This window comes from Paenibacillus sp. FW101-FHT12H11, assembly GCF_058790355.1.
Genome location: NZ_JBYTCO010000010.1, coordinates 1 through 115343, shown reverse-complemented (window position 1 = coordinate 115343; position 115343 = coordinate 1). Strand labels below are relative to the sequence as shown.

119 protein-coding genes and 1 other annotated feature (1 of these 120 running past the window's edge) are annotated in these 115343 nt (G+C 46.9%); of the genes, 89 read left to right on the top strand and 30 right to left on the bottom strand.

Going from position 1 to position 115343, the window contains the following annotated elements; all coding sequences use genetic code 11:
- A protein-coding gene (locus AC3WTJ_RS28650; protein ID WP_492524661.1) for an MFS transporter crosses the window boundary here: on the top strand, positions 1-234 show its 3' portion. The gene continues 939 nt to the left of window position 1, outside the view; 234 of the gene's 1173 nt are visible here — the last part of the coding sequence; the start codon falls outside the window, past its left edge; the stop codon is at positions 232-234.
- A gap of 404 nt (positions 235-638) precedes the next feature.
- On the opposite strand, the gene AC3WTJ_RS28645 is transcribed toward AC3WTJ_RS28650, so the two are convergent.
- On the bottom strand, positions 639-1328 hold the full coding sequence (locus tag AC3WTJ_RS28645; RefSeq protein ID WP_492524660.1) for a hypothetical protein: 690 nt from the start codon (positions 1326-1328) through the stop codon (positions 639-641).
- Positions 1329-1441: 113 nt separating this feature from the next.
- On the bottom strand, positions 1442-2074 hold the full coding sequence (locus tag AC3WTJ_RS28640; RefSeq protein WP_492524659.1) for a YktB family protein: 633 nt from the start codon (positions 2072-2074) through the stop codon (positions 1442-1444).
- A 189-nt stretch (positions 2075-2263) separates the two neighbouring features.
- On the opposite strand from AC3WTJ_RS28640, the gene AC3WTJ_RS28635 reads away from it, so the two are divergent.
- Positions 2264-3121, top strand: a complete 858-nt coding sequence (locus AC3WTJ_RS28635) for a stalk domain-containing protein (protein WP_492524658.1) — start codon at positions 2264-2266, stop codon at positions 3119-3121.
- 5 nt (positions 3122-3126) lie between these two features.
- Here the strand turns inward: AC3WTJ_RS28635 and AC3WTJ_RS28630 are convergent, their stop codons facing one another.
- Positions 3127-3789, bottom strand: a complete 663-nt coding sequence (locus AC3WTJ_RS28630) for a response regulator transcription factor (protein ID WP_492524657.1) — start codon at positions 3787-3789, stop codon at positions 3127-3129.
- A gap of 41 nt (positions 3790-3830) precedes the next feature.
- Positions 3831-4952, bottom strand: a complete 1122-nt coding sequence (locus AC3WTJ_RS28625; protein ID WP_492524656.1) for a sensor histidine kinase — start codon at positions 4950-4952, stop codon at positions 3831-3833.
- 183 nt (positions 4953-5135) lie between these two features.
- On the opposite strand from AC3WTJ_RS28625, the gene AC3WTJ_RS28620 reads away from it, so the two are divergent.
- The 3 genes from AC3WTJ_RS28620 to AC3WTJ_RS28610 are packed head-to-tail and all read left to right on the top strand — an operon-like array spanning position 5136 to position 8412.
- Positions 5136-6071, top strand: a complete 936-nt coding sequence (locus AC3WTJ_RS28620) for an ABC transporter ATP-binding protein (RefSeq protein ID WP_492524655.1) — start codon at positions 5136-5138, stop codon at positions 6069-6071.
- Positions 6072-6083: 12 nt separating this feature from the next.
- Positions 6084-7265, top strand: a complete 1182-nt coding sequence (locus AC3WTJ_RS28615) for an ABC transporter permease (RefSeq protein WP_492524654.1) — start codon at positions 6084-6086, stop codon at positions 7263-7265.
- Positions 7258-8412: an ABC transporter permease gene (locus AC3WTJ_RS28610; RefSeq protein ID WP_492524653.1), complete on the top strand. Its 1155-nt coding sequence runs from the start codon at positions 7258-7260 to the stop codon at positions 8410-8412. The genes AC3WTJ_RS28615 and AC3WTJ_RS28610 overlap by 8 nt, the downstream gene beginning before the upstream one ends.
- Positions 8413-8486: 74 nt before the next feature.
- Here the strand turns inward: AC3WTJ_RS28610 and AC3WTJ_RS28605 are convergent, their stop codons facing one another.
- Positions 8487-8585 (bottom strand): YjcZ family sporulation protein, encoded by a 99-nt coding sequence (locus AC3WTJ_RS28605; protein ID WP_127452113.1) that lies wholly within the window; start codon positions 8583-8585, stop codon positions 8487-8489.
- Between the two features lie 227 nt (positions 8586-8812).
- On the opposite strand from AC3WTJ_RS28605, the gene AC3WTJ_RS28600 reads away from it, so the two are divergent.
- From AC3WTJ_RS28600 to gnd, 7 genes are all read left to right on the top strand, one after another.
- Positions 8813-9049, top strand: a complete 237-nt coding sequence (locus tag AC3WTJ_RS28600; protein WP_492524799.1) for a DUF6953 family protein — start codon at positions 8813-8815, stop codon at positions 9047-9049.
- Positions 9050-9265: 216 nt separating this feature from the next.
- Complete coding sequence (locus tag AC3WTJ_RS28595; protein ID WP_127452115.1) at positions 9266-9862, top strand: YkzI domain-containing protein; 597 nt, start codon at positions 9266-9268, stop codon at positions 9860-9862.
- A 214-nt stretch (positions 9863-10076) separates the two neighbouring features.
- Entirely contained in the window at positions 10077-11081 is a 1005-nt protein-coding gene (locus tag AC3WTJ_RS28590) for a LacI family DNA-binding transcriptional regulator (protein ID WP_492524652.1), read from the top strand.
- Between the two features lie 18 nt (positions 11082-11099).
- On the top strand, positions 11100-12371 hold the full coding sequence (locus AC3WTJ_RS28585) for a nickel pincer cofactor-dependent isomerase, group 22 (RefSeq protein WP_492524651.1): 1272 nt from the start codon (positions 11100-11102) through the stop codon (positions 12369-12371).
- On the top strand, positions 12368-13939 hold the full coding sequence (gntK, locus tag AC3WTJ_RS28580) for a gluconokinase (RefSeq protein ID WP_492524650.1): 1572 nt from the start codon (positions 12368-12370) through the stop codon (positions 13937-13939). The genes AC3WTJ_RS28585 and gntK overlap by 4 nt, the downstream gene beginning before the upstream one ends.
- A gap of 40 nt (positions 13940-13979) precedes the next feature.
- Entirely contained in the window at positions 13980-14747 is a 768-nt protein-coding gene (locus tag AC3WTJ_RS28575; protein WP_492524649.1) for an SDR family oxidoreductase, read from the top strand.
- A 32-nt stretch (positions 14748-14779) separates the two neighbouring features.
- Positions 14780-16192 carry an NADP-dependent phosphogluconate dehydrogenase gene (gnd, locus tag AC3WTJ_RS28570; protein WP_181646161.1) on the top strand — a complete coding sequence of 471 codons (1413 nt, stop codon included), beginning with the start codon at positions 14780-14782 and terminating at the stop codon, positions 16190-16192.
- A 12-nt stretch (positions 16193-16204) separates the two neighbouring features.
- Here the strand turns inward: gnd and AC3WTJ_RS28565 are convergent, their stop codons facing one another.
- Entirely contained in the window at positions 16205-16504 is a 300-nt protein-coding gene (locus AC3WTJ_RS28565) for a hypothetical protein (protein ID WP_157321432.1), read from the bottom strand.
- Positions 16505-16675: 171 nt separating this feature from the next.
- On the opposite strand from AC3WTJ_RS28565, the gene AC3WTJ_RS28560 reads away from it, so the two are divergent.
- Entirely contained in the window at positions 16676-17182 is a 507-nt protein-coding gene (locus AC3WTJ_RS28560; protein ID WP_492524648.1) for a shikimate kinase, read from the top strand.
- A gap of 21 nt (positions 17183-17203) precedes the next feature.
- Here the strand turns inward: AC3WTJ_RS28560 and AC3WTJ_RS28555 are convergent, their stop codons facing one another.
- The gene (locus AC3WTJ_RS28555) at positions 17204-17494 is read right to left on the bottom strand and encodes a rhodanese-like domain-containing protein (RefSeq protein ID WP_407867843.1); all 291 of its coding nucleotides are present in this window, start codon (positions 17492-17494) and stop codon (positions 17204-17206) included.
- On the opposite strand from AC3WTJ_RS28555, the gene AC3WTJ_RS28550 reads away from it, so the two are divergent.
- From AC3WTJ_RS28550 to AC3WTJ_RS28535, 4 genes are read left to right on the top strand one after another with little or no spacing between them, the layout of a single operon-like run.
- On the top strand, positions 17394-17774 hold the full coding sequence (locus AC3WTJ_RS28550) for a fluoride efflux transporter FluC (protein ID WP_492524647.1): 381 nt from the start codon (positions 17394-17396) through the stop codon (positions 17772-17774). The genes AC3WTJ_RS28555 and AC3WTJ_RS28550 overlap by 101 nt on opposite strands.
- 49 nt (positions 17775-17823) lie before the next feature.
- The gene (gene aroA, locus AC3WTJ_RS28545) at positions 17824-19119 is read left to right on the top strand and encodes a 3-phosphoshikimate 1-carboxyvinyltransferase (RefSeq protein ID WP_492524646.1); all 1296 of its coding nucleotides are present in this window, start codon (positions 17824-17826) and stop codon (positions 19117-19119) included.
- A gap of 34 nt (positions 19120-19153) precedes the next feature.
- A complete protein-coding gene (locus AC3WTJ_RS28540; protein WP_492524645.1) occupies positions 19154-19972 on the top strand; it encodes a C39 family peptidase in 819 nt (272 codons plus the stop codon).
- Positions 19973-19984: 12 nt separating this feature from the next.
- Entirely contained in the window at positions 19985-20410 is a 426-nt protein-coding gene (locus AC3WTJ_RS28535; protein ID WP_127452134.1) for a CoA-binding protein, read from the top strand.
- A gap of 71 nt (positions 20411-20481) precedes the next feature.
- Here AC3WTJ_RS28535 and AC3WTJ_RS28530 read toward each other — a convergent pair whose 3' ends face one another.
- Complete coding sequence (locus AC3WTJ_RS28530; RefSeq protein ID WP_492524644.1) at positions 20482-21048, bottom strand: FAD-dependent oxidoreductase; 567 nt, start codon at positions 21046-21048, stop codon at positions 20482-20484.
- Between the two features lie 218 nt (positions 21049-21266).
- Between AC3WTJ_RS28530 and AC3WTJ_RS28525 the strand changes: the two genes are divergently transcribed.
- From AC3WTJ_RS28525 to AC3WTJ_RS28495, 7 genes are all read left to right on the top strand, one after another.
- Positions 21267-22079: a hypothetical protein gene (locus AC3WTJ_RS28525; RefSeq protein WP_492524643.1), complete on the top strand. Its 813-nt coding sequence runs from the start codon at positions 21267-21269 to the stop codon at positions 22077-22079.
- A gap of 194 nt (positions 22080-22273) precedes the next feature.
- Entirely contained in the window at positions 22274-24163 is a 1890-nt protein-coding gene (locus AC3WTJ_RS28520; RefSeq protein ID WP_407867837.1) for a glucose PTS transporter subunit IIA, read from the top strand.
- Positions 24160-25899 carry a phosphoenolpyruvate--protein phosphotransferase gene (gene ptsP / locus AC3WTJ_RS28515; RefSeq protein WP_127452140.1) on the top strand — a complete coding sequence of 580 codons (1740 nt, stop codon included), beginning with the start codon at positions 24160-24162 and terminating at the stop codon, positions 25897-25899. The genes AC3WTJ_RS28520 and ptsP overlap by 4 nt, the downstream gene beginning before the upstream one ends.
- Before the next feature lies 1 nt (position 25900).
- Positions 25901-26443 (top strand): type 1 glutamine amidotransferase domain-containing protein, encoded by a 543-nt coding sequence (locus AC3WTJ_RS28510; protein ID WP_407867836.1) that lies wholly within the window; start codon positions 25901-25903, stop codon positions 26441-26443.
- Positions 26444-26568: 125 nt separating this feature from the next.
- Positions 26569-26976, top strand: a complete 408-nt coding sequence (locus tag AC3WTJ_RS28505; protein WP_127452144.1) for a hypothetical protein — start codon at positions 26569-26571, stop codon at positions 26974-26976.
- A gap of 179 nt (positions 26977-27155) precedes the next feature.
- Positions 27156-28160 carry a catabolite control protein A gene (gene ccpA / locus AC3WTJ_RS28500; RefSeq protein WP_127452146.1) on the top strand — a complete coding sequence of 335 codons (1005 nt, stop codon included), beginning with the start codon at positions 27156-27158 and terminating at the stop codon, positions 28158-28160.
- Positions 28161-28252: 92 nt separating this feature from the next.
- On the top strand, positions 28253-28954 hold the full coding sequence (locus AC3WTJ_RS28495) for a 5'-methylthioadenosine/adenosylhomocysteine nucleosidase (RefSeq protein ID WP_492524642.1): 702 nt from the start codon (positions 28253-28255) through the stop codon (positions 28952-28954).
- A gap of 62 nt (positions 28955-29016) precedes the next feature.
- On the opposite strand, the gene AC3WTJ_RS28490 is transcribed toward AC3WTJ_RS28495, so the two are convergent.
- Entirely contained in the window at positions 29017-30204 is a 1188-nt protein-coding gene (locus tag AC3WTJ_RS28490) for an acetoin utilization protein AcuC (protein ID WP_492524641.1), read from the bottom strand.
- Positions 30205-30291: 87 nt separating this feature from the next.
- Positions 30292-30930 carry a GNAT family N-acetyltransferase gene (locus AC3WTJ_RS28485; protein WP_157321418.1) on the bottom strand — a complete coding sequence of 213 codons (639 nt, stop codon included), beginning with the start codon at positions 30928-30930 and terminating at the stop codon, positions 30292-30294.
- Between the two features lie 224 nt (positions 30931-31154).
- Here AC3WTJ_RS28485 and acsA point away from each other — a divergent pair, with 224 nt between their 5' ends.
- Positions 31155-32879: an acetate--CoA ligase gene (gene acsA, locus AC3WTJ_RS28480; protein WP_492524640.1), complete on the top strand. Its 1725-nt coding sequence runs from the start codon at positions 31155-31157 to the stop codon at positions 32877-32879.
- 62 nt (positions 32880-32941) lie between these two features.
- Here acsA and AC3WTJ_RS28475 read toward each other — a convergent pair whose 3' ends face one another.
- Positions 32942-36052, bottom strand: coding sequence for a transglycosylase domain-containing protein (locus tag AC3WTJ_RS28475; RefSeq protein ID WP_492524639.1), 3111 nt, complete (start codon positions 36050-36052; stop codon positions 32942-32944).
- 128 nt (positions 36053-36180) lie between these two features.
- Positions 36181-36459: a binding site (T-box leader), on the top strand.
- A 50-nt stretch (positions 36460-36509) separates the two neighbouring features.
- Here AC3WTJ_RS28475 and tyrS point away from each other — a divergent pair.
- Positions 36510-37769: a tyrosine--tRNA ligase gene (gene tyrS / locus AC3WTJ_RS28470; protein WP_127452157.1), complete on the top strand. Its 1260-nt coding sequence runs from the start codon at positions 36510-36512 to the stop codon at positions 37767-37769.
- Between the two features lie 40 nt (positions 37770-37809).
- On the opposite strand, the gene rpsD is transcribed toward tyrS, so the two are convergent.
- On the bottom strand, positions 37810-38409 hold the full coding sequence (gene rpsD / locus AC3WTJ_RS28465) for a 30S ribosomal protein S4 (RefSeq protein WP_127452159.1): 600 nt from the start codon (positions 38407-38409) through the stop codon (positions 37810-37812).
- A 352-nt stretch (positions 38410-38761) separates the two neighbouring features.
- On the opposite strand from rpsD, the gene AC3WTJ_RS28460 reads away from it, so the two are divergent.
- The 4 genes from AC3WTJ_RS28460 to AC3WTJ_RS28445 all read left to right on the top strand — a co-directional run bounded on the left by AC3WTJ_RS28460 (position 38762) and on the right by AC3WTJ_RS28445 (position 42371).
- Complete coding sequence (locus tag AC3WTJ_RS28460) at positions 38762-40750, top strand: diguanylate cyclase (protein ID WP_492524638.1); 1989 nt, start codon at positions 38762-38764, stop codon at positions 40748-40750.
- Between the two features lie 173 nt (positions 40751-40923).
- Positions 40924-41601, top strand: coding sequence for a TVP38/TMEM64 family protein (locus tag AC3WTJ_RS28455; RefSeq protein ID WP_492524798.1), 678 nt, complete (start codon positions 40924-40926; stop codon positions 41599-41601).
- Positions 41602-41712: 111 nt separating this feature from the next.
- Positions 41713-41961 (top strand): HPr family phosphocarrier protein, encoded by a 249-nt coding sequence (locus AC3WTJ_RS28450; RefSeq protein WP_127452161.1) that lies wholly within the window; start codon positions 41713-41715, stop codon positions 41959-41961.
- A gap of 122 nt (positions 41962-42083) precedes the next feature.
- Complete coding sequence (locus AC3WTJ_RS28445; protein WP_056833125.1) at positions 42084-42371, top strand: Fpa/YlaN family protein; 288 nt, start codon at positions 42084-42086, stop codon at positions 42369-42371.
- A gap of 55 nt (positions 42372-42426) precedes the next feature.
- Here the strand turns inward: AC3WTJ_RS28445 and cax are convergent, their stop codons facing one another.
- On the bottom strand, positions 42427-43473 hold the full coding sequence (gene cax / locus AC3WTJ_RS28440; RefSeq protein WP_407867830.1) for a calcium/proton exchanger: 1047 nt from the start codon (positions 43471-43473) through the stop codon (positions 42427-42429).
- Positions 43474-43672: 199 nt separating this feature from the next.
- Here cax and AC3WTJ_RS28435 point away from each other — a divergent pair, with 199 nt between their 5' ends.
- Positions 43673-44053 carry an Asp23/Gls24 family envelope stress response protein gene (locus AC3WTJ_RS28435; protein WP_127452164.1) on the top strand — a complete coding sequence of 127 codons (381 nt, stop codon included), beginning with the start codon at positions 43673-43675 and terminating at the stop codon, positions 44051-44053.
- Between the two features lie 29 nt (positions 44054-44082).
- Here AC3WTJ_RS28435 and ftsW read toward each other — a convergent pair whose 3' ends face one another.
- Positions 44083-45231 carry a putative lipid II flippase FtsW gene (ftsW, locus tag AC3WTJ_RS28430; RefSeq protein ID WP_407867829.1) on the bottom strand — a complete coding sequence of 383 codons (1149 nt, stop codon included), beginning with the start codon at positions 45229-45231 and terminating at the stop codon, positions 44083-44085.
- A gap of 13 nt (positions 45232-45244) precedes the next feature.
- The gene (locus AC3WTJ_RS28425; protein ID WP_181646160.1) at positions 45245-45592 is read right to left on the bottom strand and encodes a YugN family protein; all 348 of its coding nucleotides are present in this window, start codon (positions 45590-45592) and stop codon (positions 45245-45247) included.
- A 205-nt stretch (positions 45593-45797) separates the two neighbouring features.
- Between AC3WTJ_RS28425 and AC3WTJ_RS28420 the strand changes: the two genes are divergently transcribed.
- From AC3WTJ_RS28420 to AC3WTJ_RS28390, 7 genes are all read left to right on the top strand, one after another.
- A complete protein-coding gene (locus AC3WTJ_RS28420; protein ID WP_492524637.1) occupies positions 45798-46967 on the top strand; it encodes a M20 family metallopeptidase in 1170 nt (389 codons plus the stop codon).
- 63 nt (positions 46968-47030) lie between these two features.
- Positions 47031-47471, top strand: coding sequence for a CBS domain-containing protein (locus AC3WTJ_RS28415; protein WP_492524636.1), 441 nt, complete (start codon positions 47031-47033; stop codon positions 47469-47471).
- A 194-nt stretch (positions 47472-47665) separates the two neighbouring features.
- A complete protein-coding gene (locus AC3WTJ_RS28410; RefSeq protein WP_492524635.1) occupies positions 47666-48826 on the top strand; it encodes a Gfo/Idh/MocA family protein in 1161 nt (386 codons plus the stop codon).
- A gap of 58 nt (positions 48827-48884) precedes the next feature.
- Complete coding sequence (locus AC3WTJ_RS28405) at positions 48885-49958, top strand: Gfo/Idh/MocA family protein (protein WP_157321395.1); 1074 nt, start codon at positions 48885-48887, stop codon at positions 49956-49958.
- A 134-nt stretch (positions 49959-50092) separates the two neighbouring features.
- Positions 50093-51799, top strand: a complete 1707-nt coding sequence (locus AC3WTJ_RS28400; protein ID WP_492524634.1) for a DNA repair helicase XPB — start codon at positions 50093-50095, stop codon at positions 51797-51799.
- Positions 51789-53822: a helicase-associated domain-containing protein gene (locus AC3WTJ_RS28395; RefSeq protein WP_492524633.1), complete on the top strand. Its 2034-nt coding sequence runs from the start codon at positions 51789-51791 to the stop codon at positions 53820-53822. Before AC3WTJ_RS28400 ends, AC3WTJ_RS28395 begins: the two co-directional genes overlap by 11 nt.
- Before the next feature lie 82 nt (positions 53823-53904).
- Complete coding sequence (locus AC3WTJ_RS28390) at positions 53905-54354, top strand: YlbF/YmcA family competence regulator (RefSeq protein WP_127452411.1); 450 nt, start codon at positions 53905-53907, stop codon at positions 54352-54354.
- 6 nt (positions 54355-54360) lie between these two features.
- Here the strand turns inward: AC3WTJ_RS28390 and AC3WTJ_RS28385 are convergent, their stop codons facing one another.
- The gene (locus AC3WTJ_RS28385; protein ID WP_492524632.1) at positions 54361-55365 is read right to left on the bottom strand and encodes an asparaginase; all 1005 of its coding nucleotides are present in this window, start codon (positions 55363-55365) and stop codon (positions 54361-54363) included.
- A gap of 47 nt (positions 55366-55412) precedes the next feature.
- Between AC3WTJ_RS28385 and AC3WTJ_RS28380 the strand changes: the two genes are divergently transcribed.
- The 5 genes from AC3WTJ_RS28380 (at position 55413) to galU (ending at position 59149) form a co-directional block, all read left to right on the top strand.
- Positions 55413-55676: a YlbG family protein gene (locus AC3WTJ_RS28380; RefSeq protein WP_127452182.1), complete on the top strand. Its 264-nt coding sequence runs from the start codon at positions 55413-55415 to the stop codon at positions 55674-55676.
- 211 nt (positions 55677-55887) lie between these two features.
- Complete coding sequence (locus tag AC3WTJ_RS28375) at positions 55888-56325, top strand: hypothetical protein (protein WP_127452184.1); 438 nt, start codon at positions 55888-55890, stop codon at positions 56323-56325.
- Positions 56326-56435: 110 nt separating this feature from the next.
- Positions 56436-57347 carry a selenium metabolism-associated LysR family transcriptional regulator gene (locus AC3WTJ_RS28370; protein WP_127452186.1) on the top strand — a complete coding sequence of 304 codons (912 nt, stop codon included), beginning with the start codon at positions 56436-56438 and terminating at the stop codon, positions 57345-57347.
- 48 nt (positions 57348-57395) lie between these two features.
- Complete coding sequence (locus AC3WTJ_RS28365; protein ID WP_492524631.1) at positions 57396-58262, top strand: PHP domain-containing protein; 867 nt, start codon at positions 57396-57398, stop codon at positions 58260-58262.
- Positions 58262-59149 carry a UTP--glucose-1-phosphate uridylyltransferase GalU gene (gene galU, locus AC3WTJ_RS28360; protein WP_492524630.1) on the top strand — a complete coding sequence of 296 codons (888 nt, stop codon included), beginning with the start codon at positions 58262-58264 and terminating at the stop codon, positions 59147-59149. The genes AC3WTJ_RS28365 and galU overlap by 1 nt, the downstream gene beginning before the upstream one ends.
- A 48-nt stretch (positions 59150-59197) precedes the next feature.
- Here the strand turns inward: galU and AC3WTJ_RS28355 are convergent, their stop codons facing one another.
- Positions 59198-60961 carry an Rqc2 family fibronectin-binding protein gene (locus tag AC3WTJ_RS28355; RefSeq protein ID WP_492524629.1) on the bottom strand — a complete coding sequence of 588 codons (1764 nt, stop codon included), beginning with the start codon at positions 60959-60961 and terminating at the stop codon, positions 59198-59200.
- Positions 60962-61143: 182 nt separating this feature from the next.
- On the opposite strand from AC3WTJ_RS28355, the gene AC3WTJ_RS28350 reads away from it, so the two are divergent.
- From AC3WTJ_RS28350 to spoVM, 19 genes are all read left to right on the top strand, one after another.
- A complete protein-coding gene (locus tag AC3WTJ_RS28350) occupies positions 61144-63936 on the top strand; it encodes a calcium-translocating P-type ATPase, SERCA-type (RefSeq protein WP_492524628.1) in 2793 nt (930 codons plus the stop codon).
- 151 nt (positions 63937-64087) lie between these two features.
- Positions 64088-64921 carry a diaminopimelate epimerase gene (dapF, locus tag AC3WTJ_RS28345; RefSeq protein WP_492524627.1) on the top strand — a complete coding sequence of 278 codons (834 nt, stop codon included), beginning with the start codon at positions 64088-64090 and terminating at the stop codon, positions 64919-64921.
- 96 nt (positions 64922-65017) lie between these two features.
- Positions 65018-66892: a bifunctional homocysteine S-methyltransferase/methylenetetrahydrofolate reductase gene (locus AC3WTJ_RS28340; protein WP_492524797.1), complete on the top strand. Its 1875-nt coding sequence runs from the start codon at positions 65018-65020 to the stop codon at positions 66890-66892.
- Between the two features lie 29 nt (positions 66893-66921).
- Complete coding sequence (locus AC3WTJ_RS28335) at positions 66922-67806, top strand: YicC/YloC family endoribonuclease (RefSeq protein WP_157321380.1); 885 nt, start codon at positions 66922-66924, stop codon at positions 67804-67806.
- Positions 67807-67840: 34 nt separating this feature from the next.
- The gene (gene remA / locus AC3WTJ_RS28330; RefSeq protein ID WP_009672664.1) at positions 67841-68101 is read left to right on the top strand and encodes an extracellular matrix/biofilm regulator RemA; all 261 of its coding nucleotides are present in this window, start codon (positions 67841-67843) and stop codon (positions 68099-68101) included.
- Positions 68091-68729, top strand: coding sequence for a guanylate kinase (gene gmk, locus AC3WTJ_RS28325; RefSeq protein ID WP_127452198.1), 639 nt, complete (start codon positions 68091-68093; stop codon positions 68727-68729). The genes remA and gmk overlap by 11 nt, the downstream gene beginning before the upstream one ends.
- A 1-nt stretch (position 68730) precedes the next feature.
- Entirely contained in the window at positions 68731-68964 is a 234-nt protein-coding gene (rpoZ, locus tag AC3WTJ_RS28320; protein WP_157321378.1) for a DNA-directed RNA polymerase subunit omega, read from the top strand.
- Positions 68965-69034: 70 nt separating this feature from the next.
- On the top strand, positions 69035-70255 hold the full coding sequence (gene coaBC / locus AC3WTJ_RS28315) for a bifunctional phosphopantothenoylcysteine decarboxylase/phosphopantothenate--cysteine ligase CoaBC (RefSeq protein WP_492524626.1): 1221 nt from the start codon (positions 69035-69037) through the stop codon (positions 70253-70255).
- On the top strand, positions 70255-72768 hold the full coding sequence (gene priA / locus AC3WTJ_RS28310; RefSeq protein WP_492524625.1) for a primosomal protein N': 2514 nt from the start codon (positions 70255-70257) through the stop codon (positions 72766-72768). Before coaBC ends, priA begins: the two co-directional genes overlap by 1 nt.
- A 40-nt stretch (positions 72769-72808) precedes the next feature.
- On the top strand, positions 72809-73291 hold the full coding sequence (gene def / locus AC3WTJ_RS28305; RefSeq protein WP_127452205.1) for a peptide deformylase: 483 nt from the start codon (positions 72809-72811) through the stop codon (positions 73289-73291).
- Complete coding sequence (gene fmt / locus AC3WTJ_RS28300; RefSeq protein WP_492524624.1) at positions 73288-74256, top strand: methionyl-tRNA formyltransferase; 969 nt, start codon at positions 73288-73290, stop codon at positions 74254-74256. The genes def and fmt overlap by 4 nt, the downstream gene beginning before the upstream one ends.
- A 90-nt stretch (positions 74257-74346) precedes the next feature.
- Positions 74347-75738: a 16S rRNA (cytosine(967)-C(5))-methyltransferase RsmB gene (rsmB, locus tag AC3WTJ_RS28295; RefSeq protein ID WP_492524623.1), complete on the top strand. Its 1392-nt coding sequence runs from the start codon at positions 74347-74349 to the stop codon at positions 75736-75738.
- Positions 75739-75845: 107 nt separating this feature from the next.
- Positions 75846-76916 carry a dual-specificity RNA methyltransferase RlmN gene (gene rlmN / locus AC3WTJ_RS28290; protein ID WP_181646158.1) on the top strand — a complete coding sequence of 357 codons (1071 nt, stop codon included), beginning with the start codon at positions 75846-75848 and terminating at the stop codon, positions 76914-76916.
- A gap of 12 nt (positions 76917-76928) precedes the next feature.
- Positions 76929-77693, top strand: a complete 765-nt coding sequence (locus AC3WTJ_RS28285; RefSeq protein ID WP_492524622.1) for a Stp1/IreP family PP2C-type Ser/Thr phosphatase — start codon at positions 76929-76931, stop codon at positions 77691-77693.
- A complete protein-coding gene (pknB, locus tag AC3WTJ_RS28280; RefSeq protein WP_492524621.1) occupies positions 77690-79804 on the top strand; it encodes a Stk1 family PASTA domain-containing Ser/Thr kinase in 2115 nt (704 codons plus the stop codon). The genes AC3WTJ_RS28285 and pknB overlap by 4 nt, the downstream gene beginning before the upstream one ends.
- Positions 79804-80733, top strand: coding sequence for a ribosome small subunit-dependent GTPase A (gene rsgA / locus AC3WTJ_RS28275; protein WP_492524620.1), 930 nt, complete (start codon positions 79804-79806; stop codon positions 80731-80733). The genes pknB and rsgA overlap by 1 nt, the downstream gene beginning before the upstream one ends.
- Before the next feature lie 6 nt (positions 80734-80739).
- On the top strand, positions 80740-81390 hold the full coding sequence (gene rpe, locus AC3WTJ_RS28270) for a ribulose-phosphate 3-epimerase (RefSeq protein WP_492524619.1): 651 nt from the start codon (positions 80740-80742) through the stop codon (positions 81388-81390).
- A gap of 14 nt (positions 81391-81404) precedes the next feature.
- Positions 81405-81650, top strand: coding sequence for a hypothetical protein (locus tag AC3WTJ_RS28265; protein WP_157321363.1), 246 nt, complete (start codon positions 81405-81407; stop codon positions 81648-81650).
- 203 nt (positions 81651-81853) lie between these two features.
- Positions 81854-81934 carry a stage V sporulation protein SpoVM gene (gene spoVM / locus AC3WTJ_RS28260; protein WP_014652194.1) on the top strand — a complete coding sequence of 27 codons (81 nt, stop codon included), beginning with the start codon at positions 81854-81856 and terminating at the stop codon, positions 81932-81934.
- A gap of 97 nt (positions 81935-82031) precedes the next feature.
- Here the strand turns inward: spoVM and rpmB are convergent, their stop codons facing one another.
- Positions 82032-82220, bottom strand: coding sequence for a 50S ribosomal protein L28 (gene rpmB, locus AC3WTJ_RS28255; RefSeq protein ID WP_127452218.1), 189 nt, complete (start codon positions 82218-82220; stop codon positions 82032-82034).
- Positions 82221-82559: 339 nt separating this feature from the next.
- Here rpmB and AC3WTJ_RS28250 point away from each other — a divergent pair, with 339 nt between their 5' ends.
- The 15 genes from AC3WTJ_RS28250 to AC3WTJ_RS28180 all read left to right on the top strand — a co-directional run bounded on the left by AC3WTJ_RS28250 (position 82560) and on the right by AC3WTJ_RS28180 (position 96490).
- On the top strand, positions 82560-82919 hold the full coding sequence (locus AC3WTJ_RS28250) for an Asp23/Gls24 family envelope stress response protein (RefSeq protein ID WP_127452220.1): 360 nt from the start codon (positions 82560-82562) through the stop codon (positions 82917-82919).
- Between the two features lie 29 nt (positions 82920-82948).
- Positions 82949-84682 (top strand): DAK2 domain-containing protein, encoded by a 1734-nt coding sequence (locus AC3WTJ_RS28245; RefSeq protein WP_492524618.1) that lies wholly within the window; start codon positions 82949-82951, stop codon positions 84680-84682.
- A 49-nt stretch (positions 84683-84731) separates the two neighbouring features.
- Positions 84732-85589 (top strand): DegV family protein, encoded by an 858-nt coding sequence (locus tag AC3WTJ_RS28240; RefSeq protein WP_492524617.1) that lies wholly within the window; start codon positions 84732-84734, stop codon positions 85587-85589.
- A 3-nt stretch (positions 85590-85592) separates the two neighbouring features.
- Entirely contained in the window at positions 85593-87638 is a 2046-nt protein-coding gene (recG, locus tag AC3WTJ_RS28235; protein WP_492524616.1) for an ATP-dependent DNA helicase RecG, read from the top strand.
- Between the two features lie 215 nt (positions 87639-87853).
- Positions 87854-89167 (top strand): alpha-L-fucosidase, encoded by a 1314-nt coding sequence (locus tag AC3WTJ_RS28230; RefSeq protein WP_492524615.1) that lies wholly within the window; start codon positions 87854-87856, stop codon positions 89165-89167.
- 88 nt (positions 89168-89255) lie between these two features.
- A complete protein-coding gene (locus tag AC3WTJ_RS28225) occupies positions 89256-89522 on the top strand; it encodes a DUF1294 domain-containing protein (RefSeq protein ID WP_127452230.1) in 267 nt (88 codons plus the stop codon).
- A gap of 60 nt (positions 89523-89582) precedes the next feature.
- Entirely contained in the window at positions 89583-89870 is a 288-nt protein-coding gene (locus AC3WTJ_RS28220; protein ID WP_157321354.1) for a stage VI sporulation protein F, read from the top strand.
- 147 nt (positions 89871-90017) lie between these two features.
- Positions 90018-90389, top strand: coding sequence for a YhjD family protein (locus tag AC3WTJ_RS28215; RefSeq protein WP_127452234.1), 372 nt, complete (start codon positions 90018-90020; stop codon positions 90387-90389).
- Complete coding sequence (locus AC3WTJ_RS28210) at positions 90386-91654, top strand: DNA polymerase IV (RefSeq protein WP_492524614.1); 1269 nt, start codon at positions 90386-90388, stop codon at positions 91652-91654. Before AC3WTJ_RS28215 ends, AC3WTJ_RS28210 begins: the two co-directional genes overlap by 4 nt.
- The gene (locus AC3WTJ_RS28205) at positions 91651-92148 is read left to right on the top strand and encodes a YhjD family protein (protein ID WP_492524613.1); all 498 of its coding nucleotides are present in this window, start codon (positions 91651-91653) and stop codon (positions 92146-92148) included. Before AC3WTJ_RS28210 ends, AC3WTJ_RS28205 begins: the two co-directional genes overlap by 4 nt.
- 196 nt (positions 92149-92344) lie before the next feature.
- On the top strand, positions 92345-93025 hold the full coding sequence (locus tag AC3WTJ_RS28200; RefSeq protein WP_407867804.1) for an SOS response-associated peptidase: 681 nt from the start codon (positions 92345-92347) through the stop codon (positions 93023-93025).
- Between the two features lie 27 nt (positions 93026-93052).
- Positions 93053-94216, top strand: a complete 1164-nt coding sequence (locus AC3WTJ_RS28195) for a metallophosphoesterase (protein WP_492524612.1) — start codon at positions 93053-93055, stop codon at positions 94214-94216.
- Positions 94217-94222: 6 nt separating this feature from the next.
- Positions 94223-94774, top strand: a complete 552-nt coding sequence (locus AC3WTJ_RS28190) for a hypothetical protein (protein ID WP_492524611.1) — start codon at positions 94223-94225, stop codon at positions 94772-94774.
- Between the two features lie 5 nt (positions 94775-94779).
- Positions 94780-95817, top strand: a complete 1038-nt coding sequence (locus AC3WTJ_RS28185; RefSeq protein ID WP_492524610.1) for a CobW family GTP-binding protein — start codon at positions 94780-94782, stop codon at positions 95815-95817.
- A 211-nt stretch (positions 95818-96028) separates the two neighbouring features.
- Positions 96029-96490, top strand: a complete 462-nt coding sequence (locus AC3WTJ_RS28180) for a Fur family transcriptional regulator (RefSeq protein ID WP_127452247.1) — start codon at positions 96029-96031, stop codon at positions 96488-96490.
- Positions 96491-96665: 175 nt separating this feature from the next.
- Here AC3WTJ_RS28180 and AC3WTJ_RS28175 read toward each other — a convergent pair whose 3' ends face one another.
- Complete coding sequence (locus AC3WTJ_RS28175) at positions 96666-97706, bottom strand: polysaccharide deacetylase family protein (RefSeq protein WP_492524609.1); 1041 nt, start codon at positions 97704-97706, stop codon at positions 96666-96668.
- A 174-nt stretch (positions 97707-97880) separates the two neighbouring features.
- Between AC3WTJ_RS28175 and AC3WTJ_RS28170 the strand changes: the two genes are divergently transcribed.
- Positions 97881-98933: a WD40/YVTN/BNR-like repeat-containing protein gene (locus tag AC3WTJ_RS28170; RefSeq protein ID WP_492524608.1), complete on the top strand. Its 1053-nt coding sequence runs from the start codon at positions 97881-97883 to the stop codon at positions 98931-98933.
- Positions 98934-98937: 4 nt separating this feature from the next.
- On the opposite strand, the gene AC3WTJ_RS28165 is transcribed toward AC3WTJ_RS28170, so the two are convergent.
- Positions 98938-99432, bottom strand: a complete 495-nt coding sequence (locus AC3WTJ_RS28165; RefSeq protein ID WP_492524607.1) for a GNAT family N-acetyltransferase — start codon at positions 99430-99432, stop codon at positions 98938-98940.
- 117 nt (positions 99433-99549) lie between these two features.
- Between AC3WTJ_RS28165 and AC3WTJ_RS28160 the strand changes: the two genes are divergently transcribed.
- Positions 99550-99834 carry a hypothetical protein gene (locus AC3WTJ_RS28160; protein ID WP_127452252.1) on the top strand — a complete coding sequence of 95 codons (285 nt, stop codon included), beginning with the start codon at positions 99550-99552 and terminating at the stop codon, positions 99832-99834.
- A gap of 66 nt (positions 99835-99900) precedes the next feature.
- On the opposite strand, the gene AC3WTJ_RS28155 is transcribed toward AC3WTJ_RS28160, so the two are convergent.
- Positions 99901-100071 carry a hypothetical protein gene (locus AC3WTJ_RS28155; protein ID WP_157321339.1) on the bottom strand — a complete coding sequence of 57 codons (171 nt, stop codon included), beginning with the start codon at positions 100069-100071 and terminating at the stop codon, positions 99901-99903.
- A 231-nt stretch (positions 100072-100302) separates the two neighbouring features.
- Here AC3WTJ_RS28155 and AC3WTJ_RS28150 point away from each other — a divergent pair, with 231 nt between their 5' ends.
- Positions 100303-100566: a hypothetical protein gene (locus AC3WTJ_RS28150; RefSeq protein WP_127452254.1), complete on the top strand. Its 264-nt coding sequence runs from the start codon at positions 100303-100305 to the stop codon at positions 100564-100566.
- 123 nt (positions 100567-100689) lie between these two features.
- Complete coding sequence (locus AC3WTJ_RS28145) at positions 100690-101409, top strand: metallophosphoesterase family protein (protein ID WP_492524606.1); 720 nt, start codon at positions 100690-100692, stop codon at positions 101407-101409.
- 524 nt (positions 101410-101933) lie between these two features.
- Here the strand turns inward: AC3WTJ_RS28145 and AC3WTJ_RS28140 are convergent.
- Positions 101934-102143 (bottom strand): alpha/beta-type small acid-soluble spore protein, encoded by a 210-nt coding sequence (locus AC3WTJ_RS28140; RefSeq protein ID WP_127452259.1) that lies wholly within the window; start codon positions 102141-102143, stop codon positions 101934-101936.
- Between the two features lie 209 nt (positions 102144-102352).
- Here AC3WTJ_RS28140 and AC3WTJ_RS28135 point away from each other — a divergent pair, with 209 nt between their 5' ends.
- Positions 102353-103801 carry a PAS domain S-box protein gene (locus tag AC3WTJ_RS28135; RefSeq protein ID WP_492524605.1) on the top strand — a complete coding sequence of 483 codons (1449 nt, stop codon included), beginning with the start codon at positions 102353-102355 and terminating at the stop codon, positions 103799-103801.
- A 96-nt stretch (positions 103802-103897) separates the two neighbouring features.
- Here the strand turns inward: AC3WTJ_RS28135 and AC3WTJ_RS28130 are convergent, their stop codons facing one another.
- Positions 103898-104386 (bottom strand): hypothetical protein, encoded by a 489-nt coding sequence (locus tag AC3WTJ_RS28130; RefSeq protein WP_492524604.1) that lies wholly within the window; start codon positions 104384-104386, stop codon positions 103898-103900.
- A gap of 218 nt (positions 104387-104604) precedes the next feature.
- On the opposite strand from AC3WTJ_RS28130, the gene AC3WTJ_RS28125 reads away from it, so the two are divergent.
- Positions 104605-105822, top strand: a complete 1218-nt coding sequence (locus tag AC3WTJ_RS28125) for a Ger(x)C family spore germination protein (RefSeq protein WP_492524603.1) — start codon at positions 104605-104607, stop codon at positions 105820-105822.
- Between the two features lie 129 nt (positions 105823-105951).
- On the opposite strand, the gene AC3WTJ_RS28120 is transcribed toward AC3WTJ_RS28125, so the two are convergent.
- Together AC3WTJ_RS28120 and AC3WTJ_RS28115 are read right to left on the bottom strand one after the other, a co-directional pair.
- Positions 105952-106140, bottom strand: coding sequence for a hypothetical protein (locus AC3WTJ_RS28120; protein ID WP_492524602.1), 189 nt, complete (start codon positions 106138-106140; stop codon positions 105952-105954).
- Between the two features lie 921 nt (positions 106141-107061).
- Positions 107062-107616, bottom strand: coding sequence for a hypothetical protein (locus tag AC3WTJ_RS28115; protein WP_492524601.1), 555 nt, complete (start codon positions 107614-107616; stop codon positions 107062-107064).
- 226 nt (positions 107617-107842) lie between these two features.
- On the opposite strand from AC3WTJ_RS28115, the gene AC3WTJ_RS28110 reads away from it, so the two are divergent.
- From AC3WTJ_RS28110 to AC3WTJ_RS28090, 5 genes are all read left to right on the top strand, one after another.
- The gene (locus tag AC3WTJ_RS28110; RefSeq protein WP_492524600.1) at positions 107843-108553 is read left to right on the top strand and encodes a stalk domain-containing protein; all 711 of its coding nucleotides are present in this window, start codon (positions 107843-107845) and stop codon (positions 108551-108553) included.
- A gap of 440 nt (positions 108554-108993) precedes the next feature.
- On the top strand, positions 108994-109299 hold the full coding sequence (locus AC3WTJ_RS28105) for a ParB N-terminal domain-containing protein (protein ID WP_492524599.1): 306 nt from the start codon (positions 108994-108996) through the stop codon (positions 109297-109299).
- Between the two features lie 130 nt (positions 109300-109429).
- A complete protein-coding gene (locus AC3WTJ_RS28100) occupies positions 109430-109798 on the top strand; it encodes a YhjD family protein (RefSeq protein WP_492524598.1) in 369 nt (122 codons plus the stop codon).
- Positions 109798-111075 carry a DNA polymerase IV gene (locus AC3WTJ_RS28095; protein WP_492524597.1) on the top strand — a complete coding sequence of 426 codons (1278 nt, stop codon included), beginning with the start codon at positions 109798-109800 and terminating at the stop codon, positions 111073-111075. The genes AC3WTJ_RS28100 and AC3WTJ_RS28095 overlap by 1 nt, the downstream gene beginning before the upstream one ends.
- Entirely contained in the window at positions 111072-111452 is a 381-nt protein-coding gene (locus AC3WTJ_RS28090; protein WP_492524596.1) for a YolD-like family protein, read from the top strand. The genes AC3WTJ_RS28095 and AC3WTJ_RS28090 overlap by 4 nt, the downstream gene beginning before the upstream one ends.
- A gap of 114 nt (positions 111453-111566) precedes the next feature.
- Here the strand turns inward: AC3WTJ_RS28090 and gerPC are convergent, their stop codons facing one another.
- Genes gerPC through AC3WTJ_RS28075 form a run of 3 tightly spaced genes read right to left on the bottom strand, consistent with a single transcriptional unit; the run spans position 111567 to position 112416 of the window.
- Positions 111567-111980: a spore germination protein GerPC gene (gene gerPC / locus AC3WTJ_RS28085; protein WP_492524595.1), complete on the bottom strand. Its 414-nt coding sequence runs from the start codon at positions 111978-111980 to the stop codon at positions 111567-111569.
- Positions 111981-111998: 18 nt separating this feature from the next.
- Complete coding sequence (locus AC3WTJ_RS28080; protein WP_492524594.1) at positions 111999-112184, bottom strand: hypothetical protein; 186 nt, start codon at positions 112182-112184, stop codon at positions 111999-112001.
- A gap of 13 nt (positions 112185-112197) precedes the next feature.
- Complete coding sequence (locus AC3WTJ_RS28075) at positions 112198-112416, bottom strand: spore germination protein (RefSeq protein ID WP_492524593.1); 219 nt, start codon at positions 112414-112416, stop codon at positions 112198-112200.
- Positions 112417-112847: 431 nt separating this feature from the next.
- Between AC3WTJ_RS28075 and AC3WTJ_RS28070 the strand changes: the two genes are divergently transcribed.
- Positions 112848-113090, top strand: coding sequence for a hypothetical protein (locus AC3WTJ_RS28070; protein ID WP_492524592.1), 243 nt, complete (start codon positions 112848-112850; stop codon positions 113088-113090).
- An 800-nt stretch (positions 113091-113890) separates the two neighbouring features.
- On the opposite strand, the gene AC3WTJ_RS28065 is transcribed toward AC3WTJ_RS28070, so the two are convergent.
- Positions 113891-114055, bottom strand: a complete 165-nt coding sequence (locus AC3WTJ_RS28065) for a hypothetical protein (protein WP_492524591.1) — start codon at positions 114053-114055, stop codon at positions 113891-113893.
- A 240-nt stretch (positions 114056-114295) separates the two neighbouring features.
- Positions 114296-114475 (bottom strand): DUF2524 domain-containing protein, encoded by a 180-nt coding sequence (locus AC3WTJ_RS28060; protein WP_492524590.1) that lies wholly within the window; start codon positions 114473-114475, stop codon positions 114296-114298.
- Between the last annotated feature and the right edge of the window lie 868 nt (positions 114476-115343).

Below are 115343 nucleotides of genomic sequence, written 5' to 3'. Positions count from 1 at the left end.
ACGTCGCTGATTACGCAGCGTACGAAAGTCGGTCAAGGCGTCGCGACAGGCCTCAGCTCTTCCATGGACAGCCTGGGCCGCATCGCCGGCCCATTGCTTGGCGGAGCGGTGTTCGCCATCGCGCATTCCTTGCCGTTTATTATCGGCGGCGTGCTTTGCTTGGCGGCGATTCTGCTGCTGCAGCGCTTCGTGCTGGTTGACCGCCAGACGCGCGTCCAACAGCAAACGGCTTAGAGCAAATGAAAAGCTGTACACTAGCCTTTCTCGGTAGAGAGGGCGGGTGTGCAGCTTTTTTTGATGCTTAGGGAACTCCACAATTTTGACAACTTAGTGCCCTGCAGTTCCCTTTACGGATGAAAGGCAGGTAATCCTGAGCCGATTCCTGCGCACAAGCACTGCAACGTCAATCCAGAAACGCTCCCATCGCCGCGAAGCTTCCTATTACGCAGCGCGTCAGCGCCGCATTCAGGGGCAAGACGACCCCGATCGAACGTAGGGACACGAACATCGTACCCAAGCTGAAAAAGCCTGAGAAGAACACTGGCGGGGCGATAAAGAGTCGTTGGTTGAATGATTTGGATAAAAAAAGACTGCCCCAACGCCATCAAAGATGACAGTGAGCAGTCTTTTAAATATGCTTATTCCTTAGCTTTCTTCTCTTTCTTGTGATCAACCCACTTCTCAATCGAAGGGGTTAGCTGATCTTTAATGGACGCGACGAGCTTGTCCTTGGAAATGCCTTTCGACTGAGCGATTTCGGCGAGCGACTTGCCGGAGCGGAGCTGAGCGTGCAGTTCATCTTTGCTCAGTCCGAGCGTTTTGGCGAGCTTTTCCGTGTCAGGCTTCAGTCCGAAGCGGTGCCACTTGCTTCTGCCATGGCTGTCCAGCAGGTTCTTCTCGTTGAGGATGAACTTCAGATGCTCGCCAAGTTTTTGCTTCATATGCTCGCCCTGGTCGGCTGTCAGCTTGCCATCCTTCACGGCCACTTCGATCTTCCCGGTGCGGAGTTGCTCGAGCTTGGCTGTTAGGTCGGCTTCGCTGATTCCTTTGTCGGCGGCTGCCTCCACGATGCTTTTGCCGCTCTTGAGCGATTTCACGAGCACTTCTTTGTCAACGCCTATGACATGGGCGGCTTCCTCGATAATCGGCCATTTGCGGCTGTGGCGCCCGTGCCCTTTCTCATCAGCTTGCTGCGAAGAGACGATCTCCTGCTGCTTCTCGGAAGGAGCTTGCGCCGAAGCGGAAAGTGGCGGGAGCATAGCGGCTCCCAAGACGAACGAGAGGGCCATCGTGCTCACCAGAAGCTTTTTTCTATAATGCTGATTCATGTGTGTACGCCTCCTTTCCCAAATAATAGGAATTACAGAACATAGTCTGTGCAGGAGGGATTAATTTTAGTTTAAAATAACCTTAGTTTTACATAAAAATTCCAAAATTCGAGTTATTTCGCGTCGACTGCCAGTTGATACAAGGGAACCAGCTTTTCGAACGTGCCTTTAATCAGAGATTCAAGTTCGTCAGGTTTGGTCAGCACTGGATCTTGGAAATGAAGGTTTTTGCCGATCAGCAGCTCAACTTTTTTGACATCCCGGAAACGGATCAGAGCATCGTTCCATGCGCTGCGGTCCAGTTCAGCAAGCGGAGTGACATCCTTTTTCATATGATCGAAGGACAGGACGAAATCGGCGGGAATTTCCTTTTGGATACGATCAATCTGATTCATATACGCGGTAGCGATATTGCTTTTATTAGGCAGCTCATAAATGAGTGCCAGCCAGATAAATACGCGGTCATCGAACAGGCCGACCTGGAAATGGGGAACTTGCTTATAGCCTCTTTTGTTTGGGCAGATTGCCATCCAGGTGTCCACCGGCGGATTAATTTTGCGTCTTAAATGCTTGGCAATATGTAAGAACATTTCGGTTCCGGCCAAAAGCGAGAGGTCCTGCGCCAAAGAATCGCCTAACGCTTTGAATTTAGGTTGAATGCGCTCGCGAATGGCTTCCATTCGTCCATCCAGACCTTCTATAGCAAACGTATCAAAATCATGTTGTGTAAATCCAGTAAAGCTCATCGTCAGTTGCCTCATTTCACTTGCGTTTTTCAATTATTTTAAAATAAATGAGTGCGCTCTGCAATGTTTTACGAGTTTCGTAGAATGCAAGTAGGAAAAAGGTCCCAATTTGTCTAAAAAAGCAGGAAAATATAGGAGTTTGCCGAAATATGTGGAATAATCTATGGCTAAAGACAGGAGAATTCGGAAATGAGAATGAAGAAATGGTCTGCGATCGCTCTTTTAGGTTCTTTGATGGGAACATGCTTTACGGCAGGTGTCTATGCGCAAGATGTGCTGCAACGTGTTGACGCGTATTTAAGAAATGATTTCAAGATTGTAGTGAATGGGCAGCAGGTGACGCTTACGAACCCGCCGTTAATTTATAACAATAGCAGCTACTTGCCAGTGAAAGAGTTGGGAAATTATTTGGGGGCAGTTGTCAATTGGCAGGAAAGCTCCAAAACGATCTATATTAATCCGCGTATCAATCAAGAACAACCCACTGAGGGGAATAATATCAATTACACAGAAATAGTGTTCCAATACCCTTATGTGCAGTACTTTGATTATCGAGGGGCCACTTATCCAATCCTCACGAACACAACAGAGATGACGTACTATCGATTAAAGGATGTGGAACGAATGGGTGTTCCTACCGCTGGATTGCGCAAAGCGAAGGAGAAATATTCGGAAGAGATCTATGTCGGAGAGGATGAATTGAAGAAGGTTTGGGGGAGCGAGCCCCCGCAATCATCCTATATGTATAATGAAGGTGTTACGGTCACAGGCGAGAATGACCCTATTAAAATTAAAGCACTCAAAGACTATGTAGAGAGCTTCCGATATTATGAAATCGAAAAGATACCGTACATGACGAGCCCGATTATTATTGATGCACTGCCTGAACTCAATACATACAGTTATTTACTTGCCGAGAACGGCCATTACTTCCGCACGACACTCAAGCTGACTCAGAGTAATAATACGAACAGCAACAGTCAGCCTGAATATCTGGTGGGAAGCTCCTCCAAAGAGAATATCGAGGTCGTCAAAGTAAACAAATAGCTGCACTAGCTGATGACTCCGGATTGTTTTTTTAAATAGAAGATAGCAATTTGCGTGCGATCTCGGAGATTCAGCTTGCTGAGAATTTCAGTGATATAATTTTTAACCGTCCCTTCGCTCAGGAACAGTTCCTGGGCGATTTCTTTGTTCGATAAGCCTTCCGATATTTTCTCAACTACTGCTTGTTCACTGGCCGTTAGTCCGTATTCCCGGAGCATGGCAGGCAGAGGTACGCTTGGTGCGGGAGCAGGGCTGATGAAGGTAGCTAATTTCTTGGCAATGTCAGGATGAATAAGCAAATTGCCTTGCTCAACCGTTTTAATTCCTTGAACGATACGGTCCGGGGAAATGTTCTTCAACAAATAGCCGCTAGCCCCATTGCGAAGCGCTTGAACGATAAACTCATCGTCGTCAAATGTTGTTAGAATCAGAATGGAAATCGCAGGATATGCTTGTTTAATTTTCAACGTTCCTTCCACGCCATCGCAAATGGGCATTCTAATGTCCATAAGGACAACATCGACCTGAACACCGCTCTGAATAAAAGCCAAAGCTTCATCGCCATGATTGCACGTACCGACAACCGCAATGTCTGGGTCAAGTCCAATTATCAATTGCAAGCTTTCTCGAATAAACGGATCATCGTCAGTAATAAGAACATGAATCATCGTTGTTTCAATCCTTTCTTTCTTCGTTTGCATTCGTTCTTTTAACGAAAAGTGGGCAAGACGGTTGTCACGGTAAAAGCGGAGTCCATGGCCACGTAAAGCTGACCGCCAATAAGCTTGCTGCGCTCTTCCATGCCAGTCATTCCAAGACCTTTCACGGTTTGAGCGGCAGGGAGTCGCCCGTTATTCGAAACGCTCATTGTAATTTGCTTGGTTTCATAAATTAATTGAATCTGAACGGAAGTTGCTCCGCCGTGGCGAATTGCATTCGTGATGGCTTCTTGGGCATTGCGGTATAAAATGAAGGCGAGACTTGGATACAGGACATAAGGCATTCCCTGAATATCAACTTCAATCGCGATACTTTTGTCCTTGGTCAGTCCTTCAATAAGCCGATTAAGCGTGAACGACTGCATGGAGTCGTCATCCGGTTTCAGCTTGCGCACCGTTGATCGAAGCAGCTCCATACTTTCAGTCAACTGGTCCCTGACGGAAGTTAACATCTCCATGCCTTTGTCCATTTGAATTGGCAAAATCCGCAGGCCGGCTTCCATCATCATTTTGAGACGAATTAATTGATGCCCCAAATCATCGTGAATATCTCGGGAAATCCGGTTCCGTTCATCCAGTTGGGCTATATTTTCAACCTGTTTGGCATAGTCCAATAACTGCATGCGTGCTTCATCCAGCTCATAATGCTGCCGCCGCAGCTGATCATAGAGCAGTTCGATATCCACTTTGTTTTGTTCCACCTGGTTCATATGCAGCAATAGGAGCGCCAGGATAAAAAAGAGAAGATTGGCCAGCACATAAGAATTGCTCGATTGGCCTTGTAAACTCAGATTTAAAGCGATCAATTGCACACCTAAGATAGAAAATCGGAGATGACGATGAAAGGAACGAAGATAAGTCAGCATTGTGGAGTAAAAGATCATGAACAATAAGCCGTCAAACGTATAGCTTAGCCATCCGCTGAATGCGATTTCGATCAGAAGCATCCATACAGCTCTCTTGAAAATCGTTCTTCGCAGCTCGGCGACCCAGAAGAATAGAAGAATACAGAACACATACGTGCCGTTAGACGCGTAGCTCTCTAGATACATGGAGGCAATCGCTGGAATGAGAATAAGCGTGTAGCGGGTAATAAGCAATAAAGGTAACAAGCGATTCCCTTCCTTTGTAAGCGTGTAGGAAAATTATAGCATAATTGACAAGTGAGTCTACATGTTTTATGGCGTACTTATGACTTTTGTCACCTTGCTAAATGACTTAATCTACCTGTAGATGTCATTTCCATGAGGTACAATAAGTGTAATTCAAGCCGTCGAGAAAAGGGAGAGGATCCTATGAGTTTTATTCAAATTAAAAATGTTGTAAAAAAATACAGCCAGCAAATATCCGTTGATCATTTGAATTTATCTATCCAGGAAGGCGAAATTTTCGGTCTGCTGGGGCCGAATGGAGCCGGAAAAAGCACGACCATCAAAATGCTAAGCGGCTTGCTCAAAATAGATGGGGGAGAAATGATTGTAGACGGTTTGTCCGTTGCCAAGGACCCGTTGGAGGTCAAACGCCTTATCGGTCTTGTTCCTCAGGAACTTGCCATTTTCGAAAGTTTAAGCGCCAGAGAAAATGTTACGTTTTTCGCCAGGCTCTATGGCTTAAGAGGCGCCCTCTTGCAGAGCCGTGTGAAAGAAGCGCTTGAATTCGTCGGATTATCGGATCGGGCCAACGATAAGCCGAACGCTTTTTCAGGCGGAATGAAGAGGAGATTGAATATTGCTTGCGCCATTATGCATCATCCCAAGCTGATTATTATGGATGAGCCGACCGTCGGCATCGATCCCCAATCCCGGAATCACATTCTGGAGTCGGTCAAAACCTTGAACCGCATGGGCTCTACGATTATTTACACATCGCATTACATGGAAGAGGTAGCTGCGATTTCGACGCGTGTCGGCATCATGGATCACGGACATCTGATCGCTTGCGGTACGCAAGAGGAGCTTCGTGGCAAAGTCGCGCAGGATAACAAGATTGTGCTGCAGGTGGCGCATCTATCTGAAGAGGCGGTTAAGGAGCTGCGGGATCATCCCAAAATCAAGCAAGTCAACGCTCAGGAGCAAGCGCTTGAACTGCTGGTCGGTTCGTCGCAAGCCTATTTGCAAGACATTTTGTTCATTTTATCCAAACATAACGTCAAAATTCAATCGCTCGTGCAGGTAGAACCGGATCTTGAAGCCTTATTCCTGTCGTTGACCGGCAGAACTTTACGAGATTAGGGGGAGAGCGCGATGCCGTTATGGATTATTGCAAAATATGAAGTATTACGAATGTTTCGTATGCGTTATGTCATGGCCATCCAGTTTGTTATGCCGCTCTTGCTCATATTCATCTTGGGTTCAGCGCTTTCAGGAGCGTTCAAAGTGGAGGACCGGACCATCAAGCCGGTGAAAGTGGATGTTGTGCTGGGAGATTCAGGTGCCTTGAAATCAAGTATGGAAGGCTTTCTGCATTCTCCCGACCTCGGGAATTTGATTCACACTTCAACAGTTCAGACACGCGACCAAGCTGTCAAAAGGCTTAAATCAGGCGTTTCTGAATTTGCGCTGATCATCCCTGATGATTTCAGTGCCCGTGTAATGGCGGGGAAGGAAGCCGAATGGGAAATGATTTTCGGTAACGATTACGAGCAAAATTTGACCGCCGAAATGGTGCTTCGTTCCTTCTTGGATAACGTAAACCAAAGACAGGCAATCGCGATAGCGAGCGGTTCTGAAACAGCACCTTCTACACAAAATCAGGGTTCGTCTGAGCATGTTGCTGCCCCGGCAGCTAGCCATGTCAAGCTAGGCAATCTTGCAACAAATAATTCCCAGTATTCTGCTATGCAATATTATGCGGCATCGATGCTGGTCATGTTTTTGTTATACTCCGGCCTTTCCACAGCGATGACACTGCAAGGCGAAAAGGATAAACATACACTATCTCGCCTTAATGCCATGCCGATTCATGAATCTACAATTTTACTTGGCAAGGTGCTCGGTAATGCTTTTATTGCGATTTGTCAGGCGGCGGTCATCGTCGGAACAACCGTTATGGTTTATCATGTCGATTGGGGAAAATCGTATGGGGTATTGGCGCTAATCTGTTTTTTCGTCGTCGTAGCGTCCATGAGCCTCGCTGTATTATCGGCTCTCATCGTGAAATCGTCCAAAGGAATCTCAACCATTTTCCAAATGGTGGTGCTGACGATGTCTTTTCTAAGCGGGGGCTTTACACCTTTGCCGGACGGATTTCTGCGGCAAATTGGTGATTTCACTCTGAATTACTGGGCGATGCAAAGCATGTATCGGATTATGCTAGGCAGTGAAACCTCTGTTTTAGCTCATCATTTACTTGTTTTGGGCTGCATTAGCGGAGGATTGCTTCTTGTTTCCTTCATTGTTTACCGAAAGGCGGGATACCATGAATAGTTTGTTTATCGCCTATAATATGCTTCGTCGCACGCTTTTACAAAAAAGAGGTTTTCTGATGTATCTGCTCATTCCGGCGGGCGTAGTTTCCTTGATCATCGGTGTGATGGGACAGCAGCAGGAGCATCGGGTTGATATCGCTTATATCAATATGGATCGCGGGCCGCTCGGCGCCCATTTGGTGCAAGAGTTGAGTGGATTGCCGGACTACAGGCTGAAGGAACAAGTTTCCGATGCGGACTTGAAGGAAGCGGTGACGAAGCAAAGTGTCGGTGGCGCGTTCGTCATTCCGGAAGGATTCAGTGAGACGTTGTTAAAGGGCTCCGCACCGCAAGTAGATATGTATCAATTAAGTGTAAGTGAAGCGACGGTTACGTTGAAAATAACGCTGGATAGCATCCTTTCCGGCTATCAAGGAACTGTTGATGCCCTGCTCAAGCAAGGATTTCAGGAGAAATCGCTTCAGGATGCCGTGGATAAGACATTGATCCAGCTGGAAAAACACCAAGTTAAAGCGCGTGTCACGGATCTGAACTTGTATGTAAATCCGAATATGCATCTTGTCATTGGCTTTATGCTGATGTTCATGATGGGGGTTATCAATAACACAATTTCCGTCATTATGGAGGACCGGAGAATGCGAACCATGGCAAGAACCTTCACGGCTCCGGTTCGCTCCATAGAAATTATGCTAGGCAATTTTATCGGCAGCTTTTTTGTAGGAACCTTGCAAGTGCTAGTGATCTTGATCATTACACGGTATGTGGCTCTGTATGATTATGGACTGCCGTTCTTCTCACAATTTGTTATGTTGGAGTTTTTCTTATTAGCAAGTATGGGCATTGCCAGCGCAGTTGCAGGTTTAGTGAAAAATGCCTCCAATATGGGCATGATTAACTCTTTGATCGTTACGCCCACTTGCATGCTCGGCGGCTGTTTTTGGCCGGTTTCACTGATGCCGGATTGGATGCAGAAAATTGCTGATTTCGTTCCCCAGAAATGGGTAATTGAAGCCATTCAGCTTATGGCTGCGGGGCAATCTTTGTCACAAATGTGGATGCACATGGGGGTGCTGACCTTATTTGCTCTGATTCTGCTTGGTGTCGGCACAGTGATTCTGAGACCCGAGGATGCGGAGGTAGGTTAATCCGGTCTCAAGCAGAAATATGAATAAAGGGCTGCTGGCGGAATGCCAGTCAGCCCTTTCGTATTTGAAGTGGATTAGATAACGAAAGCACTAGAAATAATAACTAACAAAATAAAGAGAACCAAAATTGCTGCGGCAGAATTGTAACCACCAAAACCAGCTTCATAACCCATTCAAAATCACCCTTTCGTTGATTAATTCTGTGCGTTTGTCTTACAGGGATAGCATATGGTGATCTCCCGAGGAGTGAATGGGCGAATGGTCCTGTAGGGGGATGATTGTGCTTTTGTACCTATCCATCGATAAATGTAAAGAAAATGTGTTACAATGGAGCGATAGATTCATCTTATTGGACAATGTTCAATTCGAGATAACGAGTGAAACGAAGGAGAGAGCGGGAATGGCCGTTACGGCGAACGAGGTTGCGGAATGGATGCTTGAACAGCTGAAATCCGCAGGGATTTTGCATCAGAAAGAAGCCGTTGACTATATTATTCGCCATTATGGAGAATCCTTTATTTATGTCAACGAGAATGGCAATCAAGCGATTTCGAAAGAAGTCAAAAAATTATTCAAGAAACTTCATGGCGGCAGAGCAGCTTGGGAGCGCGACGGATTTTTCTGGGGATGGCATTAAACCGGGCCGTTTTGCATAGCAAAACCAGCCTTCCATTTTTTGCTAGGCTGGCGCCGCGTTCATACAGGCATCGGCTTTTTTTGTACGTTTTTCCTTAAAAAAATGTCAATAATCCAAGTTGCTAAAACATAGAATTCATAATAAGATAAGGATAAGAAGATAAGTTGTCTGAATATTTAAATAAAATCAAACGCACCAATTATGGAGGGGATTGCCGTGAGTAAGAGTCATGAAGTGGAGTACTGCAACCTAGAGTTACGATTTGATCGCCGGCTAATCCGGAACTTCATTAAAGCACTCATTCAAGAAGGTTATTCTCTGTATTGGAACGAAAGTGAGCTGCAGTTCATCATTTCCATTCGGACAGGACGCAAGCTGATTAAGCTGAAGTTTGAACGAATTGGTGAAAAGTATAAAATCGTGGGTAATTATTCCTTCAAAGACGAGAAGCTCGCGGAAATGATGGAAAAATTGATTGGAGACACACGCGGTCATGCCGTAGTCAAAAGATTTAAGGATCGGCAAATTCTCATTGAGAATATTATGTTCGGGGAAATTATTCGCATGGTTGAAATTAGCGGCATCGAACATAAAGTGCTGTATCAGAAGGAGCCAGCCGTGACAGTAGAAGAAGTCATGCAAGCGCTGCGATCCAAGCGTACTGATGAGCGAATCCCTATTTTGCGCATGGAGCTCGATTATGAACTGGCCACCTTGCATGATGCGATCGCATCCGGGGATGCCAAAGCGATTATGGAGAGTAAAACCAAATTGCTTGAGATGCGTCAAGAAATGCTTTTATTGGAGATGTGAGAATGAATAGTGGATTTGAATAAGAAGAGAGCCTGTATTTATACATACGGACTCTCTTTTGTGTTTCTAGGGGTTCTGAAAAAGAAGCAGCGTATTTACTAGGATTTTTGCTTAAACTAGAGGTATGCTGCTCCCAGGAAAGGGAGCTTTTTTATTGAAAAGACTATTGTTAACGTGTGCATGAATGTGATATGCTTCTGATAGAGGTGAAGGAATGAGTGTAACGATTAAGGATATTGCCAAGCTTGCGGGTGTGTCCCATACGACGGTTTCCAGGGCGCTTAATAACAGTCCGCTTATTCAAGAGGAAACGAAAGAACGTATTCGACTCATAGCCGAGCAACTGGATTATACGCCCAATTACAGTGCAAAGAGCTTAGTACTCGATCGATCGTATAATTTGGGGCTGTTCTTTACCACACTGAGTAAAGGAACTTCAGCAGGTTTTTTCTATGAAGCTATCCGCGGCGTCAATTCGGTCATTCAGGACCGATACCAACTGATTGTCAAGGGGATTGATGACTATTCGAGCTTTCAATCCATTACCCGCAAGAGCTTTGACGGAATTATTATTGTTTCTCAAAGCGATGACGATCAGGCCATTATTGAACATATCGCAAGTAAAGGCATCCCGCTCGTCGTTCTCAATCGGCCAGTCTCTACAGCCGGCGTGTTGAATATTCTGTCTGACGAAGAGCAGGGCGCTTTCCTGGCATGTTCCTATTTGATCGAGCAAGGCCACACGCGCATTGCGTTGATTGAGGGGCGCAAAGGGTTTAAATCCGCCCAAAATCGGAAAGACGGCTTCGAACGAGCCATGAAGCATTATGGCATGAAGGTACCGCCGATTTACAGAATCCCCGGTTTGTATGATCTCGAAAGCGGTCATAAAGCTATGCAGCAATTTCTTGCCTTGGAAGAGCGGCCTACCGCCGTTTTTAGCTGTAATGATGAGATGGCCCTTGGTGCAATGAAAGCGATATCGGAAGCCGGCATGCAGGTGCCGACGGACATTTCCGTTGTTGGATTCGATGATACGGTGTTTGCAGCTTATGTAACGCCAGCCTTGACAACCGTCCGCAGACCGATTGAACAAATTAGTAAAGAAGGCGCTGTACGGCTCCTTGGCAATATTGAGAATAAACAGCACGAAACGGAGCAGGTCCTTTTGAAGACAGAGCTTGTCGTGCGGGAGTCCGTAAAGAAGCTGTCAACATAAAGAAAGAGGGAATAATCGATGAGCATTTTGAGAGAGCTGTTAAATGATATTCCGATCCCGCAAGTGGTTAAGATTCGTCAGAAGTTTGACCGTACGATTCTGGAAAATCCAGAGCAGGAGCTTGCAGATAAGCTTGCGAGCAGCGGCGTTATGGAGACCATTCTTCCAGGTCAGCAAGTTGCTGTCGCCGTAGGGAGCAGAGGGATTGCGAACATCACCGGATTTACCAAAACGACGATTGATGCCATTAAGGCCAAAGGTGCGTTCCCGTTCATCGTTCCTTGCATGGGCAGCCATGGGGGTGCAACAGCAGAAGGACAAACGGAAGTGCTTCTTCACTTTGGGATCACGGAAGCAACCATGGGCGCTCCGATTCGTTCGTCTATGGAAGTTGTGAAAATTGACGAGCTTCCAAACGGTTTGCCGGTTTATGTGGACCGCATCGCCTCAGAGGCGGATGCTATCGTTGTCATTAACCGCGTGAAGCCGCATACGGCGTTCCGTGGACGTATTGAGAGCGGCATCATGAAGATGATCGCGATCGGGCTAGGGAAGCAAAAAGGCGCAGAAGCTTGCCACCAGTTGGGCTTTAAGTATATGGCGGAGAATGTGCCGGCCATGGCGAACCTGATGATCCAGAAGCTGCCCATCGTGTTCGGTGTAGCCCTCGTCGAGAATGCCTATGACGAGACTTGCCGGGTAGAAGTGCTTCCTGCAGCCGAGATTGAAGAGCGCGAAGAGCAGCTGCTGATTGAAGCGAAGGCGCGGCTTCCGAAGATTTTATTCGATGAGATTGACGTGTTGGTCATTGATTATATCGGTAAAAATATTAGCGGCGACGGCATGGATCCGAACGTAACCGGCCGCTACCCGACGCCTTATGCTCACGGTGGCCCGGACGTTGCCAAAATGGTTGTTTTGGATTTGACACCAGAAACGAAAGGTAATGCAAACGGGGTAGGAACTGCTGATTTTACGACTCAGCGCTTAGTAGATAAAACAAACCTTGAGTTCACGTATGCTAACGGTCTGACATCCACTGTATGTGCGCCAACGAAGATCGCAACAACGCTGGAGAATGATTTCTATGCGATCAAAGCGGCTGTAAAAACTTGCAACATCCTGGACTACACGAAGTGTAAGCTGGTTCGGATTCAAGATACGCTGCACCTTGGCGAAATTGAAATTTCCGTGAATTTGCTCGACGCTGCGCGCGTGCATCCGGATATTGAGATTTTAACTGAGCCTTATGAGCTCTCATTCAACGCAGAGGGGAATATTAGCAAATGACTGACCAATTAAGTACCCTCAAGCCCTACATCATTGCGGCTGATATTGGTACGACAAGTACGAAAACGCTCGTTATTTCACGCGAGGGGAAAGTTCTGGGGTCACATTCCATTGAGTATCCCCTTTTCACCCCCACGGCTGATCGCGCCGAGCAAGACCCGGATCAAATTTTTGATGCTGTCGTGCAAGGGATAGGCGAAGTTGTGCGGAAGGTGGGCGTCAAGCCTGAGCAAGTGCTTTGCGTCTCCTTCAGTTCAGCTATGCATAGTCTCATTGCAGTTGATCACAACACGAAACCGCTGACTGCTTGCATCACATGGGCGGACAATCGCAGCGCGATGTATGCGGCTGAATTGAAGCGCAGCGGGCTGGGGCAGCAGATTTACTCGCGAACAGGCACGCCAATCCATCCGATGTCTCCGCTGCTCAAGCTGATGTGGTTCCGAGATAATGAACCAGGGCTCATGAAAGAGACCTACAAGTTCATTGGCATCAAAGAATATGTTTTCGCGAAGCTATTCAATCGTTATGTGATTGATCATTCACTTGCCAGTGCAACAGGCTTATTCAATCTGGAGAACTTGGATTGGGATGAAGAAGCCTTGGGACAAGCTGGTGTTACACCAGCTCAGCTCTCCGAGCTAGTTCCAACAACGCATCGCGTTGAGGGCCTTAGCGCTGAATATGCTTCTGCTATGGGATTGTCCCAGGACACGCCGTTTATTGTCGGAGCTTCCGACGGTGTGTTGGCCAATTTAGGCGTTGGCGCTTTTGAACCTGGCGTTGTCGCTGTCACCATCGGAACCAGCGGCGCGGTGCGCAGTGTAGTGACCAAGCCGCAAACAGACCCTGAAGGCAAACTGTTCTGTTATGCGCTAACAGAGAAATTCTGGGTCGTTGGCGGACCTATCAACAACGGCGGTATAGTTTTCCGCTGGGTACGAGATCAGATCGCTACCGCGGAGGCCGAAGAGGCTCGCCGTCAAGGGATCGATCCGTATGATTACTTGACCGAGCTAGCCTCCCAAGTGAAAGCGGGCTCTGACGGGTTGTTGTTCCTGCCGCTGCTTTCGGGAGAACGCGCTCCGTATTGGAATGCGAATGCTCGCGGCGTTTATTTCGGGCTTTCCCTTAGCCATGAGAAGAAACATATGATTCGCGCCGCTCTGGAAGGCGTCATGTTTTCCATTCAAGCTGTCGCAACGTCGCTTGAGCGGATTATGGGGCCAGCGGCAGTAATTCGAGCTTCAGGTGGTTTCGCCAGATCCGAATTTTGGCGTCAGATGATGACGGACATGCTGGGTACGTCCGTTACGGTGCCGGATTCCATCGAAAGCTCTGGTATCGGGGCAGCGCTGCTTGGTTTACTTGCAATGGGCGAGATTGATGATTTGGCTCATGCACACAATTGGATTCAGGTTGGAACGGCTCACGAGGTGAATGAAAGCAATTATCGCGTATATCAACAATTGACATCTATTTATACAAGCGTATATCATCAGTTAAAAGATCAATTCGACGCGATAACCGCCTTTCAAGGACAGCACCTTCGGAGCCCTCAATCATAAATAGCTTAAGCAAGCAAAATGCTAGAGGGGATGAAGACAAATGAATTTATTCGATCTTACAGGGAAAACAGCAGTAATTATCGGCGGTAACAGTACACTTGGAGGTTCCATGGCGATTGCTTTGGCCGGTCATGGCGCGAAAGTAGCGATTGTTGGACGCAACCAAGAGAAAAGCGATCAAGTTCGCCAGCAGATCGAAGCGATCGGCGGCGAAGCCCAAACTTTCCAAGCCGATGCAACAATACGCGAGGATTTGGAGCTTGTGCTCAAAGAAGTTATCGCTTGGTCTGGCCGTGCTGACATTTTAATGAACTGTCCAGGGAAAAATAGTGCTACGCCTTTCTTTGACATTTCCATGGAAGAATGGGATTCTATTATGGAGGTAAACTTGAAAAGCGTCGTGCTGGCTTGCCAGGTGTTCGGGAAATACATGGTTGATCGCGGCGAAGGCGGAAGCATTATCAATATCTCGTCTGTATCTTCTGATCCGCCTCTTTCACGTGTATTCACTTACTCCGCTTCTAAAGCAGCTGTCAATAACATCACACTAAACTTGGCCCGCGAATTCGCTCCAAGCCGTGTGCGTGTGAATGCGATCATTCCTGGTTTCTTCCCAGCTGAGCAGAATCGTAAGATTTTGTCGCCTGAACGTATCGAGTCCATTATGCGTCATACGCCAATGAACCGATTCGGTGAGGCATCTGAGCTACAGGGTGCTGCTGTGTTCCTTGCTTCGGAACAAGCTTCCAGCTTTGTTACGGGCTCTGTTTTAAGAGTAGACGGCGGTTTTGGCTCGATGACGATTTAAATATTTTTATATCGGAAGGGTGTATGAGAGACGTGTCTAAACAACAAATTGGTGTAGTTGGATTAGCGGTAATGGGGAAAAACTTAGCGTTAAACATCGAGAGCAGAGGTTTTACTGTATCCGTATTTAACCGTTCTGCCGAAAAAACAAAAGAGCTTCTTCAAGAAGCAGAAGGCAAACAACTCGTTGGTACATACTCTATCGAAGAATTCGTACAATCCTTGGAAGTTCCGCGCAAAATTTTGATCATGGTCAAAGCAGGCGGACCAACAGACGATACGATTAACCAATTGCTGCCTCACCTTGAAAAAGGAGATATCTTGATCGATGGAGGCAATGCGTTCTTCCCAGATACGCAGCGCCGTAACAAAGAACTTGAAGCACATGGTATTCGTTTTGTTGGTACTGGTGTTTCCGGCGGCGAAGAAGGCGCGCTTAAAGGCCCATCCATTATGCCAGGCGGTCAAGAATCCGCGTATAAATTGGTTGAGCCTATTCTTACAGCCATCTCTGCCAAAGTTGGCGATGACGCTTGCTGTACGTATATCGGACCAGACGGTGCCGGCCACTATGTAAAAATGGTGCACAACGGGATCGAGTATGGCGACATGCAGCTGATCTGCGAAGCTTACCAACTCTTGAAAGATGTTCTGAATGTAAGCACTGAAGAACTTCATGAGATCTTCACAGAGTGGAACAACGGCGAGCTTGACAGCTACCTGATCGAAATTACACGTGATATCTTCACGAAATACGACCCTGAAACCGGCAAACCGATGGTTGATGTTATCCTCGATTCCGCTGGTCAAAAAGGAACAGGAAAATGGACCAGTCAGAGTGCTCTGGACCTTGGCGTACCGCTTTCCATCATTACGGAATCCGTATTCTCCCGTTTCATCTCCGCGATGAAGGAAGAACGCGTAGCGGCTAGCAAAGTGCTCAAAGGACCTGATGCTCCAGCTTTCACAGGTGATCGTAAAGCATTTATTGAGGCTGTGCGTCAAGCGCTATATGCAAGTAAAATTTGCTCTTATGCACAAGGCTTTGCTCAAATGAGAGCGGCTTCCGATGAATACAAATGGGATCTGAAATATGGCAACATCGCGATGATTTTCCGCGGCGGATGCATTATTCGCGCTAGATTCCTTCAAAATATCAAGGATGCGTACGACCGCAATCCGGAACTGAAGAACCTGCTGCTTGATTCTTACTTCACAGATGTGGTTGAGAACTATCAACAATCGTGGAGACAAGTTGTTGCAGAAGCTGTAACCCGCGGTATCGCGGTTCCTTCTTTCGCATCGGCACTTGCTTACTACGACAGCTACCGTACAGAAAGACTGCCGGCTAACCTGCTGCAAGCGCAGCGTGACTACTTCGGCGCTCACACGTTCCAACGTGTGGACAAAGAAGGCTCCTTCCACTTCAACTGGATGGAAAACTAAAAGGCAGGGGCGCTACGCCTCTCCCTGTAAACCGTAAGCCGCTTCGCGCAGCCACATTTTCAAACGATCGGCTTCTTGATCGAAGCCGTTCCGTCTGTGAATGAGCATCAAGGAGACTTCGGCAAAATAACGGAAATTTTTTAACAATCGTGGTTGAGCAAGACCTTGCATGCGCGGGTCTTCTTCAGCCACTTTTTTCTTAATAAACTCCAAAATCCAAACAACATCCTCTTTGCACAAAACATAGCTCGGGTGTAAGATTTGCTCCAGTTTGCCTTGCGTGTGGTTGGAATAGGCAACAATTGGGTTCAAAACTTCATCTCTCCTTGTCGGCATTAGGTTTCTCTTAAAATCTTAACTGTTTGTGTTGGAATTTATTCACACTACTATATGTTTTTCAAACGGATTGTATTCATGGCTATGCGGCTATGGTATGATGTTGGGAAAGTTTGTATGAATAGCATATGAGAAAAGGGGATTAACGTGACAACAAGCAATCTTGTACTTGTAGGTTTCATGGGGACAGGCAAATCAACCGTCGGAAAGAAGCTCGCTGAGCGTCTGGGATGGCAATTTCAAGACTCGGATGCCGTACTTGAAGATGAGCAGCAGACGAGCATTGCGGATTTGTTTCGTCAATATGGGGAAGTGCATTTTCGCACATTAGAGAGTAAAACGCTAGAAAGCTTATTAGCTCAAAGAGGGCAAATTGTGGCAACAGGCGGGGGCGCAGTGTTAGCAGAGGAGAATAGAGCGTGTATGCTTCGTAATGGCTTTGTCGTGGCGCTGAAAGCTTCACCTGAGACAATCATTCATCGGGTGAGCGCGGATATAAATCGTCCACTGCTGCAGGGCAACTTGGAAGAACGTGTTCATACACTGCTTGAACAGAGAAAGTCTGCGTACGATTTCGCACATGCCATGATCGACACGACGGAACTGACAACAGACCAAATTGTTGATTTGATTATTCAGCAAGCGAATCTTTGAGAGGAGGGACAAGCTTTAAGCTTAGTCCTCCCACTCCAACATACCGCCGGTCATGTTTTTAAGGCCTTTATAGCCTTGCGCTTCCAAAAAGCCAAGCGCCCGCCCGCTGCGATTGCCGCTGCGGCAAACAAGAATCACTTCGTCCGCCTGCGGGATCTCGCTTAGTCGCTCCGGCAATTGGCCTAGTGGAATATGGATTGCACCGGCAATCATGCCTTCAGCCACTTCTTCGTCTTCTCGAACGTCGATGATTGCCAGCTTCTCGCCACGGCTTAATCTATCTTTGACGTCGGATGGTAAAATCGTATCCATCGTAGGACCTCCTTGTTTTAAAATGCGGGGGATAAACCCCATCAGAAGTAATGATAGAAACATTAAGACAAGATGTCAAACCTCGTGTCGCAGAAGCTCCGCCGACATGTCGAGAAGGTTCCCAAGTTCTATTCCGTATGGTACACTGACAATAAATCTTTTGGCCTGTTTTTTACTGGGAATTCTGATGAAATATCCTGCGTTTGATAATTGGAAACTATGGATTGGTACCGGTTTTATGAGAGCTTTCACTACAGTTATACCGGTGGAATTCTATTAACATTCATCGGATATTACATATAAACACATGCGAAGGAGATATTAACCACATGAAAGCCATTGTGAAACCTACTGCAAATCTACAAGGAGAAATTAACGCCCTTTCCTCCAAAAACTACACAACTCGTTATTTGCTAATTGGTGCACTTGCGAATGGGACAAGCACGATCTATTACCCGGCTCACAGTGAAGACAGTGATGCAATGAGACGTTGTGTACAAGATTTAGGCGCTGTCATTGAAGAAGATGATGAGAAGATTGTCATTACAGGTTTCGGCAAGAACCCTAAACACGTGTCTGAGTTAAACGTAGGAAATGCCGGTGCCGTTCTGCGGTTTTTAATGTCTACAGCAGCATTTTGCCCGGATGTAACGTTCGTTAACACGTATCCTGAATCCTTGGGTAAGCGTCCACATGACGATTTAATCGTAACTTTGCAGCAAATGGGCGTAGAAGTACAACATTCTAACGGACGTTTGCCGATAACAATTAAAGGGGGCAAACCCCGCGGCGGCAAACTTACGGTTTCCGGAAATGTCAGCTCGCAGTTCCTTAGCTCTCTCTTATTCATGACACCTCTGCTTGAAGAAGATAGCGAGATTGAAGTGCTTCATGATTTGAAATCCAAAATTATTGTGGGCCAAACGCTCGAAGTGCTTGAGCAAGCAGGCATTGTCGTTCATGCAAGCGAAGACTTGATGCACTACCGGATTCCAGGCAGACAATCGTACCAAGCCAAAGAGTATGTGATTCAAGGCGATTATCCGGGTTCTGCGGCCATTCTGGCAGCGGCGGCAGTGACGAACTCGGACGTACGAGTTCTTCGTTTGGAAGAAAACAGCAAGCAAGGCGAGAAGGCTTGTGTCGATGTTTTACGTGCAATGGGTGTTAATTTAACGCATGATAACGGAGTTGTACACGTTCGCGGCAATCAAAAACTGATCGCAGGGGAATTTGATGGCGATCACTTTACAGATGCTGTACTAGCTATGGTTGCGGCCGCTGTATTTGCAGAAGGTACATCGCGTTTCTACAATGTTGAAAATTTGCGTTACAAAGAGTGCGACCGAATCACCGATTACTTGAACGAACTGCGGAAAGCAGGCGCTGATGTGGAAGAGCGTCAAAGTGAGATTATCGTCCACGGCAAGCCGGAAGGAGTTACTGGCGGTGTCGAGATCAACGCTCACTTCGATCATCGCGTCATTATGGCTTTGACCGTCGTTGGACTTCGTTCCGAGAAGGGTTTGACTATTCGTGATGCTCATCACGTGGCCAAATCGTATCCGCAATATTTTGACCATTTGCGTTCTATCGGTGCTCAGGTTGAACTTGTGAAGGAGTAACTTCATTCCAAAAACAAGGATCGGGTGAGTCAGCATGAGGATTATTTGGCAGGGGTTAAAGGTGACGTTTGGATTTTTCCTCGTTGCAGGACTTGTGTTTGCCAGCAGTGTTTTTGCTGTACTGCTGTATGCCAAAGCTACCGGGAAAGAGCCGGCATTATTTGCAGCCAATCCTGTAGTGGCCACGGTTAAGCCAAATGAGCCAGTTCAAGCAGCGGAGGTTTCTTCGCCACAACCGACAATCCAGACAAAAAAATCAGCAATGATTGATGCGCCTGTTTTTTCTCAACTGCCTGAACTGCCTGCAGGTTGTGAAATAACGAGTTTAACAATGCTTCTGCATTACTATGGAATTACCAAAAGCAAGATGGAACTTGCATCCGAGATGCCCAAAGATAATACACCTATCAAGCTAAATGCAGATGGTTCACCTGCTTATTGGGGGAACCCGAACATTGGTTTTGTAGGTGATGTTACCCGAAAGCAAAGGGGCTTCGGCATTTACCATGCCGGTCTTTTCCCACAGCTAAAGTCCTACATTCCGGAAGCGATCGATATTACGGGTGAGTCCTTTGAGCTATTTGAACAGCAAGTGGCAAGCGGTATTCCGGTCATTACTTGGACGACAATTGATTATAATTTGCCATACAAATGGGTGACATGGGACACGCCGCTTGGCCCGATTCAAACGACTTATGCGGAGCACGCTGTATTATTGGTCGGATTCGATGAGAATAATGTATACTTGAATGACCCGCTAAGCGGCAAAAAACAGCTGCAAGTAAACAAAGCTCAGTTTATTGAGAGTTGGACCGCTATGGGGAAGCAAGGCCTCACTTACTTGAAAAAATAGGAGGTACTAAGCATGACTTTTGAAAATCCGTCCAGAGAGCACATTAAGGAAATTCTTGCGAATGCAGGCAATATTGCCGTCGTAGGTCTGTCCGACAAACCTGATCGCACATCTTATATGGTAGCTGCTGCCATGCAGAGCAGGGGATACCGAATCATTCCCGTCAATCCGAATGCAACGGAAATTTTGGGTGAGAAGTGCTATGCTTCGTTATCCGACATTCCGGAGCCTGTCGATATCGTCAATGTTTTCCGCCGGGCGGATCAAGTCGTTCCCGTTGCGGAGGAAGCTGTGAAAATTAAAGCCAAAGTGTTCTGGCTGCAGCTTGAAATCGTGAATGAAGAAGCAGCCCGCATCGCAAGTGAGGGTGGCTTAGAAGTCATTATGGACCGTTGCATTAAAGTTGAAGACGCCATTCTCAATCCACGGAACAACTAAGGTATAACACAAAAAACCGCTTTTCTCAGACCGTTATGGCGAGAGAGAAGCGGTTTTATTTACGATAAAGCCTAAGCTTTTAATACATCGTGATCGACATAACGTGTGCCATTCAACTCACTGATCACGTTAATGGCCACTTTGGCGCCATCCCCGGCAGTAACAATGGTGTGCATGGAAACACCGGCGATTGTGCCAGCTGCCCATACACCTTTGAGGCTGGTGTTACCTTGTGCATCCGCATCGACAACCGTTTTGATACGAGGCTCAGTACCTGGCTTTGTCTGAATGCCGGAGGCTTCGGCAAGGTCAACGGATAAACCTGTAGCAAGAATGACATACTTACCTTCATATGTACCATTTTCTGTTGTTACTTGAAAGCCGTCGCCAGCCTGATTCAATTGCGATGCTTTGCCTTGCACGAATTCAGCACCGAATTTAGCGGCTTGTTTCTTCCCGATTTCGACTAAATCAGGACCGGTAATGCCATCTACACCATAATGATTTTCAATCCACGCACGTTTTGTCACGCTTTGATCATTGTCGATAACGAGCGTTGATTTGCCAGCTTTGGCTGAGAATAAGGCTGCACTTGCTCCAGCAGGTCCTGCTCCAATAATAATAATGTCATAGGCCATGTCCGTATTCCTCCTTGTAAAGTGTATAGGGTACTAAGAAATTATGGCATATTTATTTCCTATTAGTCAACTTACATGTATAGAAAGTATGTTTTCTCATTTGAACCACTTTGCATGGATCTTAAAATAAAATAAATAAAAAACGGAGGAGCGGAGAGAATAAAAGAGGCTCCCAAAAGGTGCCCAAAATATAGAAATATGTAGGAGGATTTACACACATGTATAACAACTTCAACAACAACGGTACCTCATCGTTCGGAAACTCTTCGCAAGGTATGCAAGCATCCCACAGCAACCAAGCGTCACAAGGCTATCAGAGCAATACCTCTCAATATCAAGGTTACCAAAAGCAATATCAACCTGTAGGTTATGTCCAGTCCTTTTACACGCAACCGGTATCGAGCGGCACTACTCAAAGCTTTAGTCAAGGCTATAGCCAAGGCAGCAATCAAAATCAGGGCTATAATCAAGGCCATGCTGCCACGGAGTCTTTTCATATGGCGAATTACCGGGGGAACCAGACGGGCAATGACAACTATATGCGCAGCGAGTCTTCCGTGTCATCGCATTACCAACCATCAAGCTTCCAAAGCGCTTATTCTACCTACAACGGGATGAATAACCAAAACAATGCCATCACTTCTAATCAATCTCAACCGTCGACCTATTCCTACAGCCAACCATCGATTACGAGCCACTATACGAGCTCTTCACAAATGAATCAGCAGCCTAATGCTCAAACTTATGTTTCGCCTAATGCTTACCATACGGCTAATTACCGTGGAAACCAGCCAGGTCATGATGCTTATTTGCGTAGTGACTCAGCTAATTCTTCTGCGCAATCCTACTCCTACCAACCGAGTTATACCTTCCAACAAAGCACGCAGCAAGGATATCAACAGCAGGGGCAACAAGGGCAGCAAGGACAAGCGGGATATCAAAGCTACCAACAGCAAAACACACAACCGTATATCCAAAGTTTCAGCAGTACGGGCATGGGGCAGCAATACGGAAATAATTCTTCGTACTAATTGCCGTATGCATTCCAACATGTATAAGCGGGTCGATCCTCGACCTGCTTATTTTGTTTTGACAAACGGGCAAACAAGCTATACGATTTGATAAGAGAGGCTTATGCTTACCATGTAAGTTTTTTCGAGAACACTGGGCTTTGGCTTACGATGTTGGTTTTGTTAAAGCAAAACTTTTAGGAGGTAGCATACGTTTGAACTGGATGGGGAACTTACAACAGCTTGGCCGCTCATTAATGCTGCCCACCATTGCGCTTCCTATTGCTGCTGTGCTGCTTAGTCTGGGGAATCTACCTTGGGATGGGATTCATGCATCCGGCTTTGGGGATATGCTGCTGTTAGCAGGGAATACGGTCTTTGACTATATACCCATCATATTCGCTGTTGGCGTGGCGCTCGGTCTTACGGAAAGTGCCGGAATCGCCGGACTGTCTGCCATGCTGGGCTATTTTATGTTTACGAGGCTCATCGAACATTCACTTGGGTCCCATTTTCAATTGGGTGTACCGGGCGGGATCTTAATCGGCTTGCTTGCAGCCATTATTTATCATCGCTGCAAAGAGATCAAGCTGCCTGAATACATACAATTTTTCGGTGGCCCCCGCATGGTGCCGCTCATCATGGGGATGTGCACGCTCATTGTGTCCTATATCATGATTGTGATAGGACCGTTTTTGGAAGATGTGATGGGGAAGCTTTCGAATTGGCTGCTCGGCCTTGGCGGGTTTGGTGCATTTATTTACGGTATTGCACATCGATTGTTAGTGCCGTCAGGTCTGCACCATATTTTGAATAACTTTTTTTGGTTTCAAGTGGGAGCTTACAAAACACCGTCAGGGCAGATGGCTTACGGGGATTTACCACGTTTTTTTGCCGGTGATCCTACGGCTGGGATGTATATGGCCGGTCTATACCCCATCATGATGTTTGCGCTTCCTGCCATTGCATTTGCCATCATTGGGGAAGCGCGTGAGGATTTGAAGCCGAAGATTAAGGCTACATTTCTAACAGCGGCGCTAGCCTCTTTTTTGACAGGTGTCACGGAGCCAATTGAGTTTGCATTCCTGTTTGTTGCACCTTATTTGTTCATTATTCACGCTATTTTATCAGGTGTAGCCATGTGGTTGGCCTATGAGCTGCATATTCAACATGGTTTTTCCTATTCGGCAGGCGCCATAGACTATGTTATTAATTTGCATTTATCACATAACGGTCTACTGCTAATCCCGATTGGAATCGTGTATGGACTGGTGTATTACTTCATGTTTCGTTGGGCGATCAGACGGTTCCAAATCCCGACGCCAGGCAGGGAAGAAGGTTCTTCACTTGAAGAATGGGCTGGCGATATTCCGTATCGCTCACCTTTAATTTTGCAAGCCTTGGGTGGGAAAGACAATATTAAGAAGATTGAAGCCTGCATTACCAGATTGCGCCTTACGCTTGTTAATGATCGATTGATTGACATCACGGCATTACGACATTTAGGAGCTGCAGGCGTCATCCGTCTTGGAGGAGGCAATGTTCAGGTCGTGTTCGGGACATTCTCAGAGCTAATTCGTGAAGAGATTATGAAAGTACTGCGCAAAGATATTCATGTGGTATTGTTTACTTCGCCGATGCAAGGGCGCATGATTCCTATTGAGGAAGTGCCCGACCGCATTTTCGCCTCGCGATTGGTGGGCAACGGGGTTGCGTTTATTCCTGAAAAAGGGGAGCTGGTCTCGCCTGTTGCAGGTACCATTATGCATATTTATCCGACCATGCATGCCCTGGGCATTTTGACGGATGAAGGATTAGAGGTCTTGCTGCACATTGGTATCGATACGTCAAGTTTACCGGGCAAGTGCTTTAATGCTGTGGTAAAAGAAGGCGATCGTGTAGAAGCAGGGCAATTGTTAGTTAAATTTAATTATAATAAAGTTAAAAAGTTTGCTTCATCTTTGGCGACACCGATGATTATTACAAATCCGGATCTTGTTAAGTCTTGGAGCTTTGCTCCGTTCAAATCTGTTAAAAAAGGCCAAGGTTCTGTGATGTCCGTCGTCTTAAAGCCTACTAAATCTACGGGGGGGATGAACGGATGATCAGAGGGATAGGCGCGTCTTCAGGCATAGCAATGGGTCAGGCTTTTGTCATTCCTACGTGGGAGTGGGATTTTCCTGAGAAAATGATCGATGTGACAGATTTGGCTTATGAATTTGAGCGGTTGTATGACGGCATCCGCTCTTCTAAAGATGAATTAGAGTTAATCAAGCAGGAAATTAAGGAAGTCGTCGGGCAAGATCAGGCGTACATTTTTGATGCCCACTTGGCGATTTTGGAAGATCCCATTTTTATGAATGAAATTCAGGGGATTATTGAGCTTCAGTACAAAGCCGCCGAAGTTGCGGTGAAAGAAGTAATCGATAAATTCGTCGGTATGTTCAACATGATCGATGATGAGTACATGAAGGAACGCGCGCTGGATATTAAAGATGTGGGCAACAGGCTTCTGAAGCATTTGCTTGGGGATACCAGTTCAACGGTTCCGCCTATCGATCATCCGTATATTTTGGTCGCTAAAGAGCTTACACCTTCGCAATTGGCTCACCTGGATCCGACTAAAGTGCTAGGGCTTCTAACCATTCTGGGAGGTACGCATTCGCATGTATCGATCATGGCCAGAGCCATGTCGGTTCCTTATGTTTTAGGCTTGGAAGGGAAGCTCCTGCGTCCGATTCAAAATGGCGATTTCTTGATTATTGACGGTCAAGAGGGCACCTTGTATATCAATCCGGACAAGATCACGATTGAGCGTTACCAGGCTCGCAAAAAGAATTGGCTGGAATTCAAAGAGAGTCTGCAGGAAATCGCAGATGTTGCGCCCGTCACTGTGGACAATAGCTATGTGAATCTTCATGCCAACATTAACTCGGTTATGGAGATCGATCAGGTTCTACGCAACGGGGCATCTGGAGTCGGTTTGTTCCGTACGGAGTATCTATACATGGACCGCGATTCACTGCCTGGTGAGGATGAACAGTTTGAAGTCTATCGTCACGCTGCCAAACAATTAAAGGGCCGCCCTATTGTTATCCGAACCTTGGATATTGGCGGAGACAAAAAGCTGGATTACATGCCGCTTGCCAAAGAAGATAATCCGTTCCTTGGATACAGGGCCATTCGAATCTCACTGGATCGTAAAGATCTTTTTATGACACAGTTAAAAGCTATCCTTAGAGCAAGTCATTATGGGAACGTGAAAATCATGTATCCAATGGTCACTTCGCTCGGTGAGGTGCGTCAAGCCAAAGCCCTTCTGGAGAAGGCGAAAGCTGAACTCAGTGCCCAAGGGGTTCCTTACAATGCCCAAATTGAAGTAGGATTAACCATTGAAGTACCAGCAGCGGCTCTTATTGCAGACGTCCTTGCCAGTGAAGTGAATTTTATGAGTATCGGCACCAACGATCTCGTTCAATATGTACTTGCTGTAGACAGGATGAACGAAAATATTGCGCACTTATATAATCCTTATCATCCGGCTGTTATCAGACTTCTTAAACATGTGATTGATGCTGGCAAAAGTGTTGGCATTCCTGTCGGCGTCTGCGGAGAAATGGCGGGAGACGTCCGAGCGCTTCCTATTTGGTTAGGTCTAGGCATTGAAGAATTGAGCATATCAGTGCAAACGATTTTGCAAGTCAAACACCGCTTATTAAGCAGTGACGCTAAGAAATGCAAGCAGTTGGTAAATGAAATTTTAGTTTGCAAAACCAGCGATGAAATCATAGAGCTGTTAGCACAAACCGAACAGACAGAATCCATTGTGGGAGGTACTTAGTATGGAATTGAAGGGTACGAAAGTATTGGCATTTGTTGATGAAGAGTTCGAAGATTTGGAGATGTGGTATCCCGTTTTACGTTTGCGTGAAGCGGGTGTTGTCGTAGATATCGTCGGACCAAAAGCGAAAACGGTTTATCATGGCAAATATGGCGTCCCGATCACAACGGATTTTGCCTTTGATGAAGTGCAGTCCTCAGATTATATCGGTCTTTATGTGCCAGGAGGCTGGGCTCCTGATAAATTACGCCGTTATCCGGATGTGCTCCGCCTTACGCAGGAGTTTCATGCCGCGGTGAAGCCGATTGCTCAAATCTGTCATGCTGGCTGGGTGCTTATTTCAGCGAAAATCGTAAATGGCTATACCATGACCTCCACGCCAGGCATTCGCGATGATCTTGAAAATGCAGGTGCTACTTGGGTCGATGAAGAGGTCGTGGTCGACCGTAATATCATCTCAGGGCGTCGCCCGCCAGATCTACCGGCATTTTCCAAACGTTTTGTGGACGAGCTGGTGCAATTCCATAAACATCAGGAAAAGTAACTTGACACTTCCATTCGTGGCAAAAACTACTACTCTCTTTTCGGCAGGAAATCGTATAGAATCGTAGAATATCTTTATTACAAGAAATTCATGTTCATGCCGCCTGCCAGTGAAGGAGTGTTAGAATGCAAAAGTTTTGTAAGTGCGGACGCACGATGAACCTTCGTCTGCGTACGGTTATTTATCAAAGTAAAGTCGATATTGAAAATGTACCTATTTATTCATGTGAGGCTTGTGGACGCAGTGAAGTTGTTCCTCATGTTAAACCCGAGCTTACCGGTTTAATCGGCAAGCTGGGGAGTAAGCCTGAGAAGCAGCAGCTGTTTTTTCATGAGCTATCGGAAGTAGCTTTCTTGCTGCTCAAGGTAACTGAGAAAGAACATATGAATGATTCCATGGAAAAGATTGTTGAAGAACGTATAAATGAGCTTCTGGACATCTTACTGCTGGCACAATCGCTAGGTGACGAGCCGTGGACCGAAGAAATTCGCAAACGCTTATCTCAAATCACACAGAGCGCAATTTCGACATAAGCAGCATGCGGCCAATCCCTTATGGATTGGCTTTTGTACATATTTGTGTACCTTTTGAAAACAAAATGAAATTATTTTCAAAGTATTTTCATTTTTCATTGCAAGATGGATTAATTTGTCGTATCATAACGGTAATATACTAGGCTCGCAGAATACTTTTGAAAATGGAGAGAGTAACCGTGACCGTAACCATTTATGATGTAGCAAGAGAAGCAGGCGTATCCATGGCAACCGTTTCACGGGTTGTAAACAACAATCCGAACGTAAAGCCGCAAACACGTAAGAAAGTATTTGAAGCCATTGAACGTCTCGGTTATCGCCCTAATGCGGTAGCAAGAGGTTTGGCAAGTAAGAAAACGACAACCGTTGGTGTCGTCATTCCCGATATTTCAAACTCAATTTTCGCAGAAGTAGCGCGCGGAATTGAAGATATTGCGAATATGTATCACTACAATATTATTTTGTGTAATGCCGACAAGAAGAAGGAAAAAGAAATTCGCGTCATCAACACACTATTGGAAAAACAAGTCGATGGCTTGCTCTTCATGGGTGGCGTCGTGACAGAAGATCACATTCAAGCATTCCGTACATCTTCCGTTCCTGTTGTCTTATGTGGAACGAAGGATGAGGCACAAACGATGCCTTCCGTCGATATTGACCACGAGAAAGCTGCATTCGATGCCGTTAATGTATTAATCGCAGCGGGACACCGCGACATTGCGATGATTTCCGGAACCTTGCAAGATCCGGCGAATGGATTCGCCCGTTATCAAGGGTACAAGAAAGCGCTCGATGCAGCAGGAATTGAGCTGCGCGACGAGTATGTTCGTATCGGGAACTACCGATATGAATCCAGTGTCGACGCTGTCAAATATTTCTTGGAGCTTTCCCCACGTCCAACTGCCATTTTTTCGGCAACAGACGAGATGGCGATTGGCGCCATTCACACGATTCAAGATAGCGGGCTCAAAGTACCGCAAGATATCGCCGTAATCAGTGTGGATAACATTCGCATGGCTTCCATGGTAAGACCGACGCTTACGACAGTCGCTCAACCGATGTATGATATCGGAGCGGTATCGATGCGTCTTCTGACGAAGTTGATGAACAAGGAATCAACGGATAATATGCAGGTCATTTTGCCGCATGAAGTGATCTATCGTAACTCTGTTACACAATCCTAGTGAACTTAAGCCTCTAAGTGAGCTCTTCCTTTCGAGGATGACGCGCTTAGAGGTTTTCTCCTTTATACATAATTGAAATGAGGATCGATGAAATGACATGGAATAAACTTGCACTAATCGGTGCGATGAATGAAGAAATTGAACTGCTTGTAGCGCATATGTCGGATGTGCGTGAAACCGTGAAAGCGGGAATTACCTTCAGAGAAGGGACGTATTTTGGCAAGGAAGTCGTCGTATGCCGCACTGGCGTAGGCAAGGTTAACGCTGCTGTAACCACGCAAATTCTAATCGATAAATTTGGTGTTGAAGCCGTCATTTTCACAGGTGTTGCGGGTGCATTGGATCCGGAACTGAATATCGGTGATCTTGTTGTTTCCAGCGAATGCATGCAGCACGACATGGATGTTACACCGCTTGGTTTCGCCCGAGGCATCATTCCTTATGAAGCGAAATCTGTTTTTGAAGCGGATAGCAAGCTGGTGGATTTGGCCGTTGCTTCAGGCGAGAAACTTTTTGCAGGTAAAGTAAAAAAGGGGAGAGTGCTCTCCGGCGACCAGTTCATTGCTAGCCGTGAAGTAGTAGCTAGCCTTAATTCGGAGCTTGGCGGCGTTTGTGTGGAAATGGAAGGAGCATCCGTTGCACAGGTTTGTTCCATGAATGTTATCCCATACGTCGTGCTTCGCTCGATGTCTGATAAAGCGGATGGCTCCGCTCATGTGAACTTTGCGGAATTCACGGTCCAAGCATCTGAGAATTCTTATAAAATGGTTGAGGAAATTGTGAAGCAGCTGTAAGTGAGAACATGAAAAAAGAGTTAGGCATGCATAACATGCTTAACTCTTTTTTTGTAGGCCGCCTACTTCAAATACATCATCGAGAGATCCTTCGTTTGCCGATTCTTTTCTGTAATGACCTGGCGCCTCGGAATCGGCGCCCAAGCATCCACAGGGTCCAGCCACGTATCCACGAGCTGGACCGGGCTTTTGCTCTGCCAGGCGTCCAGCCACGCCTGGGGAAGCCTCAGCTGCGGCTGCGCCGCCAGCTGGGCGATAACCGCCTGCTCGCTCATCACGAGCCAGAGCAGGCTCCAAGCCCGTGGTACGACACGCCAGATGTCGTACCCGCCGCCCCCGAGCGCAACCCACCGCCCTTCGCACCATTGGTGCGCAAGGGAGTGAATCAGCTCGGGCATAGCCTTGTACACGCGCATGGAGCAGTGCACATGCGCGAGCGGGTCGAAAGCATGGGCATCGCACCCATGCTGCGAGATAATGACGTCCGGCTGGAAGCGGGCGATCGTCTCGGTCAGCACCTCGCCGAAGCATTCCAGCCACGATTCATCCTCGGTGTAAGGTTCCACCGGGACGTTAATGCTTGTTCCGAACGCGTCGCCTTCTCCGCGTTCGTTCACGGCTCCTGTGCCGGGGAACAGAAATTTCCCCGTCTCATGAATGGATAACGTGCATACCTGGGGATCGGCGTAGAAGCTCCACTGCACGCCATCCCCATGATGCACGTCCGTGTCAACGTACAGCACCTTCGCGCCGTACGTCTCTTTGGCGTGCGCAATCGCCACTGAAGCGTCGTTGTAGACACAGAAGCCCGCGCCCTTGCTTTGCAGCGCGTGATGCAGCCCGCCGCCCAGATGCAGCGCATGCGGGGCTTGGCCGGACATCACCAGCTCCGCTGCGGTAATGGAACCGCCAACAATTTTCGCCGTGACGTCGTGCATGCCCGGGAAAAATGGCGTGTCATCGGTATCGAGTCCGAAGCGTGCCGCTTCTTTGACCCATCGTTCCTCCGGCACGGGAGCGCTAAGCGCTTTCACAGCTTCGATGTAAGCCGGGGCGTGAACCCGAAGCAGTTCGCTGTCTGTAGCGAAGCGAGGCGCCCACAGCGCGTTGTCTGGGAGCGCACCGGCTTTGCGCAGTAAGTCGACCGTCATCACAAGACGGTCTTGATTAAAGGGATGATCTTCATTAAATTTATAGTGAATCTCTTCGTCATCATAGATAAAGACAGGATTTGATGCCTTCTTGTTCATATCCCACATTCCCCCGAATGAGCTAACATGCTTGCTTGAAGTCCTAGAAATCCAAAGACGGATTTACCTTTACCTTTGTTTGTACCTTTAGTACATGAAGCGCTGTTGAAAACGAATACGATCAAACTGTTCCACAGAAGATATAGGCACTTGCTTGCCTATACGAACCATTAGACAGTTGGCCGGGTGCGAACAGATCTCAGGATCATCCGTAGCGAACCAGATCATATCGACGCTTTTCATCAACTTCTCCATCATTTGCCTGTACTCCCAGACGGTGAGCTTGCTATTTTCCAAGTCCCAATGCCAATAATACTCCGTGGTGAAGCATATGACATTCTCCATCTGCTCGTCTTCGAAAGCAAGGCGAATCATACGTTTGCCGAGCCCCATGGTGCGATAGTCATCCGCAACTTCTATGGCACCGAGCTCTATTAAATCCTGCATATTTCCTTGTGACCACCGCTCGATTTCGTCTGGATAATGGAAGGTGACATAGCCGACAATGGTAGCGCCATCTCTGGCAATGATAATCCGGCCTTCTGGTAATCCGGCAATTTCAATTAGTGCTTCCAGTTGTTCCTTGGGTCTGCGGAAGGCATCTAATTTGCTATGCATTGTGAGATTTTGCAAGCTGTCAGCAGAAACAGGACCTTCTATCATAATTTCTGGTTGATCGGGAGCCGTTCGCAAGCGAAATGAGTGATATATTTTGGTATGCTGCATAACCTTAGCTCTCCTTTTGAAAAACAGCATGATATGAGTGATTCCTTCTCGGTTAGGTCATAGTCCCTTTATACCAAATTTTATTTGCAAATAAAAGCTGAACTTAGGCGTAGGCGAAAAATTCTCCGTGTGATATAATAGAATATGTCAAAAATCGATCACATTTTGCTCGAAAACATCAGTAAAATGAAAGCGGTTTATCTCGTGAGGAGGGTTTTACGTACATGGATCAAATGAAAGTTGAACTCGTTGAAGCGGTAGCTACTAATCCTAACATGAAAAATTATGAGGAAACACACGCCAATTTTGACTGGAAAGAGATCGAAAAGAGCTTTTCCTGGTACGAAACAGGCAAAGTGAATATGGCTTATGAAGCTATTGACCGCCATGCTGAATCGTCGAAGAAGGATAAAGTTGCGCTCTATTACAGCGACAACCAAAGAGAAGAGGCCGTAACATTTGGACAGATGAAAGACAGATCCAATCAGTTCGGTAATGTGCTTCGTGGTCTTGGCATCGGCAAAGGTGAACGCGTATTTATTTTCATGCCACGTACGCCTGAGCTGTACTATGCGTTGCTAGGAACGTTGAAAGTAGGGGCTGTTGTAGGGCCATTGTTTGAAGCTTTTATGGAAACAGCCGTGAAAGATCGTCTGGAAGACAGTGAAGCTGTTGCCATTGTGACGACGCCAAGCTTGCTTTCCCGGGTTCCTTCGAGCGAACTTCCTCATCTGAAGCACATCATTGTTGTTGGTGAAAATGTGGAGCCTGCTGAAGGTCATGTTGACTTCTACAAAGAGATGGAAACGGCTTCTTCTGAGCTTGAAATCGAGTGGCTGGATCGTGAGGATGGACTCATTATTCATTATACATCGGGTTCAACTGGCAAACCGAAAGGTGTTTTCCATGTACAGAATGCCATGATTCAACATTACTATACAGGTAATATCGTTCTGGATCTCCAAGAAGATGACATTTACTGGTGTACAGCCGATCCAGGTTGGGTTACAGGAACTTCTTACGGCATTTTTGCTCCGTGGCTGAATGGGGCTACGAATGTCATCCGTGGTGGACGCTTCAGTCCTCAGGATTGGTACAACACGCTGCAAAAATATAAAGTAACCGTTTGGTACAGCGCACCGACAGCTTTCCGTATGTTAATGGGAGCAGGCGATGATGTTGTTTCCGGATTCGATCTTTCGTCGCTTCGCCACGTGCTGAGCGTTGGTGAGCCGTTAAACCCTGAAGTTGTTCGATGGGGATTGAAAGTGTACAACCAACGTATTCATGACACATGGTGGATGACGGAAACAGGCGGACAGCTCATCTGTAACTATCCTTCCATGACGATCAAGCCTGGCTCCATGGGACGTCCGATTCCGGGCGTTGAAGCGGCTATTATCGACGATGCGGGGAACGTCTTGCCTCCGAACCGGATGGGCAACCTGGCGATCAAGACACCTTGGCCGTCCATGATGCGCAAAATTTGGAACAATCCAGCCAAATATGAAGAATACTTCCGTTTAACGGGCTGGTACGTTTCCGGTGATTCGGCTTATCAAGATGAAGAAGGGTACTTCTGGTTCCAAGGACGCGTTGATGATGTTATCAACACAGCTGGAGAGCGGGTAGGTCCATTCGAGGTTGAAAGCAAGCTTGTTGAGCATCCTGCGGTTGCAGAAGCAGGGGTCATTGGCAAACCTGATCCGATGCGCGGCGAAATCATCAAAGCGTTTATAGCGCTGCGTGAAGGTTTCACACCATCCGATGAGCTGAAAGCGGACATTTCCAAATTTGTCAAAGAAGGGCTTTCCGCCCATGCTGCACCTCGTGAAATTGAATTCAAAGACAAGCTGCCGAAGACGCGGAGCGGCAAAATTATGCGCCGTGTCCTCAAAGCTTGGGAGCTCAATCTCCCAACAGGCGACTTATCCACGATTGAAGACTAGAATGAATTGAACGACGAACTGAAAAAGAACCTAGTGATGATTATCATCACTAGGTTCTTTTTTTAGTCATTATAGGCAATGGAGGCAGATGCTTTGGACTCGCCTGAGTCACTGACAGCCGTTACTTTGTAGAAGCCATTGTAAGCTGCTGCATAATAATGAAACTCTGTTCCGCCTTCTACCGTTCCAAGTTTGGAGTAGGTGCCTTTTTCCTTGTTGCTATAGTAGACGTTATATTTTTTGACTTTTTCTTTCGCAGCATTTGCTTTCCAAGTGAGCACAATGCCTGCTCCGTCTGCTTTGGCTTTAAGTCCGGTCGGAGCGCCTGGTGAATCCTTCGCAGTCGTGTTTGGCGGTTCAGTTGCGCCAGTAGGCGGCGTGGATGCACCTGGGGCACCTGGGATCTGCGTGCCATCATCGGATGGGACAAATAGCGAATCAAGCGAGCTTCCGTCGGTATAGGCTGAACGGCTTGGTGGTGACTCTTTACCGACAACATCAACAGCCGTCACATAGTATCCCATTAAGCTTGATGCAGGGATCGTATCAACAAATTTCGAATCCGCACCGGCTAAAACAACTTTGCCGCCTAATAGTTGGAACTTGCCGCGGTTATCCGAACGATAAATGCGATAACCGACTATATCCGGGTTCGAACTTGGCTGGAAGGCGATGGAGACCGTTTCTCCGGACTTTGTTGCTGTTATATTCGTTGGAGCACTTGGCTCTTTGCCGTCATCAACCCTTGGATCGGTTTCGGAAGGCGCATCGTCATCATAATCGGTCGGTTTGTAATTATCGATCGGCTTTCTGCTTTTCTCAGGAAGCTTGTTCAGTGCGTCTTGAACTTCTTTGAGCAATTGGGAAATCGATTTCTGGCGTTTAATAACCGTTTTTTCTTGAACGAAATCGATCGGTGTTTGATCCTGTGCGATGTAGTTCAAGCCGTTATAGGAGCTGATTTTCATCCGCACCATGACATTGTCGACTTCCGTAGGCACGTATTTCTTGTTGAAAATATCAGTCACTTGAAGATTCGAACTTGTTGTTAATTCGCTTGGCAGTTTGCCAGATAAGCTGGATACAGTAGCCGATACGATACCATCAGGTTTGGCGAACGTTTTGGTAGGGAAGAGTTCTGGCTTCTGTTCGATCGTTTTATTCATGATTAAGGCCCAGACGTCTTTGGCGTGATTCGTTTGCAGCGTTTTGGAAGAGAGCTTATTGATGGGTTGGTCATAGCCAATCCAAACGCCGACCGTAATATCCGGTGTAAAGCCCATGAACCATGCATCAGCATCATCTTGTGTAGAGCCTGTTTTACCTGAAATCTCGATTTTGCCGTAAGATTTATACTTTTTCATTAGGTCAGTAGCGGTACCCTGGCTAATTACCGTTTTCATCATATCCGTAATCAGATACGCACTTTGTGGGGAGTAGACCTGTGTTGGCTTCTGATCATGAGAATAAATCGTTTGACCGTTCGAATCTTTGATTTCGCGAATCATGAATGTTTCATTGTATTGTCCCTTGTTTGGGATAGAAGCGTAGGCTCCAGTCAGCTCTCTGACGGAAGTACCGCGGCTTAATCCGCCGATTACACCGGTTTGGGCGTAATAATCTTCTTTTTGAATAGAGGTAATCCCCAGCTTTTTCGCAAAATCCCAGGCGTCGTTAATACCGACTTTATTCAAAAAGATATCGATGGCAGGGATATTGTAAGACTGGTTCAATGCTTTTCTGGCTGTCATTAATCCGTGGAACTTGTGATCCCAGTTCTCAGGCAGATGGAAACCTTTGACGCCGTCTTTGAGAATGATCGGAATATCATCCACAATACTTGCCGGTTGAATGGCTCCTTTTTCTAAAGCTGGAATGTATGCGGCGATGGGCTTCATCGTTGAACCCGGCTGTCTATACGCTTGTGTAGCGTGATTCAGCTGTTCGTCGAAGAAGTTCCGACCCTCGATCATTCCCTTAATGGCGCCTGACTTGGAATCGATCATGATCGCGCCGACTTGCTCAATGCCTTTTTTCTCATCGTTTGGTGCAAAGTTCTTATCGTTGCTTGAGATTTCGTGCATGGAATCATAAATCGTTTTGTCGATCGTGGTGTAAATTTGATAACCACCGCGCAGCAGCTGAGTATGTATGCCTTTTAAAGCTTCATTATAAGCGGCTTGATTTTTGGTAGGATCAAGGTCTGGCTTTTGAATTTTCAGCAAAATCTCGGCTGCTTCCTGTTCCGTCTCAATCATCAGATACGGATAAGTCGTATACGCTTTTTGAGCGGCAGACGGCATAGATCCTTTCAGATCAAACTTGAGAGCGGCTTGATATTGCTCGTTCGTTATTTTCTTTTCTTCGAGCATCCGTTTCAGTACAAGCTGTTGCCTGGTAACAGCCTTTTTGAAGCCATCTTCATCAAACTCCGGTTTGCTTGTGAATGCCGAGTACTGAGAAGGGGATTGCGGCAGTCCAGCCAGATAGGCGGCTTGGGCTACGTTTAGCTTGTTCAGATCATCAATATCGAACAGACCTTTGGCAGCCGCTTTAATCCCGTATAGGTTGTAACCGGTTGAGCCGTTTCCATAAGGGATTTTGTTCAGATAGGCGAGCAAAATCTCATCTTTGGACATCAGGCGTTCCATTCGCAGAGCAAGCAGCAATTCTCTTGCTTTACGGCCATCATCTCGATCCAATGTTAAGAATACCCGTCTGGCGAGCTGCTGCGTAATCGTACTTCCTCCGGTTTGGACTTCTTCATTCAGCAGCTTTTGGGTGACTGCCCGGTAAAGTCCGCGGAAATCAATTCCGTGATGCTCGTTAAAGTCTTTGTCTTCAATGGAAAGAACAGCATCTAACAATACTTGCGGAATATCATCCAATTGAGCGAGACGCCGGTCTTCCTCGGTTCGCAATTGTCCAATGACCGTGTCGTCATTGAAGTAAGCGAAGCCGGTTATTGCGTTTTCCTGCATCTGCTGGCGAATTTCTTCCTCGCTGCGGACAGGATCTTTTTTAACCAGTGCACTGACATATCCAAATGCCGCGGAGCCGCCCACGATTCCTGCTAAAAAGGCAGAAATGAGCGTCCATTTTAACGTAATCCCGATTACTTTGAATGTCGTTCTTACCCAAGGGCGATTGATTTTGGCGAAAAAATTGCGCATAAGTTCCAATATCCTCCTTACATGAACCCTAATAGTATACCATAATTGCCCTCCCAGCGGTAATGATGTGTCGAAGAAAGGTGGTTGCATGGTTTGACAATGGCCGGAAATCTATGATATAAATTGAATCAAATGCGTAGATAGATCAGCAGTAGGTAGCTTGTGGATGCTTTCAGAGAGCCGGTGGAGGGTGCGAACCGGTACCTGCAGGTTAGTGAATTACGGTCTGGAGCAGTAAATGGGAACTTGCAGCAACAGAAGCTGCATTAGTAGTGTTTGCCGATTAAACCCCGTTACAGGTTCTTGAGTGAAAATAGTTAGCCGTACACGGGCGTTGTTCCTATAGATGTACGTAACTGCTGTTTTAATTAGGGTGGTACCGCGAGTCAAGTCTTCTCGTCCCTTGTGGATAAGAAGGCTTTTTTGTATGCCCACATAACAAAGGAGATGGATGAACATGTCGATTTTGAAGGATTTGGAGTTTCGTGGATTGCTTCATCAAATTACAGACCGCGAGGGCTTGGACAAGAAGTTAAGCGAAGAGCGAGTCGTTTTGTATTGCGGGTTTGACCCGACAGCGGATAGCCTGCACATCGGCAGTTTGCTGCCTATTTTGACATTGCGCCGCTTTCAATTAGCGGGTCACATTCCTCTAGCGCTCGTAGGGGGAGGCACTGGCTTGATTGGAGACCCTAGCGGTAAAGCGAATGAGAGAACCCTGAACGGGCCAGAAACCGTAGAAGCATGGTCTCAAAGCATTAAAGGTCAGCTATCGAGATTTTTGGACTTTTCATCGGACATCGAAAATAGCGCGGAGTTAGTCAACAACTATGATTGGCTCGGGTCTTTGAATGTGATCGAATTCTTGCGCGATGTAGGTAAAAACTTCACAGTGAACTACATGCTGGCGAAGGATTCCGTTGATTCCAGGATCACAAAAGGTATTTCTTTTACGGAATTCAGTTACATGATTCTGCAATCCTACGACTTCTTGAAACTGAACGAAACGAAAAATTGTTCCTTGCAGATCGGTGGAAGTGACCAGTGGGGCAATATCACAGCCGGTCTTGAGCTTATTGGCAAAACAACGGAGAGCAGAGCTTACGGCGTAACCTTGCCGCTTGTGACCAAAAGTGACGGACAAAAGTTCGGTAAAACAGAAGGCGGAGCGATTTGGCTGGATGCAAGCAAAACATCCCCTTACCAGTTCTACCAGTTCTGGTTGGGTACGGCGGACAACGATGTTATTCGCTTCCTGAAGTATTTCACGTTCATCAGCCACGAAGAAATTGAGCAATTGGAAGTCGAGGTCCAAACTCAGCCGGAGAAAAGAGAAGCGCAGAAATTGCTTGCTCGTGAAGTTACGAAGCTTGTTCACGGGGGAGACGCGCTTGAGAGCGCGCTTAATATTACAGCGGCATTATTCAGTGGCAATATCCAGGAACTATCTCGTACAGAGATCGAGGAAGCCTTTAAGGATGTTCCGTCTTCGACACTAGAACAAGAGGATATGCCTTTGGTGGATCTGCTTATTGCTGTAGGGGCTGCACCGTCCAAACGCCAAGCTCGTCAAGATATTGAAAGCGGCGCTGTGACGGTTAACGGGGTCAAAATAACAGAGCTTGATGCGGTTGCCAAGGACTTGGGCAGACTCGGTGAGTCTTACATCGTTATTCGCCGCGGCAAAAAGAACTACTATCTGGCTCAGTTTAAATAAAATAAACCCCTTAGGGAATTCCCTAAGGGGTTTGCTTTTATTAACGGCTGTAGAACTCGACGATTTGTTTCTCGTCAATTTCTTGAGGAAGCTCAGCGCGCTCTGGCAAACGGATGTATTTGCCTTCTACTGCTGCATCGTTGAACTCAAGGTAAGTTGGCAGGTGGTTACGGTTAGCAAGAGCTTCTTTCACAGCGGAAAGGCCTTTGCTTCTTTCGCGAAGAGCGATAACGTCACCAGTGGATACGATGTAAGAAGCGATATCTACTTTTTTGCCATTTACAGTTACGTGACCGTGAGAAACGAGTTGACGCGCGCCTGCACGGGAGTTGGAAAGACCAAGACGGTAAACCAAGTTGTCCAAACGGCTCTCAAGCAAGATCATGAAGTTCTCACCGGCGATACCTTTAAGTTTGGAAGCTTTGTCGAACAAGTTGCGGAATTGCTTCTCGTTCAAGCCGTACATGTGACGAAGTTTTTGTTTTTCATTTAATTGAACGCCGTAACCGCTCATTTTTTTACGTTGTCCTGGGCCGTGTTGACCTGGAGGGAATGGGCGTTTCATGTCTTTGCCGTTACCACTTAAAGAGATACCAACGCGGCGGCTTAATTTGAACTTAGGTCCTGTATAACGTGACATTTAGGAAAAACTCCTTCTTTTTAACAAATAGTTTAGTAGATAGCATCTAGATGTCAGGGTGAAGACAAGTGCCTGGTTTTGCTTACGAATCATAATGTGATTCCCTGACAAGAGTAGTTCAGCCGCTGTCTTGGCAGGAGCAAAAGCAGTGAGGGTGATCACAAATGGCATTCACCGAAATCATGTTGTTACTCGACTTCTAATTTTATTAAAAAGCGGGGCAAGTGTCAAGTCTCAATCCGTCAGAGCAAATCTAAAATATCGTGCAATAACAGTCGAAAAATAGTATGATAAATGAGGTAACATGTTAGCCTGGATCAAAAGAACTATAGTTTGTTAGTGAGGAGAGCCTATGAGTGAACCGCTTCGTAGTATGAAACAACATAGTTCGGCAGAGCACTTCGAAGAGTTTCTTCGGCAAGGACTTGTTCTTCCTAGCAACTTTTCCTATGGAGAATTCAATACGGATCAAGCGCTGCAAGATGCATTTGAGTATTGGGTTTATCAATTTGGACAAGCGATGCTACCGCATCAAACCGCATTGTTGTGCGTAAATAGGGATCTTCTTGTCATTAACGCTTGTTTAAATAACGCCCCGTTTATGGAGGAATACTCGCAGACAGGAGTGTCTTGGAACTTTGCTGAACGAGAGGAGAATCCTCTAGCCAAGTGTTTAGCCATTCCTCGATTACATGTGATGTCTGGCGAAGAACTGGATGTTTCAAGGCAGAGTTCGATGTATGCTGCCGCCATTCCGGTCTTTGACTCACAAAAACAACCCATTGCCTATCTGGGACTATTCTCCCATTTCCTTACAGAGACTAATGGACTTATTCAATTGCTTTACACCTTGTCGATATCCTTTCATAGCTGTGTACAAAGCATTGAGGATCGTCGACAATATGACCAACTGTTGCTGCAAAATCAGCAAAGAGAGCTTGATTTTAAAAAGCATGACATCTTGTTTGAAGCCTCTAAAAAGCTGCATGCCAAAATTGATGTTGACTCGGTGCTGACGGAGGCAATTGAATGTATGTACCGCGTGTACCCGCATATTCAAGTCGATCTGCTGCTCTCGCAAGATAATGATTCAACGAATCTGTCCGTTAAGCCCTTGAATTTTCAAAGTATTGAGAATGACATTTGTACGCGCGCCTTTATGGAAAGCACCGTGGTCTTTGAGCCGACGAAGGGCAGCGAAGGGCCAAGTACAGGGAAAGTAGCGGCGCCATTATCCGGTAAGCAGGGTGTGTACGGCGTTTTATATATGCAATTTGAGCATGATTTGATTCATGCCGCCGATTTGCAATTTATTTCAATGCTCGCCGATACGGCGGGTTCGGCATTCGAGAATGCGAAGCTGTATGAGCAGTCGAACGTCATGATTAATGAGCTTCGCTTAATTAATGAAATTACCAAGCAACTTAACCAGAGCTTGCGGTTGAACGAAATTTTCAGCTCGGCTTCTAGTGAGATTTTAAGCATCTTTGGAGCCGATTTTTGCTGCATTCTGCAAACGGATCAAGATTCGGACAAACTAATTCTGCAAGCCACGAACTTGCCTGCGTTGTTCCATGAGACTTTTACGATGGACCAGGGCTTCTCCGGGCAAATTTGGAGGACGAAAGAAGCTGTTATCATATCAGATTATCTGGCAACCAATAAGGTGAAGTCGAAATTCATGCATTTAAGCAACGCTAGATCGCTCATCGGATCGCCTATTTTAGTGAACGGCCGTGTAGAGGGTGTCATTCTCGTGGCGCATAACAAGCCGAATTTCTTTTCCTACGATAACTACAAATTATTGCAAGTGCTTTCCGGACATATCGGTTTAGCCATGACGAATGCCTCTTTGCATGCGGAAGTGAAACGGATGGTTATCACGGACAATTTAACCGGCCTTTATGCGCGTCACTATTTGGATGAGCAAGCGAATTTGCTGCAAAAGAAGGACTTCTGCGGTTCGCTAATCGTTGTTGATATCGATAATTTCAAACGTATTAATGATACGCATGGCCATCAAATTGGCGACAAAATATTGATTCAAGTGAGTCAAATCATTAAGACCTGTATTCGCGAGAGCGACATCGCGGCCAGATGGGGCGGTGAAGAGCTCGCTGTATACTTGCCTCAAGTCGCTAAAGATCAGACGATTCGCATTGCAGAGCGCATACGCACAAGAGTTCTTAAGGAAACCAGTCCGCAAGTGACTGTTTCCTGCGGGGTATCCGATTGGAACTGGGAAGAGGATAAGATTAGCGTTGAATCCTTGTTCTATCGGGCGGATATGGCGTTGTATCAAGCTAAAAACAGTGGGCGTAACCAAATTAAAGTCGGCTAGCTTTCCACAAAAACCACTTATCTATAGATAGGTGGTTTTTGCTTTTCATAACGTTGCAAAAAAAGGGCAGACTAGCTTCAGACACGCATGCTTTTACCCTACTTTTCTCTTCCTGAACTAACGGTAACATGATACAATGGTTTGGTTAAGGGAAGGATGGTCGAAATTTGTCAGTGGCTAACAGAAAGCGGATACTTTCAATTCTACTTATTATCATTTTAGTCGGTTTTTTGGTTTATTTTTTCTTCTTTAACCACATAGGCATTAAACTTGCTCACAGCAATATGAGGCAACTGTCAGATCATTTGAATGATCTTGGTTGGCCCGGCAAAATCATCGGCATGGCTTTGATATTTGCTCAAACTTTTTTCCCGTTTATTCCTTTTGTGTTGGTAGCCGGGACGAATGTTGCGCTTTTTGGGATTAAAGTAGGGTTTTTGGTCAACTATATTATGTCTTGCCTAGGAGCAATTGCCTCTTTTTATTTTGCTCGTTATTATGGACATGCTTGGGTAGAGAAGAAATTAGAACGATTTCCGCTTGTTACTCAGTTCAGCCGCCGCATGGAGCAGCGTGGATTTGTCTATGTACTTTTAGGGAGATTGATTCCGATTTTACCGTCATCGGCAATTAACTTTGCTGCAGGACTCACTCGAGTACGATTCACTCAATTTCTATGGGGCACTGTCATTGGGAAACTTCCCATCGTTTTTTTAGAATCCATGATTGCTCACGATTTATTTCATTTTCACAAATATAAAGGAAGACTTCTCCTTCTGCTCGGTATCTTTGTAATCTTAATTCTTGTTGGTAATGGTGTGAAGAAGGTGCTGGCACCCAAATCGAAATAAAAATTGTTGGGGAATGCAGGAAATTTTCTAGTTGCGCTTTGTCACCTATCCAAGTTATCATATAGAAAGCAAGGCGACCAACTCATATGCAAATAAATGGAGGAATGAAATATGCCAAGTGCTAATAACGCCGCAATTGTTGAAATTTCACAAACAGCTAATAAATTTAGATCATCCATCGTTCTCCAATATGATAATAAGTATATCGATGTGAAAAGTATTTTGGGGTTGTTCACAACTCTGCTTAGCTCCAGCAAATATGATTTGCACGTTCACGGTCCAGATGAACAAGAAGCGAAAGTCGCTATGGCCGAAGTTTTCGCTAAGCATGATCTAGGGGTTAATGTTGTAGAAGACTAGATTAATGCCTGATGAAGGTACTCTCAGAATCTCTGAGGGTACCTTCTCTTGTATATTGGAGCAATTTCGCTTAATATAGATACATATAAGGACGGATGACTATGCGTATAGGGGGAAGTGGAATGTCTTCATCTGATCTGTTGTTGGACATGAATCAAAAAGCGCTTAATCTTCTTCAAGAAGATGCAGATAAAATCGAAAAGCTGATCGAAGTACAAATGGAAAATTTGACAACACGTCAATGCCCGTTGTATGAAGAGGTTCTAGATACGCAAATGTACGGTCTGTCTAGAGAAATTGATTTTGCCATTCGTGCGGGACTTATTTCCGAGATGCCTGGCAAGCAAATTCTCAGCAAGCTTGAACGTAACCTTGCTCAGCTATATGAAGCGCTGAATAACAAAAAGTAACCCATCATTCGGGTTACTTTTTTTGTTTGGCATATGTAGAGGTGATACACGAATGTTAGACGAGGAAGAATACGACGCCCAAGATGATGTAGACAAAGAGCAGGAGGAGACCTTCATACCAATTGGTTGAACCATCCTGTGTGATGGATTTGGTGATGAAGACGGCGACCCCGATGGCGGCGATCTCATAGGTTGTGAAGACGATATTCATTGGCGTGCCGCTCATGAAGAAGCTGACTAACACTAGCACTGGAGCTACGAATAGCGCAATTTGTAAGGAGCTGCCGATGGCAATTTCAACGGCTGCACCCATTTTATTTTTCATCGCCATCATGACGGCTGCGCTGTGTTCAGCTGCGTTCCCGATAATCGCTACGAGGAAAGCCCCGACAAAGAGCTCCGAGAATCCGAATTTATGTGTAACTTCCTCCAAGGTGCCAACCAGCCATTCACTCGTGAAAGCAACCATGACGGTGGATAGAACGAGGAAGAGAATAGATGTTGTTTTGGACCAAGCAGCCTCGCCGTGCTCAATGGATGCATCGGAAAGTATGCTTTTGTGGGTAACCATGGAGAACAACAGCCAGAGCAAGTAGGCGACTATGAGTAAAATCGCGACGATCATGCTCATCGTCGAAGTTTCTTTAGACGTTAATCCTCCCGTAAAAATCGCTGGAATGAAAAGCGCTACGACGCCAAGAATCATCAAAGACGAGTTGTGGGAAGCCAGCTTGACGTTAAACGACTGCTCTTTGAACTTAAGTCCTCCTGCAAAAATACTAAGCCCGAGCACCAGCAGGAGATTCCCGATGATAGCCCCGGTAAGGCTGGCCTTCACGATATCGTACAAGCCGTCCTTCACAAGGAAGATGGCGATGATTAGCTCTGCTGCGTTGCCAAACGTGGCGTTAAGAAATCCACCTACCCGTTCGCCAGCATAATGGGCCACACTTTCAGTCGCTTTGCCTAGGAACCCGGCAACAAAAATAATCGCGATACAGGCAATGACGAATTGCAGGGTTGTATCCATATGCATGTAGTGTGCAATCCCTGTCAATACAAAAGAAATGATTAAACCCGCATAAAACAATTTACCTTTCAATGTACACCCTCCGACTCTTCAAATATTGGAACTTTTTTACTTCTTTTTACTATACCCACTTTGCCTGATAAAGTAAATTCGATTTGGACATTTGCGGCAGTTCTTGCTTTCATCTATTGAACTTATTACAATAGATTTATACCAGAGTGGAGAAGTTTGGCATTCCATTCAAAGAACCCTATATTAGGAGTTGATCCATATGTCCGAAGACAATCAAACCGGTTTAATTCGTATTTCTGATGATGTAGTATCCACAATAGCAGGTCTAGCAGCTCTTGAAACGGCTGGCATAGCAGGAATGTCTGGCGGCATTTCTGAAGGCTTAGCTAAGCGCTTGAGCGGTAAAAACGTGCAACGGGGCGTATCAGTAGAGGTAGGTCAAGTGGAAGCTGCCATCGATTTACGCGTTATCGTCAATTACGGTTCCCGTATTCAGGATGTATGCAGGGATCTCCAAGAGAACGTTCGGGAAGCTGTCGAGAATATGACAGGTTTAAATGTGGTTGAAGTGAACGTTAAAGTAGAAGGCGTTGCTTTCAGAGAAGAAGAACTTGCAGACGATCCTCTTCGTGTAAAATAAAAAAAAGACCCAATCGAATTTCGTGTCGATTAGGGTCTTTTTTTGGTGGCTGGTTCTTCTTTGCGTATTTGTTCCCTAGATATACTAAGTATAATGCCCATACTGATCAGAGAGACCATCATGGAAGATCCTCCGGCCGATATAAAGGGGAGGGTTACCCCGGTTAGGGGAATGGTTCCTGTGACGCCTCCGATATTAACAAAGGCTTGAAAGCCGAACATCACCATAATTCCTACCCCTGCTAGCATGCCGAACATATCCGGACTGCGAACGGCAACAAGGATACCCCGCCAAATGAAGAAAATGAAAAGAAGAATAAATAGAGAGCTTCCTATAAATCCTAATTCCTCACCGATAATGGCAAAAATAAAATCGTTATGGGCCTCAGGCAAGTAGTGCAGTTTCTGGATGCCTTGTCCGAAGCCAGCCCCTCGAAAGCCGCCGTGTCCAAATGCGTATAAGGACTGGACCACTTGATGTCCGGCACCTTGGGGGTCCGAGAAAGGATCCATAAACGAAGTCAAACGGTCAATTCGATAGTTGTTGCCATCGGAGCCGCCTTTTAACATATAAAGGGCTACGCCGATTGCACCAAGGGTAAGGAAGCTTGTCCCCAGCATGAAAATGTGCTTCAAATTGGAGCCGCCAACCATAATCACGATGGCCGAACAAATAAAAAGAATCATGCATGAACCAAGATCCGGCTGGAGCATGATCAGGAAACAGACGAATCCGACAACAATCAAGGCGGGGAGAAGCCCCTTTTTGAAATTGCGGAAATTCTCCTCCTTATTGCTGATTAACGAAGCCAAATACAGAATGACAATTAACTTGGCGAACTCTGTGGGCTGAATCCCGAATTTCCCAAGCGTGTACCAACTGCTGGCTCCGTTTGCTTTGGTTGTGAAGATAACGAAGATTAGGGCAATCACGATAAAGAAGAACGCTGGGATGACAAGCTTTTTGAGCTTCGTGTAATGGAGATTCATGCAAAAGAGCATGCCGATGGTTCCAATCCCGACAGCGATTAACTGCTTTTTCGTAAATGCCCAGGGATCTCCATAATAAGCGCTTGTCATCGAGCTTGCACTGAAAACCATGGCCAGACCGAAGCAAACAAGCACAAAGGTTAATAGAAGCAGCAGAAAATCCGGCGTTCCTCTTCGAGGTGGATTCATGCTGTATCCTCGCCTAGTCCGCTAATGCTTGCTTCAGCTGATCCAATTTTTGCTTGGAAAGTTTGAGCACAGATTCAGGAATTGGTGAATCGTAGTCCAAACCATGCGGGAATGTTTCTCTGCCTATGTATGCATCCTCTAGAAACAAAATAGCGTAAGGGGATTCCAGTTTGCCGGATTCTACACGGGCATTTACACGCAAGAAGTACACGGATTTACTTGCTTTATCTTCCATTTTGAAATCATAAGTAGCACGAGTGTATTCCCACTGCCAGCGCACGAAACCTAGCTTCGTCGTTACTTCATCCAGGTGAGCCAGATCGCTTTTTAAGCCTTTTAAGCCAGTTGCTTCAATAATCACTTATAACGCCTCCATATTGTACGTATGCATTCTTTATTCATGATAGTATGTTTCCAATGGTTCTGCAAGTCGATAGCTTCGTCTAATTTCTAATATTTGATGGCACTTTGGAGATGAAACTGGCGCATTAATTTGGTAGAATAGGGTCAATCACTTAGGCACAATATGAAATACCTACATATAAGGATGAGCGGAGGAGTTATCTATGATTGATTTTCAAGCGGACTTACAAGCCATTTATGAAGAAATGGTTGGTTGGAGGCGCTATCTGCATCAAAACCCTGAACTCTCCTTCCATGAGTACCGGACGGCTGATTTCGTAGCAACCCACCTTCGCAGTTGGGACATTGAAGTCCGTCAAGGCGTTGGCGGCAATGGCGTTGTCGGGCTTCTTCGCGGCGGCGAAGACGGACCAACCGTTGCTCTGCGAGCCGATATGGATGCTCTTCCTATTCAAGATGAGAAAAACTGCACATATGCATCGCTGACCAAAGGGGTTATGCATGCATGCGGCCATGATGCCCACACCTCTACCTTGCTCGGGATTGCCAAGGTTGCAAGTAAGCGCCGGGCGGAGTTGAAGGGCAGTTTGGTTTTCCTATTCCAGCACGCTGAAGAAATCACCCCTGGCGGGGCAGATGCCATGATCCAAGATGGAGCGCTTGAAGGTGTTGATGCTGTGTTTGGCGTGCATTTGTGGACACCGTTCCCAGTCGGCCATGTTTATTCCAAAGCCGGTCCATTAATGGCAGCTCCCGATGAATTTACCATCCAGATTCAAGGGAAAGGCGGCCACGGCGGCTTGCCTCATCAAACCATTGACAGCATCTATGTCGCTTCTCAATTAGTTGTGAACCTGCAATCGATTGTAAGCCGTCAAGTGGATCCGATTGAACCATGCGTTGTGAGTATCGGCTCCTTTCATGGAGGGACGAGCTTCAACGTCATTGCAGAAACAAGCGCGTTAAGCGGGACTGTTAGAACTTTTAACGCAGAGCTTCGACAAGATGTCAAGCAACGCATCGAACGGATCGTGCAGTCGACTTGCGAAATGTATGGAGCTGCTTACGAAATTGATTATAAGCTGGGCTATCCAACGGTAGTGAATGACGCGAATGAAGCTAGTCGATTCTTTAAGGTAGGCGCTGCATTATTTGGGGCAGAAGCTACACAGGAATCTCCACTTATTATGGCCGGAGAAGACTTCTCTTATTATTTGCATCATCGGCCGGGCTGTTACATGTTTGTTGGAGCGGGCAATGTAGAAGCGGGGATTATCCATCCGCATCACCATCCCAAATTTGATATCGATGAGAAGTCCATGCTGAATTCGGCTAATTTGCTGCTTGGAATGGCTTTGGATTATATGGCATGAATGCCGTCCATCCTTTGGAGAATGCTATGTCTGTAAGACAACTCTAAGGGAGGGATCGTGGACATGGCTGGGAAAACAGTTCGGGATATTATGAGTAAAGATTGCGTAACAGTGACTTTGCAGGATAATGTGTATGAAATTGCTGTGAAAATGAAACAGCACGATATCGGATTTGTTGCCGTTGTTGACGGCAAAAAGCTCATAGGTGTTGTGACCGACCGTGATTTGGTCGTCCGCGGATATGCGGAAAAACATTCAGGTTCTACGGCTGTTGACAAGGTAATTACGAAGGATATTGCAACGATAGATCCGAATACTTCTATTGAAGAAGCAGCCAAGATTATGGCGAAAAATCAAATCCGGCGGCTGCCTGTCGTTGAGAACGGGGAGCTTGTCGGTATCGTAGCCATCGGAGATCTAGCTGTGCGCGGCAGCTTTGAAGATGAAGCGGGCCAAGCACTCGGCAAAATCTCTTCGGACAAAACGCCGGTTGGAGCAAGATAAAGGATTAACAAGATCAAGGATTAATCTGCGTATTTTGGACCGGGCATCCGGTCCTTTTTACTTGGCGAAAGCACGAATCTGTCAAAGTTCGCAATAAGGTGGTCAATCTGCGACAAGATGCGAACTGCTGAAATATGCTACATTGGTAACGTGTTCAATTAATTGTGAATCTGACGAGAAAAAGGTGAGTACATATGGAGAAAGTTAGGATTGGTATTATCGGTCTGGGCAACATGGGAACTGGACATGCCAAATATTTGGTGAAAAACGAAGTAAAAGGCGCGGAATTGACAGCTATATGTGAATTCAGAGCGGATCGTTTGGAATGGGCGAAAGAAAACCTAGGTCAGGATATCCAATTATTCGACAATCTTGACGCATTTCTGAATTCAGGCGCTATCGATAGCGTACTGATTGCGACTCCACACTATGATCATCCTGAAGTAGCGATAAAAGCTTTTCAAGCTGGACTTCATGTTCTGTGTGAGAAACCGGCAGGCGTATATACGAAACAAGTGCGCCAAATGAATGAAGCGGCTAAAGAGTCAGGCAAAATCTTCAGCATGATGTACAACCAACGTACAAATCCTTTATATAAAAAGCTCAAAGATCTGGTGGAATCCGGTGAACTCGGCGAAATCCGCAGAACCAACTGGATCATCACGAACTGGTACAGATCCCAAAGCTATTACGATTCAGGCGGCTGGCGCGCAACATGGGCTGGCGAAGGCGGCGGTGTTCTGATTAACCAGGATCCGCATCAGCTTGATTTGTGGCAATGGACGATTGACATGATGCCGAAGCGTGTTCGCGCGTTCTGTTACTTCGGAAAACACCGCAATATCGAGGTAGAAGATGATGTAACAGCATTCGTTGAGTACGAGAACGGCGCGACAGGGTTGTTCGTTACAACAACAGGGGAAGCTCCGGGAACAAATCGTTTTGAAATTTCCGGTGATCGCGGCAAAATTGTTATTGAAGACGGCAAGCTGACATTCTGGCGTTTGCGCGTTTCCGAAAGAGAATTTAACGAAACATTCAAAGGCGGATTCGGTCAACCGGAATGCTGGAAAATCGATATCCCAATCGAAGGTAAAGAAACAAGCCACATGGGAATTACTCAAAACTTCGTTGATGCAATCCTTCACGGCACACCGCTTGTTGCTCCAGGGGAAGAAGGCATCAAAGGCTTGATGCTTTCCAATGCGATGCTGTTGTCCACGTGGACAGACAACTGGGTTGATCTGCCGATTGACGAAGACCTGTTCGAGCAACATTTGCAGGACAAAATCAAAAATTCCACCGTTAACAAAGAAGCTGGCTATAAAACTTTCGATGTTTCCGCTTCAAGATAAATAAGACTAACCATTTGACCCTATCGATACATGGGTACGATCGTGGAGGAATTCGGATATGCAAAAAAGCGATGGAATGAATTATGCACCAAAAGGTAAACCGAACATCGTCGTGCAAAAAGGTGAGTTCGTCTTCGCAGCAATTGCCTTAGATCATGGTCATATCTATGGGATGTGTAATGGTTTATTGGAAGCTGGAGCAGAACTGAAATGGGTCTACGACCAAGATCCTGCGAAAGTAGCAGCTTTTATTGCGAAATACCCGCAAGCTAAAGCAGCCTCTTCGGAGCAAGAAATTTTCGATGATGCGGAAGTTAAGCTGATTGCTGCGGCTGCAGTTCCATCCGAGCGTGGACCGTTAGGTATTCGGGCGATGGAGAATGGCAAAGACTACTTTACAGACAAAACGCCATTCACTTCGTTGGATCAACTTGCTGCTGCCAAAGCTAAGGTAGAAGAGACTGGCCGTAAATATGCCGTTTACTTCAGCGAACGTCTGCATGTAGAAAGCGCTGTGTTTGCCGGCCAATTGATCGAAGAAGGCGCTATTGGGCGCGTTGTTCAGGTAATTGGTCTTGGGCCGCACCGACTGGGTGCTGCAGGCCGACCGGATTGGTTTTTCAAAAAAGATAAGTATGGCGGTATTCTGTGTGATATCGGCTCTCATCAAATTGAGCAATTTCTGCATTATGCGGGATGCAAAGATGCTACCGTGGTAAGCAGTAAAGTCGCGAACTACCATGCGAAGGATTATCCGGAGCTGGAGGATTTCGGTGACGCTACACTTGTTGGGGATAACGGCGCGACCAACTATTTCCGTGTGGACTGGCTGACACCGAGCGGTCTTGGAACATGGGGCGACGGACGCACGCTGATTCTGGGAACAGAAGGATATATTGAGCTTCGTAAATATATTGACATCGCACGCGATCCGCAAGGAGATCAGTTGTATCTGGTCAATCAGCAAGGCGAGAAACACTATAGTCTTCATGGACAAGTTGGCTTTCCGTTCTTTGGCCAATTGATCCTTGATTGCATCAATCGCACGGAGAATGCGATGACGCAGGCGCATACGTTCAAAGCAGCAGAGCTCTGCTTGCTTGCACAGGAGAAAGCAGTTCGCGTTGAATAGAAATTATCAAACGGGTAGTCCGGCGATCGCCGCCGGGCTGCCCGTTTTGCTTTTTTATGAATAAAACAGACAGGCCAGATAGGTTTAAATCCAGTCCTTTCCTTTCATACTAATGAGAAAGGAGATGGCAACCAGTGAAAGTAGATCCTACTCGTCCTCTGATCGTACAAAGCGATTTGTCAGTCTTATTGGAGACGCATCATCCCGAATTTGAGTCCGTTCGGGGGGTTCTATCCCGTTTTGCGGATCTCATCAAAAGCCCTGAGCATCTCCATATGTACCGGATTACACCGTTATCGCTGTGGAATGCAACGGCTGCCGGGATGCCGATCGAACAAATGTCAGCTTGTTTGCAGCAGAATGCGAAATTCGGCGTACCGTCCTCTGTGCTAAGCGGGATTCGTAAATATGCAAACCGCTATGGCTTGTTACGCATGGAAGACGTCGGCAACGAGCTCTATCTCGTCAGTGATGATACAGTCATACTAAGAGAAATTCGTGCCTACGATTCGTTGAAAAAATATTTAGAAGATACCCGCGGCGAGCGGGCTATTGCTATTTCGCCGGCATATCGCGGCGTGTTGAAGCAGGAATTAACCAAACTCGGCTTTCCGGTTGAAGATTTGGCCGCATACCGGAGCGGTGAATTTCTTCCGATCCGGCTGCGTGACGAAGAAACAGTGGAAGAGCCTTTTCAGCTGCGCGACTATCAAAAGAGTGCCGTGGATGCCTTCCATCGCATCGGAGAAGGGGGAAGCGGCGTTCTTGTGCTGCCTTGCGGGGCAGGTAAAACGGTGATTGGTATCGCCGCTATGGCAAGATGCAGCTGCGCCACGTTGATCCTTACTTCGAATGTCACATCCGTAAAGCAGTGGAAGCGGGAAATTTTGAGCAAAACAGGGCTCGGCGAAGATCAGGTCGGCGAGTATAACGGAACAACAAAGGACGTACGGCCGGTTACTATTGCAACGTATCAAATCCTGACACATCGTGGAAAAAAAGAAGACGACTTCGCTCATATGCGTTTGTTCAGCGAGAGAGAATGGGGGCTTATTATTTATGATGAGGTGCATCTTCTCCCAGCTCCTGTTTTCCGCGCTACAGCGGACATTCAGGCGACCCGCAGACTCGGGTTGACCGCTACGCTAATCAGAGAAGATGGCCGAGAGGAAGATGTATTCTCTTTAGTGGGGCCTAAGAAGTTTGATATGGCATGGAAAGAATTGGAGTCGCAAGGTTGGATCGCTAAGGTTACCTGTCAGGAAGTGCGCGTTCCGCTCTCCGAAAGCGATCGTGACCTGTACGGCGCTTCCAGCGCCAGACAGCAATTCCGGATTGCAGGGGAAAATAGCGCCAAGCAACAGGTAATTGACCATTTGCTGCGGCTCCATGCCGATGAACCGACTTTGATTATTGGCCAATATATTGATCAATTAGAGCAGATTTCAGCTCACACCGGCGCGCCGATGATCAGCGGTTCAATGGCCTATGAATACAGAGAGGAGCTGTATGATCAATTTAAAAAGGGGCAGCTTCCGCTGCTAATTGTTTCCAAGGTGGCTAATTTTGCCGTTGATTTGCCGGATGCCGCGGTGGCTATCCAGGTTTCTGGCAGCTATGGGTCACGCCAAGAGGAAGCGCAGCGCCTAGGACGCATTCTTCGCCCCAAAAGCAGCGGCGCAAATGCAGCCGTCTTTTATTCCATCCTCAGCGAGGATACGAAAGAGCAGGACTTTGCCATGAAGCGTCAATTGTTTCTGGTTGAACAAGGTTATGAATATTGCATTACGCGTTGGAGTCCTGAAACGAAAGATCGTAAAGGAGAACAGTATGAGATATGAGCATGTCGTGAGTCGAATGCCGGAAGCCCTGAAGCAGCTTATTTCCAGCCAGACCTGGTGCTCATCTTACATCAAAGAGGGAGTTTCACTGCCTGATCTGTTGACGGACCGGAAATATCTCTTAAGACTGCTGTCTCATTTGTCAGTAGATGAGAAAAATACCCTCCGTCTTATTCTTAGCGCATTCGGCTGTGAGTCGTTCACAAACGCTGCGCTAGAAAAGCAAGCGGGTCTCCGTACGGCCGGCGCGCAAGTCGCCATAGGCCTGGTAGGCCTTAGACGGGCAGGCGTTATTGCCGCTTTCCGCAAAGCCTGGGGGGAACAGCTTTTTGTGCTGCCAGAGGATGCTTTTGAGGCATGGCAGGGACTGCTTTTTCCTTCCGTAAAGCTTATGACTATGGTGGATGATAGCAAGCTTGAATTAATGCCGGCGGGGGCTACCCAAGCGACTGGCTCGCAGGAGGAAGAAGCAACCGTGCATCCGCGAGGTCTTGCCCAGCAGCTTTTTCACTTTATGGTAGCGTGTTCGCAGCAGTCTTCACTTCCCTTGACGAACAAAGGGACATTACATAAAAAGCAAATCTTAAAGCTTACCCAGTATCTCACGCTTCCGAATGACCTGCTGCGCGCCGCGGGAATTACCTACGCATTCAGGGATATTTACGATGATGGTGCAGCGCTGATGTTAGAAATGGCTATTCGGATGGGATTTATTTCAGGGCAGGGTGACCAGCTAGTTGTGTGCAAGGACGTTTTCCTGACATGGCTGGATGACAGCTATGAGAGCCAACAGAAGGCGCTATATGGCGTTTGGCGGCAGTTGCAGCTTCCTGCACCTGTCTGGCTTCAACATGGCTTAGCATGGATGGAGAGAGGGGAAACAGGCCAATGGGCTCAGCTGGATGCTATCGTTGGAGCGATTAAGGCCTGCTGTTCCGAATGCGATCAGCTGAAAGAAGCTGATTCTCTTTCGCGTGCGCTCCTCTCTTGTTGGATTGCGCCGCTGTCCATCTTCCGTTTTATAGAGCTTGCTGCCGATAAAGAAGGCGGTATATGGTTTCGCTGGCTGATTTCACTGAGGGAGGAACAGGGATCAGAAGCAGGAATCAGCGATGATTCATCCGATGTTGCGGAAAAACATTCGGAGTCTTCTTCACTTTATGTGCAGCCCGATTTTGAAATTCTGCTGCTTCCAGATGCTTCGCTTCGAACGGAATGGGAGATCGCGGCGTTCGCCGACCTTAAGCAAACGGATTACGTTCGTACTTATCGGATGACAAAAGAAGGCTTTTATCGCGCCTGGGAAATGGGGCAAAGTAGTGAAGAGATCATCTCCATGCTGCAAGGGAATGCGTATTATGAAATTCCTGAGCCAATAACCGTAACGCTGCGGCAATGGGGCGAGCAGACCGGCAAAGTGCATTTTGAAGAGGTAACGCTGCTTCGCTGCCGATCGAACGACATTGCAGACGCCCTGCTTAGAAATGAGAAGTGCCAGCCGTTTCTTCGGGAACGTGTCGGCGCGGCTGATTTTGTCGTACCCAAAGCGCAGCTCCCTCAGCTTACGAAATGTTTAGAGAATATGGGCTATAACCCTAAAAGCAGCCGTAAAGACGAGGGGGATCAGGGAAGCAACGCCGCCAAGGGTCCATATGGTAATCAAACGCCTGGTTTATGTTATTCCAGAGATTCCATCCAGCTATATGAGATGGATGCTGAGCTTCCTGAAAGAGATGACTTGTACCCGGACATGAGGGATATCCCATCCAGTTGGCTGCAGGACTTTCGTTCTTACCACGGCTCCACGCGTAAAGAAATGATTCGCAAGGCCATAGAATGGAAGAGCTGCTTACAGCTGCGCAAAGAAGGGCAGAATCGCTTCATCATTCCTAGAAGCTTGCGCGAAGAACGTACAGGTTGGATTCTGGAGGGCTTTGAAGAATTGCAAGAGATTGCATGGTCTGGCGAGGATTGGGAGGAAATGAAATTGATTTTGCCGGGGATTAATGATAAGGATATCTAGAGAAAAGGAAGAAACTCTTGAGGAACTGTGGTATAGTAGAGATGTTAGATACTCTTTAAGAGGAAGGAAGTTGAACATAGGTATGTTACAGACGATGGAAACAGAAACGATTGATATGTCGGCCGTCCTTATGCAGGCCTATGACATGGGTGACATGATTAATTCCTCTGCTGAAGTGGCAGATTATTTATATTGGAAGAACGCTGTTGAGAACAGTGCGGAAGTGAAAGAGCTGAAAGCCGTCTTTGCAAGGAAAAAAGATGCTTTCGAAGAATGCGAGCGTTTCGGGCATTATCACCCGAGTTATCACGAAGCATTGGCTGCTGTGAACGAGGTTCAGGACAAGTTACATCAGGTCGAGGCTGTTCGCAGATTCAAAGAAGCGGAGGATCGCTTGGACGATTTACTGTTCACCGTATCCACGACGATCGCTCACGCCGTATCTGATTCTATCAAAGTTCCAAGCAATAACCCGCTGCCAACCGGCAAAGGATGTTCCTCCGGCGGAAGCTGCAGCGGCAATTGCGGTTAACCCATGTTATAACTGGAAATCGGGGCGGATGATTCCGACCTCGGTTCCTTGCCAGTTATGAACGGTAGGCGTGTGAAATGCAGCAAGCTTGTTGACTTCGGATGCCGAAAGCAGATCTAATTGCTTCAGAGCTTCAACGACAGCAGGATATAACGCTCGCTGATTACCGTCTTCAATCTTCAGCACAAAACCCAACCCCTTATCGGGAACCGTTAGTGCGAAAATACCCTCAGCGCCCATTTTGCCGATGATTCGGCCTTGCGTGGCTTCGATTAATTGCGTATCGAAGCGATCGCTGCCTGCTAGGAATTGAGGATATTTTCGCACCGCGGCGACGATTCTCTGGCAAGCGTTTGCACGGACTTCAGGCAGCGCTTCCGGGCTTCCAAGCCGGGCGAATGCAAGGGCTAGATGATGGATGGGCATGCCGAATACGGGCACTCCGCAGCCGTCGATCCCTAGCTCCATCTGCGATTTGGGGATGTCTGACATCACGCAAACCGCCTCCAACATGAGCTGCTGCACAGGATGCTGCAGGCTCATGTATGTATCCGGCGATGCACCGAGGTGTGCACAAAGTGCCAGCATGCCTGAATGCTTGCCCGAGCAGTTGTTATGCAGCGTGGTCGGCGCTTCTCCCCGCTCGCGCATCGCCTGTGCGGTCGGCGCGTGGTAGGGCTCATGAGCACCGCACTGCAGGTGCTCGTGGTGGAAACCGAGCTTGCCCAAGATGCCTTGGGCAGCGCTCACGTGCTCGGCTTCCCCGTTGTGGGAAGCGCAGCACAAAGCGATTTCGGCCTCGCCAAGGCCGAAATGATCCGCCGCGCCGGACTCGATGACCGGCAGCGCTTGAATGAGCTTCGCCGTCGAACGGGCGAAGGTAAGGAGCTGTGGGTCGCCTGCGCCGTGCAGCAGCGAGCCCTTGGTATTAACGACCGCGAGATGAACGCGGTGAATACTTTCCGTTATGTTCCCGCGGTACACGCGGACAATGGTGTTAGAAGGCTTCATGTAAGGGTATCACTCCATACTAGGATTATTGAAAAGAGGTTGCAATCATGATGATTGAGCGTAGCGGGTTAATCATTTGGGTTAATGATGTTAAAGCCGCCAGAAACTTGGAAAGATTCGGCTCGCTTCATTACATATCCAAGAAAATGAATTATGCGGTTCTTTATATACATGCAAGCAAAGTTGAAGAAACGACTCGCAGCTTACTTAAGCTGCCCTACGTCAAAAAAGTAGAGAAGTCGTATCGCAACGAAATCAAAACCGAATACAGTAGTGAAGTACCGGACAAAACTAGATTTTACACCCTTTGAGGCTGTAGTGCAAAACGAAAGCTTCGGAAGAAGCTTTTTTTATTTTTTGAATTTTTAGATAATAAGCATTTTTTCATGAATTCACAAATATTTATTAATAATTTTATATATTCTTACATGGGAAAAAAAGTTATAATCAAGTAAACTATAACATACATACATTCATGGAATAGGTACGCGGACTCATTTTTGTAGGAAAGGGGGTGTGATCATGAAAGACAAAGTAATGGGGAGATGGAGTACTTACGAACCATTCTTCGTGCAGCTGGGTGACAAGAAAGTAGCGGATGTCGTGATCACGAATCATGCGAAGCTGAGATGGAGTGATCGTGTTTCTAGTGAAAACAACTCACTGGAGGAAATCTGTGCTTTTCTGTGGGAAAAGCTTAAAAATGGTGACATCGTCCCTTATTATCGAAATGAAGAAGATGTTTATCTGATTGATGATGACCTTGTCGTCGTTGCTGAGTTTTCTCACTTGGAGAATGAAACGGATCTGGTGGGCAATCCGCTGCATAAGATGATCATCGTCACCTTCCTCGGGAGAATGTCCGAAACCATGGAGCTTCGCGATTTGAAATCATATTATTCTTGGCTTAGGCATTCAAGGCGCATGACGTTGATTAAGAACAGCCGCAAGCGCCGGTAACTGGATAATAGCTGGATCAAGGGCGTGTCCATCGGGCATGCTCTTTTTACGTCTGAATGGACTGCGCGCGCGCAATTTCATATAATGGTAGCAAAGAGAGGCGGGGTTTCATGGCACTTAATTTTCATCAACTTCACATTTTTTATACCGTCGCGGAAAAAGGAAGTTTCTCACATGCCGCCGGGGCGCTCCATATGACCCAGCCTGCCGTTACGATGCAGGTTCAATCCCTCGAGGATTATTTCGGCGTGAAGCTATTTCACCGCAGCACCAAGAAGATTGAGCTTTCTGAAGCGGGAAGAGCGCTCATGCCGTTTGCGAAAAATAGCATTGAGCTGATTCGGGAGACGGACGTGGCGATGTCCAAGTTCACCAAAATGATTGAAGGGCGTCTCCAACTTGGCGCAAGCTTGACGATGGGCGAATACATATTACCTCGTCTCCTGGGTCCCTTCAGCAAAGATTACCCGAACATCTCCGTTTCCATGAAGGTAATGAATACGACACAAATTCTCGATGAGGTTCTGGGTCATCAGCTGAATTTCGGGCTTGTTGAGGCACCGATTCATCATCCGGATGTTCATACGGAAGCGATTCTAAGCGATGAGTTGAAGCTTATTGTACCGACGGACCACCCTTTAGCAGACCTGGAGGTTGTTACACTCGAAGAAGTGTTGAAATATCCATTTGTGCTTCGTGAGCAGGGGTCCGGAACTCGAAGGGTCATGGAAGAGGAATTCGCCCGCTGCAACATGGATTGCTCCACGATGAAGATTGTCATGGAATTAGGCAGCACTGGCGCTATTAAATCAGCCGTTGAAGCTGGACTTGGTATTTCGATCCTATCGCAGTCTTCGGTTAAGCATGAAGTGACCTTAGGATTGTTTAAAGTGAAGACGATTGAGAATATTAGGTTTGAACGCAGCTTCTATGCGATTTATTTAAATTCCACGCTGCTTCCTATATCTGCAGTCAGTTTTATGACCTTTTTACAGCAGGAGGAATTAAGCCGTTTTCTTTAAAATGTGCAGCACCACCTGTAAGGGATAAGAAAAAAGGGGGAAGCGGAAATGACAGCCCATGTGACAGTTAAAATGGAAGCGGATTTACATACGCATACAACGGCTTCGGACGGGACGCAGCGGCCTGCGGCTAATGTGCAAATGGCGCATGATGCCGGATTGGCGGCAATAGCGATTACGGATCATGATACGGTTTCAGGAGTGGCTGAGGCGCTTTCAGAGGGAGTGAAGCTCGGCATTGAAGTTGTACCTGGGGTTGAGATCTCAACTGTCGCGGGTGGCCAAGACATCCATGTGCTGGGATACTATATTCAAATCGATGATCGTCAGTTTCTGGAAAGATTGGCCTCTTTGCGTGACACCCGAAACGCACGGAACGATATGATTATTGAGCGTTTGCAGCAGTTAGGCATGGAAATTACGATGGATGATGTGCTCAAAGAAGTAGCGAATATTAAGCGTAAGGGCGATACTGTCGGAAGACCCCATATTGCTGCTGTGCTTCTGAACAAAGGTTATGTTTCCTCCATTGGCGAGGCCTTTGACAAGTATTTGGCTACAGGCGCTGCCGCTTATGCCAACCCGCCGCGCATCAAACCGGAAACGGCCATCCAATGGATTCATGAAGCGGGTGGAAAGGCCGTACTTGCTCATCCTGGCATTTATCATGACGATGCACTCGTTGAGGCTATTACGCAGCAAGGATTAGACGGCATTGAGGTCTACCATTCCGACCATACGCCGGAAGATGAAGCGAGATATCTTGAGCTTGCCCGGCGCACAGGCCTTCTCATTACAGCAGGTTCAGATTTCCACGGCGAACGGGGCGGAGTTGTTTTTCATGCGCCTATCGGTTCCAAACGAATTGGGACTGAAGTTTTGCAATATCTACAAACCGAGAAGGAGCCGCGTTAATGAAAAAGATTCGCAAAGCGATCATTCCTGCGGCTGGTTTAGGAACCCGCTTCCTGCCAGCCACGAAAGCGCAGCCCAAAGAAATGTTGCCCATTGTGGACAAGCCTGCCATCCAATACATTGTGGAAGAAGCAATTGAGTCCGGGATTGAGGATATCATCATTGTAACCGGCCGCAACAAGCGGGCGATTGAAGATCATTTTGATAAATCCGTTGAACTTGAAATGATGCTCGAGGAAAAAGGCAGCACGCAATTGTTGAATATTGTGCAGTCTGTCTCTAACCTGGCTGACGTTCATTATATTCGGCAAAAGCAGCCCTTAGGTCTCGGTCACGCCATCCTTTGCGCACGTAAGTTTATTGGCGATGAGCCGTTTGCCGTGCTTTTAGGCGATGACATTCTGCAATCATCTCCACCTGGACTCAAGCAGATGTTGGATATTTACGAACAGACGGAAACGTCCGTTATCGCTGTACAAGAAGTGCCTTGGGAAGATGTGAGCAAATATGGGATTGTTTCCCCAGCGACGAGCTACGGCAGTTATCGGTTGATTGAAGATTTGGTCGAGAAACCTGACCGGGACCAAGCACCTTCGAATTTGGCTGTGATCGGCCGCTACTTGATCATGCCTGAAATATTCGGCATCCTGGAACGGCAAGAGCCTGGCCGGGGCGGAGAAATTCAATTAACGGATGCGCTCCGTGTCCTGAATAGAGAGCAGCAAATGGCCGCTTATTTGATGCAGGCGAATCGTTACGACGTTGGCGACAAATTCGGCTATATTGAAGCGACCATCGAGCTTGCCCTTCAACGTCCGGATTTGCAGCAGCAGGTGAAAGCGTATCTTCTCAATTTGGCTAGAAAGTTAGAAGCGGAATCGGAATAAACACAAGCAAAAAGAACCTAGTGCAGTAAGATGCGCTAGGTTCTTTCTCTATTTTACAGTTACTTTCATTTGTTTGATTTCCTGTTCATCCGGCGTTACGAATAGCGTTTTCTGATTCACATAGATAACGAATCCAGGCTTGGAGCCATTCGGTTTATGGACATGTTTGATCGCTGTATAGTCAACAGGAACTTGGCTGGAGTGCTTGGCTTGGCTGAAATATGCGGCTAATTGCGCCGCCTCTCGCAGAGTTGCCTCGGAATAGTTGTCGCTTCGGATCACGACATGGGAGCCGGGGATATCCTTCGTATGCAGCCAAGTATCGGAGGAGGAAGCAAGCCGGTTGGTCAAAAATTCGTTTTGCGTATTATTTTTGCCGACGTAGATCGGAATTTGCTCACTAGACATATAACATGCCAAGGCAGGCTTATCCTTTTTCTTCTTTTTGCGCTGCTTTTTGTTGCGGTCGCGTATATAGCCCTGTTCCATAAGCTCATCGCGGATTTCTTCGATATCGGTCAAGGAGGCTACGCCTAGTTGCTGCAGCAAGGAATTTAGATACGTAATTTCTTGATGCGTTTGTTCGATTTGTTCCTCGACAATGGCGGTACTGTTTTTCATTTTTGTGTATTTTTTAAAATAGCGTTGCGCATTTTCTGACGGGGTCAACAGCGGATCCAACGGAATTTTGATCAAGGCCTGATCTTCATCGTAGTAGTTGATCGTCTCAAGCTCGCGATCCCCTTTGTTAACGGCGTGCAGGGAAGCTGTCAGCAGCTCGCCAAGTATTCGAAATTTGTCGGCATCTTTGGAATCTTCGACGGTCTCTTGCAGTTTTTCCAGTTTTTTAACATTTTTGTTTGATTCATTTTGTAAAAAACGGAGTAAATCCGCCACGCGTTGTTTGACTGTATCTCTTTCGGCTTTGTCTCCATAAAACATCTCCAAGCATGCGCTAGGCGTCGGATACGTCGTAGACGTGCCTTCAATGTGCGTGAGCGGTGTCATGGCGAAGAACAATTTGCCGGTACTTGTCTGCTCGGTAATGATAGGTTCGTAGTGGTGCTGACGCACAGCCGACATGACATGGTCAAAAGCATGCCATACAGCGTCGAGATCGACCGTTTGTTCGTTTCCATCGCTCTTGCGGCCGCGGTATACGATCTCTTTGGCAATTAATGGGCTTAACCCGCTGAAGGCGGCGACAAGCCGATGTTCGGGTTTATCCGAACCAGAGGTATCTTCCCCGGACATTTGAGCCATCGCATCAAGGAAGTTTGGTTTATCCACGTTAAGTGGATTTTGCTTATCCTGCACAGGCGGTGTGACATACTTGCTTCCTGGCATGACAACCCGGTAGGAAGAAATGGCAGGGGTTACGTGATGAATACCATCCAAAATGGTGTCCGTTGCCGGATCCAGCAGAATGATATTGCTATGCCTCCCCATAATTTCCACGAGGATTTCTTTGGTGCTCATATCGCCTAATTCATCTCGGTGGCGGATTTGCAGCCGGATGACACGTTCCATGCCAATTTGTTCCACGGCTTCAATAACTCCGTTCTCACAGTGCTTGCGCAGGAGCATGCAGAACATAGGGGCATCCATCGGATTCAAAGAGGTTTGCTCCGTGAGCTGGACCCGTGGGAACGTGGGATTCGCTGAAAGAAGTAGTTTGAGATTTTGCCCTTGCGCCCGGATTTGCAGGATGACGTCATTCTCGCTGGGCTGGTGAATTTTATTAATGCGGCCACCGACACACGTTTGTAATTCATGAACAATCGCGTGTAGGACTAATCCGTCTAAAGCCATGATACATACAACTCCATTCTAGGTGAAAACTTTGCTAATCTCTATGATGCCATACTTTTCACAAAAACTTAAGCCTTAGCCACCGGGAAAGATGATTTCAGGGATATTTTCCGGCTTGTCTGAATACATTTACGTATGAGTGGGAGGCAAGATCAAGTGGGAAGTGGGAGGGAGAAGGGCGAATGAGTCAGAATAAGTGGTACCAGTTGACATCGGAAGAAGTCCTGCAGTTACAGCAGGTGGACACGCAGCAAGGATTGCCCTGGGAAGAGGCCTGGAAGCGGCAGGGAGAAGCGGGTCGCAATGAGCTGACTGAAGGCAATCGCGTCTCTCCGATTACGCTGCTATTGAATCAATTCAAAGATTTCATGGTGCTGGTGTTATTGGGGGCAACTCTGATCTCTGGCTTGCTGGGCGAATATCTAGATGCTATCACGATCGTTGTCATTATTGTCATGAACGGCATCCTTGGCTTTACCCAAGAATTCCGCGCCGAACGTTCGCTACGCGCACTTAAGGAATTGTCAGCTCCGAATGCGAACGTGTGGAGGGAAGGCGCCATTCATCAAATACCGGCTCGCGATTTGGTGCCTGGCGATATTATTTTACTGGAAAGCGGGGACAGGATTCCGGCAGATGTGCGGTTCTTGGAGACGAATGGCGTCTATATCGAGGAATCAGCGCTAACAGGCGAGTCTGTAGCCGTCAGTAAGCAAACAGCAGCGATTGCGCATGATGAAGTACCGCTCGGGGATCAGCGGAATCTAGGGTTTATGGGGACGATGGTTTCCAGAGGCACTGCCAAAGCTGTTGTCGTTCGAATCGGAATGAATACGGAAATGGGTAAAATCGCAGATTTGATTCAAAATACGGAATCCATGGAAACGCCGCTTCAGCATCGTCTGGAACAGCTGGGGAAAATATTGATTATTGTCGCAATCGCGTTAACCGTTCTCGTCGTCGTTGCCGGTATTATGCACGGACAACAGCCGTATGCGATGTTCTTGGCAGGAGTGAGCTTAGCCGTCGCTGCCATTCCAGAAGGCTTGCCTGCTATTGTGACAATAGCTCTGGCGCTTGGCGTGCAGCGGATGATTAAACGCAAAGCGATCGTAAGAAAGCTGCCTTCTGTTGAAACATTAGGATGCGCTTCGGTGATCTGCTCCGATAAAACAGGAACACTCACACAGAACAAAATGACCGTTACCCATTTATGGGTTGGCGGCGATGTGCTGGAAGTGACGGGGGACGGCTATACGCCGGTAGGGGACATTCAAATTGGCGGACAAAACGCCGATCTGCTCAAAAACCCTTCATTAAGCAGGCTGCTCCATGTGTCCGTGCTTTGTAATAACGCAACGTTATATGAAGAAAAGCAGGAGCTGAAACGGAAGAAAGGGAAGGATTCCAAAGAGAACGTCGTCTCCGTCTGGAATATCAAAGGGGATCCGACGGAAGGAGCGCTGGTTGTCCTGAGCGCGAAGAGCGGTATTACGCAAGAGTCGCTTAGTGACAAGTATAAACGGATCGCCGAATTCCCTTTTGATTCCGAGCGCAAACGGATGTCCGTTCTGGTGACTTCGGAAAATGGACGCATGGCATGCACCAAGGGCGCGCCAGACGTACTGCTTCAGCACTGCAGCTACATTCTATGGGATGGCAAAGTCATTCCATTCACTTCTACGCTGAAGCAAAAAGTAATGGCGGCCAATGAAGGCATGGCCAGATCCGCCCTGCGGGTGCTTGGCATCGCCTATAAGGAGCTAAAAAGCACTGATCGCTACGACGACTATGAAACGGTGGAAAACGGCTTGGTCTTCATCGGCTTAACGGGCATGATTGATCCGCCTCGTAAAGAAGTGCGCGAAGCCATCTCCAAGTGCCGCAAAGCAGGCATTAAAACGATTATGATAACCGGCGACCATCAGACGACGGCAGAAGCCATTGCCAAACAGCTTGGCATGATTCAAGGCAGTGGCGTCAGCTTGAGCGGGCAGCAGCTCGCTTCCATGTCGGACGAGGATCTCGAAGCCAAGGTGAATGATACTTACGTGTATGCAAGGGTATCCCCTGAGCATAAGCTGCGTATTGTCAAAGCTTTGCAGCGTAAAGGACATGTTGTCGCTATGACGGGTGACGGAGTGAACGACGCGCCGGCGATTAAAGCGGCTGATATCGGAATCGCGATGGGGATTACGGGGACGGACGTTTCAAAGGAAGCTTCTTCCTTGATTCTCAGCGACGATAATTTCTCCACCATTGTCGCAGCGATTGAAGAAGGACGGGGGATTTACGAAAATATCCGCAAGTTCATCCGGTATTTGCTGGCGTCCAATGTCGGCGAGATTATGACCATGTTTATTGCAATGATGGCTGGCCTGCCGCTGCCGTTGGTACCGATCCAAATTCTGTGGGTGAATCTGGTGACGGACGGCCTTCCGGCGATGGCGCTGGGTGTCGACCAAGCCGAGAAGGACTTGATGCAGCATAAGCCACGCTCCTCGAAGGAGAACATTTTCGCCAGACGGCTTGGCTGGAAAATCATCTCCCGCGGAATTCTCATCGGTGTCTGCACCTTGGCGGCTTTCTGGCTCGTACTGCGGGCGGATCCTTCGGATGCCGCAACGTTATTGAAAGCGCAAAGCGTCGCCTTCGCTACGCTAGTCATGGCTCAGCTGATCCATGTGTTCGACTGCCGCAGCTCCCGTTCGATTTTTCACCGCAATCCATTACAAAATCGTTACCTTGTTCTTGCGGTATTATCCTCTCTTATTTTGATGCTCGCCGTTATGTATGTGGATACTCTTCAACCGATCTTCAAAACCGTTCCTCTTGGATGGAAGGATTGGATTCTCGTACTCATCGCCGCAGGGATCCCGACCTTTCTTATGGGGCTGGGCAGCGTGCTCTCACCTAAGCGTACGAAAGGCTCTCGTCCTGCTTCCTATTCATCATCCAAGGCAAGTTTCAGATAAGTTTAGATATGAGGCTGTCTCAGAGGTCTTGATGACCTTGGGGATGGCCTTTTCCCATTCAGCTGAACGAAAAACAGGAGAAAGGGCTATGCATTCAATCATTTTTGCGCTATGATATTGGCTAAAACACACATTTGGAGTGCTGAATACAATGAAATTCACAAAATTGCATGGTTTAGGCAACGATTTTATTGTCATAGCTGGTGAAAAAGAACTGCCTGCCGGTGTGGATCAGCTCGCGATCCGGCTGTGCAATCGCTTTTTTGGCATTGGCGCTGACGGCTTAGTATACATTCTTCCTTCTGAGAAGGCAGATTTCAAAATGCGCATTATTAACTCCGACGGATCCGAAGCTGAGCAATGCGGCAATGCGATTCGTTGCGTGTCTAAATATGTTTATGACCACAAACTTACGGATGCAACAGAGATTACGGTTGAAACTTTGGGCGCAGGTGTACAGAAAGTCCAACTGAATGTGCAAGAGGGGAAAGTTGCGACGGTCCGGGTGGATATGGGGCAGCCAATTTTACAAGGACTTGAAGTTCCTACGACCGTAGATGAGGCCAAAGTCATTGATCATCCGATTGAGGTGGACGGAAGAGAGTTTCGGTTTACGGCTGTTTCAATGGGGAATCCGCACTGTGTCATTTATGTGGATGACGCGGTTAATTTCGACCTTGCTGTTTGGGGGCCGAAGCTTGAAGTACATCCGATGTTCCCGCGTAAAATCAATGTGGAATTCGCTACGGTGAAGAATCGTGCGTTTACGGATATGCGTGTCTGGGAGCGGGGGGCAGGTCCTACCCTGGCTTGCGGGACAGGTGCTTGCGCGACGCTGGTATCTTCCGTTCTTAATGGGCTTACCGACCGTCAGGCTACGGTTTCGCTGAAAGGCGGAGATTTGTTCATCGAATGGAATGAAGAAGATAATCACGTGTATATGACAGGGCCTGCCGAAGAAGTGTATCAGGGGACGCTCGACTAACGCACTATCAGAATAATGGATAAAGGTTTATCTTAATATCTCCCATCATTTGTGATACATTATAACTACATTTTTTTAGTAAGCGGGGAGATTATGATGAAACTGGATCTTCGAGCGGCGCTTCAGCGGGATATTTTGACCGGTGACGGCGCGATGGGGACTTATTTATATCAGATGGGATTTCCGGTAGGCATTTCTTATGAAGAACTGAATCTGCTCAGACCGGAAACGGTCGCTGAAGTGCACCGTCGTTATTTTGAGGCTGGTGCTCGTCTTATTGAAACGAATACCTTTTCGGCTAACCGTGAAAAATTATCTAAGTACGGGCTGGAAGGCGATGTTGAAGCGATCAACCGTGCCGGTGTGGAGCTTGCGCGGAAGGTTGTCGGAAAAGACGCTTATGTTGTTGGAGCGATCGGTTCGATTCGTGCCGGCAAACGCAAAAATGTCCGTACCGCCGATGTCGAAGAATCGCTGCGCGAACAGATCTCCATTCTTCTGGACTCACCGGTTGACGGGCTTATGCTCGAAACCTTCTATGATTTGGAAGAGCTGCAGCTGGCGCTGCGCATCATTCGCAGCTTGAGCGATTTGCCGGTGATCTGCCAGTTCGCGAATGAAGGAACCGGCAGCACGCAGGATGGCGTTCCGCTACAGGAGGCATTCCTGCGTCTGCGTGATGAAGGCGCTGACGTCATCGGTTTCAACTGCCGCGTCGGCCCGAACGGGATTCTCCGCTCGATGGAGAAGCTGACCCCGCTGGCCGGCGTGCCGTTCTCCGCGTTCCCGAATGCGGGGCTGCCCGACTACGTTGACGGGCAGTACACGTATGCGGCGACGCCTCAGTACTTCGCCGAAAGCGCGCTGCGCTTCGCGGATCTCGGCGCGCGCATCATCGGCGGCTGCTGCGGCACGACGCCGGAGCATATCGCCGCAGTCGCGAAGGCGCTGCAGGACTACGTGCCGGCAGAGCCGGGCACGGCAGTGTCCGCGCGCGCGGTGCGCGTGCTGGAACCGGCGCCGGCGAAACCTGCGCCGCCGGCAGGCAAACCTTCGCTGCTGGAGATCGTGAAGCAGCGCAAAACCGTCATTGTCGAGTTGGATCCCCCGCGGGATCTCGACATCGACAAATTTATGCAGGGCTCCAGGGCCCTGCAGGACGCGCATGTCGACGCCATAACGATGGCCGACAATTCACTCGCGGTGACGCGCATGAGCAACCTGGCGCTCGGCCACCTCGTGCAGGATAAGCTTGGCGCGCGTCCGCTGATTCATATCGCGTGCCGCGACCGCAACATGATCGGGACGCAGTCCCATCTCATGGGGCTTCACGCGCTGGGCATCGACCATGTGCTGGCCGTGACCGGCGATCCCGCCAAATTCGGCGATCTCCCGGGGTCCAGCTCGGTTTATGACCTGACATCCTTTGAGATTATCCGGATGATTAAACAACTGAACGAAGGGATTGCGTTCTCCGGCAAACCGCTAAAGCAGAAAGCGAATTTCGTGGTTGGGGCTGCTTTTAACCCGAATGTCAAGCATTTGGATAAAGCGGTGCAGCGTTTGGAACGCAAAATCGAAGCCGGCGCCGATTACATTATGACGCAGCCGGTATACGATGCTGGACTAATTGAACAAATTTATGAAGCGACCAAGCATTTGCATATACCGGTTTTCATCGGGATTGCGCCGCTCGCGAGCGGAGGGAACGCGGAGTATTTGCATAATGAAGTGCCGGGCATCCGGTTGTCGGATGAAGTTAGAGCGCGCATGAGCGGACTCAAGGGTCCAGAAGGCCGCGCGATGGGCGTGGAGATTGCCAAGGAACTGCTGGATGCGGCAATGCCTTACTTCAATGGCATCTATCTGATGACCCCTTTTCTAGCGTATGAGATGTGTGTTGACTTGACAAAGTATGTGTGGGAAAAGTCGAAACGTCATGATTTCCACTTGTACCCACTTTCAAAATGAATTAAAATAGGGTAATGGATGTGATGAGGATGATTTGCAGTATGACCGGATTCGGACAAGCGAATCGTTCTTTTGCGGGATACAACGTGTTTATCGATGTGAAATCGGTCAATCATAGGTATAGTGAAGTGTCGATTCGAATGCCTAAGGAATGGGCGGTCTTTGAAGACGCTTTGAAGAAGACGGTGCTGCAAGCTGTGAGGAGAGGGCGCGTTGACGTCTTCGTTACAGCGGAACGTGAAGCGGCTTCCACCAAGAGCGTGACGGTCGACTTTGCTTTGGCAGATGCTTATTTGCAGGCTGCCGAGGAGTTGAAGGGGCGCTATGGGTACGCCGAGCAGGTCGGTCTCAAAGATTTATTAAGACTGCCGGATCTCATTCAGATGAAGGAGCTTCGCAAGGAGCCTGACGAGGAGATCGAACAGGAATTGTGCGCCTGCTTGCAGGAGGCCGTTGCCAAATTATCCGATATGCGGATGCGAGAAGGAGCATTTCTGGAACAGGACATTCGTGAGCGCCTGGCTGAGCTCAAACGGATCCATACGGAGCTGGAAGCTTTAGCGCCTGGGGTCGTGCAAGATTATGCGGCTAAGCTCACCAATCGCATTCAGACTCTCCTGCAGGATCAGACACCTGTGGATGAGATGAGGCTGGCGACAGAAATTGCGATTTTCGCAGATCGTTCTAACGTGGATGAGGAATTGACTCGTCTGAAGAGTCATTTTGGGCAATGTGATCAATTGCTTTCAGAGAAAGAGCCTGTCGGACGAAAGCTGGACTTCTTGATTCAAGAAATGAATCGGGAAGTGAACACGATCGGATCCAAATCCAATCACTCGGAGCCTACGGCTAGAGTCATTGCGATGAAGGCAGAGCTTGAAAAGATGCGCGAGCAAATACAGAATATCGAGTGAAGCGGCATGAAGCTTCGCGAGGAGGAAGCCCTAAATGGCTATCAAATTAATCAACATCGGGTTCGGCAACATCGTATCGGCGAACCGCATTATCTCGATTGTGAGTCCGGAATCGGCTCCGATCAAGAGAATCATTCAAGAGGCGCGTGATCGTCACATGCTGATTGACGCTACATATGGTAGAAGAACCCGTGCCGTTATTATCACGGACAGCGATCATGTGATTTTGTCGGCAGTACAACCAGAGACGGTAGCGCATAGACTTTCCAACAAGGACGATGATCATGACGAGTAATACGAACACTCTTGAGCGTGAGAGAGGTATTCTGATTGTTTTATCCGGACCTTCCGGTGTCGGTAAAGGTACCGTATGCGCCGCGCTGCGCAAATGCTCTCCGGATATCGTGTATTCCGTATCGGCTACGACCCGCTCACCGAGACAAGGGGAAGTCGACGGTGTCAACTATTTCTTCAAAACACGGGAACAATTCCAACAGATGATCGATTCGGATGAAGTGTTGGAATGGGCGGAATACGTAGGTAATTTCTACGGGACGCCGAGACGTTTTGTTGAAGAAACGCTCCGCTCCGGCAAAGATGTCATCCTGGAGATTGAAGTTCAGGGTGCTTTGCAGGTGAAACAAAAGTTTTCCGAAGGCGTGTTTATTTTCTTGCTGCCGCCTTCGCTGGATGAGCTTGAGAATCGCATTGTAACGCGTGGTACAGAAACGGACGAAGTCATCCGCAGCCGCATGTCGATAGCGATTGATGAAATCCGTTTAATGGAACACTACGACTATGCAATTGTGAATGATCATGTGGAAACAGCATGCTCCAAAATACAAGCGATTCTGACGGCTGAACATTGCAAAAAAGAACGCGTGTATCCCAAAATCGTACAATGGATAGATGAGGTGAAATAAAATGTTATATCCTTCAATTGATAAATTGCTAGATATCGTAGACAGCAAGTACTCCTTGGTTGTCGCTGCATCCAAAAGAGCGAGATCTCTTCGCGACGGCGCGAAATCAGACTTGAAAAACCACAAAGCTCATAAGCAAGTTGGTGTGGCGCTTGAAGAGCTTTACGGCCACTACATTGGCTACGAGAAAATCGAGCCGACAGAGAACGAGAAAGTAAAAGAAACCGAGAAATAAATCGCTTACCCAACAACCCTTTGTGGTTGTTATTTTTTTCCCAGAATAGCAGATAGAAGGGGGAATACTCATGAGTGTTTTGCAGGGTAAAACGATTGTACTTGGCGTGTGCGGAGGGATTGCTGCTTATAAAGCGGCTGCGCTCACGAGCAAGCTGACTCAGGCGGGAGCGGTGGTGCGCGTCATCATGACAGAATCCGCTGTTCAATTCGTGGCGCCGTTAACGTTTCAAGTGCTGTCTCGTCATCATGTATTCGTGGATACCTTTGATGAGAAGGATCCTTCTGTTGTTTCCCATATCAACTTGGCGGATAGCGCGGATCTCGTGCTTGTTGCGCCAGCCACAGCGAATACGATTGGTAAAATAGCGCTAGGTCTTGGCGATGACATGCTAAGCACAACGCTGCTCGCAACAACCGCACCGGTCTGGATTGCGCCAGCGATGAACGTGCACATGTATGCCAATCCAGCCGTGCAGATGAATATGCAGACTTTGCTTAGCCGTGGAGTGCGTTTCATTGAGCCGGGCGAAGGGCAGCTTGCCTGCGGGTATGTAGGCAAAGGCCGGCTTGCGGAACCGGAAGAGATTTTTGCAGCGGTTGAGCGCCATTTTAAAGGAGAACCTCGGCGGCTTGAAGGGCAGCGGGTGCTCGTGACGGCTGGAGGTACGGTGGAACGCATTGACCCGGTTCGTTATATTACGAATGATTCTTCCGGTAAAATGGGCTATGCCATCGCGGAGGAAGCTGTACGTATGGGAGCGAAAGTGACTTTGGTCTCCGGTCCAAGCGCATTGCCTGTGCCTGCCGGTGTTGAATGGGTTCCTGTGCAGTCCGCGCTGGATATGAGAGAAGCGGTCTTGTCCCGTTTTGAGGAAAGCCATGTGGTGATTAAAGCTGCTGCGGTCGCTGACTATCGCTCTGCAGTTATCGCTGATCAAAAAATCAAGAAAAAATCGGATTCGATGACGCTGGAATTGATTAAAAATCCGGATATTTTACAGGAATTGGGCACGCTGAAAAAGCATCAGTTCGTCATTGGTTTTGCTGCGGAAACGGAGCGGCTCGATGAGCATGCGCTGGACAAGCTGAAGCGTAAAAATTGTGATCTGATCGTCGGGAATGATGTATCGCAGGAAGGGGCGGGCTTTAGCGGAGATACGAATGTGGTGCGCATTTTTGACCGCAACGGACTCGTAGAAGCGCTGCCTATTCAGAGTAAGAAAGATGTAGCGCGCAGGCTGCTCGAACTGACAGCGGACCGTTTATCCACCAAGGCGAGGGAGTCCTGATGTACGCCAAGGTCATTGTGGATGTTCCTGCGAAACAAACGAACCGTGCGTTCGATTATGAAGTCCCCTCGGCCCTAAAGAAGTGGGTCGAGGTGGGGAGCCGTGTGGGCGTACCTTTCGGGCCTCGGGTGCTGCAAGGTTTCGTTGTGGAATTGCACGAGGACACACAGCTTGATGTGAAACGGATTAAACCCATACAGAACGTCATGGATCTGGTGCCTCCTCTGACTGATGAGCTTGTGAGGCTTGGCAGATGGATCAGCCACATGTATTTGTGCCACGAAGTCACAGCGCTGCAAGCCATGCTGCCCGCCGCACTCAAAGCGAAGTATGAGCGGGCGATTGAAGTTGGCGATGAATCCGGTGAACAAGCGCTGCTGGACATGCCGGATTTGCAAGCGATTGTGGCTTTCGTCAAGTCCAAAGGATCCGTTCCGATGGATGCGTTAATGGAACGTTTTGCAGCCGACGGCGCCCTCATCAAGCAATTGCTTGGCGCGGGCATTTTGACGGAAGTACAGGTCGTCAAAGACCGAATGAGCACGAAGAAGGCGCTGACGGTATTCCCTCCTGCGGGAGGCAGCGGACTGGAGCAGGCGCTTTCCGAGCTTCCGGCGAGAGCCAACAAGCAGCAGGAAGTGCTGCGTTATTTGATGGAGCATCCTCATGCCATTCGGCTGACCGAGCTGATGGAAACGGTGGAAGTAGGCGCTTCAACGGTTAAAAGCTTGGCCGATCGCGGATGGATCGAGCTGCGTGAAGTCGAAGTGATGCGCGACCCTTATGCGGGTCGTGCTTTTGTGCGGACGAAGCCGCTTCCGTTAACAGAGGAACAGAGCCGTGTATTCGCAGAAATTCGGGATGCTGTTGCCGAAGAGCGACATGAGGTCTTCCTTTTGCATGGTGTGACAGGCAGCGGTAAAACGGAGGTTTACTTACAATCCATCCAGCAATGCTTGGATATGGGGAAAGAAGCGATCGTACTGGTACCCGAGATATCGCTGACCCCGCAAATGGTCGAACGCTTCAAGGGGAGATTCGGGGATCAGGTTGCTGTTCTACACAGCCGGTTGTCAAACGGGGAACGATACGATGAATGGCGTAAAATTACGCGCAAGCAAGTGAAAGTGGTGATCGGCGCACGTTCCGCGATCTTTGCTCCTTTTACGAAAATAGGACTTATTATTATTGATGAGGAACATGAGTCTTCTTATAAGCAGGAAGAGAGTCCCAAATATCATACTCGCGATGTGGCGGTTAAGCGTGCAAGCATGCAGGGATCCGTCGTTGTGCTCGGTTCAGCGACACCTTCGCTGGAGAGCTTGGAGAAAACGAGGCGGCGCCGGGATCGACCAGAACCTCCATACCGATTGCTGACGATGAAAGAGCGGGTGGCTAGCAGACCAATGCCGCCAGTTGCGATTATCGATATGCGGGAGGAATTGAAAAACGGAAATCGCTCGATGTTCAGCACGGCGCTGTATAAAGCGATTGAAGATCGGTTACACAAGAAAGAACAGATTGTTTTGCTGCTGAACCGGCGAGGGTATGCGACTTTCGTCATGTGCCGTACCTGCGGGTATGTCTCGACATGTCCGCATTGCGATATTTCGCTTACGTACCATCAGAGCTCACGCATGCTGCGCTGTCACTACTGCGGCTATGCGGAACGCGAGGTAACCGAGTGCCCTAGCTGTCAGTCCAAGCATATCCGCCATTTTGGCACGGGTACGCAGCGTGTCGAAGAGGAACTGGGCAAAATATTTCCAGGCATTCGCGTCATTCGAATGGATGTCGATACGACGACAGAGAAGGGTTCGCACGAAAAGTGGCTCACGATGTTTCGCGAGAAGCAGGCGGACGTGCTGTTGGGGACGCAGATGGTCGCCAAAGGGCTTGATTTTCCCGATGTAACCCTGGTGGGCGTTATTGCTGCGGATACGGTGCTGAATATTCCGGATTTCCGTTCGGCGGAGCGCACCTTTCAGCTTCTGACCCAGGTGGCCGGGCGTGCGGGCCGTCATGAAAAGCAAGGAGAAGTGTTCGTCCAGACCTACACGCCTGAGCATTATAGCGTGCAATACGCAAGCCACCATGACTTTATCGCTTTTGCCAACCATGAGTTGGATGTTCGCGCGAATTTAGGCTATCCGCCTTATCAGCGCTTGATTTTGGTTACTTTTTCACATGAGCAGGTGCCGCTGTTGGTGCGCTTTGCCGAAGCTTTTGTTACGAGGCTTAAAGAGATCGCGCGTGAGTATCAGGCGAAACAAATGGACCTGTTTTCAGACGCGGTGTCCCATGACCAATCCTTCCAAATGGACGTGCTGGGCCCAGTCGCATCGCCTATTTCCCGAATCAAAGATAGATATCGATTCCAATGCGTGGTAAAATATCGTGGGGAAGATCAGGCGGCGGAGATTGTCGGCCGGACGGTGGCCTGGTTTGAAGAGCGCTCATCAAAGGAAAAGCTGCTGATCAGTGTGGATGTTGACCCGCAATATTTGATGTAAGAAATCCCAAATAGAGAAGACTCAAAGGTAGGTGCACGTTATGGCTATTCGTATTATTGTTAAAGATCCAGATCCTGTGCTGCGGGAAAAGGCGATCACAGTTACCAAATTTAATTCCAATCTGCATAAATTGCTCGACGATATGGCAGACACGATGTATGAGGCAGAGGGCGTAGGCCTTGCTGCTCCGCAAATCGGTATTCTCAAACGCGTGATTGTGATGGACTGCGGCGAAGAGCATGGCGGACTGATCGAAATGGTCAATCCGGAAATCGTGTCTTCCAGCGGCGAACAGCACGGACCGGAAGGCTGCTTAAGTATTCCTGGCCTTCGTGGTGATGTCACACGCGCTATGAACGTCACGGCCAAAGGCCAAGACCGTAACGGAAATCCAATCGAAGTGACAGGCACTGAGCTGCTGGCTCGCTGCATTTTCCATGAAATTGACCACTTGAACGGGATTCTGTTTACGGACCTGGCAACCAAAACATACACTAGCGATGAAGAGGAAGATTCTGAGTGAATATCATTTTCATGGGGACACCGGATTTTGCAGTACCTTCCCTGCAGGCTCTTCTGGAGGAAGGCTTTAACGTGACGGCGGTTGTCACGCAGCCGGATCGGCCGAAAGGACGCAAGCGCGTCCTGACGCCGCCGCCGGTGAAGGTGGAAGCGGAGAAACACGGCATTCCGGTGCTGCAGCCCGAGAAGCTGCGTCAAGCGGATTCCGTGGAGGTTTTGCGCCAGCTGAAGCCTGACCTGATTGTAACTGCGGCCTATGGCCAGATTCTGCCCAAGGCTGTTCTTGATCTGCCGAAGCACGGCTGCATTAACATTCATGCGTCCTTGCTGCCCAAGTATCGCGGCGGAGCGCCGATCCATCATGCCGTGCTGCGCGGCGAAGCAACGACAGGCGTCACGATCATGTATATGGCCGTTGGATTGGATACGGGCGACATGATTTCGCGTGTAGAGCTTCCAATTGAGGATACCGATACGACGGGGACTTTGTTTGAAAAGCTAAGCACTGCCGGCAGTGAGTTGTTGAAGCGCACCTTGCCGGATTTATTGGCAGGACGTATTCAGGCTGTCCCGCAGGATGAGGCTGATGCGATTTACTCCCCGAATATCCGCAGGGAGGACGAGCTGATTGACTGGTCTCGTTCGGCTGTGGAGATTTGGAATCAAGTGCGCGGCCTGAATCCTTTTCCTGGGGCTTACACCCTGTGGAACGGGGAAGTCATGAAGGTTTGGGAAAGCGCGAATCCGAAGGAAACAACTAGCCGCAGCTTCGCAGAAGCTCCTGCTCCCGGAACGGTTCTAGGCAGCAGCGAGCACGGTATTGAAGTGATGACTGGCGAAGGCACGCTATGGCTGACCCATATTCAACCTGCTGGCAAAAAAGCGATGCCCGTCTCCGAATTTATTCGCGGCGTACAAATCGCAGCAGGGACGACATTCGGCAGTGTGGGCGAAGATCAGCCATAACTTAACAAAAATGAGGTATTCGATTTGTCAACGCAAAAACCTAACCGTCCGCAACATGGATCTAACCAAACACAAGGGACTCGGAAGCCCTTGTCATCTAAATCATCCGGAGGCGCTGCGAAGAGCAGCGCTGTTAAGCATTCTGCCCGCGAAGCGGCGCTGGATGTATTGATTCGCGTTGAAGAGAATCAATCGTACAGCAATCTTCTGCTTAATCAGGTTCTGCAGAAGCACGCGCTGGAACGGGCTGATGCGGGGCTGGCGACAGAACTTGTGTATGGGACCATCGGACGTAAAAATACGATTGATTTCTTTTTGGAGCGTTTTGTGAGCAAAGGGCTCGCGAAGCTGGAACCTTGGGTCAGATGTTTGCTGCGGCTGAGCTTCTACCAGCTGCATTATTTGGACCGCATCCCCGACCATGCGGTCGTTAGCGAAGCGGTCAATATCGCGAAGCGCCGAGGCCACCAAGGCATCTCGGGCATGGTCAACGGCGTGCTGCGCGCAATCATCCGCAGCAAAGCGGAGCTGGTGCTTCCGGCCGCGCTCGGCGACGTGAAGCGCATCGCGCTGGGCCACTCCCATCCGGAGTGGCTCGTGCGCCGCTGGATCCGTCAGCTGGGCCCTGAGCTGACGGAACAGATCTGTGCGGCGAACAATGAGCCGCCGCACGTGAGCATTCGCGCGAACGCGAGGCGCCGCAGCCGTCTGGAGCTGCTGGAGCAGCTCCAGGGCAGCGGCCTCAGCGCGGAAGCGTCAGAGCTGGCCCCGGCCGGCATCCTTGTGCAGGGGGCCGGGAACATGGCTTTGTCCCCCGGCTTCCTGCAGGGGGACTTCTCGATTCAAGACGAGAGCTCGATGCTCGTCGCTGAAGCTCTTGAGCCGCGTCCAGGCATGACGGTGCTGGACTGCTGCGCCGCCCCTGGCGGCAAGACCGCTCACATCGCCGAGAAAATGGATGATAGCGGCAAGATTTGGGCTTGTGATCTGCATGAGCACAAGCAGAAGCTGATCGCGGATCAGGCGGAGCGTCTGGGACTTTCGTCGATTCAGACGCTGGTGATGGATGCTGCGAAGCTGGACGAGCATTTTGCGGCGGAGTCGTTTGACCGCATCCTGCTCGATGCGCCGTGCTCCGGTTTAGGCGTTATTCGCCGCAAGCCGGATTTGAAGTGGGCGAAGCAGGAAGCCGAGATCGATGCGATCAGCGAGCTGCAGTACGCGATCTTAAGCCGGGTACACCGGCTGCTCAAGCCTGGCGGCGTGCTGGTATACAGCACGTGTACAATTGAGCACGCGGAGAACGCCGGCATGGTGGAGCGTTTCCTCGCGGAGCATCGCGATTTCGAGCTCGCTCCGTTGCCGGCGGAAGCTTTTGCGAGCGTGGACCCTGCGGCCGCTGCCGCCGGGATGGTGCAAATTTTGCCGCAGCAGTTCCATTCGGACGGCTTTTTCATTGCGCGGCTGCGTAAACGTGCTTAGTGCACAGAGGGGGATGTGTGTTCGGCCCCGCTTTGTGATAAAATAGACAGGATTAGCAATAAGGCTGGAACAAAGCTGGAATAAATAACAACAGGTTGTGATAAATAGTGTCTAATAAACCGTATTTGAAAGAAAAACCATTTGTATATGATTTAAACTGGGATGAGTGGCAGAGCTGGGTGAAAGAAAACGGCGAGTCCTCATTTCGAGCTGGGCAAATTTTCGACTGGCTGTATATCAAGCGTGTGTTCAGCTTTGACGAAATGTCCAACTTGCCGAAGACGCTGCGCGACAAACTGAAGGATCAGTTTGAATTCGTTACGCTGTCCGAGATCGCTAAATATCAGTCCCAGGACGGTACCGTCAAATTCTTATTCGAACTTGAAGATAAGAATGCGATTGAGACAGTCGTCATGAAGCACAACTACGGCAACAGTATTTGCGTCACTACGCAAGTAGGCTGCCGCGTTGGCTGTACATTTTGCGCATCTACGCTAGGTGGTCTTAAGCGGGATTTGAGACCAGGGGAAATTGTGGCTCAGGTCGTGAAAGCTCAAAAGCTGCTGGATGAGACGGGAGAGCGCATTTCTTCCATCGTGATCATGGGAATCGGCGAGCCGTTTGAGAATTATGAATCGACGATGAATTTCTTGCGCGTTATGATTCATCCAAAAGGTTTGAACATTGGACAGCGTCACATCACGGTTTCCACAAGCGGGATTGTGCCGAACATTTACAAGTTCGCAGATGAGAATCTACAAGTCAACTTGGCAATTTCTATCCATGCTCCGAATGATACACTTCGCTCGAAACTGATGCCGGTCAATCGCAGGTTTCCTTTCGTTGATTTGATCGAAGCTTGTAAGTACTATATTGCCAAAACCGGCAGACGCATTACGTTCGAATATGCCCTCATGGGGGAAGTGAACGATCAGGCGGAACATGCAGAAGAACTGGCGAAGGTATTGAAAGACATGCCGCTTAGCCACGTGAACCTGATTCCTGTAAATTTCGTGGCCGAACGGGATTTCAAACGTACGCCTAGGGACGATATTTTCACCTTCCAACGTATTCTTGAAAAGGCCAAAATTAATGCCACCATACGCCGTGAACAAGGCAGCGACATCGCTGCTGCATGCGGACAACTGCGCGCGAAGCATATGGAGAGCAAGTCATGAGGTGAGATCAGGATGAAGATGGTAAGCCGTACCGATATCGGTAAAGTCCGTTTAGTGAATGAGGACCGCGCCGCCATACAGCATGAGCTGAATGGCCTTTCTTTGGCTATAGTCGCTGATGGTATGGGGGGACACCAGGCTGGCGATATTGCCAGCCAAATGGCAATTGATATGATCAGTAATGAACTGCAATCCATTCATTGGGGAATGCCCGTTGAAGCTTGCAAGCAAGTGCTGAAGGAAGCGATCGAGAAGGCGAATGAGAAAATTTATGAGTTTGCCTCCGGACAAGAAAGTTATCATGGCATGGGGACGACCGTTGTCGCCGTGATCGCTTCGCAAGAGCTGTTGATCATCGGTCACATTGGTGACAGCCGTGCTTACAAAATTGCCGGGGAGTCGATCACACAGCTAACGGAAGATCATTCCCTGGTGTATGAGCTTGTGAAGAACGGGCAGATCACCCTTGAAGAAGCCGATCACCATCCTCGCCGTAATTGGATTACGCGAGCGTTAGGCACTGAGCCTGGCGTAGAGGTGGATTTATACGAGTATTCGTGGCGGCCTGGGGATACCATTCTGATCTGCACCGACGGTTTAAGCGGATTAGTGGATTCCGGCGATATTCTACGAATCGTCAAGTCGCATGCTGAGCTGGATGCTGCTGCGAAACAATTGATTCAAAGCGCGCTGGATGAAGGTGGAGACGATAACGTAACGGTTGTTTTACTTGCGCACGATCCTGATTCGGACGAAAAAAGGGGTGATGGGAATTGATCGGTAGAAAGCTTGGGGGCCGCTATGAAATTCTAGACCGTATTGGCGGAGGCGGCATGGCTTTAGTTTATAAAGGGCATGATCTTTTATTAAATCGTAAAGTGGCTGTAAAAGTACTGCGACAGCAGTATGTGCATGACGAAGAGTTCATTCGTCGTTTCCGCAGAGAAGCTCAAGCAGCCGCTTCCCTTTCTCATCCTAATGTCGTCAGTATTTATGACGTGGGACAAGAAGAAGATGTGCATTACATTGTTATGGAATACATAGAAGGCACTACTTTGAATGATTTAATTAAAGAGAGAGCGCCGCTGCAGGTGGAAGACGCTGTTCATTACGCCAGCCAAATCGCAGATGCGCTCGACCACGCTCATCATAATGAAATTATTCACCGCGATATTAAGCCGCACAATATTTTGATCGGTAAAAACGGCCGTGTCAAAGTGACGGATTTCGGTATTGCACGGGCCGCTACGTCTTCCACGATTACGCAAACGGGAGCTGTTGTCGGTTCTGTGCATTATTTCTCGCCGGAGCACGCGAAAGGTACGAATACCGGCGAAAAATCCGATTTATACTCCCTCGGTATCGTGATGTATCAAATGCTGACGGGCCGCCTTCCTTTTCTTGGCGAAAGTCCGATTTCCGTAGCTTTGAAGCATTTGCAGGAAGATGTGGAAGATCCTCGTAAAGTTAATCCTCTCATTCCTCAGAGTGTGGAAAACATCATTCTGAAAGCCATGCGCAAAAAGCCCGATGAACGCTACCAGTCTGCGAAGCTGATGATGGCGGATCTTGATACGTGTCTAAATCCAGATCGCCGGAATGAAGCGAAAGTGGCTTTTTGGGATGCCGACGGCATGGACGAGGAGCGTACCTTGGTTATGCCAGCGATTCGTGCGGATCAGCTTGCGAGCTTCGATGACGACGACGAACCGGAGAAGACTGCTTGGCGTGAGGAAGCTGCTCCCAAGAAGGGGAAGGGTTGGATTAAGCCGCTTGTATGGATCGTCATTTTACTGATGATTCTTGGTGCAATGTGGTATGCAATCGGATATGTGAAAGGGATGTTCACCGTTGAAACGGTCGAGGTGCCGGACGTGGTGAACAAGACGTTAACGCAGGCGGAAGCGGAACTGACCAGCGCCAAACTCGGTTTTACGGTAGAGTATGATCAGGAGAGCAAAGCGCCTAAAGATACGGTCATCCGTCAAAATCCTAGCGGCATGCGAATGAACGTAGGCACCAAGGTGACGCTGTACGTTAGTAAAGGCGCTCCTAAGATCAAGATGGAAAGCTACATCGGACAGCAGCTCAAAGACGCCAAGTTGAAGCTGGAAGCGCTCGGGATTGACGATAGTCAGATTACGTTCACGCAAACGACGACGGATGATCCGCCGGACACGATCCTGAAGCAAACGCCGCTGGTCGGGGAAGAATTTGAACTGGATAAAGCGGCGATTACCTTCGTCGTAAGCAAAGCGAAGGAAACCTTCAAAATGCCGGATCTCGTCGGCATGACGGAGGCTGAAGCGAAGGCTCAGATCACTAAGCTGAATCTTAAGCTTCCTGCGAACGGCATTACGCGCGAGAAAAGCTACAAGGTGGCCAAAGGGAAAGTCATTAAGCAGTTCCCGTATGATAAAGATACGGATGTTTCTGTCGGTTTCGAAATCTCGCTGATCATCAGCGACGGGTTGCCGGAGGATGCCGGACAAGTGACGGTCAGTGTCCCTGTGAAACCGACGACGGAGGGCAAGGATTCCGAGTTTAAAATCATCGTTAGCGATGCGCAGTACGAGAACTTCGAATACAAGACGGAAAAAGTGTCGAAGCCTCAGAACTTGGATGTCAAAGTCATTGTTTCTCCGGATAAGAAAGCTGTCATCTTGATTAAAGAAGGAGACAACTTGGTTAACTCCATTACGCGCACCTATCAAGATTATTTAGATCAAAAGAACGGCAAGACCGTCTCGCCGAGCCCTAGCGTCTCGCCTTCGTCATCGCCTAAACAGCAAAACAACGGGCCCGCTATTCCGGTAGGCGGCAATGGCAATGGGCAAGGCCAATCAGGCGGAGCTGCCTCTAAACCACCAACTGGAGGCACAAATTAATGCCGCAAGGAATGATTGTTAAAGCTTTGAGCGGTTATTACTACGTTCTGCCCGAAGGGGCGGAGCTCCAGGATGCCAATATGGTTACATGCCGCGGCAGAGGCGTATTTAAGAACAGGAAAATAACGCCGCTTGTCGGGGATCGGGTCGTTTTTGAGGAGACGGAGAATGGGGAAGGAACAGTTACTGAAATCTTGCCCCGCTCTTCGGAACTGATCCGTCCTCCGATTGCCAATGTAAACGTGGTCGTGCTTGTTTTCTCTGTTACAGAGCCTGTTCTGAATTTACAGCTGCTGGATAAATTTCTTGTTCATATTGAACATACGGGCATCGAAGTTGTCCTTTGCTTCACCAAAAGTGACTTATTGTCAGCGGATCCTGACGCTGCCGCACCGAAAGAAATGACGGTTGCGGAGCTGGAGCGGATTACAAAGCTGTATGAGGGCATCGGTTATCCTGTGCTGAAGACGAGTTCTCGCTTGAAAGTGGGAGTGGAATCGATTCTGCAGCATCTGGAAGGCGCGGTCAGCGTGTTCGCAGGGCAGTCCGGTGTAGGCAAGTCGTCATTGCTCAATGCAATGATTAGCGGCCGCAACTTGGAGACCAATGAGATCTCTCAACGTTTGGGCAGAGGGAAGCATACCACCCGTCATGTTGAGCTGCTTCCATTGAACAATGGCGGGCTTGTGGCAGATACGCCGGGATTCAGCCAGCTGGATTTTATGGAAGTCGAAGCGGAAGGGCTTAGCAGCTGCTTCAAAGAATTCGCAGAGGTAGCGGAGGGCTGCCGGTTTAGAGGCTGTTTGCATCTGCATGAGCCGGATTGCAAGGTTCGTGATGCGGTGGCCGAAGGCACGATTGCCGCTTCGCGTTATGATCATTACTTGTTATTTTTAGGGGAAATCAAGGATCGGAAGAGGAGGTATTAGGAACGAATGGTACACGTAGCACCTTCAATTTTATCAGCAAACTTCGCTAAACTTGGTGAAGAGATTAAAGACGCCGAGCTTGGCGGAGCAGATTGGATCCATGTAGATGTCATGGATGGCCATTTCGTGCCCAATATTACGATTGGACCACTTGTTGTTGACGCTATACGTCCGGTGACGAAGCTGCCGCTGGATGTGCATTTGATGATCGAGCAGCCTGACCGCTATATTCCTGACTTTGTTAAAGCGGGCGCAGACCTCATATCCGTGCACGTAGAGGCTTGTACGCACTTGCACCGCACGCTTCATCTGATTAAGCAATGCGGTGTCAAAGCAGGGGTTGTCCTTAACCCTGCAACCCCGATTTCGCTTATTGAACACGTGCTTGATGAGAATCTGGATCTTGTGCTTATTATGACGGTCAATCCTGGCTTTGGCGGACAAGCGTTCATTCCGGGTATGCTTGGCAAAATCCGCGCATTGCGCGATCAAGCGAATGCCAAGGGCTTGAGCGGTCTTCACATTGAGGTGGACGGCGGTATTAACGAAGTTACGGCTCGCCAGGTGGTCGAAGCGGGAGCCGATGTACTCGTCGCCGGCAATGCTGTATTTGGCCAGTCCGACCGCGCCGATGCAATTAGACGAATTCGGGGGTAGAGGGGAGCGGGACGATGAGATTTCTCTGGCTGTTTCTGTACAGTCTGGTATGCGCCGTGCTTCTTGCGTGTTTTTCTAACATACACGATTTCACGAAGTATATTTTTTCACTCGGTGCCTTGTATCTGGGGATGCGTTTCTTCCGTCGGTTTGAGGGACTTGGATTTCGGATTTGGTTTATCGTGATTGCCGTGATCTTCTATTTCATCTTCAGCTTAATTTATGCACTATACACGCAGATGGGTATAACTGCACCCTAGCTGCATACATATAGTTACAAGAGCGATGCGCTCTTGTAGCTTTTTTTGCTTTCTGGAAGCGAATAGATCGGAGAAAGTAAAATAGAAGGTACTTTTTCACGACCGGGGCATATACTGTTGTAATGATGTTAGTGCTCACGAAGTCGAAGTCAGTCTTCGGGCATGCGTCCGTTTGCTGGCTAAACTCTAAGGAGGGGTAGAGAATGAAGTTCTACACAATCAAGCTACCAAAATTTTTGGGTGGATTCGTGAAAGCTGTACTTAATACGTTTAGCAAAAACTAAGTTGGCTAACACATAGGAAGTCCATATCCCCAGAAATGCAAAAAAAGCACCGGAAGGTGCTTTTTGTCTTTTTACATAAAGTATAAGTATCCGAAAATTAAACGCGAGCCACTTTACCGGACTTCAACGCACGAGCACTTACGTAAACCCGTTTTGGTTTGCCATCAACGAGGATGCGAACCTTTTGAACGTTAACTCCCCAAGTACGCTTATTTTTATTGTTAGCGTGGGACACGTGGTTTCCTGATTTAGGACTTTTACCTGTAACGAAACATTTGCGGGACATGTTTGACACCTCCTTCGGCAGTATACAAAGCAGCCTGGGTGGCAAGCCTAAGCTTGACATGACAGCTTTCCTCAAATTTAGACTTTGCTTCTTGCGATTCTTGTTATAACCAGCAAAAACACACTTAAATATAATAGCATAGCAAAAGGAGCAGAGTCAACGAATTACCTTCTTTTTTGCCGTTTATTTATGAAGTATGTTATAGTACAATGAAGATTAGCCCACCTTTCCGAATACATAGTCATGACGTTTTTGGCGTCAACTTTGCTAAAGCAAAGCTGGAATGGGAATACTTACATAATTAGTCGCTAATGTGAAACATGAAGGAGTTGTTAGATAATGCCAATTGAACTCACAACCGAGTTTGGAAAAGTGTATATTACCAATGAAGTGATTTCAACTCTGGCGGGATCCGCTGCGTTAGATTGTTATGGACTTGTTGGCATGGCCACCAGAAAGCAATTAAAAGACGGAATAGCAGAACTGCTGGGACGGGACAATTTAAGCCGCGGTGTCGAAGTTCGTCGGGAGAACGGGCGACTCGAGATTGATCTTTATATTATTGTCAGCTATGGAACCAAAATATCCGTCGTTGCCGGCAATGTCCAAACGAAAGTTAAATATATTTTGAACGATGTTGTAGGGCTTCATGTGGACGATGTGAACATTTTTGTTCAAGGCGTTCGTGTAGCCAAATAAAAGCCCGATAACCAGGAAGGGGAATCACTTTGAGTAAGCGCTTTATTTCAATAAATGGAAATGACTTCACTGCCATGGTCTTGGCGGGTGCGGATAACCTTCGCCGAAATGTAGACAAGGTTAATGGTTTGAACGTTTTCCCTGTACCCGATGGAGATACCGGCACCAACATGAATTTAACACTCACCGCTGGTTGTGAGGAACTTAAAAAGAAGCCATCCTCTCATATTGGGAAAGCAGCTGATGCATTGTCCAAAGGGTTACTGATGGGCGCCCGGGGTAACTCCGGGGTTATTTTGTCACAGCTGTTTCGCGGATTCGCGAAGCATGTGCACGATCTAGAGAATGTGAATGCACAGCAATTCGCGGCTGCGTTGCAGCAAGGCGTTGAGACAGCGTATAAGGCTGTCGTGAAGCCAGTAGAAGGCACGATTCTGACAGTGTCCAAAGAAGCGGCCAAACATGCCACGCAGGTTAAACGCGGCGGCGATGTGCTCGAACTGATGCAGGAAGTTTTGAGCAAGGCGAACGAAGCCCTGGCCAGAACACCTGAGCAGCTTGCTGTGCTCAAGCAGGTGGGCGTGGTAGATGCAGGCGGCCAAGGGCTTGTCTGCGTGTATGAAGGCTTTGTAACCGCATTAAACGGCGGTTTGCTTCAGGTAGAAGAAGACTACGCGATGATGGATACAAGACTCGATACGGTTTCCGTCGTTCCGGGGTTGAATCTCGCCAAAGAAGTCCATGCACATCTTCCGGCGCAAGCGCATCTGGCTACGGAAGATATTGAATTCGGTTACTGTACGGAATTCATGCTAACGATTGAACCTGGCAAGGTAGCTGGGCATGTTTTCGATGAAGGCAGGTTCCGCGACCAGCTTAGCAAACTGGGAGATTCTTTACTCGTCGTTGCCGATGACGAACTGGTCAAGGTGCATATTCATGCCGAATACCCAGGTGAAGTCATGAACCAGGCGATGAATTACGGCGCTCTGAGCCGTATCAAAATTGAAAATATGCGCGATCAGCATTCACATATATTGGAAGAGATGACCACGGAAGGTTACGAGACTCCTGTGTCGACTGCTGTAGAAGCGGCAGCACCGGGCAAAGCGTATGGATTCGTTGCAGTCGCTTTGGGTGAGGGCATTACGGAGATTTTGTCCAGTGTAGGCGTTGATGTCGTATTGTCCGGCGGACAGACCATGAATCCAAGCACAGAGGATATCGTGAATGCGGTTAACAGCATTGATGCGGAAACGATCTACGTGCTGCCGAACAACTCCAACATTATCCTCGCAGCGCAGCAAGCAGCTGATCTGGTCGACAAAACGTTGATCGTGATTCCATCCAAATCCATTCCCCAAGGTCTTGCAGCCATTCTGGCGTTCCAAGAGAAAGCCGATGCCCAAACGAATACGGAAGCGATGAACGAATCCCTTCGCCGTGTGAAGTCCGGTCAAGTGACGTACGCGGTGCGTGACACGAATATGGACGGCATCGACATCAAGCAGGGGCATTTTATCGGTATTCAAGATGGCCGGATTGTGTCTTCACAGCCAAGTCTGATGGATGCTTGCAAAAAGCTGCTCGAAGAGATGATCGATGAAGGCAGCGAGATCGTGACCATCCTCACCGGAGAAGATGCCGTGAGCGCAGAGACAGAAGAGCTGGAAGCCTTCATTCAGGCGGTTTATCCCGAAATTGAAGTCGAGCTTCACCCTGGAGGGCAGCCATTGTACGCGTACCTGTTCTCTGTAGAGTAAACGATCATCCTCACAGTGGATTAAATTCGGGAAATGGAGTGAAGCCCTGTTGACACATATACGGATTGTAACGGACAGCACGGCCGACATACCTTTGGCACTTAGACAAGAGCTTAACATTGAAATGGTGCCGCTTAAGATTCATTTTGGAGATGAACAATTTTTGGATGCGGTGACGCTGCGTTCCGAGGAGTTTTATCCTAAGCTAACCTCGTCACCTTATTTTCCTAGAACTTCACAACCGTCTCCTGCGGAGTTTCTAGACTTATATCAGAGCTTGCTGGAAGAGCCGAATACGGAAATCATTTCTATTCATTTATCTTCTGCACTGAGCGGAACGTACCAGTCGGCTTTGCTCGCTTCCACGATGCTGGAGGAGTCTGCCGGCAAGGTTCATGTGCTTGATTCCCGTTCCGCGTCCTATGGAATTGGCGCTCTTGTTGTCGCTGCAGCAAAAGCCGCGCAAGCTGGGCAAAGTGCAGCTGAGATTATAGAGCTGGTACAAACGATCAGAGAGAACTTTTACATATATTTTCTCGTGGATACGCTTGAATTTCTGCAAAAAGGCGGAAGAATCGGCAAAGCGTCGGCATTATTCGGTTCGTTGCTGAATATTAAGCCTATTCTCTCGATCGATGGTGAGGGAGAAGTGGCGGCTACGGATAAGGTTCGGGGCCAAAAGAAAGCGATCGCGCGCATTCTGGAGCTGCTGGCAGCGGATGTGCCGAATCGGCGCATTCCGTCTTTACACATTGCTCATGCGAACAATTTGGAAGGCGCTGAGCTGTTGCGAGAAGTCATAACGCAGCAATTCGAGGTGCAGCATGTGGACTATATTACACTGGGGCCTGTTATTGGCGCACATGCTGGACCCGGTACGATCGCTGCGTTCGTCCGTGCGGTGTAAGGGATGGATTTAAATCAAGTTGTCGTACGCGAAGTCCATGGAGTCGGCGCTCAAAAAGCACTTGAGCTGAACGCCATGGGCATTTTTACGGTTATGGATTTACTGGAGTATGTGCCATTCCGGTATGAGGATTACACCGTGCGCGATATCGCCAGTGTGAAAGACGGCGACCGTGTCACCGTGAAGGGGTATATCATCGGGGAGCCGGTGCTGCAGCGTTACAGCGGCAAGTCGCGACTCTCCTGCAAGGTGATGGTCGATGACTTTCTCCTGACGGCGGTGTGGTTTAACCGCCACTTCTTGAAAGACCGCTTGCGCCCGCAGCAGGAGATTATCCTGACCGGCAAATGGGATGGCAAGCGGAGGCAAATGAGCGTGTCCGATTCCGAGTTCCCGGGACAAGGCGATTCGAATACCGGCACGATACAGCCGGTCTATTCGGTTGCAGGCTCGATTACGCAAAAGTGGATGCGTAAAGCGATTCAGCAGGCGCTGACGCAGTACAGCGCCATGGTCAGTGAAGTGCTGCCGGGGGGAATTACCGGCAGGTACGGGTTTATGCCGCGCAGCAAGGCGCTGGCGGTGATCCACACGCCGAGCGGTGTGGAGGAAGGCAAGCAGGCGCGCAAGCGCATGGTGTATGAGGAGCTGTTCCTGTTCCAGCTCAAGCTGCAGGCTTACCGCGCCGTGACGCGAAGCCGCGCGGACGGGGTGAAGCAGCAGGTGGACCTGCCTGCTGTACGCGCCTTTGTGCGCGCGCTGCCCTTTCAGCTGACGGAGTCGCAGAAGAAGGTCGTGGGCGAGATCCTGCACGATATGCAGGAGCCGTACAGCATGAACCGGCTGCTGCAAGGCGATGTCGGTGCAGGGAAGACGATCGTCGCGGCCATAGGCCTCTACGCGACGGTCAAGGCCGGCTATCAAGGCGCGCTGATGGTGCCGACGGAAATCCTGGCGGAGCAGCATAAGCGCTCGCTGGACCGCTTGTTCGAGCCCTACGGGCTGCAGGTTGCGCTGCTGACAGGCAGTTCGACGGACCGCCAACGGCGGGATCTGCTCGCCTCCTTGCAGATGGGCATGATTGACGTGTTGGTCGGGACGCACGCGCTCATTCAAGAGGATGTCTACTTCCGTCAGCTGGGGCTGGTCGTGACGGACGAGCAGCACCGTTTCGGGGTGAATCAGCGCAGCATTTTGCGGCGCAAAGGGATGAACCCCGACGTGCTGACGATGACGGCGACGCCGATTCCGCGTACGCTGGCGATTACCGCTTTCGGCGACATGGATGTGTCGACGCTGCGGGAGCTGCCCAAAGGGCGTAAGCCGATCAAGACGTATGCCGTCCAGCACGCTATGTTGGAGCGTGTGCTGGGCTTTATTCAGCGCGAGGTGGCGGCAGGCCGGCAGGCGTATGTGATTTGTCCGCTCATCGAAGAGTCGGACAAGCTGGACGTGCAGAATGCCATCGACGTCCATATTCAGCTGCAGCAGCATTTCCCACAAATGCGGATCGGCCTGCTGCACGGGCGGATGAGCGCGCAGGAGAAGGAAGCGATCATGCGCGCATTCAAGGAAGGGACCGTGGAGACGCTGGTGTCGACCACGGTCATCGAGGTTGGCGTGGACGTGCCTAACGCCACGCTGATGGTCATCTACGACGCCGACCGCTTCGGCCTGTCGCAGCTGCATCAGCTGCGCGGGCGGGTTGGACGCGGCGAGCACCAGTCCTTCTGCGTGCTCATCGCCGACCCGAAGACAGAGGTCGGCAAGGAGCGCATGAAGGCGATGACCGAAACGTCCGACGGCTTCGAAATTGCCAGGCGCGATCTGGAGCTGCGCGGACCGGGGGATTTCTTCGGCACGAAGCAAAGCGGGCTGCCGGAGTTCCGCATCGCCGACATGATGGCGGACTTCGAAGTGATGGAGCAGGCGCGTGATGACGCTGCTGAGCTTGTCGGGGATTCCTCCTTCTGGACAGGCGCTTCCTTCATTCCTCTGAGAGCGTACTTGGAGCGTGCCCATATTTTTGATAGTGAAGTGCTGGATTAAACGAAACGCTAGGATAGACTGAGGATAAATGTCAGTCATGATCCTAGCGTTTTTTTTGCAGATAGAATGTTAATTATATCCTAACAGAGGTTAGTTTCGTACCTGTCCATTGTCCATCCGTCTTAGTAGAATAAACCTATAGGGCTTAGTGGGCTCACCGCTCGAAAGAGGACCTTGGGAGCGCCTAGCATTTTAATAGCGAAAGGTGTGTAGAAATGACAAATCCGATTATTCAAGAACGAACAGAGCGCACGCAGTGGTTTTTGCAGGATCGATTCGGTATGTTCATTCACTGGGGATTGTATGCGATTCCAGCCAGAGGGGAATGGGTTCGCAATGCGGAGCGCATTTCGGTAGAGGACTATCAGCCGTATTTTGATGAATTCGACCCTGTTCGCTATGATCCTAAAGCATGGGCGCGCGCAGCCAAACAAGCAGGGATGAAATATGCGGTATTGACGGCAAAACATCATGATGGTTTTTGCTTATTTGATAGCGCTCTCACGGAATATAAATCAACGAACACCAAAGCCGGGCGAGATTTAGTGCGGGAATTTATTGAAGCTTTTCGGGCGGAAGGCTTGAAGGTGGGGCTCTATTATTCGCTAATCGATTGGCATCATGAGGATTACCCGGCTTATGGAGACCGCCACCATCCGATGCGGGGGAACGAGAGCTATGCCAGAAATCCGGAGACGTTCGACAGATATTTGCAATATATGCATGGGCAAGTCAAAGAGCTGCTCACGAATTATGGCAAGCTGGACATCATGTGGTTCGATTTCTCCTATGATCAGATGAAGGGGGAGACCTGGAAAGCAACCGAGCTGATGGCGATGATTCGCTCTCTGCAGCCGCACGTCATTGTAGATAACCGTCTGGACGCAAGCGGCGAGGAAGGCGGAAGCATTTATACGAACAATCCGCTCAGCTATTCGGGCGACTTTGCTTCACCGGAACAAATCATTCCACCGCAAGGTGTGACGGATCATGAGGGCAATCCTATTCCATGGGAAGCTTGCATTACGCTAAATAATAACTGGGGCTACGCAGCTCAGGATTTCCAATATAAATCCCCGACTACCGTTATTCGGAAGCTGGTAGAGTGCGTCAGCAAAAACGGTAATTTGCTCTTGAATGTCGGTCCTAATGCGCTCGGCGAGATTCCGCAGGAGTCATTGGACATTTTGTCGGAGATTGGGGATTGGGTGCAGAAAAATGGGAACAGCATTTACGGCTGCGGGCAAGCCGATTGGCCGAAACCGGAATGGGGCAGGTACACGCAAAAGGGCAATCTGCTCTACGCCCACTTGTTCGAAGAAAGCGTAGGTCCCATCAATTTGAACGGTTTGGCTGGTAAAGTGAAGAAAGCCAGACTGCTGTCGGACGGTTCCGAAGTCTTCTTAAGCCGCCCTTGGAATGCTGCACAGTATCCGGATGACGCGTTCATTAGTTTCGGTAGACCGGAGCACTCGAGCTACCCGCTGCCGGATAAGAGGGCGACCGTTGTGGAGCTTACGCTGCTGTAACTTTTTAAATTAACATTTGACCACGCCCCCATTCGATTTTAAGATAATAGTAGTTCTATTATTATTTTGGAAACGAAGGTGCCATCATTTGACTTATTTTCTTGTCTATTTACTGCTGATGAATATCGTGACTTTCATAGAGATGGGGCACGACAAGGGGCAAGCCAAAAAAGGCGGCCGAAGAGTCCCGGAGAAGCGGCTGTTTATGTTTGCTGCGCTTGGCGGCGGCATTGGCGGTTGGCTCGGCATGCGGGTTTGGCGGCATAAGACGAAGCATACCTCATTCGTTATCGGGATGCCTCTGCTTGTTGCGCTAAATTGTATATGTGTTATTTTGATCGCCATTTATATGTAGTCAAGATTATGTTCGTTTCCTCATATGTATAAAGCATGACGGGACATCGGAGGTACGAACATGAGTTATCAGCTATATGGCATCGATCCTGCGTTGATTGAGCGAGTCAAGTTCAAATTAAGAAACCCGGCGATCAAGGAACGCCTCATCATGCTGCTGCAAAGCGTTACGAAGGCTGATTTGCAAAATCGTATGAAGGTCACGCAGCTTATCGGGATTGCCTCCGGCATTCTCGGCGAGAATCTGACCAACTTCCAAGCGAATCAGATTTTGGAGTTCATTCTTTCCCAAAAAATCGATCCCTCGAACACGTTTCACTTAATCAAACTGTGGACGATGTTTCGATAAGCTGTTCCCAAAATGCCGCCTGCAAGGTCTAAGTGACCTGGTCAGGTGGTATTTTTTTACTTTTTAAAAAAAGCACTTGCATAACGAATACGTGTTCGGTATATAATAAGTAACACGAATATATGTTCGCATATGGTGGTGAAAAATATGAGTGTTCATGCAAGAATTGAGACAGAAGAGGATGTTCAAATTATTAAGGAATATACGCTGCTGCCCATTTTGCTCGATATGTTGGCAAGGGATATGGAGGAGCTCAAGGTTTATAAGGATAAAATTGTGTATAATCATATTCTTTTTTACCTCAGAGAGGTGGAGACCGCCATTTATCCTCAATTACAAAGCATTAAGAGTGTTATGAAGAAAAGAGATATTAAAGTCATTCATACCGAAATGAATGCGTTAGGCATTAATGTCGAGTACAAAGTCCGAGGCTACATCCATCACTTCACGATGCTTCGCAGCTTGGTCAAAGCAGAACTGATGACTACGCTGATGAATATGCGGGGGGGATTACGGTGAGCAAAGGAAAGGAACGGACGATATTCCTGGCGGATTGCCAGAGCTTCTACGCAAGTGTAGAGAAGGCGGATCATCCGGGAGTCAGGGATAAACCGGTTGCGGTCGCAGGAGACCCTGCTTTGCGTTCTGGCATCATTCTGGCTGCCTGTCCCATCGCCAAATCATTTGGCGTATCCACGGCCGAGCGGTTGGGGGAAGCGCTCAAGAAATGCCCGGAACTGGTCGTTATGCGTCCGCGTATGCAGCATTATATTGATGTTTCGCTTATGATTACTAAAATATACGAAGAATTTACCGATCTTGTTGAGGTTTTCAGTATTGATGAGCAGTTTCTGGACATTACGGCAAGTTTGCCTGTTTTCGGAGACCCGGATACGATTGCGATGGCCATTCAACGGAAGGTGCTGCAGCAAACGGGCGTGAAGGTCCGCATAGGGATTAGCTCGAATAAAATTCTGGCGAAGATCGCGACTGATATTTGGGCCAAAAAGAATCAGACCGGCATTTTCACGCTGCGCCCGCCCGCCGTTGAGGAGTACTTATGGGCGCAGCCTGTAAGCAAAATGTTTGGTGTCGGTTCACGGATGACCGCGCATTTTGCCAGACTCGGCATGTATACGATCGGCGATGTGGCAAGAACGCCGCTCCCGCTGCTCAAGGACAAATTCCGTGCACGATTCGGCAAGCAATCCGACATTCATGCAGAAGTCATGTGGCGAACAGCGAATGGTCTGGATGATAGTCCGGTTACGCCCGGTACATTCGATACGCCTCCGAAGTCTATAGGCCATATGATGACTCTCCCTAGGGATTATGCGGAATCCGCTGGGGTGGATACGATCCTGCTTGAGCTTACTGAAGAGGTATGCCGTGATTGCCGACGCAAGGGATATATGGCGTCCATTGTGACTGTTAGCTGTATGTGCAGCCCGTTTGATGCTCCGACAGGCTTCTCACGCCAAATGAAGATGCCTGACCCTACGAATCACACTAGAACAGTTTTTCAAGCTGTTAAGAAGTTGTTCTACAAGTTCTGGGACACGATGCCCGTCCGCCGTGCCGGTGTGATGTTAAGCCAATTCGTTGACGATGATACGTATCAGCTTACGCTTTTTGAAGATCAGATCAAGGCGAGGGCACTTGAGAAAGTAACAGACAGCCTCAAGGACCGATTCGGCAACGCAGCGATTGTGCGGGCTTCCTCGCTCACGACAGCCGGTCAAGCACAGAACAGAGCGCTCAAAATCGGGGGGCACTATAAATGAGTAAGAAACTGGAAAAGAACGGTTTGTGGGAGTCCAGCAGGATGATGCTGCCTCAGCACCGCGAAGCGCTGCAAAATTTGCGCAGCGACAAGGCTGCTCCGGCGAATCGTCCTACAGCGGAGGACATTGGCATTATGCGGGACTACGTGCTGCTCCCCTTGATGCATGGGATGATCAAAAGAAAGGCTGCCCAGATTGAAAGATCCGCCGAAACGCTTAGGCAGCTTTATTCACGCGCTGCCCACGCGCTTGCAGCGCAAATTCTAGCCGATATCAGTGAAACCAAAACGAAAATGATGCACAGAAGCATTCAAATGTTCGAGGAAGAGAAAAATGATCGAGCCATTCACTACCGCTATGTTTGCCGCGGGCACGAAGACGCGCTGATTATTGCGAAAGACTATATGCGGGCTGAAATGAGCGTGCGAACAGCGAGATACATTGATCACTTCGTCGCAAGCATGTACAAAAAAGGTGACGAACTCAAAACTTAGTTCATGACGTACACAAAGAAGATATGACGCAACCGCCAGCCCGATGGAGAACCCTCCTCGGGCTGCGCGAATTGACGTGAGTATCTCTTTTTCACATAATGGAGAGGAGAGATTGTAACGTTAGACAGCGGGAAGTGGTAGTGGTAGTGGTAGTGGAGACCTCGCTAGGAAATATGAAGGCAAAGGATGTGCGGCCATGTGCGGACGCTATACAATAACCGTAACGTTAGAGGAGCTGATGCTGCGGTATGATATTTATTACAAGTATCCGGCGAAATACAGCCCCAAATACAATGTGGCACCCGGACAGCAAGTCATGGCGATCGTTCACGACGGTGAGAAAAATAAGCTTGGCGAGCTGCGCTGGGGACTCGTTCCGGAATGGGCGAAGGACGAAAAGTTAGGTTATTCGATGCTGAATGCAAGGTCGGAGACACTTGCGGACAAGCCTGCGTTTCGCAAGCCCTTTGAGCGCAAACGCTGCTTGATTCCGGCAGATTCCTTCTACGACTGGAAGGGGACGGGAAAGCAGAAGCAGCCTATGCGAATTATGCTGCGCAGCAAAGAGATCTTTAGTATGGCAGGGCTGTATGACACATGGACGTCTCCAGACGGCACTCGCATATCCACCTGCACGGTTATTACTACGGAAGCGAACGAATTGATGATGGATATTCATGAGCGTATGCCGGTCATTTTACCGCGGGAGGCAGAAGCGATTTGGCTGGACCGCAGCATAACGAATGCGGATGCGCTGCGCCCGCTGCTGAAGCCATACCCGTCTGACGACATGTATGCGTATCCGGTGTCCAGCCGGGTGGGCAATGTGCGCAATGATGATGAGTTATGTATAGAACCGATAAGCCTGCTGCTGTAGGCGGATGGACAGAATGGGAGAGGTAAAATGAAAATGCGCATGGTTCTAAGTATCACCCTTGTATTTGCCATTATATTCGGGTTGAACGGTTACATCGGTTGGCACGGTCAGGTCTTTCTATCCAACCAGTTGGGTTCTTGGTTTCATCCAGGCCTATATTGGGTTGTCTTCTGGATCATTGCCTTGTCGTATCTATTAGCATGGGCTGGTTCCAAAGTTCTGCCTGCTGGGATGAAAATGGTATTAAAAATCGTCGGTTCTTACTGGTTTGCTATGATGCAGTTCGGTTTCCTGCTGCTGCCGTTGACGGACGTGGTTGCAGGAGTGCTTCATCTGGCATCCGTGCCTGCTGCTACCTATACGCCTATCCTTGGGTGGATAGATTTAGGGATTCTTATTCTTCTTATGGCGCGTGGCTCCTATAATGCACGTAGTCCTGTTCTAAGGAAATACGAGATTACGGTTCCGAAAAAAGCAGGCGACTGGGAGCAGTTACGCATCGCTGTGGCTTCGGATATCCATTTGGGCTCCATTGTAGGAAATCGTCATTTGCGAAAGCTGGTGAAGCACGTCAATGGCTTAAAGCCGGATTTGATCCTTTTGCCAGGTGACGTTATTGATGATGATATTAGACCGTTTATCCGCTATGATATGGGTACGACGATGCGAGAACTGCAAGCTCCTCTTGGGATTTATGCCGTACTAGGCAATCATGAATACATTGGGGGGCATATTCCTGCCTTCATCGAACAAATGGACAAAATCGGTATTCGTGTACTCATGGATGAAACTGTCCATATCCAAGATCGGTTGTATCTTGCGGGCCGAAAAGACAAGGCGGCCGAACGAACGGCCGAGGGGCGAAAAGCACTTGCGTCCTTGCTAGACGGGACTGACCTGGACCAGCCTATTATTGTTATGGACCATCAGCCCTATCACCTGGATAAAGCGGAAGCTGCGGGCATTGATGTCATGCTTTCAGGACACACGCACAGGGGGCAGATTAGTCCGAATCACCTCATCACAAGAAGGCTTTTTGAGCTGGATTGGGGGTACTTGAAAAAGGGGAATCTGCATGCTATCGTTTCCTCAGGTTTTGGTACGTGGGGGCCGCCGGTTCGTCTAGGAAGCCGTTCCGAAATTATTGAATTAATTATCCATTTTAAAAGCAACGAGAGAAAAGAGGAATAGTCTACCATGCAAGATGCAGAAAAAAAACAAATCACACCCGATGAACTAGCCGCAGCTATGCTGCAGTTCACGATGAAAAGCATCGAAAATAGTTGGGATACGATCAAGCCGGCAGTCGCCGCTTATTTACAAGATCCGGTTTTATCGCAAGAGAAAGAAGACGAACTCATAAAAGAGATTTACATAGCTTCTTTAGCGCTAGAAATTTATTGTATTCCTCATGCCTTCGATGCAGAAATTGCTCGCATGGTCAGTTCGGGAATGAAAGAAATGATGGCTTCAAGCAACTTGTCCGAGCATCGTTTATATGAATCGATTAGTCAATACTATCTGCCTCGATTGTCAACTGTCGAACTATCCGCAACAGCAGATTTGGCTTTGGCGCTCGCTCAAGAGGCCGCAAGTATTTTATATGACCGCTTAGAGCTTCCACTAAAGCCGGTTGACCCGACGAACAGCTTGTTGTGGGTGAAGCTGTTTCCGTTTCTTGTCCAGCATGTAGGGAAATGGCCGATCTTATCTACAAACTTTGAAGTCATTCAAGAACGGAGGCAGTAAAGGTGATGGCACAGAAAAGAGTTACGGTATTTATTTTATCCGGCTTCCTTGGGAGCGGGAAAACGACGTTATTGACGAAAACAATTGATCATTTTACCGAAGCGGGTCGAAAGCCGGCAGTTATCATGAATGAGATCGGTGAAGTGAATTTGGACGGGCAGCTGGTGGCAAATGAAGTGCCGATGTCCGAGCTGCTGGGCGGCTGCATCTGCTGCTCAAGCCGAGGCGATCTGGCAACAGCTCTTCATGAGCTAGTAACCGGGGAACAGCCTGACCTGATTTTCATAGAATCCACAGGGATCGCGAATCCCATGGAAATCATTGATGAAGTAACAGACGCTTCGCTTATCATTCCAGTGGAGCTCAAAGCCGTCATCACCGTTGTTGATGCTCCACAATTGCTGGAGCTTAACCGAACAAGCAGGGGCAAAACATATCGCCTGATGAAGGAACAAATCCGGTGCGCGAACTTGCTTCTTTTGAATAAGACAGATCTGCTCACGGGTACGGCGCTCGAGGAAGTGGATGCCCTTGTGCGCGAATGGAATCCATATGCCTCCACACATTTTACAGTCTTTAGTCACATTGATATGAGACTCGTTGAAATGCTCGAAGAAGAGGGATACGCTCCGACTCATTTGACGGACGGGCCTGCTTCACATGATCATGAGTCAGACAATCGCGCATCACACGAAGAGCATGAACATGCTCACGAGCACGGCAGCCACCATCATCATTCTCATAGCCATGTGATGGCATATACGCACTTTTTTGAGCGCGCAGTAGATAGTAATGCTTTTGAAGAGTTTGTCAGTAAGCTTCCTCAAGAGGTGTATCGCGCTAAAGGAATTCTTAGCTTCTCTGATACATCAAGCCGGTTCTTATTTCAGTATGCGTACAGGGAAATGGATTTCGTTAAAATTACGCCAAAAGGTGAAGTGCCCGATGTTGCAGTATTTATTGGGGAAAATTTCTCAAGAGATGCTGTTCGGGATGCCTTGCTGAAGTTGGAATCCATGTCTGATAATGACTCCAAATCTTAAGTGGAATTTATTAAAGGAATCCCGGCAACCTAGCGCTGTGGGTTCTTTTTAATGCCGTAAATACGTCATTAATAATAAATATTACTATTATGTGTTATAATGAGTGAGAGGCAAATTGGACAAGATTGTCGAAACATGGATGGTCAGCTACTTGACGTAGGATGCCAATTTGCTGCACTATGTTAGTAGAACAATTCTTGACAGAGGGGTAATGCAAGTGGGCACTCATACACATACGATTGACGAGATGCTGAAGGCCATGGCTCAGCAGGGCTGGAGAATTACAGAGCAGCGCAGGAGTTTGGCAACATTATTTGCGGAATCTGGAAGTTATTTATCGCCGAAAGACGTTTATGAATACATGAAAGTCAAATATCCTGGTGTGAGTTTCGATACGGTGTATCGTAATCTTCGACTGTTGAGTGAGATGGGCGTGCTGGAGCAGTTTCATTTGGCGGATGGCTTGAAATTTAAAGCGAGCTGCTTATCCCACCATCATCACCATATGATCTGTGTAGGCTGTGAGAAGACGGTGACGTTCGAATTTTGCCCGATGAAGCTGGTTAAAGATTTGCCGGAGAGCTTTGAAATTCAAAGTCATCGATTTGAGATATTTGGATATTGCTCAGAATGCAAGTCATCGGCAGCCGCTGCTGCACCAATAGAACATTAAAAAAGTCATGGAACTCTTCGTTCCGTGACTTTTTTTTGGCGGAAAGAACAGTCGTGAGCGCACCTTGGGGTGCGTTTGTTCGTAGATAAGAAAGTATAAGTTTTAACTTTTGCTTCGCTCTACCTTGACAAACGCGCTCGTCCTGAATGGACGAGGAAGTCGTTTATCCTTGGGTTTATTTGTTTTTGGTCACGTGCAGCAGCTCAGGTACAGTGACAAAGGTATAGCCGGCTGCTTTGAGTTTCGTGATTAACGGTCCTATGGCCTGAACGGTCCCTGACAAATCCTGGGTGTCAGCTCCACCGGAGTGTTGCAAAATGATAGAGCCAGGCTTCGTTTGCTGCATAATATTGTTCAGCACCTGCTCCGAGTTCAGTGATTTCCAGTCAAGGGAATCAACATTCCAATTTACGATCAAATAATGGTGGTCAGCGACCCATCTGACCTGCTCCTCATTAATGGCTCCATAGGGTGGGCGGATAAGCCTAGGCGCATAGCCAATTAAGCCTTGCAGGACATTTTCGGTGTTCATAATCTGGTTTTGGAATTTGTCCACCGATAATTTCGGTAGATTCGCGTGACTGTAAGAGTGATTGCCAATGACATGGCCTTCACGAACAATTCGTCTAATGATATCAGGGTGGCTACTAGCCTGTGAACCGAGCACGAAAAAGGTTGCCTTTACCTGGTTAGCCTTAAGAGCATCAAGCACCTTGGGTGTAAACCGCGTATCAGGCCCATCATCGAAGGTTAGTGCGACCTTCTTCTCCTGACTGGATCCGCGCAGCTTGAAGGTGTCCGGATATTTGACTACGAGCTGCGAGAGCGTAAGTTTTTTCTGTGAAATTCGAACTTGGCCTGAATTTTTTTGAACGGGAACGGATGGCTTCTTGGAGTTGGATCCTTCCGTATGCGCGGCTTTCTTCGGGTTTGTTCTAGGCGACGGGCTAGGTGTAACAGCCGTTGGTGCAGATTTAGGTGATACGGTAGCTTGAGGTGTTGTCGTCGGTATTAATGCTTCTATGTTCCTTGGGCTCGGCAAAGGTTCAAAATCAAAAACGCTGTCATCGAGATTGGACTCTAGTGTTGCTTCTTGCTCATTGACATGTGCATTTTGTGTTGAGCGCTGATCCTGATATGGCTTGCTTTTAGGCACACCGCACCCAGTAGCTAGCAGGCAAACGATGGCAGCGGAGCACACCCACTTGGTGGTCATGGCAATCCCTCCGAGCATTATGATATGCTCTAGCTTTTGTAATGAAGGGACAGCCTATCCTGTGAAATAAAGGAATAACATCTATTGGAAGCCATGGACATGAACTATTTCCAGTCATAGAGCGTCATTACATATACTTGAACTGGAAAACGTGAAAGGAGCGAGGAGAAGGACATGATAGCTCTGATGAACAACAAAAAATTAATGATATTGATCGTTTTTGTGCTGTGCGCAGGCTGTTTTCATGAACAAACCTCGACCCTGCCGACAGCTACCCAATCGACCAAACCAGATAAGCAAATTAGTGGACTAACTGTCATTCCAGGAGAAAATATACAAGTACATGATGAAAATGTTCATAAGCCGAATGTCCCTACCAAAGCCATTACATTCGTGAATGAGCTGCAAGGTTATGGGATTACGTCTGGAAAAGGAAAAGCTTCTCTCATGCAAACTGGCGATGGTGGGACCACTTGGAAGCCTCTGAGAGGAATAGACGCTTTGGCGGCGCCAAGTATGCTTTCTTTTCTTGATTCTCAAACGGGCTGGTTGCTGACAAATGAATCGAGAGACCAAGAATCCGAGCTTAGCTTAACCGCGGACGGAGGTCAAACATGGGAAGTAATTGCACAGGACTTGCCTGTGCTTGAGGCAGAGAAGGAAATCATGTTCTTTCGGTTCTTTGATCGACAAAATGGATTGATTGCCGTTCGCAACGGCAAGGACTTGGTATTGCTTCGGACACAAGATGGGGGAATTACTTGGTTAGCCTCAAATCGTATTCCTCTGCCAAGCGAAGGCGTGGTTACATTCCTTTCATCTTCAGAGGGTTGGTTTGTTGGCTCGAGTTCATTCCCGAGTCCAAGTGAAAAAAACAAGGCGGCTGTAACGTTATACCGTATGACAGACGGGGAATCATGGGAAGAAGCAGGCAAAATATCTACGTCCCTCGTACCGAAGGCACTGTCCTTTGTAGATGCAGCACATGGTTTCGTGCTGCTCCAGACGAATCAGCAGAATCGTGCTCAAGGGCAAGAGCGACAGCTGCTTCGGACCGGCGACGGCGGCAAAACATGGAGCCAACACACGTTTCCCGCCGCGTTCCAGCCGCTTGATTTGAATTTACAAGTGAGTTTTGTTACAACAAGCAACGGCTGGCTCTGGGATGCCCGGAATTTGTGGAAAACGAAAGATGGAGGCTTGAATTGGCAGCTGTTAACGCCTTAGAATGTCAAATGATTTTCTGATAGGTTACGATATCAAGGAACTTGCCCCATTTGAAGCCAACCTCACGGAAGTGAGCGCACTGCGTGTAACCATTTTTCGAAAACATATGAATACTAGGCTTGTTATCTGCGCAGATCGTAGAGATTAAGGAATGAAAATCTTGCTCTTTCGCGAACGCCTCAATAAATTGGATGGCAGCGGAACCAATTCCTTTGCCCACACAACCCGGTTGTAAATAAATCGTCACTTCTCCTGTAGTGGCATAAGCTTGCTTTTTCTTGTGAGGCATTACTTGCACATAGCCTTGGAGCTCTCCATCCAATGTGATCACAAAAGTTTGAAAACGCGAGTTCGGGTGAATAACACTTTCTGTAAATTCGGTGATTGTAACAGGTTCCGTATGAAAAGAGGCGGTGGAATTCATGACGAAATGGTTGTAAATGTCCATTAAAGCGGGAATATCCGACGCTTCTATTGTTTTAAACATAACTGTAGACATATAAGACTCCTTCTCTTCTTTTTCAAATAGACATCTAGCATCATTCCATGTATCTTAGATATAATATCTTACTATTAAAAGAAGATAAAGTTGAACATCGTAAATAGGGGGAGTCACATGTCGGGCAGCTCGGGTTACATTCTCGTGATTGTTGTTGGAATCATTGTACTTGCAGGTCTTACATTCATGAATCTTCGCAAAATTAGCAAATCCACCGCGGACTTGACCCAACTCAAAAAAAGAACGCTTCTCTGGAGTGAGATCTCACTGGCGTTGTTTGTTCTGCAGTTGTTCTTCCGTGATCGGCAGGGCGGATTCTTGCTTTTCTTTGGGATTCTGACGCTATTTACAGGGGCTCATTACCTTGGTGTGCTGTACTATTCGAAAAAAAGGGGTAAATAACAAACGGAGAGAGGCTTTCCTAAGTAGTCAGGCTACTTGGAGGAAAGTCTCTTTTTTTATGGGGTACTACTCGTTCCAGCTTGATGGTTGTGTTTTCGTCGGCAGTCTCAGTTTCTGGTACCATTTTTTCTTTTTCTTTTGTTCTAATAACGTTTTTAACTGAAGCATAACAAGCTTCGCTCTGTCCTCGTCGGCATACTTGTCTCGTAGATGTTCGAAAATTGTTGGATCTTGCATTGGATCGGATACCTTCTTTTCTGACTGTAAGATAAATGCGAAAAAAGGAGAATATATGTTCTTGTTTGACTATTATAGCATATGAGTTTTCGAGATGCTAGTCAACTTTTGCTTCATGAGAATCCTCTCGTGGGGCTATTTTTGTTTACCTCTTTTAGGTAAGCGCTTAGATCCAATCCTCTGAACTCCGCATTTAATGTAGAGTACCTAACCATAAAGAGGTGAAGACAAATGGCTCGAGTAAAAGCAGTTCGTAACACTGACTTCGTTTTGATAACTTGGGTAAGAAACCCGCTTCGTCCAGGTTCTGCACGCAGAATCACCGCCTCTCGTGTGATCGGAAATGCCTCGCCATGTACGTTTACGTTAGCTCCCGGCAGACTATTGAATAACGCGTTTGCCTGCTTGTTGGATGCAGATATCGGTTTTAAAGTGGTGTATCAGAAAAATACGTCAAGCATTAGCGGTGTAGTGTTGCTGCGGCGTAATCGTTAAGTATAAGCTGATTTAAAACCACCGTGAGGTGGTTTTTTGCTGATCAAAAACGGCTAAATCTCGTGGACACACAAAGTAAGTAATGGTAAAATTTATCCATTATTGTTAGGGGGTCAAGTTCGGATGAAAATAGCTTTTATTTCAGATATACATGGAAACGCAATTGCTCTTGAAGCGGTTTTAAATGATATTAAGCAAAATAATGCAGATAAAATTTATGTGCTAGGCGATCTTTGTTACCGTGGACCGGAACCCAAACGATCTCTGGATTTAATACGTTCTTTGAATACTGAAGTGATTAAAGGCAATGCAGACGAATGGGTAGTCCGCGGTGTTCGCGAAGGGGAAGTTCCGCAAAAAGTAATCGACCTCATGAACATCGAACGTGATTGGACCTATTCTAAGCTTGAACCGTCTGATCTTGCGTATTTGGAAACGCTCCCGACAGAAATTAATTGTGAGGTAAGCGGAATTCGAATAAACGCCTTCCATGCAACACCGGATAGTTTATTTGAAATCGTACTTCCGAACGAGGACGACGCTGGGTTGCAGAACCGCTTGATGAGTTCACAAGATGCACAGATCTATGTATACGCACACATTCATAAAGCTTACATAAGACACTTGAACGGTAAAATACTTATGAATGTTGGAAGCGTTGGGCTTCCGTTTGATGGCATCACTAAAGCTTCCTATGGTCTGATCGAAATTGAAGAAGGTAAAATAAAAACATCTATACAGCGTGTTGATTTTGACGCGGAGAGAGTTATCGAACTTTACAGGGATGTCGACTATCCGAATGCAGCAATGATGTCGGGGATTGTTCGAAACGCTAGAGTTTGAGTCGTTAAAAGATTTATTGAATCTCAAAAAGCCCAAGGAAGTCCCCGGGCTATTCATATCCTTGTAGCTATTTCTTCTTTTTTCTGCTGCCATGATTGGGTTTGTTATCTTTTTGATCTTTTAAGTGATTTTCTTGTTGCTGGTTATTTGTCGACATGAGAGTAGCCACCTTTAGAGTAATTTTGAAGCACTCCTATTGTGCGCATTGGAAGAGGGCCTAATTCCTAGGGGCAAAAATTTACCAACTCAATTTCCATCTAGACTTGCACGGCACGTCTCAGGTGTTGTTTCTGCTTTGATGCGGTCATTCATACTTTTACCTTCATCTACCCTATGTGAACGATCTATTGCAGTATTCTGACTAAGGTCATTTGTTGCGTCTATAGATTCGTGCTCACTCTTTTGTGTCATTCTGTATCATCTCCAATTCGGTTTGTTGGTACCAAAATAAAAAGACTTCATCGCACCTGGAGGAGGCTAGGTGGCTAGAAGTCTTTTTTGCAAGCTTACTTTTACATCAAAACTTAACGTTGAAAACCTTGGAGCTGCTGCTCAGCCATTTGTACTAGTCTTTTCGTAATGCTGCCACCAATAGAGCCTGCATCGCGAGTCGCGAGATTTCCATTGTAACCATCTGGTTGTAAAGGTATTCCCAATTGTTGAGCTACTTCAAATTTCATTTGATTTAAAGCTGCTTTTGCTTGAGGAACAACTAATGTGCTATTGTTTGCCATGGAAAAAATCACTCCTTTTCTTGGTGTACTCATATCATTTGGAGTGGAAGGAATTCTTATGCATGTAAAATTAAAAATTATTTTCGTCTGATATTGCACAAAGCGTCTTATAGATGTTTTTTTGTAAAAACATCTATACAACGGATTGAAAATTGCTGTTATAATGCCTTTGTTAGACTAAATATGTACTGCTTTACACGGAGGATCGGATGCTAACTAACTTCAATGACCATAGTCTTCTCTTACATGCATTTGAAAAATCTCCAATTGGAGTGGCTTTTTTGTCTTGTGATGGAAGCCTTTTCAAGGTTAATCCGTCTTTTTGCAACATGTTAGGATATAGCGAAAGTGAATTAATAAATCTGGGTGTTCCATCTGTTACCCATCCTGAAGATTTAGAAGCTGATCAGGAATTGTGGCGTCAAGTGGCGCAAGGTGAAAGAGACGGCTACCAATTAGAAAAAAGGTACATTCATAAATCCGGGGCCATTGTGTGGGGGCTTCTACATGTTACTATCGTCAAAAACCAACAGGGAGTCAATGCTAATAGCATACTCATCTCCCAGGTTGTAGATATAACAGAACAAAAAAAGAAGGAAGAAGAGTTCAAGAGGATTGAAGAACTGCACAATCTTATTTCCGAACATTCACAGGATGTTATTTTGCGTTTAACGCCAGACGGAATGATCACATATGTCTCGCCAGCTATACGTAACCAACTCGGATATGAGCCAGATGAACTTATCGGAACATTTGCCTATGATTATTGGCATCAAGAAGATCTGAAGTCTAACTGGTTAAAGTACGGTTATTATGAAAACTCGGATAGCAGAATATTTGTTTATCGTGTTCGGCATAAGAGTGGTCATTATATCTGGCAAGAAGCACACTCCAAAAGAATAAGAAATGCTGCAGGAGAGATTCAACATGTTATCAGTATGGGGCGTGATATAACAGAACGGATACAGTCTGAAGAATTAATCCGTAGATCCGAGAAACTTTCCTTAGTAGGTGAGCTTGCAGCTGGAATCGCTCATGAAATTAGAAATCCTTTGACTAGTTTGCGAGGGTTTATGCAATTGTATGTGAAAGAGGATATTGAAGGCATAAAGAAATTACGCAATGAAGTTATGATATCAGAAATTGATCGAATTAATGAAATTGTAAGTGAGCTTTTAGTGTTAGCTAAACCTTCAACTGAGGCATCGGAATTAAGGGATGTGGTACATGAATTAAATCATGTTACACGATTATTTGAAGGACAAGCCAACCTTTACAACGTTCAAATCAATAAAGAGTTGGATGCCAATTTACCGCTTATCCACTGTCAACGCAGCATCAATCAAGTATTCATCAATGTTTTAAAGAATGCTATTGAATCCATGCCTAAAGGCGGACAAGTGACAATAGAAGCTAAGCAAAAAAACGATGAAATTCATATTCGAATTCATGACACAGGACACGGAATCCCACAAAATGAAATATCCAAGATTGGAAATCCTTTTTTTACTACCAAAGAAACAGGAACAGGGTTAGGATTAATGGTTTCAATGAGGATCATCCAAAATCATAACGGGACTATGCGAATTGAGAGTGAAGTTGGGAAAGGGACTATGGTGGAAGTTATTTTGCCGATCGTTAGCGGGATTCTGCGATAACTTAAATCATATATATATAGAAACAATAAGCCCGAGGGTAAATTCCCAAGGGCTTTTTTCATTAATTTTAGCACGCTGATGAAAATGCACCAACGATTAATACTCAGATCTCGAAGTGCGTTTCATACCGCGCAAATGCAATGGTAAATAGAAATAGTATACAACCAAGTAAACAGGTATCGAGTACAAGGGGTTCCAATGTTTTAATGTCATTATCCCAACAGCGACAGCAAGCCATTCGGCGAGCTCGGATATAGCAGTAAAAAGTATGGTGTAGAGAAGTTTTTTGTATTCTTTATAAAAGTTTAGATAAATAACAGCAAAACTTGGAGGAATAATAGTGTACATGAAAAACTCAGGGATACCGCGTTTATTAGGGCTGCCGACGTCAAATAAATCGAGCCAAATGGAAAATACAGTATCAATAACCCAAACAAGGCCGGCGATTACACCGAAAGTGAGATAGATCTCTGGCTTGTTTAATCTTTTCGGCATAAAAACGATGAACAATAACAGGAAAACGCCAAAAATGGCTGAGTACCACCAACCTTTACTAAAATCCATATTATCAATGATTTGATTCATAACAGAGCACGCACCTCACATACTGGGAATGATCGTTAGTTTGCCCTTTAAGTGGATTTTTATGAATGGATTGCGGGAGAGCCAGTTCTATTATAACGAGAGAGGTAGCCTAATTTTCAATTCATTATAATATGCATAGAAACATAAATTTGGATAAAAATACTTTGAAGGGAATGTTTGGGGAAGTGAGATGATTCGAAAAAGTCGGGGTGATCAACTTGTTGCAAAATCTGAGTAAACAGATTCTTGTATTTCTGTTGATTGTTCCTTTGCTTTCGGGATGCTGGGATCGCCTAGAAATTGAAGATCGTGCTGTCGTTTTAGCGATTGGAATCGATGAAGCAAAGCCTGGCGATGAGAAGGAAACCAGCAATGCAACGCATATTCTCAAACTGAATCCTAGGACAAATAAGGGATTACTCCGGATTACGGTCCAGATTGCCGTTCCCGGAAGGATTCCGCTCGGTGCAAGCAGCCCTTCCAAAGAAAAACCTATTTGGGTACTATCCAGTGTTGGATATACCATTGAGGATTGTTTAATGAATTTACAGCAGCAGCTAGCAGATCAGTTGTTCTATGGTCATTTAAGGGTTATCGTGCTATCGGAGGCTATCGCCAAAAAAGGGATTCAGAATGAGAATGATTTCTTTCGACGTCAGCCGCAAGTTCGAAGAACGGTTTGGATGGTTGTCTCAAAAGGAGAGGCAGCAGAGATCATGCATGCCATGCCGCAATTGGAAAGGGTGCCTGCACTATACTTGCTCGCCACTTTAGACGATGCCAGAGAAATGGGCAAACTCCCTAACAATTTTTTGGGAGTATTTTTTAGTCAATCATCAGCGAAAGGGCAGGAAGGATCAATTCCCTACTTGGAGTTAAAGAAAGCATCAAACATTGAAATTTCTGGATTGGCTTATTTTCGGGACGATAAAATGGTGGGCACTTCGACAGCCCTGCAGATTGGCCATTATATGTCGATTAAAGAGATTAACCCCGGTGGGTATAGTGTTATGCATGAATTACCCGGTGGTACAAGAGTTATATTTAAAGCGACACATCGGACATCGAGATTAACCACAACCATCCAAAATGGAAACGTACACTTGAAAATAAATTGCCAAGTGGAAGGAAATATAGAGGAAAAATCAGACGAGCGTTTCAGCATTACCGATGAAACGCTTAAAAAATTGGAGGTCAAAATCAAAAGAGATGCCAAACAAGATTTTGAAAAATTCATTCAGCAAACCCAGATAGATGGTAGCGACATTTTCGGTTTCGGTGAGTATGTGCGTGCTACACAGCCTGGTTATTGGAATAAGCAAGTCAAGACAAAAGAAGCGTGGCAGCGTCAGTACGCAGACATAAACATAGAAATTAATATGTTCGTTAAGATCAGGAGGATCGGCACAAAAAACCGTTCAAGAGATTTAGGGTGACAATAGAAGGATCAATTTTAGAGGACTTTTAATTATTGTGAAGAATAGAAATATTTGTAACAAGTAATTGAAAGGACTGATTAGATGAATTTTATTATTATTATGATCGTTATGTTCGTTATTTTTTGTTTAATTGGCATGTTTAGCAATAAGAATAGAAGAGGTAGCTCTACCCATCATCACAATGATAACTCTAATTTCTTTAATAGTAATTCTTCTGATCATGATATTAATCGTCATCACCACAATCACCACAATCATCATAGCAACCATAGCCATACTCACCATGACCACCACCACAGTCACCACGATCATCATAATGATTCCTCCAGCGGAGGAGGAAGTGACAGTGGAGGGGGCAGCGATAGCGGAGGCGGTAGTAGTGATTAGTTGAGAGAGTCGATTTGACTCTCTTTTTTTGTTGGGCGTGCCCAGAGGCACGCATTATCTGGTTGGTGAAAGTCCAACCAAGGGATTTGAAAACGGGCGCCGGCCAGGGAGTAAAAGGGGCATTGAGCGGCTGGCGGCCCGGCAAACCTCTCAGATTGGCAGAGGTTCCAGATTGAAGATGTGTTGTCTAGACTGGGCGAACGGAAGCGAGAGTTATGTGCTGGCGGATGGCGATTGCTTTTCGTTTAGTGAGATTGCTGGGATGCTTGGGGGTAAAGGAAGTGTAGAGGTATATGTGATGCGGGCTCAGAAAAAAATATCAGAGGAATTGCAGAACAGCCTATTCCTTGTAGGATAGGTTTTTAATTTCTTTAGTATGGAATGTACGCACTATGCTATGATCATAAATATAAGGTAGGAATTGGTATTAGCATTAGGAGATTATTATGAATTATTTATTGATATTTATAATTATATATCTAGCTATTTTTACTAGAAATTATCTATCTAAGATTTTCTCTCGAAATATCTCTGTAAAATATTTAATAATTAGTTCCTTGTACAGGTAGTAGTACTTGGACCAACGATATTTATTATAAAGGAGTTTAACTTTTCAACCTTTTTGGCTTATACGTTTTTTGGTGTTAGTTTGATTGTGACTCTATTTGTAGATAGTAAAATAGAAAAACTTTATTTACAAGAATAGAACAATTTCAGGGAGGCACAGAATGCTTAAAAGAGGTGTGCCATTTTATTTATTAATGCTAGACTTGCTCCGTTTGCAAAAACTCAGGAAACAAAATAAAGCAGCCTATTCCATTCGGGATAGGCTGTTTCTCAACATAAACGTTATTGTAATAAAGCAGAGATTAAGATTATGGCTATGCATATCACGAATACGATAAGAAGTGCTTTCCACTTTTTTGTTTCTGTAGTTCGGAAATACGAAACAACTGATTCACGGCATAGATAAAATAGTAGAAAGCCATCAAAGGCAGAGCGTACACCATTTTTCAGATAATAACTTGTTACATTTTGTGAACTAACACCACCGTATTGTTCAACAAGTGATGGTATAGAAAGCATTGCATTCATATTTCTTGTGATTTCGTAAGCGAAATAAAATAACGCGAGCCACCAACCCCACTTCTTACCAAGGAACATTCCAACTGCGGTTGCAAGACTAAGAACTCCTAAAAATGTGACTGCTGCTTGAAAGAAGTAGCTCGATACTCCAATTAATGAAGATACATCATCCAGCCTGCTAAAAAATGCAACCTGTGCAACTAGAACTATAACAGCTGCAATGGCGATCCAAATAGCTAGTAAAGTAATACCAACTGGTCGATCATATGAATACTCCATAATTTCTTCTTTGTTTGACTTGGGTGCAAAATAAGACAATACTGTTCCTCCTAGAATAATATTTTTCATTGTATCATTAGCACTAAAATGTAACAATGTGGAAATTTTAATATAGTAAGATCTGTGCGATATCTTATTTTTTGAGGGATATGTTCTTAGTGTAATTTTAATCTTACTAGATCCCGCAATGTGATACGATAGATGTTAGATATTTTGGCAGTGTTCAATAAGTTAAATATTAATAAAGAGCAAAGGAAAGATGATTTTGAACCTAAAAAAAATTACTATTATATTTTCAATTACATTAGCGTTTATTCTTGGTGGCTCAATTGGTGTTAGGGCAGATTCAGTATTGGAGTCGATTTCTGCATATCTAGATCATAGTTTTAAATTAAATTTGTATGGAACAGATTTTGCATTAAAGGATTCAGAAGGTAACAAATTAGAGGCAATAAACTATAATGGAAGCACATACCTACCACTTCGATCTGTAGCAGAAGCTACAGGTATGAAAGTAAAGTGGGACGAGGTAGAAAGAACAGCAACGTTAGAAAAGAATTCAATAGTACTTGCTAATTTAACAGCCACAAGTGGAGTTAAAATTAGTGTCGATGGGCTGTGGAGTCCATCTTATATTACAGAGCTTAAGAAAATTTATAGCAACTGGTATATGGGAGTTCTATTTGAGACTACACCAATTGATGATAAAAATTTTAAAGATGTTATTGCAATGAAAACTAAAGAAATTAAGAGTTATTCAAAAATCATTGAAATGAAGGACATGAATATTGGAGATTTAAAAGGGACTTATATTGATTTTGAAGAACCGGATTCTCGAAGTAAGGTAGTGTACTTAGAAAGCAATAATTCAAAGGAATATTTTACAGTTCAGGTATTTGTTGAAAAAAGCAAATACAGCGATGAGAACAAAGATGCTTTTGATAAAGTCATATCAACATTTGAAAGATATAGATAGTTGTGTTTGAAAGAATAATTGGAATAATTATTTATGGTGAACCATCAAAATTTTGAAGGAGGATCTGTTGATGGTGAAAATTCAGTTGAGTAACATCACTTTTATAGACAACAAACGTAGTGAGTAAATGTGTCGGAGTAAGAGATATTACGGCGAATCCTCCTTTTATAGGATTGTATAGTGGTCCTCCATTAAAAATATTGTTTGAATCAGAAGAGGAATTTGCGGACTTTAGAAATAAAATTCATAATTTTGATTGGCTAACTCTAGATTTAAGTTAGGTATAAATTTAATTATTTTTAAAGAGTCGCTGACATGCGGCTCTTTTTGTCGTACAAGTGCTACCGAGAAATGAAGGGATTAATAATATGAACTTAGAAGCGTCCTAAGTGGTGCTTATCTTTATAACTAAAATCCGACATAACATAAGGGGATTTAATTTGAGAATCGAAACTATACAAATTGAACATATAAATGCAAATGGCTGGAACTCAAACGAAATGGACGATCATATCTATAGATCTTTAGTTGAAAGTATCCGGAAACACGGTGTGCTGCAGCCGATCCTAGTCCGTAGCGATATGACGAGCGTTAAGGGCGAGAAGCGTTGGCGTGCTGCTAAAGAGTCCGATCTTACTGAGCATACTTGTGTTGTTGTTGAGCAGATTCCGTTTGGGAACAGCAGTCAGCACGGTGATATTGTAATTATATTTTTGTTATTAGTTGGTTTGTTTTGGGAGTCTTAATCAAAATGTCCCCCGCCGGCTCTATTGCCTGGTGGGGATTTTTGTGTTTACAAAAACCACTTGCATAACGAATACATGTTCGGCATATAATATAAAACACAAACACGCGTTCCTATTTTGAGGTGATTAAATGAGTGTCAATACACATGTTGAGACTGACGAGGATGTTCAATTAATCAAAGAGCTTACACTGCTTCCAATATTGCTCGATATGTTGTCAAGGGATTCTGAAGAGCTCAGGGTTCACAAAGACAAAATTATTTATGGTCATATTCTGTTTTACCTAAAAGAAGTCGAGAACGCTATTTATCCAGAAATACAAAGCATTAAGAGTAAAATGAAAAAGCGTGATATTAAGGTGTTGTATACATCGATGACTGCTTTAGGTATTAACGTTGAATATAAAGTTCGTGGTTATGTCCATCATTTCACAATGCTTAGAAGTTTGATTAAAGCTGAACTCATGACAACTTTAATGAGAATGCGGAGGTCATTGTAATGGTAACGAGGGAAAAAAGCGAACGCACGATTTATCTCTCGGATTGCCAATCTTTTTACGCAAGCGTCGAAAAGGCTACACATCCTGGACTCGATAATCTTCCTGTCGTTGTGGCCGGCGATCCTGCCAGAAGATCGGGAATTATTTTAGCTGCATGTCCAATAGCTAAAAGCTTTGGCATTAGCACGGCTCAGCGCCTTGGAGAAGCCCTGCAGCTATGCCCAGATGTTATCGTAATGCGCCCGCATATGCAGCGTTATATTGATGTATCACTTGCCATTACTGATATTTACAAAGAATACACCGATTTAGTAGAAGTATTTTCTATTGATGAGCAGTTTCTAGACGTGACAGGTTCGCTGAATCATTTCCGTTGTACGTCAGAAGAACTGGCAAGCATGATTCAAAAAAAGGTCGCCGCGTCAATGAATGTGCGTATTCGTGTTGGCATCGGTCCAACTAAAATCCTTGCTAAGCAAGCAACGGACAATTTTGCAAAGAAAAACCCGAGTGGTATTTTTACGCTTGGGAAAGAGGATGTAGAACGTGTCCTATGGCCTTTAAGTGTGGATAAGATGTATGGAGTTGGGTCGCGTATGACTCGGCATTTCGTGGCTCTTGGCATGACAACGATAGGTCATGTTGCTCAAACACCATTGCATTTACTTAAGCAGAAATTTCGTGCGCGCTTTGGTAAACAATCGGATATTCAAGCGGAGGTCATGTGGCGTACAGCTAATGGTCTTGATGATAGTCCAGTCACGCCTGGCACATTTAATGTAGCTCCAAAATCAATTGGTCACGGAATGACCTTACCACGAGATTATACGACGGCAGAAGAGGTAGATATTGTTCTCTTGGAATTAACGGAAGAAGTTTGCCGCGATGCACGAGCGAAGGGGTATACGAGCGGAACCGTTCATGTATTCTGCATGTGCTCACCATACGATGCGCCTACAGGCTTTAGTCAGCAGCGAAAGATGCCCTTTGCTACAAATAATACTCTGAAAGTTTTCAAGTCAGTTCGAGAGATCTTTCATCGTAATTGGAATGGGCACCCAGTGCGTAAAGTTGGCGTTACGCTAGGATCGCTTGATGACGAGGAAGTTACGCAACTTGATCTCTTTGAAGACTTAACTAAGCTAAGGAAGCTTGACAGCGTTCTAGACGGAATTAAAGACCGTTTTGGCAATACGGCAATTATTCGCGCTTCCAGTTTAATGAAAGCTGGTTTAGCAGCGGATCGAGCTGGTAAAATTGGAGGTCATTATAAATGAGTAAGAAATTAGCACTTAACGGACTTTGGGAGTCCAGTCGAATGATGCTTCCTCAACATAAAGAGTCCGCAATTAGAAATCGAAAAGAGGCTCAACGCATATCACGACCTATACGAGACGAGCAAGAAATACAGAACATATCAGCTGTGCTGAGTTTATCGCAGATGTACAAGAAACCAATCGAACTAACTTTATACGAGGAATTCAAGATTCGGAAAATTACAGGCATCGTAACGCGCACTAATCATGGTCAATTTCGTTTGGATATAGTAGAGCTCAATGGCGAGGCAGTGGACTGGGAATGGATTGGATACAGAGATGTTCTGAAAGCAGAATTAACTAATGAATGGACAGAAGATGGAATGACCGAGATATAAAAAACATACGAAGCATGCTACTGAAACAATTAGCCCATGGGTAAAAATCCCAAGGGCTTTTTCAAACACTAGAGTTCTGTAAATTGGTATTAGTGTCATTTCGCTTAGTGATCATTAATTATCCGTACTTTGTTGAGTAAAAATGTTTTCGGTAATGTGTGCCTGGTCAGTTTTTAACTTTTCAATTATGTCCCTCATCTGTTCAGTAGCAGGGGCCGTTAGACCGATGTTCAACGTACCTTTAAGCTCGTTTACATGGAGTTCTTGAATTTTGTAGGTAATATTTTGAGGCACCGAGTCCTTTTGGCCAGCCAATTGATGGTTCAGTTTCTCATTAATTTGCTTATCCAGGTAATCCTTCAACTGGAACTGGATTCGGTCGTTCATGCCGTCAAGAATAGGACCCAACAATTGTTCTTTCAAACGTTGATTTTCAGCCTCCAACTCACATTGCTTTTTCTCAAGCATAGCTAATCTTTGCTCAAAAATATAAATCCAAGGGGGAAAATTATTATTCAAATCATACATGAGGTCGCCTCCTTTGAATCATTGGACAACTGGGTGTGGAGGTGGCGGCAACAAATCTTCTTCCGGTACTGTATCAGCCTTCTTTTCGTTCACGCCTTCAGCAATCTCGGTTGCTTTGTTGTCAACTAATACGTTGAAACCGATATTGAGTGAACCTAAGTTGGCAATTGAATTGATTTTGATTTGACTTATAAAAAAATTCATCGCTTGCCCTCTCCTAAATCAGGTTGCTATTTCCCTGATCGATGATATCTGGATCAAGTACACTGTTTCGGTCTGTATTAACAGAAGATGTAGCGTCCCCTATGACGGTGTTACCGCCGACGGCTTTGGAGTTTGCCGCGTTTCCGCGTAACAAGTTGTCTCCAAAGTTGACAACGCCGCCAGTAGCGACTTCATTGATTCTTATGTTAATAATGTTAAACACGTTCGGCATAAAGCTCATCCTTTACTCATTTTGACTGTGAGATACCAGTCTAGCAATTTGATATTGAAGCCTAGAGGTATCGGACTCTTGGAATGCCGGTGTATCAATTTCCAATGGTCTAAGGTATTTTCAGCATCTGTTTGGGTGAAAGGCACTCTCATGCCCAAAGATAAGAATCAAACTATCCGCAGAAAAAGCCGCTTTCATCTGTTTCATCCGTTCTCATTCCTTATCAGTTGTTCTTAATGATAATGTATTCATCTGCCTAGGCATCTGTGTCTGAAAGCAGAAATGGGTACTAAAAAGCTAAATTAATGAGAACATTATCTGTTCTGATTATTTATCTTTTTTCGATTAAATTAGTATTTCTTGATTTTAGTCACATCACTGGTCTGTATGAATAGGCTTAATGTGTAAGATGACAGACAGGAGTGTATAAAATGCCAACTTCAATAGTATTTAACACGATTAATGTTAATTCTCAGCACAGGAATGCAACGATAGGGATTGGAGAGAATGCACAAAGTAGTTGGGACTCTCATAGTAAAAATAATTTTGCTTTTGGAGAAAACATCGGAAATTCAATAAGTATTAATGTAGTGAATTTTCTATTTGATAATGATTTCATTGATTCACCGATTAGTGACCAAGACTTTAAACCTGCTGTTAATAACCAAGTTTAAATTAATAACTGCAATTTAACTAAACGCCAAACACATTAAAATCGTATGTGATGCGGCTTTCCAAAATTTATGTGATAAATTGAGGAGTAGGAGCTGGATTAGATAAAGAGATGTTCTGAAAGCAGAATAAGCAATAATTGTACAGAAGATTGATAGATTAATAATTATCTAAATAATAAATAAAAGTGACTGCTCCAATGGCAGCTATTTTATAATGAAGAAACAAAACAAAGGCCCAAGGGAAAGTCCCCTTGGGCTTATTTTCATAGACTGAAGTAAGAAAGCGGCTGGAGGTGAATGTATGGGGACCATCAAAAGGAAGGGGTAACGTTCATAAAGAAAAAAATCCAAAACATTCCGCAGTATGCGATGAGAATTGTGGAGCCATCCTTCATATCCCAGCAGTTCCTTTCCTAGACATAGCTCCAGAGAAGTAGAAAGTACGTGTGCTGGTATTTGGTTTGTTGACCCGTCTTTAACACAGGAAAGATACGCCTGCTGTCCGTTGCCGTATTTCATGTAGGTAATATCCATCAAAAGCATAATTACAGAATCTTTACGTTCAAGATGCATCTGATTATTAGAGCCCCGGCTTTACCTTTTAGAGAAGAAAAGTGCATTTGGATCAGTTGATAGTCCGCCTCATCGGTAATCTTACGTTTCTGCCTTACTGGCTCCGCTTTAAGCCAAGCATAATATCCACTGCGGCTAACACCTGTAGCGGCGCATAAATAGGCGTTTAAACCCCTTAGCGTGCGTACGAATAGTGGTCCCGATGAGTTCAAAAGTCTCTGAAGGGGTTAGCGTTTGTGCTTCGCCTGCCTTTCTAGCGCTTCGAGCTTTTTTAGGAATTCATTCTCTACTTCTAAGAGCTTAATTTTTGCCTCAGCGAGTTTCAATTTTTCCTCTGTGCTGAGTTCCTTAGATGAAGGTATTCCCGTGCTGCCTTTGCCTCTGCGATCCATAAGTAACCCCTCCTCTCCAAGCTTGTCGTACGTTGCTCTCCAACGTTTCAATCCTTTCTTAGGCGTTTGACTCCAGCAATCTCATTTGCATGGACGTGAAAGACGTTTTTTGACATGATGTAGTTCCCTCATTCACTGTAGTATTTTTTATTAAAACACAAAAACCCGAAAGACAGGCACTTTTTTTAAGTGTCTATCTTCCGGGTTACAGTTCAAAGGAGCATGGACTTTTCTTTCTTCTTAACGGTAACGGAAGTGTTCGTGTGGGATGGAGCATTTATTTTGAATAAAATGGATCTGATTCTCGAGCCGGTTGCGCTGCTCTTCGGAACCCTCGAACTGTTCAAGCTCTTGGATCAGATTATGCAAATCATTGCCCGCATTCGCGCAGTCGTAATTGCTATCCAAATCGTTAAGCATTTGCTTCCCTCCTTAGGTTCCAAATTCCACTTCGGCGTAGTTATTTGTGTCTTTTTTACTGACCTGATTCGTTGTCAGTGTAGTCGTATATTTTTGTTTGTCCTCGAAATTATTATAAACAAAAAGCATAAATTGATACGGCTATTCCTCGTAAGGATATAAATAAATGCCCGGCAAGCGATCTCATCGTTCTGAATTGCAGGCGGATGTTTATTTATCATTACGGTGAAAGGAAATCAGATGCTTCAGAACGCAGCGATTGGATATATACTCATTCTGACATTTCAAAATTGTTAGTGGGAGTAAGAATTACGGTATCATAATTTTATTAACTGTCTTATTAATGAAGAAACAAAATAGAGGCCCAAGGGTAAATTCCCATGGACTTAGTTTGTTAGTTTAGAAAATTAGAACAACCATTAAATAAAGGAGGTATAAGTAGGTCTCTTAAGTCGTCGTCTTGTGCCCAAATTGTCTTGATAAAATTAAGCTTGAGGGAAATATGAAAAAGAGGTTTAATTTGTTCTTGTTAAGTTGACGGAACAAAACTTTATTATTTGAGATGGATGGAATACAGAAACCATTAAAATTATTCGAGGATGGGAAGATGGGCCGTTAAATATGCCAAATCAGAGCTTTATCGGCCAAGGTTAAGTAAATTAACTTGTATATTCTATATGTAGTGTATCTGATCTTATATGAGGTTATTTATTCTATATGAATTAATTTGGTCACCAAGTACGAAAAACACTCTCTGTACTATATAATTTTCAACCCCTGTTATACACAAAGAAGAGGCTGTCCCAAAAGTAACTACTAAATAATTACCGTGACAGACTCAAGCATTGGAAAAAGTGAAAATTTGGAT

Excerpts from the sequence above, each read along its gene's own strand:
- AC3WTJ_RS28645 (WP_492524660.1), bottom strand. The coding sequence starts at position 1,328 with ATGAATCAGCATTATAGAAAAAAGCTTCTGGTGAGCACGATGGCCCTC.
- AC3WTJ_RS28640 (WP_492524659.1), bottom strand. The coding sequence starts at position 2,074 with ATGAGCTTTACTGGATTTACACAACATGATTTTGATACGTTTGCTATA.
- AC3WTJ_RS28635 (WP_492524658.1), top strand. The coding sequence starts at position 2,264 with ATGAGAATGAAGAAATGGTCTGCGATCGCTCTTTTAGGTTCTTTGATG.
- AC3WTJ_RS28630 (WP_492524657.1), bottom strand. The coding sequence starts at position 3,789 with ATGATTCATGTTCTTATTACTGACGATGATCCGTTTATTCGAGAAAGC.
- AC3WTJ_RS28620 (WP_492524655.1), top strand. The coding sequence starts at position 5,136 with ATGAGTTTTATTCAAATTAAAAATGTTGTAAAAAAATACAGCCAGCAA.
- AC3WTJ_RS28615 (WP_492524654.1), top strand. The coding sequence starts at position 6,084 with ATGCCGTTATGGATTATTGCAAAATATGAAGTATTACGAATGTTTCGT.
- AC3WTJ_RS28610 (WP_492524653.1), top strand. The coding sequence starts at position 7,258 with ATGAATAGTTTGTTTATCGCCTATAATATGCTTCGTCGCACGCTTTTA.
- AC3WTJ_RS28605 (WP_127452113.1), bottom strand. The coding sequence starts at position 8,585 with ATGGGTTATGAAGCTGGTTTTGGTGGTTACAATTCTGCCGCAGCAATT.
- AC3WTJ_RS28600 (WP_492524799.1), top strand. The coding sequence starts at position 8,813 with ATGGCCGTTACGGCGAACGAGGTTGCGGAATGGATGCTTGAACAGCTG.
- AC3WTJ_RS28590 (WP_492524652.1), top strand. The coding sequence starts at position 10,077 with ATGAGTGTAACGATTAAGGATATTGCCAAGCTTGCGGGTGTGTCCCAT.
- AC3WTJ_RS28585 (WP_492524651.1), top strand. The coding sequence starts at position 11,100 with ATGAGCATTTTGAGAGAGCTGTTAAATGATATTCCGATCCCGCAAGTG.
- gntK (WP_492524650.1), top strand. The coding sequence starts at position 12,368 with ATGACTGACCAATTAAGTACCCTCAAGCCCTACATCATTGCGGCTGAT.
- AC3WTJ_RS28575 (WP_492524649.1), top strand. The coding sequence starts at position 13,980 with ATGAATTTATTCGATCTTACAGGGAAAACAGCAGTAATTATCGGCGGT.
- AC3WTJ_RS28550 (WP_492524647.1), top strand. The coding sequence starts at position 17,394 with ATGCCTTCAGCCACTTCTTCGTCTTCTCGAACGTCGATGATTGCCAGC.
- AC3WTJ_RS28555 (WP_407867843.1), bottom strand. The coding sequence starts at position 17,494 with ATGGATACGATTTTACCATCCGACGTCAAAGATAGATTAAGCCGTGGC.
- aroA (WP_492524646.1), top strand. The coding sequence starts at position 17,824 with ATGAAAGCCATTGTGAAACCTACTGCAAATCTACAAGGAGAAATTAAC.
- AC3WTJ_RS28540 (WP_492524645.1), top strand. The coding sequence starts at position 19,154 with ATGAGGATTATTTGGCAGGGGTTAAAGGTGACGTTTGGATTTTTCCTC.
- AC3WTJ_RS28535 (WP_127452134.1), top strand. The coding sequence starts at position 19,985 with ATGACTTTTGAAAATCCGTCCAGAGAGCACATTAAGGAAATTCTTGCG.
- AC3WTJ_RS28530 (WP_492524644.1), bottom strand. The coding sequence starts at position 21,048 with ATGGCCTATGACATTATTATTATTGGAGCAGGACCTGCTGGAGCAAGT.
- AC3WTJ_RS28525 (WP_492524643.1), top strand. The coding sequence starts at position 21,267 with ATGTATAACAACTTCAACAACAACGGTACCTCATCGTTCGGAAACTCT.
- ptsP (WP_127452140.1), top strand. The coding sequence starts at position 24,160 with ATGATCAGAGGGATAGGCGCGTCTTCAGGCATAGCAATGGGTCAGGCT.
- AC3WTJ_RS28510 (WP_407867836.1), top strand. The coding sequence starts at position 25,901 with ATGGAATTGAAGGGTACGAAAGTATTGGCATTTGTTGATGAAGAGTTC.
- AC3WTJ_RS28505 (WP_127452144.1), top strand. The coding sequence starts at position 26,569 with ATGCAAAAGTTTTGTAAGTGCGGACGCACGATGAACCTTCGTCTGCGT.
- AC3WTJ_RS28495 (WP_492524642.1), top strand. The coding sequence starts at position 28,253 with ATGACATGGAATAAACTTGCACTAATCGGTGCGATGAATGAAGAAATT.
- AC3WTJ_RS28490 (WP_492524641.1), bottom strand. The coding sequence starts at position 30,204 with ATGAACAAGAAGGCATCAAATCCTGTCTTTATCTATGATGACGAAGAG.
- AC3WTJ_RS28485 (WP_157321418.1), bottom strand. The coding sequence starts at position 30,930 with ATGCAGCATACCAAAATATATCACTCATTTCGCTTGCGAACGGCTCCC.
- acsA (WP_492524640.1), top strand. The coding sequence starts at position 31,155 with ATGGATCAAATGAAAGTTGAACTCGTTGAAGCGGTAGCTACTAATCCT.
- AC3WTJ_RS28475 (WP_492524639.1), bottom strand. The coding sequence starts at position 36,052 with ATGCGCAATTTTTTCGCCAAAATCAATCGCCCTTGGGTAAGAACGACA.
- tyrS (WP_127452157.1), top strand. The coding sequence starts at position 36,510 with ATGTCGATTTTGAAGGATTTGGAGTTTCGTGGATTGCTTCATCAAATT.
- rpsD (WP_127452159.1), bottom strand. The coding sequence starts at position 38,409 with ATGTCACGTTATACAGGACCTAAGTTCAAATTAAGCCGCCGCGTTGGT.
- AC3WTJ_RS28460 (WP_492524638.1), top strand. The coding sequence starts at position 38,762 with ATGAGTGAACCGCTTCGTAGTATGAAACAACATAGTTCGGCAGAGCAC.
- AC3WTJ_RS28450 (WP_127452161.1), top strand. The coding sequence starts at position 41,713 with ATGCCAAGTGCTAATAACGCCGCAATTGTTGAAATTTCACAAACAGCT.
- AC3WTJ_RS28445 (WP_056833125.1), top strand. The coding sequence starts at position 42,084 with ATGTCTTCATCTGATCTGTTGTTGGACATGAATCAAAAAGCGCTTAAT.
- AC3WTJ_RS28435 (WP_127452164.1), top strand. The coding sequence starts at position 43,673 with ATGTCCGAAGACAATCAAACCGGTTTAATTCGTATTTCTGATGATGTA.
- ftsW (WP_407867829.1), bottom strand. The coding sequence starts at position 45,231 with ATGAATCCACCTCGAAGAGGAACGCCGGATTTTCTGCTGCTTCTATTA.
- AC3WTJ_RS28420 (WP_492524637.1), top strand. The coding sequence starts at position 45,798 with ATGATTGATTTTCAAGCGGACTTACAAGCCATTTATGAAGAAATGGTT.
- AC3WTJ_RS28415 (WP_492524636.1), top strand. The coding sequence starts at position 47,031 with ATGGCTGGGAAAACAGTTCGGGATATTATGAGTAAAGATTGCGTAACA.
- AC3WTJ_RS28410 (WP_492524635.1), top strand. The coding sequence starts at position 47,666 with ATGGAGAAAGTTAGGATTGGTATTATCGGTCTGGGCAACATGGGAACT.
- AC3WTJ_RS28405 (WP_157321395.1), top strand. The coding sequence starts at position 48,885 with ATGCAAAAAAGCGATGGAATGAATTATGCACCAAAAGGTAAACCGAAC.
- AC3WTJ_RS28395 (WP_492524633.1), top strand. The coding sequence starts at position 51,789 with ATGAGATATGAGCATGTCGTGAGTCGAATGCCGGAAGCCCTGAAGCAG.
- AC3WTJ_RS28390 (WP_127452411.1), top strand. The coding sequence starts at position 53,905 with ATGTTACAGACGATGGAAACAGAAACGATTGATATGTCGGCCGTCCTT.
- AC3WTJ_RS28385 (WP_492524632.1), bottom strand. The coding sequence starts at position 55,365 with ATGAAGCCTTCTAACACCATTGTCCGCGTGTACCGCGGGAACATAACG.
- AC3WTJ_RS28380 (WP_127452182.1), top strand. The coding sequence starts at position 55,413 with ATGATGATTGAGCGTAGCGGGTTAATCATTTGGGTTAATGATGTTAAA.
- AC3WTJ_RS28375 (WP_127452184.1), top strand. The coding sequence starts at position 55,888 with ATGAAAGACAAAGTAATGGGGAGATGGAGTACTTACGAACCATTCTTC.
- AC3WTJ_RS28370 (WP_127452186.1), top strand. The coding sequence starts at position 56,436 with ATGGCACTTAATTTTCATCAACTTCACATTTTTTATACCGTCGCGGAA.
- AC3WTJ_RS28365 (WP_492524631.1), top strand. The coding sequence starts at position 57,396 with ATGACAGCCCATGTGACAGTTAAAATGGAAGCGGATTTACATACGCAT.
- galU (WP_492524630.1), top strand. The coding sequence starts at position 58,262 with ATGAAAAAGATTCGCAAAGCGATCATTCCTGCGGCTGGTTTAGGAACC.
- AC3WTJ_RS28355 (WP_492524629.1), bottom strand. The coding sequence starts at position 60,961 with ATGGCTTTAGACGGATTAGTCCTACACGCGATTGTTCATGAATTACAA.
- AC3WTJ_RS28350 (WP_492524628.1), top strand. The coding sequence starts at position 61,144 with ATGAGTCAGAATAAGTGGTACCAGTTGACATCGGAAGAAGTCCTGCAG.
- dapF (WP_492524627.1), top strand. The coding sequence starts at position 64,088 with ATGAAATTCACAAAATTGCATGGTTTAGGCAACGATTTTATTGTCATA.
- AC3WTJ_RS28340 (WP_492524797.1), top strand. The coding sequence starts at position 65,018 with ATGAAACTGGATCTTCGAGCGGCGCTTCAGCGGGATATTTTGACCGGT.
- AC3WTJ_RS28335 (WP_157321380.1), top strand. The coding sequence starts at position 66,922 with ATGATTTGCAGTATGACCGGATTCGGACAAGCGAATCGTTCTTTTGCG.
- remA (WP_009672664.1), top strand. The coding sequence starts at position 67,841 with ATGGCTATCAAATTAATCAACATCGGGTTCGGCAACATCGTATCGGCG.
- gmk (WP_127452198.1), top strand. The coding sequence starts at position 68,091 with ATGACGAGTAATACGAACACTCTTGAGCGTGAGAGAGGTATTCTGATT.
- rpoZ (WP_157321378.1), top strand. The coding sequence starts at position 68,731 with ATGTTATATCCTTCAATTGATAAATTGCTAGATATCGTAGACAGCAAG.
- coaBC (WP_492524626.1), top strand. The coding sequence starts at position 69,035 with ATGAGTGTTTTGCAGGGTAAAACGATTGTACTTGGCGTGTGCGGAGGG.
- priA (WP_492524625.1), top strand. The coding sequence starts at position 70,255 with ATGTACGCCAAGGTCATTGTGGATGTTCCTGCGAAACAAACGAACCGT.
- def (WP_127452205.1), top strand. The coding sequence starts at position 72,809 with ATGGCTATTCGTATTATTGTTAAAGATCCAGATCCTGTGCTGCGGGAA.
- AC3WTJ_RS28285 (WP_492524622.1), top strand. The coding sequence starts at position 76,929 with ATGAAGATGGTAAGCCGTACCGATATCGGTAAAGTCCGTTTAGTGAAT.
- rsgA (WP_492524620.1), top strand. The coding sequence starts at position 79,804 with ATGCCGCAAGGAATGATTGTTAAAGCTTTGAGCGGTTATTACTACGTT.
- rpe (WP_492524619.1), top strand. The coding sequence starts at position 80,740 with ATGGTACACGTAGCACCTTCAATTTTATCAGCAAACTTCGCTAAACTT.
- AC3WTJ_RS28265 (WP_157321363.1), top strand. The coding sequence starts at position 81,405 with ATGAGATTTCTCTGGCTGTTTCTGTACAGTCTGGTATGCGCCGTGCTT.
- spoVM (WP_014652194.1), top strand. The coding sequence starts at position 81,854 with ATGAAGTTCTACACAATCAAGCTACCAAAATTTTTGGGTGGATTCGTG.
- rpmB (WP_127452218.1), bottom strand. The coding sequence starts at position 82,220 with ATGTCCCGCAAATGTTTCGTTACAGGTAAAAGTCCTAAATCAGGAAAC.
- AC3WTJ_RS28250 (WP_127452220.1), top strand. The coding sequence starts at position 82,560 with ATGCCAATTGAACTCACAACCGAGTTTGGAAAAGTGTATATTACCAAT.
- recG (WP_492524616.1), top strand. The coding sequence starts at position 85,593 with ATGGATTTAAATCAAGTTGTCGTACGCGAAGTCCATGGAGTCGGCGCT.
- AC3WTJ_RS28230 (WP_492524615.1), top strand. The coding sequence starts at position 87,854 with ATGACAAATCCGATTATTCAAGAACGAACAGAGCGCACGCAGTGGTTT.
- AC3WTJ_RS28220 (WP_157321354.1), top strand. The coding sequence starts at position 89,583 with ATGAGTTATCAGCTATATGGCATCGATCCTGCGTTGATTGAGCGAGTC.
- AC3WTJ_RS28215 (WP_127452234.1), top strand. The coding sequence starts at position 90,018 with ATGAGTGTTCATGCAAGAATTGAGACAGAAGAGGATGTTCAAATTATT.
- AC3WTJ_RS28205 (WP_492524613.1), top strand. The coding sequence starts at position 91,651 with ATGAGTAAGAAACTGGAAAAGAACGGTTTGTGGGAGTCCAGCAGGATG.
- AC3WTJ_RS28200 (WP_407867804.1), top strand. The coding sequence starts at position 92,345 with ATGTGCGGACGCTATACAATAACCGTAACGTTAGAGGAGCTGATGCTG.
- AC3WTJ_RS28195 (WP_492524612.1), top strand. The coding sequence starts at position 93,053 with ATGAAAATGCGCATGGTTCTAAGTATCACCCTTGTATTTGCCATTATA.
- AC3WTJ_RS28190 (WP_492524611.1), top strand. The coding sequence starts at position 94,223 with ATGCAAGATGCAGAAAAAAAACAAATCACACCCGATGAACTAGCCGCA.
- AC3WTJ_RS28185 (WP_492524610.1), top strand. The coding sequence starts at position 94,780 with ATGGCACAGAAAAGAGTTACGGTATTTATTTTATCCGGCTTCCTTGGG.
- AC3WTJ_RS28180 (WP_127452247.1), top strand. The coding sequence starts at position 96,029 with ATGCAAGTGGGCACTCATACACATACGATTGACGAGATGCTGAAGGCC.
- AC3WTJ_RS28175 (WP_492524609.1), bottom strand. The coding sequence starts at position 97,706 with ATGACCACCAAGTGGGTGTGCTCCGCTGCCATCGTTTGCCTGCTAGCT.
- AC3WTJ_RS28170 (WP_492524608.1), top strand. The coding sequence starts at position 97,881 with ATGATAGCTCTGATGAACAACAAAAAATTAATGATATTGATCGTTTTT.
- AC3WTJ_RS28165 (WP_492524607.1), bottom strand. The coding sequence starts at position 99,432 with ATGTCTACAGTTATGTTTAAAACAATAGAAGCGTCGGATATTCCCGCT.
- AC3WTJ_RS28160 (WP_127452252.1), top strand. The coding sequence starts at position 99,550 with ATGTCGGGCAGCTCGGGTTACATTCTCGTGATTGTTGTTGGAATCATT.
- AC3WTJ_RS28155 (WP_157321339.1), bottom strand. The coding sequence starts at position 100,071 with ATGCAAGATCCAACAATTTTCGAACATCTACGAGACAAGTATGCCGAC.
- AC3WTJ_RS28150 (WP_127452254.1), top strand. The coding sequence starts at position 100,303 with ATGGCTCGAGTAAAAGCAGTTCGTAACACTGACTTCGTTTTGATAACT.
- AC3WTJ_RS28145 (WP_492524606.1), top strand. The coding sequence starts at position 100,690 with ATGAAAATAGCTTTTATTTCAGATATACATGGAAACGCAATTGCTCTT.
- AC3WTJ_RS28140 (WP_127452259.1), bottom strand. The coding sequence starts at position 102,143 with ATGGCAAACAATAGCACATTAGTTGTTCCTCAAGCAAAAGCAGCTTTA.
- AC3WTJ_RS28135 (WP_492524605.1), top strand. The coding sequence starts at position 102,353 with ATGCTAACTAACTTCAATGACCATAGTCTTCTCTTACATGCATTTGAA.
- AC3WTJ_RS28130 (WP_492524604.1), bottom strand. The coding sequence starts at position 104,386 with ATGAATCAAATCATTGATAATATGGATTTTAGTAAAGGTTGGTGGTAC.
- AC3WTJ_RS28120 (WP_492524602.1), bottom strand. The coding sequence starts at position 106,140 with ATGATGATCGTGGTGACTGTGGTGGTGGTCATGGTGAGTATGGCTATG.
- AC3WTJ_RS28100 (WP_492524598.1), top strand. The coding sequence starts at position 109,430 with ATGAGTGTCAATACACATGTTGAGACTGACGAGGATGTTCAATTAATC.
- AC3WTJ_RS28095 (WP_492524597.1), top strand. The coding sequence starts at position 109,798 with ATGGTAACGAGGGAAAAAAGCGAACGCACGATTTATCTCTCGGATTGC.
- AC3WTJ_RS28090 (WP_492524596.1), top strand. The coding sequence starts at position 111,072 with ATGAGTAAGAAATTAGCACTTAACGGACTTTGGGAGTCCAGTCGAATG.
- gerPC (WP_492524595.1), bottom strand. The coding sequence starts at position 111,980 with ATGTATGATTTGAATAATAATTTTCCCCCTTGGATTTATATTTTTGAG.
- AC3WTJ_RS28080 (WP_492524594.1), bottom strand. The coding sequence starts at position 112,184 with ATGAATTTTTTTATAAGTCAAATCAAAATCAATTCAATTGCCAACTTA.
- AC3WTJ_RS28075 (WP_492524593.1), bottom strand. The coding sequence starts at position 112,416 with ATGCCGAACGTGTTTAACATTATTAACATAAGAATCAATGAAGTCGCT.
- AC3WTJ_RS28070 (WP_492524592.1), top strand. The coding sequence starts at position 112,848 with ATGCCAACTTCAATAGTATTTAACACGATTAATGTTAATTCTCAGCAC.
- AC3WTJ_RS28065 (WP_492524591.1), bottom strand. The coding sequence starts at position 114,055 with ATGGATCGCAGAGGCAAAGGCAGCACGGGAATACCTTCATCTAAGGAA.
- AC3WTJ_RS28060 (WP_492524590.1), bottom strand. The coding sequence starts at position 114,475 with ATGCTTAACGATTTGGATAGCAATTACGACTGCGCGAATGCGGGCAAT.